Genomic DNA, 93,848 nt, shown 5'->3' on the forward strand with positions numbered 1-93,848 from the left:
AAGTGTCACACCGTCCGGACCTAATTTGGCGATAAGCGGGCCGCCGGTCAAGTGATCGGGGGTTTCAAAAAGTACTTGGTCCATAATTCTGATTTGAGCCCGCTGCATGGCTGCAGCCAAAACGAAAGCTTCAGGGTTGTGACCGGCGCCGGCGTGAACGAACCCGGAACAGGTTCCCAGTACAACAACACTGCCGCCGGCTACCACTTCGGCCCCCGGGTGAACGTCGCCCAAAATGGTGATATGGCCGCGGTAGGTCACTCTGTGCCCTGATCTTAAAGTGCGTTTAATCAGCAGCGCATGTTCGCCGGGCGAGGTATGGTTTTGGTCAGCAGACTTGGGGGGTCGGGCATTCGGGCGTTGTCCCTTGATCCAGTGAGCACCCGGGACAGGTATGAGCCCGTATCCTTTGCATATTGCTTCCAACTCGCTTTGCTCTTCCGGAACAAGCTGTTTTCCGGCATACAATGTAAATTTGGCGCCGGTAAAAAAGCCGCGGGCCGATTCCATCTTATTAATCAGACCGCTTTTAATATCCTCAAAATTTCGGTTGGGATCCAGCAAAATAACCAAACCCTGTGGCGTTCCTTTGATGTTGACTGCTTCTTTCGGCAAATGCCAACCTCCTTTTCCAGGATATGCATAAAATTTTCGATAAAAAAAATCATTTTCCTGCATTTTTATATGCCATTGTCGCGTTAAATAAAATCTTGGCGTTACTTTTGTAAACCAAAAAGTGTTACCATTTGTAACATTATAATTAAAAATTTAAGCATGCACGAGCTAGATTATTATAACTGCCTTAATGGGCATTTAACGGGTGTGTACAATCTTAAGATTTAGTTGTTAAAATATTTCCATAAGTCAAAATTTTTAGCGAGGTGGTCTGCGTGTTTTATCCGGAAAGCACAAGCTATTTGGCCGGCAAGTCAAAAAAGGAGGATTACACCGCTGAAAAAATTCTTAACACTATTTTTGAGAACAGCAACGAGGGCCTGCTGGTTATCGGGGAGAACGGCGAGGTCCGGCAGGTTAATAACGCTTTGGCTTCAGCGCTTAAAACTACTCCGGATAAAATGATTGGCAGACTGCTGACTGACGTTTGTAAGCATAACGGGCTGCGAAGATTGATTAAGGTCGTTAATAGCGGGGTGCCGGAATTCGGGAAATTGGATAGCATTGACGGGCGCAGTTTTTTGGCTGACTATATCCCGATTATCAGTAATCAGCTTATCCAAGGGGCTTTGGCCAAGATCATTTTTTTGACTCCCGAACGTGAACCGGGGTACGGACTCGGAGAAGGGGTCAGGAAGAAAAAGCAAGCATCCCGTAATGGTTTGACAGTGTTTTACACCGTGGACCACATTATCGGCAACAGCCCGCAAATGATCGACCTGAAAGAAACATTGCTCAAGGTTGCACCGCGTAATTCCACTGTTTTAATCACGGGTGAGAGCGGTACGGGAAAGGAGCTTTTCGCCCAGGCCATTCATGCCGCGAGTTTGCGCCGTTCGGGGCCCTTTGTTAAAATAAATTGCGCTGCCATTCCAGATACCCTGTTGGAGTCTGAATTTTTTGGATATGAAGAAGGGGCGTTTACGGGCAGTAAAAGGGGAGGTCAAATTGGAAAATTGGAAAAGGCCAACGGTGGAACAGTATTTTTGGATGAGATAGGTGATTTGTCCTTTTCACTTCAAGCCAAGCTGCTGAGATTTATCCAGGATAAAGAAATCCAAAAGCTTGGCGCGAGTGAAACCAAAATGTCTGATGTCCGCGTTGTGGCGGCAACCAATGTTAACTTGGATCAAATGGTTAAATATAAAAAGTTTCGCGAAGACCTGTATTACCGGTTGAATGTGGTTAACCTCTCCATTCCGCCCCTCAGGGAAAGAAAAGAGGATATTCGCGCGCTGGTTGATTGCTTTATTGAAAAATACAACCGGTTATTCGGTATACAAGTAACAGGGTTGACCCAGGAAGTAGAGACAATTTTTCAAAGGTATTCATGGCCCGGAAATGTAAGGGAATTGGAAAATGTCATCGAACGCGCTTTCAATGTGATTGAAGGGAACGTGATTTGTAAAAAACATTTACCCGCCCAACTTGCTAATATACTTGGCAGTGAAGGGTCGAACCGGGAATCGGAGGATTTTCAGCAAGAGAACGGTTTTTCCCTGACGCTTTCGGAAGGGCAAACTCTGGCGGAAATTATGGACCAGGCTGAAAAAATCATCATTTTGCAGGCGCTGATGAAGAGCAAGGGAAACAAGGCCAAGGCGGCACAGCTTCTGGGCATATCCAGACCCGGATTGTATAAAAAACTGGTTAAATACAACCTGGCTTAATTTAATTGTTTGTTGCAGAGTTGGCAAGGGGCGCGCCGGGCCGTTTAGACAGGGTTTCGTTCGTTTGTGGTACTACGTTGATGGTGCGGGTTTAAGTTAATAAAAATTATCACCGGATAGCTTACACAATGGTGTAGGCTTTTCTTTTTATTAACAGGGATGGTTTGCTACTTGTAAAAACGGGTTAACATTAATGTTTCGGGGTGCAACCGTTTAATGCCCCTTGCTGCCGCTGGGGAGTCGAAAATAGCAATTCGGGTCTCAATTTCGGCGTTTGGGGGTGGTCAAACATGTGGTTGCTTAATAATTGCTGGTTAAGTATTTAAACAAGTTGAAAGATTCAAAATGACGTGAAGGAGGGCGGGAAAGTGGATTTTAATTTAACCCGGGACCAAAAAATGATCAGGGATGTGGTGAGGGATTTTGCCGAGCAGGAAATTGCTCCTAGAGCAACTGAGATTGATCGGACTGGTACGTTTCCCCTGGACATTATCAATAAGATGTCCGAAATGGATTTGATGGGACTTCCTTTTCCCGAAGAGTACGGGGGAGCGGGAGCCGATTATGTCAGTTACTGCCTGGCAGTGGAGGAAATATCGCGCGCCTGCGGATCTACTGGGCTTACTTATGAGGCGCACATCTCGCTGGGATGTATGCCTATTTATCTCTTTGGAACGCAAGAACAAAAGAAAAAATACTTGACCATGTTGTGCCGCGGAGAATGTGTGGGAGCATTCGGTCTTACTGAGCCGGAAGCCGGTTCCGACGCCGGTGGAACGAAAACCACCGCCGAACTGGACGGGGATGAGTGGGTAATCAACGGCAGCAAGTGTTTTATTACCAACGCCAGTTACGCCAAGTTTGTCACCATCACGGCTGTTACTGATAAAACCAGGGGTAGAAAGGGTATTTCCGCCATTATTGTACCCACCGATGCGCCCGGGTTTACCATCAGGTCAAGCTATGAAAAAATGGGGCTACACGGTTCCAATACCACCGAGCTGTTTTTTGACAACGTTCGTGTACCCAGGGAAAACCTGGTTGGTAATTTAAACGAAGGGTTCAAGCAATTTCTCAAGGTTTTGGATGGGGGGCGCGTTGCCATTGCGGCGATGGCGGTGGGGATAGCCCAGGCCTGCCTGGATGCATCGCTTAAATATGCTCATCAAAGGGTGCAGTTCGGGCGAAGCATTTCCAAGTTTCAGGCTATCCAATTCAAGCTTGCCGATATGGCGGTTAATATTGAACTGGCCAGGCTGATGTATTTGAAAGCAGCCTGGTTAAAAGATAACGGCCAGCCCTATAGCAAAGAAGCCGCGATCGCCAAACTTTTCGCTTCGGAGATGGCTACCCGGGCGGCCCTTGATGCCATCCAAATTCACGGCGGCTATGGTTATATGAAAGAATTTCCGGTGGAGAGATACTTGCGCGACGCAAAACTGCTGGAAATCGGCGAAGGTACTTCCGAAGTGCAAAGGCTTGTTATTGCCCGCCAAATCGGTTGTTAGGATTTTAATCCGGGGATTCTTCATGGGAGGAAGTCGTAAATATAGAGAGTATTACATCCCCCTAAACGGGGCGGCTGAATCGCAGTCAAAAAATATTCGCTGAAGTAGCCATATTATGGCGTTTATCAAAGAAAAGGCATACGGTGGTTGAGATTATCGGGCACTTCGGCATATAGACGGTCATTGTCCTGGAACTGGTGCGGGATATGGAAAAGTGCGGCAAGATCTGCAGGAAAAAGGACCGCATGCCTGCCATTCTTTAAATATTAAAGTTATATCCAAATAATTTTTGATAATAGTCTTTTTTTTAATCAGTAGAAAGGATTTTAGGAAAACAATTTAGAATATTATAAACAGTTAGAATATTAACTAATTATTAGGAAAAAAAATAAATTTCCTGCATTCCGGGAAAATCTCACTGAAACATCGGGCAACTAATTAAAAATTTTTGAAGGAGGTCAATACTTTAATGAAAGCACCACAGTTTGAAGTCGGCAAAATTACAATGGGAGAGCTTGTTGATTTAATGGCGGATAAACTGGGTGATAATCTGGCGTTAATGTACCCCAAAAGACAGATCAAGCTCAGCTACCGTGAATTTCGGGATATTTGTAACCAGGTGGCCAAGGGGTTTATGGCTCTGGGGATTGAAAAAGGGGAACACATTTCCATTTGGGCCAATAATGTGCCGGAATGGATCTATACCCAGTTCGGCAGCGCAAAGATGGGGGCCGTGCTGGTGACGGTAAATACCAATTACCGTTCCTTTGAATTGGAATACTTGTTAAAACAATCTGATTCTACCACCATCATTCTGGTAAACGGTGTCAAGCAACCTGATGAGTACGTAAACATTATGTACGAGCTTTGCCCCGAGCTAAAAAATTGTGAACCGGGGAAATTAAACAGCGCCAGGCTGCCCAGGTTAAAAAACGTAATCTACATTGGCCGAGAAAAGATGCCGGGTATGTACAACTGGGACGATCTGATGGAAATGGGTAAAAGGATTTCCGACGAAGAACTGATATCGCGGCAGTCTTCTTTGCACCCGGACGAGGTAATCAACATGCAGTATACTTCCGGTACCACCGGGTTCCCCAAAGGTGTTATGTTAACCCACACAAACATTATCGGCAACGCTTTAAGCCAGGCGGAGTGCATGAATTTTACCCCCGATGATTGCCTGTGTATCCCCGTGCCGTTTTTCCACTGCTTCGGCTGCGTAATGGGAACCCTGCTTTGCGTGGTTTCCGGCGCAACCATGGCGCCGGTGGAATCGTTCAACGCGGTGAGTGTCCTGGAAACCATTGAAACCTGCAAGTGTACCGCTGTGCATGGCGTTCCGACAATGTTCATCGCTGAACTGGAGGAAATGGAAAAGAACAAGTATGACACCTCGTCGCTGCGTACCGGGATTATGGCTGGTTCCCCTTGTCCCATCGAAGTGATGAAGGCTGTGGTAAGTAAGATGGGCGCCAATGAAATTTGCATCACTTACGGGCAGACCGAATCATCTCCGGGAATAACCATGACCAGGACCACCGACCCCATTGAATTGCGGGTCAGCACGGTGGGAAGGGCGCTGCCCAACGTAGAGGTGAAAATTGTCAACCCGGAGACCGGCGAAGAATTGCCGCCCGGAGTGCAGGGCGAATTGTGCACCCGTGGTTATCACGTGATGAAGGGTTATTATAATATGCCAGAAGCCACGGACCAGGCCATTGACAGTGATGGGTGGCTGCATACGGGTGACCTGGCTGTAATGGATGAAAATGGTTACTGCAAAATAACGGGAAGATTAAAGGATATGATTATTCGCGGCGGCGAAAATATCTACCCCCGTGAGATTGAGGAATTTTTATATACCCATCCCAAAATCAAGGACGTTCAGGTGGTGGGGGTGCCCAGCCGGAAGTACGGCGAGGAAGTTGTTGCCTTTGTGCAGAAAAAACCGGGTGAGATATGTACTGAAGATGAAATCAAGGAGTTTTGCAAAGACAAAATTGCCCGGCACAAGATCCCCGCTTTTGTGATTTTCGTTGATGAGTATCCGACTACCGCCAGTGGCAAGATTCAAAAATACAAGTTGCGTGATACGGCCGTTAAAATCCTGGGGCGCGAAGAGGATGCAAAAATTGAAACGGCCTGATGATATGATTGAACGGAAAATTTTCGTGTTCAGCCTTGGTAACGTGTAGCAACGGGTTTTGATAATTGTGTTTATTCAGAACATATAAACGCTTGTTTACACTATTAAATTATTTTTATCAAAAAAGGCCTATAAAGCAAATTAGTGTAGTTATTCGTGGACGATAAATATTTTGGGCTTTAAATTTATTTGGTCCGTTTATTTTGATAAAAGGCAATTAAACGATCTAACCAACCAGTCAACTAACAATTCTGAAAAGTGGCTAAGTTTTTGCAATAATGAAAAGAGAAAAAACGGAGCAGTGATTTTTCCCGGCTGCAAGTAACATTATTTGAAAAAAGGAGGATTTAAATGAGCCAGACACACAATATGGGTGATTACGACAAGACCTATGCAGAATTTAAGTGGGAAGTGCCGGAATTCTTTAATTTTGCCAGGGACGTACTGGATAAATGGGCTGAAGACCCGAATAAGTTGGCCATTTGGTGGGTTGATGACGATGGTAATGAGGTAAAGAAAACTTTTGCCGAACTTTGTAAGAGGTCCCGTCAATTATGCAACGTATTGACTGAACAAGGGGTTAAGAAAGGCGATGTTGTTGTCGTTGTCATGCCGAGATTGATCGAGTGGTGGGAGACCAACATCGCCTGCTTGCGGATGGGTGCCGTAATCAGCCCGGGCACCACGCAACTGACGCCCAAGGATTTGAAGTACCGGTTTGATTCCGCTGAGGCTGTTTGCGTCATTACAGATCCGGAGAACGCCCCTAAAGTGGATGAAGTGCGCAACGAATGTCCTTCCGTAAAGAGCTTTATTTTGGTCGGCGGCAACCGAGATGGTTGGATCAACTACGAAGATGTCGTCAGCAGCGCATCCGATGATTTTGAGACCGCCAATACCCGCAGTGATGACAATGCCATCTTATATTTTACTTCCGGGACCACCGGTTATCCGAAAATGACTTTGCATACCCAGGCCAGTTACGGCATCGGCCATATTATCACCGGTAAATACTGGCTTGATTTAAGGCCGGATGATCTCCACTGGAACCTTTCCGACACCGGCTGGGCCAAAGCGGCCTGGAGTAGTTTCTTTGGTCCGTGGAACTGTGGCGCGGCGTTGTTCGTGCACCATACACCACGCTTTGACGTCAAGAAAACACTGAGTAACTTGGAGAAATATCCCATCACCACCATGTGCGGGCCGCCAACGGCTTACCGGATGTTCGTTCTGGAAGACCTTTCCCAGTATAAGTTTAAGACGTTGCGACATGTGGTAGCAGCGGGTGAACCGCTTAACCCCGAAATTATCGATACCTGGGAAAAGCATACCGGTTTAAAAATCAGGGATGGGTACGGGCAAACCGAAAGCGTGTGTATGGTCGGCTCATTCCCCTGCCTGGAAGTGCGCCCCGGTTCCATGGGCAAACCATCCCCGGGCTTTGTGGTGGAAGTAATTGACGATGAAGGTAATATTCTGCCCAGGGGCAAAGAAGGTGACATTGCCGTTCGGGTCAAGCCTGAAAGGCCGGTCGGTTTGTTCAAGGAATACTGGAAGAACCCCGAAAAAACCGCTTCCTCCTACCGGGGCGACTGGTATATTACCGGCGACCGGGCCATCAAGGACGAAGACGGTTACCTGTGGTTCGTAGGCCGGGCCGACGACGTTATCCTTGCCTCGGGCTACCGGATCGGGCCTTTTGAGGTGGAAAGCGCGCTGATTGAACACCCGGCGGTGGCGGAATCAGCCGTTGTATCCAGCCCGGACGAGGTCCGCGGCGAAGTGGTAAAAGCATTTGTTATTCTGGCGCCGGGTTACCAGCCTTCGGATGAACTGGTTAAAGAACTGCAAGAGCATGTGAAGAAGGTGACGGCTCCATACAAGTACCCGCGGAAGATTGAATTTGTCGATAGCCTGCCCAAGACCATCAGCGGCAAGATCCGCAGGGTCGAATTGCGTGAAAGGGAGTGGGCCGGTAAGAGATAACATAAGGTTTTATAAGTATAGGGTTTAATGCAAGTGGACGGGTTGAATCTAGGGTTGCCCGTCCTTTTTTATTTGATACCGCTATTTTTTAAATTTTAATCTTATAGCGTTTAAGTTTTTTATATAGCCCGGCCCGGGAAAGACCAAGCAGGGAAGCGGCCCTGTTTTTGTTGCCATGACAAGCTTTCAATGCGTTATTAATCGCCTCCCGTTCAATTTCCTCAATTAACTGGTGCAAACCACCGCGGCTGCCGGTCCCCTTGTACTTTTGCGAGCTTTGCAGGTACAATGGAAGATGCTCTTTGCGGATTTTGTCTCCTTCAAGAATATTAAACGCGCGTTCGATCACGTTCTCCAGTTCCCGGATATTGCCCGGCCAGCGGTGATTTCGGAGAACAGCCATCGCTTCCTGGTCTATTCCGCTAACCCGCAAGCCGAACTGCTTGTTAAATATTGCAATGAAATGTTGGAGCAATAAATCCAGATCATCAATCCTTTCGCGTAAGGGTGGAATGTTTAAAGACACCACATTGATTCGGTAGTACAGGTCTTCGCGAAACTCACCTTCGGCCACCATCTCTTCAAGGTTGCGGTTGGTGGCTGCAATAACTCTCACATCAATCCGGCGAGGCTTGGTGTCGCCAAGTCGTTCGATTTCCTTTTCTTGAAGTACGCGAAGCAGTTTTGCCTGCATTAAAAGAGGCATATCTCCGATCTCATCCAGGAAAATAATACCTTTGTCCGCAAGCTCAAATTTGCCCACATGGCCACCCTTTTTTGCACCGGTAAAGGCTCCTTCCTTGTAACCAAATAATTCCGACTCCAGCAAGTTTTCCGGTACTGCGGCGCAGTTAACCTTGATAAAGGGGCCGTGATTGCGCCCGCTTTCCGTGTATATGGCCTTGGCAAAAAGTTCTTTGCCCGTGCCGCTTTCGCCACGAATTAGTACTGTGGATTGGTTTTTTGCCACCCGTTTGGCTGTTTCCTTTAAAGTAACAAAGGCCGGGTTTTGCCCGATAATTTGGTCAAAGGTAAACCTGGACCGGTGTACTCGTTTTAGTTCACCTTTATAAAAAGCAAGCTGGCTGCGTAAATTGCTAATTTTCTCAGACAGGGCATACAAATCGGAAATATTTTTAAAAACGACGGTTCCCAGAGCGCCGACAATCTCTCCGTTTTTCCTTATGGGCACGCGGTTGGCAATGATTTCCTGACCGTTTAAGGTTGTTATATATCCATACTCGGGCTTGCCGGTTTCCATAGCTTTAGGGAAAATTGGGTTGTAAATTTCCTTGACATGCTTGCCGATGATTTCGTCTGCTTTTTTATTGAAAAAACTGGCAAAAGCCTGGTTGGCCATGGTAATTATATAATCTTTATTAACTGCCACTATTCCGTCGCTGGACAGTTCAAGGATGCTGGTCAAAGTTTCTTGCAACTCCCTGATTTCCTCGTTTTTAGTGGTCAGCTCGTTAATAATATTATGTATCTCGGTAACATCTTGAAAAACCGCTACCGCCCCTACGATATTGCCATTGATAATAATGGGAGTTCGGTTGGACAGGTAAGTACTGTTTTTCAAAGAAAGCCTGCAGCCTAATTGGGGCTGCCCGGCTTCCATTACTTCCATTAACCCGGTGGTTGGAAAAAAATCCCTGACGTGCCGGCCTAGAATTTCCCCGGCAGGTAGCTCAAGGAACTTTTCCACCTGGCGGTTACAAAAAATAATCTCACCTGAACGGTTTACAGCAACCACCGCGTTATTGGTTGAGTCAAGGATATCCCTTAAACTGATCTGCACATTTGTTTCAAACATGTTTGTTTACCCCGGGCCTTTCTGAATTTGTTTTGGTCCACGTTTCTATTTTTCTGCAAGTTCAAGCAAAACCCTGCAGTTAAAAAAATGGCTCATGTATTGGTTACTAAACATATCAGGCCCAAAAACCCGGGTTTGGCGTTCCTGTATTTTAAATTAACCTTAATTTGCGGGCCGCTTCCCGCAGCTCGGCCCGAAAATCGGGGTGCGCTATGGATATTAGTGCCAGCGCCCTTTCCCTGGCTGTTTTGCCGCGCAGTTTTGCTACGCCGAATTCGGTAACTATATGATCCACATCATTTTTAGAACAGCTTACCACTGCACCTTCCTTTAAAACCGGTACTATTTTTGATATGGTACCGTTTTTTGTGGTGGAGTGTAGTGCGATAAATCCTTTGCCGCCGGGGGAGCGAAGGCATCCCCGGGCGAAATCGGTCTGCCCGCCCGTGGCGCTGTATTGCCTTGGGCCAATGGTTTCTGAGGCGCATTGACCCAACAGGTCCACTTCAAGGGTAGTATTAATTGAGACCATTTTGTAATTTTTGCCGATTACGTAGGGATCGTTTACATAAGATACAGGGTGCATTTGTACCAAGGGATTGTCGTTAAGAAAGTCGTAAAGTCTCCTGGTGCCGGCCGCGAAACTTCCCACAATTTTACCAGGATGCAATGTTTTTTTCTTGCCGGTAACTGCTCCGCTTTCAATTAGATCCACCATTCCATCGGTTACCATTTCAGTGTGAATACCCAGATCTTTTTTACTTTTCAGGGCATGGGCCACGGCATTGGGCAAACCCCCGATGCCCAGTTGAATGGTGGAGCCGTCCTCGATCATCTCTGCAATATAGCACCCGATGATTTTATCTTCTTCGGTCATGGAAGGTATGGGAATTTCCGGTATGGGGGCGTTGCTTTCAACTATATAATCCACCTCGGAAATATGAATCAGGCTTTCTCCCAGGGTCCGGGGCATGTTCGGGTTAACTTCCAGCAATACAATCCTGGCTTCGGCTGCCGCGGTGGTGGTGTAGTCCACGGAGAGGCCAAAACTGAAATAACCCCTCTCATCCATCGGGGAAACCGTACCCATGAAAACATCCACCTGGACGTATTCCTGGAAAAACCGGGGATACTCGTGAAAATGGCCGGGCATGAAATCGGCCCAGCCCTCATTGACACCTTTCCGGTTTGTCCCGCTGGTGAACCAGGATACGTGCCGAAAACTTCCCGTCATGGCCGGGTCCAAGTATGGGGCTTTGTTTAGCGGTAGCATCTGGTGGATCTTAACCCCCTCAAGTTCATCCCTGCGTGCGGTCATGGCATTAACAAGGGCTACCGGTTCCCCGCACCCCAGGGGCAACACAACATTGTCCCCGGACTTGATAACTTTGACCGCTTCCCCGGCCGGGACTAGTTTTTGCTTGTATATCTCTTTTACTTTATTGCGTTGCACGGGGTAAAAAACCAACTTGTGTGCGCTGGATGAACGGGCCGGCTCAATGGATAGGTCGACTGACATTTGGAAGTTTCCTCCTTATCGATAAATTTTGAATAATTTGATCGATATCCATCGCAAAAGTTGTACCAAAAACTAAACATGCGGTTGCAACTCCTGTAGACATATGGCGAGCTTCTATAAATATCATATCAACCCGTGGTTGCCGGTTTGGGTTTAATGTAAACTTGGTGGACGCCCAACAGATAAAGATCCGCAGTAGCCAGTAAAATTGAAAATAACGCCGCTTCGTCTACGTTGTAGATATTGTCAACCAGGTATACATTTCATTTAAATTGCTTTTATAATGAGTTATTGATCAACAATTAATGTTGATGAAATATTTTTAAAATTACTTAATATTTATAAAACTATTGACGATGATTAATTTTTGAAATAATTTAATAATATAAACTGACTGAACGTTCAATCAGTATTTAATTGCGGGATATATCCACTTCGAGCCGGGAAGGGGGTGATTTGTTCAAAAAGCCTTGTCCATTTTAGTAGACATTGATAGATGCAACTGGGTTGAGTTTGATCCAGAAGCGCCCGGGTTTTGTGCAAGATTTTTTGCATAACTGTCTATAGCCGAAGATTTTTTATTTGTTGCCCCGGCGAGCTCTGCGCTGCTATTCCGCACTAATTCCGCATTGTAACGGAGATTTGGGCTGCACCTGAGTTGGTATAATTTTTGCTTAATTTCTAAAGTAATCAGGGGACTAATTTATTTATCTGGCTGGTATATGTTGCTTTTTTATAGTACTATTTTACTAGGAGCATGTCCCCATACCAACTAAAAGGAGGAATATGCTTTGATATTCAAGTTAACAGAAGAGCAAGAGATGATTCGTAAAACAGTGCGGGATTTTGCGGAAAATGAAGTGGCTCCCAAAGCGGGCCCGATGGATGAGGCGGAAGAGTACGACTATACATTGTGGGACAAAATGGCGGAAATGGGCCTCACGGGCATCCCTTTTCCCGAGGAATACGGCGGCGCCGGCATGGATAATCTTTGTTACGCCATTGCGGTTGAAGAGCTTTCCAGGGTGTGCGCGTCCACCGGAGTTTTAATTTCGGCTCACACTTCCCTTTGCTCATGGCCGATTTACGCCTTTGGCACGGAGGAACAAAAGCAGAAATACCTGGTTCCGCTGGCCAGTGGTGAAAAAATCGGAGCGCTGGGTTTAACGGAGCCGTCCGCGGGTTCCGACGCCGGTTCCGTAAAGACAACCGCCGTGCTCGATGGAGATGAATATGTGCTTAATGGCAGTAAAATTTTTATCACTAACGGTGAAAAGGCGGATATTTATGTGGTGATCGCCAGCACCGACAAAACCAAGGGTCACAGGGGAACCGCCGCCTTCATCGTGGAAAAGGGTATGCCGGGATTTACCTTTGGCAAGAAGGAACATAAAATGGGGATTAGAGCGTCGTCCACCTATGAGCTTGTGTTCGAAAACTGCCGGGTGCCCGGGGAAAACATGCTCGGCGAGGACGGCAAAGGATTCAAGATCGCTCTGATGACCCTTGATGGTGGTAGAATAGGAATTGCCGCCCAGGCATTGGGCATTGCCCAGGGCGCATTTGATGAAGCTGTTAAGTACAGCAAGATCAGGGAACAGTTCGGTAAACCTATTAGCTCATTCCAGGGTATTCAATGGATGCTGGCCGATATGGCCACCCGCATTGACGCGGCCAGGCTCCTGGTTTACCGGGCTGCATACCTGAAGGATAACGGGGAACCTTACAGCAAAGAATCGGCAATGGCCAAGTTGTACGCATCCGAATGTGCCATGTGGGTAACCACCAAGGCGGTACAAATATTCGGCGGTTATGGATATACCAGGGAATACCCGGTGGAACGCATGATGCGAGATGCCAAAATTACCGAAATTTACGAGGGCACAAGTGAAGTGCAACGAATTGTAATTGCATCCAATATTTTAAAGTAAAAGTTTCATAATTAAAGATCCGTTTCTCTGCACTTTTCTGTGCCCGTAAGATATAATCGAACATATCCAGGACGGCGCTATTTTACAGCTGGGCATCGGTTCCATACCCAACGCCATCACCAATTATATAAATGGAAAAAGGAATTTGGTCATCCACACAGAAATGATTACTGATGGAATGGTGGATTTGGTTGTCCAGGGAGTAGTTACAAATGAAAGGAAAACCATACACCGGGGTAAAATCGTTGGTTGTTTTGCGCTGGGAACCAGAAGGTTATATGACTTTCTTCACGAAAATCCCATGGTGGAGATGTATCCCGTTTCTTATACCAACGATCCGCAGGTAATACCCCGCAATGATAACCTGGTTTCCATTAACGCCACCACGGCAGTGAACCTGTGGGGCCAATGCGCCTCGGAAAGCATCGGAGCCGTGCATTACAGCGGTACGGGAGGGCAGGTGGATTTTGCCCGGGGGGACCTGGCTTCCCGGGGTGAAAAAGGGTTTTGAGTAACTTATTCCACAACCTCCTGGGGAGAATACAAGATAGTCCCGCGCTTGCCCGAGGGAACCATAGTAACGACGGGTAAAAACGATGTTGATCATGTTGTGACCGAATACGGTGTGGCCAAGCTCAGGGGCAAAACGGTCAAACAAAAGGCCGAAGCCATGATTACCATCGCCCATCCGGATTTTCGGGCCGAATTGAAAAAACAGGCCCGCAGGTTAAACATAATTTAATTTAATCAGTAAAGGAGGAAATGTATGAAAATCCTAGTTTGTTTGAAGCAAACCTTTGACACAGAAGCCAAAATAACACTGGACAGCAACGGTAAAATTGAACGCAAAGGGGTTAGTTTGATTATGAACCCCTATGACGAGTTTGCTGTGGAAGAGGCCCTGCGCATCAAGGAAAAAGGCGAGGGTGAGGTTACCGTAATCAGTGTCGGAGGGCAGCAAACCCAGGATGCTTTAAGGCAAGCGCTGGCCATGGGCGCCGACAAGGCCGTGCTGGTTGACCCCGGCGACGTGGAGTTGGATGAATACTCAACTGCCACCATTTTGGCCAAGGTAATCTCCGGTATGGAATACGACATCATCCTCGGTGGCTTCAGGGCCATTGACGACGGTTCTGCACAAGTTGCCGGCAGGGTGGCCGAAATTTTAAACATTCCCGTGGTCAACGTGGTGACCAAACTTGAAATAGAGAACGGCAAGGCCGTTGCCACTCGCGAGATTGAAGGCGGTAGTGAGGTTGTTGAAGTGTCATTACCCGCTGTGATAACTGCCCAGAAAGGTTTGAACGAGCCCCGCTATCCATCAATGAAAGGGATTATGAAAGCCAAGAAGAAGCCCATGGACAAAAAGTCGCTGGCTGACCTCGGCCTGGATGAAAGCCAAATTGCCGCCAAGGTGAAAGCGATTTCCTTCTCGCTGCCGGAAGCGCGTAAGGCCGGCAAGGTAATTCCGGGCGAAGCCGCGGAAGCCGCCCGTGAACTTGCCAGGCTGTTACGTGAAGAGGCAAAAGTTATCTAGCAAATACCACGTATTTCACTATCAAGGAGGGAATAGATCATGGCTAAAGGAATTTGGGTTTTTGCCGAACAGCGTGAAGGACAGATCAAGAAAGTTACTTTTGAACTTTTAAGCGAAGGGCGTAAAATTGCCGACCAGCTCGGAGAAGAACTGTGCGCGGTGTTGGTTGGCAAAGACGTGGCCGGGTTGGCCGATTCTCTTGGCAAATACGGTGCCGATAAAGTGTTTGTAGTGGAAAATGACGCGTTGGAGAACTATACTACGGACGGTTATACCAACGTGGTGGCCGATCTGATCAAACAATATGAACCCAGCGCTTTTCTGCTGGGCTGCACCGTAACGGGACGTGATCTGGCCGCCCAGGTGGCCCAGCGGCTGCAAACCGGCCTGATGACAGATTGTACCGGCATGGAGATTGTCGAAGGCCAGCTGGTGTTTACCCGGCCGATTTATGCCGGCAAGGCCATTGTCAAGGCTTCCTGCCCCGAAGCACGCCCGGTAATGGCTACCATTCGCCCCAACACTTTTACTGCCGAAGAAAACACCAAAGCGGCTGAAGTGGTAAAAGTCGACGCCAACGCGGGCGATATCCGCCAGATCATTAAAGACATCGTGCGCCAGGTTTCCGAACGCCCCGAACTGACCGAGGCCGATATCATCGTCAGCGGCGGCCGGGGTATGAAAGGCCCGGAAAACTTTAAGATTCTGGAAGAGTTGGCCGACGTGCTCGGTGCCGCCGTGGGCGCTTCCCGGGCAGCAGTGGATGCGGGCTGGGTACCTCATAGCTTCCAGGTGGGCCAGACCGGTAAAACCGTTTCCCCCACCCTCTACATTGCCTGCGGTATTTCCGGAGCCATTCAACACTTGGCCGGCATGAGCTCCGCCAAATGTATCGTGGCCATTAACAAGGATGAAGAAGCCAACATCTTCAAGGTGGCTGACTACGGCATTGTTGGCGACCTGTTTGAAGTGGTGCCCATTTTAACCGAAGAGTTAAAGAAAATATTGGCCTAAGAAAATAGATATTGGGCGGAGTGCGGTTTTACCGCCTCCGCTAAATTCAACGAGATGTTTTGCAGTTGATTGGGGAAAAAGAGGTATGTTGACCCCCACACAAGGGCGGCAGCCCGGGAATGCCGAATCAATATTCGGCGAGGTGCAAGGTCAACATGATTACGGTTAAAGTTATAGTTTTTACGTTATTGGTGCTTTTCGGCTTGTATTCCTTTGGGATGGGGATTAAGGAACGCTACGATGTATTGATGATGGCCAAGCCGGAAAACAGGTTTGACGAACCGGGGCAAAGGCTGTGGGGAGCGCTGTCCATTATATTCGGGCAGAAAAGGTTGCTCAGGGAACCCGGAGCCGGCTTGATGCACTTGCTTATCTTTTGGGGACTAATTGTTTTTTCTTTTGGGTTAGTTCAATTTATTCTTGAAGGGCTGTTTCCCGGCGCAGCCATTCCAGTAATAGGCGTCAATCCCTACTTTTACTTACTGGTTGATATTTTTGGCGTGGCGGCCGCAGTGGGGATGCTTGTATCCGCTTACCGCAGGTATATTGCCAGAGTACCGCGCCTGGGGGTTGGAAACTGGCCGGAAGAAAAAGTTATTGTTGCTTTAATTTCGGCAATCGTGTTGATGATAACCAGTTATTTTATTTCCACCGGGGCACATGCGGTTTCCGTCGGCAGTGATCGTTATGCCCTGGCGCCCGTGTCGGGCTGGTTGGCCATATTATTTAACGACATGGACCAGGTTGCCCGCCAGGGTTTGTACAACGTGTTCTGGTGGATCAACGTTGCGATGGCACTTGGCCTGCTTGTATTTTTCCGGTACTCCCATCTGGTGCACCCGATGGCCGCGCCTTTAAACATATATTTCCGTAATTTACAGCCCAGGGGCGGCTCTATTAGGGATCTGGACCTGGAAAACGAGGAAGAAGAAAATTTCGGGGTTAGCAAAATAACGGATTATACCTGGAAACAATTACTTGATTGTTATGCATGCGCCGAATGCGGGCGGTGCCAGGACAACTGCCCGGCGTATCTTAGTGGAAAACCCCTTTCCCCGAAGCAATTAATCGCCACGTTGAAGGAGAATTTACCTCACAAAGCAAAATACCTTGGCGGTTTAAAAGATGCTTATGCAGCGACTGAAAACGGCGACGGCGGACAAAATGATTTACCGGTACTGGCGGGCAATGTGATCAGCGAAGATACTATCTGGTCTTGCACTACCTGTTACGCTTGCCAGGAGCATTGCCCGCAGCTTAATGAACATATCAATAAGATTATTGATTTAAGACGCAATCTAGTGCTCGATCAAAGTGAGTTCCCCGGCGAGGCTCAGCTGGCGTTTACCAACCTGGAACGCAATTTCAATCCCTGGGGTGTGGGTTGGTCCAGCAGGGGTGATTGGGCTACGGAAATGGATGTTCAGACAATGGACGAAGCCGAAGGGGCGGAATATTTACTTTTTGTGGGATGTGCCGGGTCGTTTGACGACCGGATTAAGAACGTAACTACCGCCCTGGTTAAAATTCTACGATCAGCGGGCATAAGTTTTGCAACATTAGGTGCCGAAGAAAAGTGTTGCGGTGATTCGGCCCGCAGGTTGGGCAATGAATATTTGTTCCAAACTTTGGTCCAAGAAAATATTGAAACATTTAATGAGTATGGGGTCAAAAAGATTATTACCGCCTGCCCGCATTGTTTTAACACGTTGAAAAACGAATACCCCCGTTTTGGTGGTAATTACGAGGTAATTCACCATACCCAATTCATTAACCGGTTAATCGAAGAGAAAAAGATTACACTGTCCGGTTTAAGCCGTCCGCTTACATTGACTTACCATGATTCCTGCTACCTGGGGCGTTATAACAACGAATACGAGGCGCCACGCCGCATTATCAATGGTTTGCCCGGCATTTCCCTGGTGGAAATGGACAGAAACAAGAGTAAATCGTTTTGCTGTGGCGCCGGCGGCGGTAGAATGTGGCTGGAGGAAAACATTGGAAAACGAATTAACGTTATGAGAACGGAACAGGCCCTGGCCACCCGGCCGGATATCATAGCCGTTAATTGCCCGTTCTGCCTCACCATGATCGAAGACGGCCTCAAGGAATTCGACCAGGCTGAAAACATTAAGGTAAAGGATATAGCGGAGCTAGTGGTTGGGTATTTACAGTGACGATTTTAAGCCGGCAGTCCTCTTGCCGGCTTAAAATAGATTGTGCGGCTTTAAGGCCGCTGGCCGAAACAGGCGGCGCTTGGAGGGAAAGCTTTGCCTGTTTTGCCTTGTTTATATTTTTAGAGGGAGGAGAATAATTTATGCGGGAAGCTGTTATCGTCAGTTCTGTTCGCACGGCGGTAGGGAAATACGGCGGTTCATTGACCACGGTGCCCGCTGCGGACATGGGAGCGCAGGTTATTGCCGAAGCCCTGCGCAGGGCCGGCGTTGAGCCCGGCCAGGTGGACGAGGTAATCATGGGTAATGTTTTACAGGCTGGTTTGGGACAAAACCCCGCCCGTCAAGCGGCAATTAAGGCGGGCATTCCCCACGATGTTCCGTCCTGGACCTTGAATAAGGTATGCGGCTCAGGGTTAAAAACGGTGGGCCTGGCCGCTCAACTGGTTGCTGCCGGAGAAGCCGACATTATTGTGGCCGGTGGCATGGAAAACATGTCGGCTGCTCCGTATCTTGTGGAAAAAGGCCGCTGGGGTTATCGCATGGGCGATGCCAAACTTGTGGATACTATGATCAGAGACGGCTTGTGGTGTGCATTTAACGATGTACATATGGGGATAACCGCGGAGAATATTGCGGCCAGGTACGGTATCACCCGTGAGGACCAGGATGTTTTCTCGGTCGGCAGCCAGCAAAAGGCCATTGCGGCAATTGATGAGGGTCGTTTTAAGGAGGAAATATTGCCGGTTCAACTGCCGTCTAAAAAAAGCGACCCTGTGATATTTGATACTGATGAGTTCCCACGGCGCGGAACCACTTTGGAAGTATTATCCAAACTCAAGCCCGCTTTTAAAAAGGATGGTACTGTTACTGCGGGTAATGCTTCCGGAATTAACGACGGTGCCGCGGCGGTGGTGGTAATGTCAGCCGAAAAGGCCAAGGAGCTGGGTGTAAAACCGTTGTTCGCCATCAGGTCAACAGCTTCCGCCGGCGTGGATCCGGCCTATATGGGTCTGGGGCCAATTCCCGCCAGTAAAAAAGCGCTGGCCAAAGCCGGCTTGACCGTAGCCGATCTTGATTTAATCGAGGCCAACGAGGCGTTTGCAGCCCAGGCTATAGCTGTAATCCGGGAGTTGGAGCTTCCTGTGGAAAAAACCAATGTCAACGGCGGGGCCGTGGCCATCGGGCATCCCATCGGTTGCAGCGGAACCAGGATACTGGTCACTTTGTTGCATGAGATGAAACGCCGGGGCAGCAAGTATGGCCTGGCTACGTTGTGTATCGGTGGCGGGCAGGGCTGCGCTTTGGTAGTGGAAAATATTAATTAATAATTATGACAGATGAATATGAATTTCGGGGAGGGGTTTATAATGGAAATTAAAAAGATTATGGTGATCGGAGCCGGGCAAATGGGTTCGGGTATTGCCCAGGTGGCAGCTGTGGCCGGGTTTGAAGTGGTACTTAATGATATTAAGGATGAGTTTGTGAACAGGGGCCTGGGGGTAATCGGGAAAAACTTAAGCCGTGATGTAAGTAAAGGCAGGCTGGAGGAAGCTCAGAAAGAAGCCATTTTAAAACGGATCAAGCCCTCAACCAGCTTACAGGACGCTATTGACGTGGATATCGTTATCGAGGCTGCTGTAGAAAACATGGAAATTAAAAGCAATATCTTCCGTGAACTGGACGGTATCGCCCCGGCCCACGCCATTTTGGCCACCAATACATCCTCCCTGCCGATTACTGAAGTGGCGGCGGTTACAAAACGCCCGGAAAAGGTAATTGGTATGCATTTTATGAATCCGGTGCCGGTCATGAAGCTGGTGGAAATAATTCGCGGTCTGGCCACAAGCGATGAAACATTCAACTTGGTTAAAGAGCTCAGCGAGCGGATGAACAAGGTGCCCGTCGAGGTGAATGACGCCCCCGGCTTTGTGAGTAACCGGGTGCTCATACCCATGATCAACGAGGCCATTTACTGTGTTTACGAAGGCATAGCCACGCCGGAGGCGGTGGATCAGGTAATGAAACTGGGCATGAATCACCCCATGGGGCCGCTGGCCCTGGCGGACCTTATCGGCCTTGACACCTGCCTGTATATCATGGAAGTGCTGCATAAGGGCTTCGGTGACAGCAAGTATCGCCCCTGCCCGCTCCTACGCAAGTATGTTGCCGCCGGCTGGCTGGGCAGAAAAACCGGACGCGGATTTTATGTTTATGAATAAATCATAAATAATCTGTGAGGAGGCATCCCAATGGGCTGGAACAATATCCTGCTGGAAAAGGAAGATAATCTTGCCGTAATGACGATAAACAGGCCAAAAGTGCTGAATGCCCTTAACGGTGAAACATTGAGGGAACTGGACGAGGCGGTGGAGCAAATAGCGGCGGACGACGAGGTCCGGGTGGTTATTATTACCGGTGCGGGGGAAAAAGCGTTTGTTGCCGGTGCCGACATTGCCTTTATGCAAACCCTCACGCCGCTTGAGGCCAGGCAGTTTTCCCGTTTGGGCCAAAAGGTGTTCAGTAAAATTGAGAATTTACCCCAACCGGTTATCGCTGCCATCAACGGATTCGCCCTCGGCGGCGGCTGTGAGCTGGCTATGGCGTGCGACATCAGGATAGCTTCCGAAAACGCCAAATTGGGCCAGCCCGAGGTTAACCTGGGTATTATCGCCGGATTTGGCGGTACGCAAAGGCTGCCCAGGCTGGTTAACCCCGGTTTGGCTAAAGAAATTTTATTTACAGCCGACATGTACGACGCCGAAGCTGCCCATCGTATTGGGCTGGTCAACCATGTGGTACCAGCAGCGGAATTGATGAACTTCTGTAAAAACATGGCCAGGCGCATTGCCGCCCGCGGCCCAATAGCCGTACGGCTCAGTAAGGAGGCCGTAAACGAAGGGTTGGAAATGGATTTGGAAAAAGCGATTGCGCATGAAGCCGATTTATTTGCCGTGGCTTTTGCCACGGAGGATAGAAACGAAGGTATTTCCGCCTTTCTTGCCAAGAAGAAGCCCGAGTTCAAAAATAAATAATACTTTAATTTCTATTGGATAGGGTGGCCGCACACGGTTGCCCTATCAACTTTTTATCAATTATTAACTCCCTTTATATGTATGAGTACTTTCGGAAAGTCCGAAATCACACCTATCGAGCCCTTTAAAGAGGGCTTTTTTATTTTCACCCCAGTCAATGCAGGGGTAAAAATAGCTAATATACCGACATTATTAAAGGTATTAATTGATATTTAAGCCTAATCATCGTAAACAAGCTAATATGGAACTTCAGGGTGTTCAGGGGTGACGCAAAGCTGTGCTGTTCCTTCAAGTCAGCTTCCGTAAGGTCGACATATCGTCTGGTCATTGTCAAAGTGGCGTGCCCCATTGTCCGCTGAAGGCGTGGCCGCCGTTGCGAGGGTATAGCAGGGCGAAGGAGTGCCTTAAATCATAGGGCCTAATTTTGGTGCCCAGTTTTTTGCTGTAATACTCCAACCTGTCGCTCAGGTTTGGGCGGTTAAGGGTGTGCCATCGGCGGTGCAGAATACGGGGACGCTGTCTTTCCATGCGGGGTGCCTGGCCGCAATTAAATCCCTTATCACCTGTGCGGTGGCCGGCATTACCGGCATCGTCCTGCTTACCCTTGTTTTGGCGTTTTCAGCCCGGATAACTACGTTCAAGTTTCTTAAATTAATATCCGATACCAGCAGGGAAAACGCTTCCTTTGGTCGAATACCTGTATCAAGGATTAGTAATATTAAGGCATAGTCTCTAAGTCCAGCAAATGTTTTTTTATTGGGCAAGGCGAGTAACTGTTGGAGAGTGTCGGCGTCCAGGTTGCATATTCGCCCTCGTCTTTTCGGCGTCTAAACCCGGACAACGGGTTTTCGGTAAAGATACCTTCCTGTATGCACCAGTTGAAAAATACCTTTAAATAGGTCAGCCTAAGGTTGAAGGTGGACGGTTTAACCGGCTGTGCCATGTTTTCAAGTAGATTTTTCTTCAAGGTTTTAGGGTCATATACTTTGGGATGGCGTTTAAAGAATTGGCTTATGTGTAACCTGTAGTCTTGAATTGTTCTTTCGGAAACGCCCTGTGCTTGTTTCCAGTAAAGAAAGTCCTGCATAGCATCCTGCCATGTATCAGGTAAATGCTTCTCCAAACGAATAACTTTTGCTATAAAAATAAAACCCCCCTATGGATTTGCAAAGGGGGATAATCCATTGTGTTTGACGGGCTTGTTTTAGACACATCGGATTGCACTAAAAAGGTATATTTAGATAGGTGTCTAATAATGCGAAAACTGCAGGTGACTTAACAATGCAAGCGATAGTTGGCGGCAAGATTATCACTATGGATGGTGCATACATTCCGGCAGGTACGGTCCTGATTGAACAGGGGAAAATAGCCGCCGTTGGGGATAAAATTCAAATTCCATCCGGGGCTGAAGTATTTGATGCAACGGGCATGGTCGTCATGCCCGGTTTTATTGATAGCCACACCCACCTGGGAATAGCGGAGGAAATTTTCCGCGTTGAAGGAGACGACGTTAATGAAATCACCGATCCGGTTACACCGCATTTACGGGCCTTAGACGCCATCAATCCCTTGGACCTTGGTTTTCAGGACGCCCTGGCGGCAGGCATCACCACCGTCGTGACTGGACCGGGAAGCGCCAATGTGCTGGGGGGGGAAATGGTTGCTTTAAAAACCCGTGGAACAGTTGTCGATGATATGGTCATCAAGCAGCCTGTAGGTCTAAAAGCCGCCCTGGGAGAGAACCCTAAACGCAATTACGGGCAAAACCGGAAAACCCCGGCCACCAGGATGGCCTCGGCGGCCCTATTGCGCGAAACCCTGGTGCGTGGTGTCGAATATATCAAAAAGCAGGACCGGGCAATTCGTAATAAAGAAACCCATGTTGAGCGCGATCTCAAACTTGAAGCGGTGGCCAGGGTGCTGCGCCATGAAATACCGCTGCGGGTACATGCCCACCGGGCGGACGACATCATGACTGCGCTGCGGATCGCCAGGGAATTTGACATCCGTCTCATTATCGAACATTGCACCGAGGGACACCTGGTGGCGGACAAGCTGGCGCAGGCAGGTGTTCCGGCGGTGGTCGGGCCGGTGATAACAAACAGGGCCAAAGTGGAATTACAGGGGCGCAGTTTGGAAACCGCCGCAGCTCTTGTAAACAAAGGCGTGGCCTTCGCGATTATGACGGACCATCCGGTGGTTCCGATCCAGTATTTAGCGATATCAGCCGGGCTGACCGTCCGCGGTGGGCTTTCCGAAGAGCAGGCGTTAAGCGCAATTACCATCGGTGCAGCGCGCATACTGGGGCTGGATAATAGAATCGGCAGTATTACACCGGGTAAGGACGGGGATCTAGTTATACTGAGCGGCCATCCCTTTGACCTGCGCACCGTGGTGAAAAGGGTTTATCTTAATGGCCAGGCTTTCGATTTTTAGATGTATTGTATTACAAACACAAATTTTTTTATTCCAGCTTGAAGGAATTTGTTGTATGAGGTAGAATAATAACAGGTAATGGTAACAAAATACTAAAATTCAAAAACATGTTATGTTTTACAGAAAAGGGGTGCTCTTCCTTGTCCGGTCCAAAAAAAATGAACATATTGGTGGTGGATGACCAGCCGGGGGTTCGTTATTTGCTGGATATTGTAATAAAAGAGGCCGGACACAGCGTAAATACCGCCCAAAACGGTTTGGAGGCGGTGGAAAAAGTACGCGCCTGCAAGCCGGATCTTGTATTCATGGACGTGCGCATGCCCCTGATGGACGGCCTGGAGGCTCTGGCCAAAATTAAATTAATCTCACCGAATACGGACGTGGTAATTATGACGGCTTACGGGTCCGATGATACCATTGACAATGCCCAAAAGCAGGGCGCGCTTTGCTGTATGGCCAAGCCTTTTGATGTAGAAGACATAAAAAATTTCCTGGACGATTACACCAGAAAAAAATTAAATGACCGGTGCATAATTAATACAAAAGCCATTTAGGTTTAGAGGATACACTCGGCATTATCCTCTTTTTTATTGCCATCGTGGGCCGCCGGTTAAAATGAAAAATTAAATTTCAGCAGGTATATCTGTATCCTGGCCGGCGGGTTATAATAACTAATATATAATACTAATATATAATTTCGTATATTCCTGGAGGATTTGTTCATTGTTGACCTTGTACACGCAATCTGCCGGAGAAACGGAACGGCTTGGGGAAGTAATCGGGGGATTGTTGCAGCCGGGAGATGTGGTAGCGCTGAACGGTGACCTGGGAGCGGGTAAAACTTGCCTGGCCAGGGGAGTGGCCCGCGGTTTGGGAGTGCGGGACCGGGTTACCAGCCCCACTTTTACTTTGATTAATGAATATAATGGGATGATACCGCTGTACCACATGGATATGTACAGGCTGGGCAGCCCGGAGGAACTAGAAGACCTGGGCTACGAAGAATACTTTTTCGGGCCGGGGGCAACCTTACTGGAATGGGCGGGACAAGTCGAACAATACTTGCCGCGCCGCCGACTGGACATATTCATTACCAAATTACCGGATGACGAAGAAAAAAGAAAGTTTGAGCTGGTCCCGCACGGCGAGCGGTTCGAGCAGATGGTGAAGGAGCTGACGCGACGTGTACGTGCTGGGAATTGAAGCGGCTACACCGGTGGCATCAGTTGCGGTGGTTACGGAGGGCAAAATCATTTCCGAACGCATGGTCAACAACCGCCGGACCCACTCGGTGAATCTATTGCCCATGGTGCGGGATACGCTGCTGGATGCCGGAATTGATAAACGGGAATTGTCCGGAATAGCCGTATCCATTGGCCCGGGATCATTTACCGGATTACGTATCGGCATGAGTACCGCCCGAACACTGGCCCAGGTGTTGAAACTGCCCGTCGCCGGGGTCCCGACCCTGGACGCGCTGGCCTATCCCCTGGAAGGATACGCCGGTATCGTTTGTCCCTTGCTCAACGCCCGGAAATCAGAAGTATATACCGCCGTATATAAAAATGACAAAACGGGCCAATCATGCCTGCGGCCCGCCTTTGCCACGGGAGTGGAGCAGCTTTCGGAACTGCTATTGTCTTATAACGAACAAGTAACGTTTCTGGGAGACGGGGTGGGTGAATATCGCGATTTACTTCAAAACCTGATGGGTAGTAAAGCCCGGTTTGCTCCCGAATGCGTTTCATTTCCCCGCGGCGCCGCAGTGGCGGAATTGGGTTTGATCATGTTAAAATCCGGCGCCGGGCAAGACCCCATGACTCTATTACCGCACTATGTACGGCAGTCGGAGGCCGAAATAAAATGGCAGGAAAGGTGTAAATCCCGTGAGTGATCAAAACACTGTTACTGAAATTAAGATCGAATCAATGCAGCTGGAACACCTGGACCAAGTAATAGCCATTGAAAATACTTCTTTTCCCACACCATGGACCAAGAACGCCTTTGATTATGAACTGCAATACAATGATTTTGCCCATTATATCGTCGCCCTGTTGGATGAGCGTAAAGTGGTGGGGTACGCGGGAATGTGGGTTATTTTGGATGAGGCTCATATTACCAATGTAGCCACCCACAAAGAATACCGGTGCCGGGGAATAGGTATGGCCTTGATGCGCGAAATGATCGCCAGGGCGGTATTACTTGGCGCGGAACGAATGACCCTGGAAGTGCGGCCGTCCAATAAACCCGCGCGGGCGTTATACGCCCGTCTGGGTTTCGTGGAAAAAGGCGTTAGAAAAAAATATTATTCCGACACTCAAGAAGATGCCATCATTATGTGGAAATACAATCTTGTCAACTGACCACGGTTAATGGAGAAAGGAATGAATAGCAATGTCTCGAACTTTGAGAGTGCTATTGCGCATTGGCGGTTTGGCGGTTATCGCTGTGGCGCTGCTGGCCAATCTGCCGGGCGCGTGGGCCATGATCGCCGGCCTGGCCGGCGTTGTTATGTTCCTGGCTGCGGGACCCACCTGAGGTGATTGTTAGGCCGTGGAACGGCTTATAAGCGCGCAAACAAATAGGGCTTTACAGCAGATGGGACCATTCGGCAGCATGGCGAAACCCGGTATTTGGATGGTGATTTACTCCATTCTATACATGATACATATTTACCGGCCTGGCCATGTACCAGTTTTGAAACGCGACATCTAAGCCGTGACGAAATCGCATCAAAATCACCAGAATTTACGACTTGCATTAATAGATATTTGTGATAAAATATATTACGCAGCAATTTTGAGCGTGCGCCTGTAGCTCAGGGGATAGAGCGCCGGCCTCCGGAGCCGGGTGCACAGGTTCGATTCCTGTCAGGCGCACCAAACCAGCATTAACGCGAAAACCCTCAAGCCCTTGATATACAAAGGTTTGAGGGTTTTCTGATTATAGTATCAACCCACATATGTCAAGATGCAAACTGGAAACTTATCTTCCGATTAATGGAGCCTTAAGCAATACATGGTAATTGTTTTTGTACCCATTCAAGAAGATGCTTAAACTCGGGTATATTCTCAAAACCTGTATCTTCAAAAGGGATGCCCAAATAGCGACAGGTGGGCGTTTGGTAGCCAATATCCTTATACAACCTGTGGTAATTGTAGTGCTAAACATAGCTGTCTATTGCTTCCTGAGCTTTGCTAATTACCTTGGTATTTTGGATTGGCGTGACCACCACGCCGGCAACCGGGAATTATTCCCCTGGGCGTTTTCTTCTTGCCGACGGCTTTGATTTATTTAGTGATTGAATTGGTTTTCAAGGCCGCATGACGAAAACAAACGACCGGCAGGATTCCAGCTTTCAAGGGAGAAAATATATCCAGTTTCGTTTAGGAGGTGTGCAGCAAACAAAAAATGCGCAGATCGTTTTTAATTGTATCCCTGTTTGTAATACTAGCCGCCCTGTTGTTCCTGCCGGGCCTTGCAGGTGCGGGCACGCTGTACAGGGGGATTACAGTACAGGACCGCATCCTGGTGCCCCTCCGGAGTGTGTTGGAAGCATTTGGCGCATCGGTCGGGTGGGACGGTTCCGAAATCACGGTTCAAAAAGGAGATAGGGTTGTTTCCCTGAAGGCAGGTTCGAGCCGTGCCAGGGTAGAGGGAAAAGAAACCCTTCTGGACGTGCCGCCCCGTGTGGTCGACAGTATTACTTACATACCCCTGCGCTTCGTTTCCGAGGCTTTCGGAGCAACAGTGGGCTGGTACGAAAAGACCGGTACGGCCACCGTCAGCCTGGACGGTAAGTTCGTTCAAGTTAAGTTGTCCAACGGCGGGAGTGCTGGCATCAAACAGTATTCTCGCCAGGTAGGGCATATCAGGGCAACGGTAGTGGAAATCCCGCCCGGTGCCCCCGTCAGGGCTGTGGTTGCACTGGCCCGCGACAGGGTAGGCGCGACGGAAGACCTGGCCTCGATTGCAAATCGCTACGGCGCGGCGGCCGCCATCAACGGTACCTTTTTTGAAGCGTATGGCGGCATACCAGAACCATGGGGTACCATCATTAGGGACGGTAAGGTCGTGCACGTGGGCAACGTCGGTTCCGTGGTGGGGATAACTTCCGATGGCCGGGTTAAGATGGACACGGTGCGCATAAAAGTGGAGGGCGGCACCGGAGGTTCTTACGAATGGCCCGACAACTGGTACGCCTACGGTTTTAACAGAACGCCCCGATCGGACGGCAGCGCGGCGTACATTTACACTCGCGAACGCGGCAGTTCCCTTGGATTTGCTTACGGCACTTCGGTGGTTGTATCCGGTGGGAAAGTAGTCAGGGTGGTGGAAGGCCAGGACGTTACAATCCCCGGCGATGGTTTCGTGATCAACCTCACCGGTTCGGAACGGTACATGCGGGACCGTTTTGAACCGGGGAAGAGTGCCAGCTACCGGATAGTTTTTGAAGACATGAACGGTAACAGGCTGGACTGGTCGGACGTAGTGACTGCCGTGGGTGCCGGACCCAGATTGCTGACCGGGGGCCGAATCACCGTCGATCCGGCCGGTGAAGGATTCACCAGCGCAAAGATCTTAACGGGCGGAGGGGCCAGAAGCGCCATTGGCGTGAAATCGGACGGCAGCATTTTACTGGTGACAGTGCCCGGCGCAACCATCAACCAGCTTGCGTCGGTTATGAAAGAACTGGGCGCCGTGGATGCCATGAACCTCGACGGTGGAGCGTCATCTGGGCTTTACTATAAAGACCGCTATCTGACTACTCCAGGCCGCAGGATAAGCAACGCCCTGTTATTCATTCCTGCTCACTAGGTCTTTTAAGAGTCGGGAACAACCCGGCTCTTTGTTTTTTTCAAGATCGAACCTGGACGGATACAGGTTCAGGCCCTAACAATATTATAGAAAAAGCGGGCCAGGCAAATTGTCCGGCCCGCTTTTTAGTTGAGGGGGAGGTGGGATTTCTGGAACACCTGAAAAAAGCCGCCGGAAAAGCGGTCAAAAAAGCGATTAAGGCCGGGGAGAAAAAAATATTGCTCATGCTCCTACCATACCTGGCGCCGATCATCCTCTTTCTAATAATTTTTTCCCTAATTGGTGTATTAATCGCTGCAACGTATTCTGCCATGGCATCGGGCGGGTATATGACAGGTGTTAACCCCTCCCCGGAGGACGTAAAAATCAAACAATTTGAAATTCTATGTAAATAGGTGAATAAGGGATTTGGCTCTAAAATCAGGGGTTAAACGGTCTCTATAAAGTTTATTTGCAGGGGGGAACTGATTATGTTGATTATTTACCTTAGCAAGTTATAGAGAAAGCTAAACCTTGTTGAGTGTTCCAACTCATCTCCCATGGCCAGGAAAAACGTATCTCTCACCAGTTGATCCGTGTTGGAAAGAATGATGTCCTTGTAAAAATCAGCCGCTTCCAGTTCATCCCTAAGAGCGATCAGTAAACCCTCTTTATAGGTCCGGTATTGAACTGGTCTAATGGAGTACTGGGGAGTCTGTCCGGTAAAATATCTGTACAACCTTGTAAAAGCCTCCAAATGTTCCAATTCATCTTGATAAGCATGATTAATGAATTCCCTGTGAAGCTGGTCCGGAGCTTCTCTTAATAATCGAGAATAAAAATCAGCCGCAGTTGCTTCATCAACGATGGATTCATAAACATTTTGCAGGAGTTTTCCAAAATTATTGGGCCCCAGTATTGGCATTTGAGGTATTTGTAATTGGTACTGTTTATGTTCCGATGGCATTCCAGGGACAGGTTGGTAATGATTCATTACATACCCTCCAATTAAATAATCAAAATACCTTTTTCTGACGGCAATACTCCTCTACATCCATCAACGTTTCGCCAAAACGCTGGAAGTGCACAATTTCTCGTTCACGCAAAAAGCGCAATACATCTTTCACCAAAGGATCATCGGTTAGGTGAATCAGATTCTCATAAACCGCCCTGGCTTTTTGTTCCGCCGCCATGTTTTCATGCAGGTCGGCAATAGGGTCACCGGTTGCCGATACATATGCGGCCACCCAGGGTACTCCGGCAGCGTTGACCCAATACAATGAACGGTCGTGGTCTGCGTAATGGGTGCCCAGGTCGGCGGCTTTGATCGCTTCAATCGGAGCACCGTCAATCAGTTTATAAACCAGAGTGGCCACAACTTCCATATGAGCCAACTCCTCGGTACCGATGTCCGTTAAAACCCCCTTGGCTTTCCCGGTGGGCATTGTATAACGCATATTCAGGTAGCGAAGGGCGGCGGATAATTCACCTTCCGGCCCGCCATACTGACTAATCACATATTTAGCCATCCGGGGGTCGGGTGCGGAAACTCTGACCGGGATTTGCAGCTTCTTTTCATAAACCCACATACTCACAAGTCCTTTCGTTGTTTTTTTAGTAATTAATTTCCCATGGCCACGGGCTATCCACCCATTTCCAGTAATTCTGCGCAGCCGGTGAATAGCCGTAACCAAGCAGCGGGCCGTACAACTGCTCGTAATTACGCACATGCCGCATCAGTTCCTGGTGTGTTTGATTAAACATGGCCAGCGCCCGCTGGTCCTGGGGATGAGTGTCGAGATAAAGATTCAGTTCGGTGGCCATAAAAGACAACTGTTGTATCTGTAGTAGCAATTGGGCCTGTTTACCATTATCCACAAGTATCACCTCCGGCTAATACGGATATGGCCTGTAAAGCTCGGGGAACATGGTGCCTGCCTCCAGCGCCCTGTCGGGGGGATAAACTGTCCCGAGTCTCTGAATCACTACATAACACCGGGCCAATTCCATGCCCGGGTAAGGCATGCCGGAGTAATAACCCAAGCCTTCAGCGGATTGATTTGACGCTGCCTGGGCTTTGGCCTGGTCCTTAAGATTTTTATTTTCATCCCTAATCAAATTGCATACCTCCAACCGAAATTATTCCAATTCATGTTCTTATTAGCAAATTATGATTTCGCTGCAAGATATGTTACAAATAAATCAGTAAATATTTAGCTTTTTTGATTATTTAAACAGGAAGGATTACCCAGGCAAAAAGGATAATAACATGAAACAGTGAGGAAAACACAAAGGAGGCTTCCGTTATGATTAAATCACGCAGAATGCAGGTGATGATCAGTTTAATCCTTTCCGTACTGGTGCCGGCCCTTAATGGCTTAATTTTAATTGCAAAGCGTAAAGCAAGTGATAAGTTGGCCAATAAATGGGAATTTCCGGGAGGAAAAATTGAGGCTGGAGAGAGTCCGGAAGAGTGTTTGCGGCGAGAAATGAAAGAGGAATTTCAAATTGTGCAACATCAAAAAAGCCTCATGGCATTTGCCTTGAGGCTTGCTGATAATTAATCCGACCATTTTGGTTTCCTTTTTTCCAAAAAGGCGCTGATGCCCTCGCGGGCATCCCTGGTGGTACTGTTCAGCGTTATCACTTCACTGGCATAGTTAAGCGCCTGGAAGTCCTCCATGTTGATTTGTTGATAGAATGCCCTTTTACCTACGGCAATGGCCGAGGCGCTATAACCCGCTATTGTTTTGGCCAGTTCAAGCGTTGCTTGTTCCAGCTCCCCCGGGGGAACCACTTTGTTGACCAGGCCGTGGAGCAATGCATCCCGTGCGCTCATAAATTCACCGGTCAATAACATCTCCATGGCTTTTTTCCGTCCAACGTTTCTGCTTAAAAAAACAGCGGGGGTGCTGCAAAATAGACCAATTTTTACACCTGGTGTACCAAATAAGGCATCATCGGAAGCCACGGCCAAATCACATGCCGCGACCAGCTGGCAGCCGGCGGCGGTGGCAATGCCATGCACCTGAGCTATCACCGGCTGGGGCATTTCCCGGATGGCGCGCATGGTTATATAGCAGGTCTGGAATAGTTTGAGCAGCTCCTGGGGATCGCTTTCGTAGACTTCTTTCAGGTCGTGCCCGGCGGAAAATATTTTTCCGACCCCTTTGATAATTACCACGTTGACGTTTCTTTCCGTCGCAATCCTGTTTAATAGATTGGTCAGTTCTTGTAGTAATTCCCGGGAAAGGGCGTTGCGTTTATCCGGGCGATTCATGCTTATCAAACCTACTTTTTCCTTTTCTTCATAGCGCAGATATTGATATGTCATTTGGTTTACCGGTTTATTGTTCTAAAAATATTAAATAGTTTGAAACTTAACAATAAACCATCTAACACCTCCCTTGACTTCATTTTAATATAATCCCGGGTGTTTTCGCAAATGCCCTTGTTTAGCAATCAAAAGATTTGTAAACATGTTATTACTTTCACTTGTTTATTAAAATTTTTTTATTTTTTTTTCAGGCGTTTTTCAGCTATACCTGTCATTATTAAATAAAAAAGTGGCAGGAGGTTGGAAAATGTTTGCGGACAAGTATAAAAAAACGCTTGTTATTGGCGTAGCGGCGGCACTACTGCTGGAAGTTTTCTTATTAATTGCGGCCTTTGATTTCCTTCCCGGGAAAACTTATAAACCGGCCATAGCGTTGAACAACGGAGCCCCGTCGCCCGCCGTCGCCGAGGCGTCACCCGTGGGCACAAACATTATTGCCGATATCGTGGAAAAAACCAGTCCGGCGGTGGTTAAAATTGAAACACTGTCTAAAACTGGCGGCCAGGTAATTGATCCTTTTTTCAATGACCCTTTTTTCCGCCAATTTTTCGGCACACCGGGGCCGTTTCGAGTTGAGCCCGACGTGCGCAAGGGTATGGGTTCCGGATTTATCATCAGCAAGGACGGGTATATCTTAACTAACGAGCATGTAATTGATCAAGCCAGTGAAATCAAAGTTTATCTTGCTGGAAGAGACAAGCCGCTGGCGGCCCGGGTGGTGGGGAAGGATTTCGAGCTCGACCTGGCGGTGCTCAAGGTGGATGCGGGTAATAACCTGCCCTACATTGAACTGGGTGATTCCGACGCTGCCCGGGTAGGCGAGTGGGTCATTGCCATCGGCAATCCTTACGGGCTGGACCACACCGTAACAACAGGCGTAATCAGCGCCAAGGGCCGGCCAATCACTGTTGATGACCGGCAGTATAAAAACCTGTTGCAAACCGACGCTTCCATTAACCCTGGTAACAGCGGCGGGCCGCTGTTAAACTTGTCGGGCAAGGTGGTCGGCATCAATACCGCCGTAAACGCACAGGCTCAGGGAATTGGTTTTGCCATTCCGGCCAACACAGTAAAATCGGTACTGGATACACTAATCAGCAAAGGTAAAATATCCCGCCCCCAGATGGGCGTATATATCCAAACTCTCACCGCAGAGCTCGCGGAGCAGCTCGGTTTAAAAAGCAAACAAGGGGCGATTATATCGGGCATAATCCCCGGATCGCCCGCGGAGAAGGCCGGACTCCGGCAGGGGGACGTGATCCTGCAAATCGACCGGCAAAATGTTCAAGATGCGGGTGATGTTACCGATATCATCCAAAAACACAAGGTTGGCGACAAAATAGCGCTGTTGGTGGAAACAAGCGGCACCCAGAAGTATGTCACCATGACCCTGGAGGAAAAATAACTACATTCCACCATGTCCCGTCCGCCTGTCCCAGGCGGACTTTTTATACTCGTTAATCTTATCTATACTGTCAATAGGAACTACTGGCCGGTGCGGAGAAATATCTAAATATCGTAATTCGAACGCCTTTTGATGGCGATCGGACGAGCATGACAGCTTAACAACGGAAAAATTATTAACGCCAAAGCCGGGAGTTTGATCTGCTTGCGCATTTTGTTTATTGATGATGACGAAAAAATAACCGCTTTAATGCACAGGGTGCTGACATTTGAAGGGCACGAGGTTTACCTTGCGGCAAACGGGAAAGACGGGTTGCGGGAAGCACAGCGGGTTAATCCGGATTTAATTATTCTGGATATCATGATGCCGGGCATGGACGGGTGGGAAGTCTGCCGGAGACTCAGATTACAAAGTGATGTTCCCATTCTTATGCTTACGGCCCGGGACGAAGTAGCCGACCGGGTCAGGGGTCTGGACGCCGGGGCGGACGATTACCTGGTTAAACCGTTTGCCCTGGAAGAACTGCTGGCACGGATCAGGGCGCTGTTGCGCAGGGCGCGCGCAGCCAGGGCACAGAATAGTCTCGTGCTAACCTTTGCCGACCTGGTCCTGGACGTGGAAAAAAGGGAAGTCCGCCGGGGCGACCAGGTAATCCCGCTGACGGCGCGGGAATTTGAACTGCTCCGGATGTTCATGGAACATCCCCGCCAGGTGTTGACGCGGGACCAGATCATGGAACGGGTCTGGGGCCACGACTTTTCCGGCGAATCAAACGTGCTTGAGGTATATGTGGGCAACTTGCGACAGAAGATGGAAAGCGCCGGCAAAAAGAGACTGATTCACACCGTACGGGGAGTTGGATATACCTTGAGGGAGTGATATGGGCATGTCCCTGCGGATGCGGCTAACCCTGTTATATACCGGGGTTCTAAGCATGATTTTGTTAATTTTATCATCAGTATTGCTACTGGCCACTTCCCACATATTACACCGGGAAATCGACGAGAATATCGCTTCCAGGGCAGCATCGGTAATCAAGTCGATTAGAATTGAAGACTCTTTGTTTTTGCGCGAAGTGGTGCTGCCGGACGTTGATGTTTTCGCAGCCCCGGATACCTATCTGCAGATGGTGAACGCCCGCGGCAGGGTGGTGTCCCGCTCGAACAATTTGGGACGGCAATACCTGCCCTTAAGCGAGTATACCCTGCGCTCCGCCCTGCAGGGGCAAAAGTTTTACGAAACAGTGCGCGCCGGCGAACAGGAAATACGTGTTTACAACGTCCCCCTGGTGGTTGACGGGCAGTTGGTGGGGATACTCCAGGTGGGTCGTGCCCTTTCAACAGTTAACACTTTACTGGCCAGGCTGCGCTTTTTTGTAATCACCGGGGGAGCGATGGCGGTAACCCTGGCCGGCATTCTAGGGTGGTTCTTGGCCAAAACCGCGCTCAACCCGGTGGAACGGATCATTCAAACCGCTTCATCCATCGAAAGCGGCGGTGATTTGAGTAAACGCATTGAAACCGACAGGGCGCCGGATGAGTTGAGCCGTTTGGCCAAAACGCTAAACGCCATGTTTGAACGCCTGGAAAACATGTATCACCGCCTGCAGGAAAGTTACGAACTGCAGCGCAGGTTCGTTTCCGACGCTTCCCACGAATTGCGCACGCCGCTGACCACTATCAGGGGCAACGCCGAACTGCTGCTGAAGATACAAAATCCAGATTCCACCCTTGCCAGGGAAGCCCTGGAAGATATCGCCGGCGAGGCGCGCCGCCTCACCCGTTTGGTGGAGGACCTGCTGGCGCTGGCCCGTGCCGACGCCGGGTACGAACTGGAAAAAGAAGTTGTGCCGCTGGAGAGCTTGTTGCAGGATATTTCAAAAAAAGCGCGCTTCATGGCCGGCGATAGGGAACTTGCTTTGAACAATCTGTGTCCGCCCGCAACAATGATTAAAGTAAACAGCGTTTATTTCGAGCAATTAATTCTCATTTTACTGGACAATGCTTTTAAGTATGCGCCACCGGGCACGGCGGTGAGCCTGACCGTGCAAATTCAACGGGAAGGACGACTGGAACTGGCGGTTGCGGACCGGGGCCCCGGCCTGGCTCCAGGCGAGGAAAACCGTATTTTTGATCGTTTCTACCGCGGCGAAGGCACCCGGGGCAAGGAGGGTTCCGGGTTGGGGCTGGCCATCGCCCGCTGGATCGTCAACCAGCACGGTGGTTATATCAATGCCGCCAACAGGCCCGGGGGCGGGAGCGTCTTTACGGTAAGCCTCCCGGTTATTCAGTAACTTGATTTTGCTATTGGCTTTTTGTTTTAAATAATTAACCTTTACAAAAGTTTAAACATAATATATTATAACATTCAAATGAATGTTATAATATAGAGAGGTGTGACGATGGCAACTGAGTTAAACGATCACGTATGCGAGTGTTTTTCATATGATGAAGAAAAAGTTAGCCGGTTAAAGCGGGAAGTAGCCGTTACCAGCGGAATGGGCCAATTGTTCAAGGCACTGGGCGATGAAACCAGGATAAAAATCATCTACGCCCTCGCCCGGGAGGAGCTTTGTGTCTGTGACGTGGCTCAAATTATAGACGCCAGCGTAGCGACGGCTTCCCACCATTTACGTTTATTGAAAAATATGGGACTGGCCCGGAGCAGGAAACAGGGTAAAATGGTGTTTTATTCACTGGCTGATCGATGCGTAGAAACGATTGTCGAGGCTGCTTTGCAACACTATACACAAAAGGGATATTGGGCAAAATAATTATCGTCATCATTTGGAGGTACTATCATGACAAAATGTAGAATTGATATATTTCGACTGGAAGGCCTCGACTGCGCCGACTGTGCGGCCAAACTTGAGAAAAGGCTGGCTGCGGCTGCCGGGGTGGAAAGCGTAAAAATTAATTTCGGCGCTTCCAAAATGACGGTGGCGCACAGCACCCGGGTGGAAAGTATCATCCGCCTGGTCAATCAAGCAGGCTACAAGGCCGAACTTGAAAATCCGGGCGCCCAACCGGGCCGTCAAAACAAGTGGTGGAAAAATAAAAAGATACTTTTAACTTTTATTTCGGGTGTTTTTTTAAACGCGGGATTTTTATCATCATTGCTGATCGCCCGCGAAGAATGGACGATTATCCTTTACCTGGCGGCCATAATTTCCGGCGGGTATTATACCGGTAAAAACGCCTTGTGCTCCGTAAAGTCAAAAAGTATAGATATGAATGTCCTTATGAGTATCGCCGCCATCGGCGCCGTAGCCATCGGAGAGTGGGGGGAAGGCGCCACAGCGATGTTCCTGTTTTCCCTGGGCAATGCTCTGCAAGCCCTGAGCATGGAAAAAACTAGAAGTTCGATCAGGGCGCTGATGGAATATTCACCAAACAAAGCATTAACCAGAAGGAACGGCAGGGAATTTGAACTTCCCGTTGAGGATATCGTAGTAGGCGACATCATTATCGTTAAACCGGGCGAAAGGATAGCAATGGACGGCGAGGTGGTCAAGGGGTTTTCCATGGTCAACCAGGCCCCGATAACCGGTGAATCCATCCCGGTGCCAAAATCGCCCGGAGCCGAAGTTTACGCCGGCACCTTCAACGAGGAGGGGTCGCTGGAAATCAGAGTAACCAGGCTGGTCCGGAACAACACTCTGTCCAAAATCATCAGCATGGTGGAAGAAGCCCAGGCACGGCGGGCCCCCTCCCAACAATTCGTGGACATGTTTGCCAGGTTTTATACACCGGTGGTTATTACCCTGGCTCTTGCCGTTGCCATCGTCCCTCCACTGGCCATGGGACTGCCGTATCCAACCTGGCTGGAGAAAGGATTAATTTTACTGGTTATCGCCTGCCCCTGCGCACTGGTCATATCCACACCGGTGTCCATAGTTTCGGCCATCGGCAGCGCCGCCAGGCGGGGTATATTGATCAAAGGCGGGGCCTACCTGGAAAAAGCCGGCTCCGTAAATGTTGTGGCATTTGATAAAACAGGTACGTTAACCAGCGGCAATCTTGAGGTAATGGACGTTATCCCTTTAAACGGCCACGCGGAAAAAGACGTGCTGAGCATCGCCGCGGCAATAGAATATCGTTCACAACATCATTTGGCCCGCGCCATTATTCGCCGGGCCGAGCTGGCGGGTGCGTCTCCACTGCAAAGCTGTAATTTTAAAGCGATTACCGGTCTGGGAGCCAGTGCCGTAATAAATGGAAGCACTCATTACATTGGCGCTTTAAAGTTATTCGAGGATCTGCATGTTAACACCGGCGATGCGGCCAAAATGATCAAAAGGTTGCATCAATCGGGAAAATCCTCAGTGCTTGTGGGCACGAAAGAAAAAATCATGGGCATTATCGCCGTGGCGGACCAGCCGCGTTTAAACAGCCCGGTAGTAATAAGTAACTTGCGCGCCGCGGGCATCCGGAAAATGATCATGCTCACCGGAGACAATCCCGAAACCGCCGGGGCTATCGCTGAACAGCTGGGAATCGACGATTTTAAGGCCGAGTTGCTCCCCGGGGATAAGTTGAGAATCATTGAAGAACTGCAGGCCGAGTACGGTATGGTGGCCATGGTGGGTGACGGTGTCAACGACGCGCCGGCACTGGCCAGGGCGGATATCGGCATCGCCATGGGAGGTACCGGCACCGATACCGCTCTGGAAACGGCGGACATCGTGCTCATGTCCGATGACCTGGCCAAGTTACCTTACGCTATGCAATTAAGCAGGCGAACATTAAGCATCATCAAACAAAATATCACATTTTCCCTACTGGTCAAGGCCATATTCATCCTGGGCACTTTCATGGGTATTACCAACCTGTGGATGGCGGTGTTTGCCGATACCGGGGCTTCCTTGCTGGTGATCGCAAACGGCATGCGCTTAATGCTGGTCAAAGAAGAAGGGATATCTCTTCTTAAGGCCGGGAATAAAAAACAAAAATTTTGCTTCAATGAGATCTAACCGGCTTAACCCCCTCAGGGCGAGGGGGTTTTTTTGGCAAATATTAATCATCATCAAACTGATATAAAATACAGTGCCCGGTCAAAAATAACAAGTAAAGGAGGCGAAACGATATGCAATTATCTCCCGGCGAACGATCGCTCCTGGCTTACTTTCCTTCGATTAATGCAGCCCGCGCGGCGGCGGACGAGTTAAAGAGCGCGGGATTTGAGCATGTCCAGGTGGACCGCGTCAGCAGGTTTGGCCTAAATAATGACGCCGAAATAAACAATCCCATCATGGGCCGCGCCGAAACCATAACCGGTCTTACTCTTTATTCGGCAGGCACGGACAGCCTTATTGACAGTGACACCAGAGTATTAAAGGCAGCCGACCCCTCTGTGAGCGGTTACGGGGACCATAATTATGGAATTGCCGGGGGCAAGGCATTTTTGGTCACCGTGGTTACCAAGAATGAATTTGCCGGCCGGGCCGAGGAAATAATTAAGAAAAACGGGGGCACCCTGTAACCGGAGGGACGATAACATGGAACGATGGCAACGAAGCCTTGCGGCAAACAAGCGGCAAGCACAAGACGAGATGACCATACTTTCACCGGAGGAGTTAAATGTTCTGAAGTCTGGATATGTCGACGCTTTCGATGATGCACTGGAGGTTCTCGAAAGCGCCCGGCATGTCAAACCGCCCGATATTAATACCTGAGGCGACCGTCCACTCGCTAAACGGCCGCCTTTTTTTCTTTCTTTAAAAGTTAAACTTGCCGTTCCGCCGGTGCCGCGTTGCGCCGGTTGCGGTTACAAAACCTGTTAAGCAGGTTTGCTTGTATTTTTAGTTTAATTTGGTTACAATGGTAAAGGGTAATTCGGGATTGCCATTTTGATTGGAGGGCTTTATTTGAAACGCGTGGTCAGTGTGAGCCTGGGTTCCTCCAAGAGGGATCACCGGGTACAGGTGGAACTGCTGGGTGAGCAGTTTGAAATCAGCCGACTTGGTATGGATGGAGATTTTGACAAGGCCCTGGCCAAGTTAAAGGAACTTGATGGCCGGGTTGACGCCATCGGTCTGGGCGGAATAGATGTGTATGTATACGCAGGTAAAAAAAAATACGCCTTTCGAGACGGTCTCAAGCTTATGGAAGCTGTCAAAAAAACTCCGGTGGTGGACGGAAGCGGCCTGAAAAATACCCTGGAGCGGGAAACGGTAAAATATTTATTGAAAGAAACCGGTTTAATTAAGAAAGGTACCAGGGTCCTGATGGTCAGCGCGGTGGACAGGTTCGGCATGGCGGAGGCCTTTGTGGAGGCGGAATGCGATGTAACTTTCGGCGACTTGATTTTTGCCGCCGGAATTCCGTACCCGATTAAGACCCTGGAAGAATTGGAGGAAATAGCGGACAAGTTGTTGCCCGAAATGACCAAGCTACCTTTTCATATGCTTTACCCGACGGGCAAAAAGCAAGAGTCCCGGGACGAGGAAAAGGCCAAGAAATACGCTCAATATTACCGTGACGCGGAAATCATAGCCGGCGATTTTCATTTTATTAAGCGATATATGCCGGATACCCTTAACGGTCAAATAATTATTACAAACACCACTACCACCTCCGACGTGGAATTGTTAAAGGAAAAGGGAGCCACCAAACTGGTCACAACCACCCCGGTCTATGACGGGCGATCTTTCGGCACCAACGTAATCGAAGGGGTAATGGTGGCAATCCTGGGCAAACCATGGGAGCAAATTAACCCGGAGGATTATCTGGGCTTGATTAAAAAATTAAGCTTTCAGCCGCGCATTATAGAAATGGCGAGTTAGTTGACCTCATATCATTACATGGAGGACATTTATGGCCACACATAAAGAGATCACCAATAGCTTGCTTGCTTTTCAGGAAGGATACAACAAAAATAAAAAGCTAAAAATAATGAACCGGGACTGGAACCGGGTAATTTTAATCAAAGCAACGGATGTGGAGTCCGAGCACACTTTGAAACTTGAGGACGGGGAATTATCCGTAAAAGAAGGTGCGCCGGAGGACCCTGACCTGGTAGTAACCTCGGACAGCGAAACATTGGCCGATCTCTTCTACGGCGACATTACCCCCACGGAACCTTATATGAACGGTACCCTTGTTTTGAAGGGTTCCGAGGATGATATTGTACGACTGGACTTTATTTCCCTGATGATCTGGGGCGAGTAAGTTGGCACTGAAAAAAGTTCTTACCCTTAGAACAGTAGTTGCTACCAGCGCAGGTCTCACGCTGTCCAGCTCCACATTCATAGCGGCGGTGCAGGTGGCTGGATTTCTTGCCGGCGACGCCGCATGGCTGGCCATTTTGACCGGCGGGTTGCTGTGTATCACAGCCGCCCTTTGTTTTAGTGAATTAAATGGACTTATCCCTTCGGCGGCGGGTATCCGCCTGTACTACAGCCGGGCATTCAACGACCACCTGGCCCTTGTTGTTTCGTTGCTCTACATGGCGGTAATCCTGGGCGTAATCGGAGCCGAAAGTTACGTGCTGTCCGAAATACTACACGAAGCTATTCCTCTGATCCCACCGATGGCCTGGATCCTGGTCATGTTTTCCGTTGTAACGGGGATGAATATCATTGGAATTAAAATCGCCGGTTGGTTCCAGGATGCCATTACCTACGGTATGATGCTGTCATTAACCGTGTTGGCCTTAATGGCCCTGGCCAAAGTGGATTTTCACTTAACAGCCCCTCTGGTCACGGGCGGCACGGCAAACTTCGTCAACGCGGTGGCTGTGGGCGTGTTTTTATTTGTCGGATTTGAATGGGTCACGCCCCTGGCGGAGGAAGTAACCCACAGCAAGCTAATTTCCCGGGGCATGCTGCTGGCCATAGGGATTTTAAGCGTAACTTACGCTTTTTTTACCACGGCCATGACGGCGCTGGTGCCACGGGAAGTACTGGCTAACTCGCCCACCCCTCATTTAATTTTCGCGCGCACTTTGCTGGGCGACGCCGGGGTACCAATTATGCTGGCACTGACGCTGGCCGCCTCCATCACCACATTTAACGCGGGCCTGATCAGCATATCCCGTTTTGTCTACGCTTCGGCCCGTGAACACGTGTTGCCCGCGGTGTTCAGCAAGGTAAGCATGCGCTTTTTCACCCCGTGGGTGGCGGTGATCAGCATTTTCATCTTGGGTGTGGTAATTTCCACCATAGTATTGATCACCCATCGTTACCTGACCCTGGTGAACATGGCGGCGGCCATGGAAAGTATCATTTACGTGCTGGCCGGCATCTCCGTAATTCTATTGCGCAAAAAAATGCCCGACGCCAAGCGACCTTACCGCGTCAGGGGAGGATACGTCATTCCGGGAATCAGCGCGGTGGTCTTTTCCGTCCTGGCGATCGCCATCTTTATTACCTTTCCACGGGTATTCATTTGCCTGGCCCTGGGCATTTTACTCAGCAGCTTGTATGTAAATCACGTAGTGCCGGTATTAAAGCGACGCCACCAGCAAAAAAAGGCTGCCGCCAGGCGCAGGCGCCCGGTCGCCAGCGCGGAAAAGGCGGGAGATTAATCACTGACATCGCCCGGCATCCCGTAGCAATAAGCGGCTATGCCGGTTTTTTATATACCCGTCCGGCTACGGGCGATTCCAGCAGCATTAATGATTACAGGCCCAGCAAGCGGTATACATCAGCGTTTACCGAATTATCCCCGGACAATCCCCGGCTTTTACGAAATGCTATTACGGCCCGCTCCATGCCGCCACCCCAGATGCCGTCTATCGGCCCGTCATAAAAACCAAGCCTTTTCAGCCGAATTTGTACCTCCATCACGTCTCCGCCCCGCTCATCCCGTCGCATGGTGCGAAACTCGTCGGATTGGTATTTGAACGGGTTGCCGGTGATGATCACTTTTGTACCGGGTTTGGCCCAGGGGTAAATTTCTTCAACGTGCCTGTTGTTCATGCGAATACAGCCATGACTGGCATAACTGCCGATGGAATAAGGCTTATTGGTGCCGTGGATGCCATATATTCCCCAGGGTACGGTTAACCCGATCCAGCGGGTCCCAAAACCGGTGCCCCAGTTCATGGCCCGGTGCAGCACCTTGAAGTTGCCGATGGGGGTGGGCGTTTCATGTTTACCCACAGCCACGGGATATTGTTTATATGGTTCGCCGTCCGACATCACCGTTAAAACCCGCCTGCTGGTATCAATGAGAATACTGACCTCCCCCGGCGGCGGGGGAGTTTTGTTCTCCGATACCACATCCCGCCCCTGTATGGCAGGTTCTTGCGGGGCCAACACCCGTTGTTGTTCTTCCATCAGCCGGCAATATGGACACCCCGAAACTGCAGCGGCGAGTCCGGCGTGCAACAATGTAACCATGAAAATACCAGTAGTTAATAAAATATATTTGGCCGTCTTAACTCCTAGCATTTTTTCCCTCCCGGCATAAATTCCTGTATATTTTTCCCCTAAAGCGAAATTGTATTTTGGTATTTTTTTGTCATAAACGTATAACCCCGGTCATAAACATGAATAGGACAAACCGTAGGGGGTGAGCTGTTGAAAGCGGTAGTTAAATTTTTTATTTACCTGGGATTGATTGCGGTGGCCCTGTATACATCGGGATGCCTTTATGATCATAAACCCGCCCCCGGCGGTAATGGTGAAAATCAACACAAAGGGGTAACAGCTCCAGAACAACCGGCGGTTCTTGAACAGAAAAATACAGATCGGGAATATGTTAAACTAAATAATAGCACCAACAATAATGTTCAACCTGAGATAAAAGAAAAAACCAGCGTCGTGCTATATTTTGATAACGGAAAAGGCAGCCTGTCTGCCGAGCGCAGGGAAATCCCCAAGGTTCCCGGTATTGCCAGGCAAACTGTTTATGAACTTTGCCGGGGTCCGCTCAATCATGCGCTGTTTCCCACTCTGCCGAAAAATACGAAACTGCTCGACATCAATATCAAGGACGGTTTATGCACGGTAAACTTCAGCCGGGAATTGATCACCGCGCACAGTGGCGGTTCGGGTGCCGAAAACTTAACGGTTTATTCCATTGTTAATACTCTGACCCAGTTCAATAGTGTGGAACGGGTCCAGATCCTGGTCGAGGGCAAGAAAGTGGAAACGATAGCCGGCCATCTCGATGTCAGTTCTCCACTGGAGAGAGATAATGAACTTATCAGCTCTATATAACAAAATAACCCCATATTTATTTAATATGGGGCTCGTATAAGTGGCGACGTGTCTATCGCTACTTTATTTTTTTCCGGCGCTAGTCTTTATTTACTGCCAGTTCACCGGCCGGAATTCAAAATGGGGCTGTTGATAGGTCGAGGTATATGCCGGAATGTAATCATCCGTAACATCAACTACAACGATGTTGTTCTCACGAATAGAGCGCAGGATGTCCAGGATGGTCTTAACGTCCCCGTATTCCATTTCCGGGGTTACCGAAATCATCTCCTTACCGGTCATGGCGTTGTACAAATTCAGTAACTCATTGTAATAGCCCCGCTGCGGGCGGTAGGGAATCTGCTCCGAACCGCCATCGTTATAGGCTACGTTAATAGTGCCGCAATCCCTTTCCTCCAGGTAAATCATGCCTCTGGTGCAGAATATACGCAGCCCGATCTGAGGCCGCTGCGGTTCCTTGCCTGCGCAATAAAAGGAAAATTGACCGGTAACGCCGCTCTTAAATGATAAATTGACGTTAACCACTGCATAAGGTGAAAAATCATCCTTCTGGGGCACTCCAAATGCCTGCAACCGGTCGATGGCTCCGAAAATATGTCTCAGCGCCGCTATATCATGCACCCCCATGTCCATGATGGCGCCGCCCTGAAAAACGGGGTGCTGGCGCCATTCCGTCCGGGCGAAGTTGTTTTTCAACATATCCTCCGGGAAACACGTCACCCTGTTCTGAATGAAATAAACCACGTCACCCACTTTTTTTTGCCTCACCATGTCCCGGATCATATTAATTTCCTCGTTATAACGATAATTTTCCGCGATCATGATCGGCACCCCATAACGGCGGGGCAATTCGGCATGTGCCCTGGCCTGTTCATAAGTAGCCGCCAGCGGTTTTTCACAAATAATGGCCCTGTTCGGCTGGTTGGCAATGGTTCTGGCTACATCTTCAGTGACCCGGTAATTATGCTCAATGGGCACCATGATATCGAACACATTAATGTCGCCGCGCCACAACATCGGGCGGTAATCGGTATAAACAGAGTCGCCGCTCAGCCCCAAACGTTCCGCCCAAGGCCTCGTTTTCTCCGGGTCGGGATCACATAGAGCCACGATTTCATATTTATCGGATAATTCCTGATAAGCTGGGTAGTGCAGACGTTCAAAGGCCATGCCGGTACCGATAATCCCGACTTTCAACTTTTCCATGTCAGATCCCTCCAGCTACGAAGTTATTTTATTTTGTGACCAATCACGATAAACTATCCGCAAAATTTATGTTTCGGGGAACTTTTTGTTAATAAAACGCGTCATTGTATTAAAAATGCAGGAAAATGTTTTAGTTGGCAAATATGGTATTTTAATGGAAAAAAGGTTTTTATTATAACTTGTCGAATAATTAACCATATCAGATTAAAAAGGGGAAATAAGGAGACGCGGACCATGCACAGGCGAGAAAAATGGAAACAAAAATTATTAAGAGGAATGACTGTTTTTTTACTTACCACCGCCGGTTTTCTGATACTGCCCTCCACTGCGCCCGCTGCCACCCGGGTTGTGGTAACCGGGGATACGGTAAACGTACGAAGTGGCCCGGCCACAACCAATAATATCGTGGCCAAAGTAAAGAAAAACGACCAGTTTACTGTGCTTGATGCGCGCGGTGACTGGTACAAGATCAGCGTCAACGGCGTTAATGGATGGATCGCGGGTTGGCTGGTACGGGCCGAAAAACTACCGGACAAGCAGGCCACCATCACGGCAACCACGGTCAACGTCCGCTCCGGGCCCGGCACATCTTACGGTATCGTCTCCAAAGTGTACAAGGGTGGCAAGTATAACGTCACGCAAACAAGCGGCCAGTGGCTCAAAATCAGCCTGCCCAACGGCCAATCGGGTTGGATTGCAGGCTGGCTGGCCTCCGTCAGTGAAGTGGAGGCAAAGGCGGAGCCCGCCAACTCCGCGCCGCCGGCGCAAAATCAAACCCCAACCAACACGTCCAAAGTTAAGGAGGCCACTATCACGGCATCTACGGTCAACGTCCGTTCCGGACCCGGCACATCTTACGGTATCGTCTCCAAAGTGTACAAGGGTGGCAAGTATAACGTCACGCAAACAAGCGGCCAGTGGCTCAAAATCAGCCTGCCCAACAGCCAATCGGGTTGGATTGCAGGCTGGCTGGCCTCCGTCAGCGAAGTGGAGGCAAAGGCGGAGCCCGCCAACTCCGCGCCGCCGGCGCAAAACCCGCCGTCGGGAAACCTGATGGCCGTTGTCAACGGAGATAATGTGAATGTAAGAGGTGGGCCGGGAACCAGCCACGGCGTGTTGAGTCAGGTCAGTAGAGGCCAGAGACTGGGCGTTCTGGATCGCACCGGTGACTGGTACAAGGTCAGGTTGGACGGAGGCGTGATCGGCTGGGTTGCCGGCTGGTTGATTAACGTGGAACAGGCGGAAGCGTCTCCGGCACCCGGCGACCCGCCCGTGGAAACAGGGGATACCGACCGGAGTGATCGACAACAACCGGGAGAGCCGGTGAAGCTGGAGAAAATTGAAGTAAACAATAAAAACGGCCATACCCTGGTTACTCTTAAAGCCAGCGGTGAGCTGAACTATGACATGTTTCTCATCACCAATCCCGAGCGGCTGGTGGTGGACCTGAAAAACATAGAACCCGGCGACCTGCCGGAGACAATACCGGTGGGCACGGAAGTGGTTAACCAGATCAGAACAGGCTGGTTCAGCAAGGAACCACCAGTATTACGGGTCGTGTTTGATCTCAAGGGGGCAGTTGTCAGCCTGGACAAGCTTTCCGAAGACCGGAGGCAATTGGACCTGGATATATATATACCCGCGATCGGCAGCTTCCTGCAAGGGCGCGTGATCGCAATCGACCCGGGCCACGGCGGTAAAGACCCCGGCGCCATTGGCCCCACCGGGCTGCAGGAAAAAGACGTTACGCTGGACATCGCGCTGAAGCTGGCTCAAATGCTTACCGAAAGTGGCGCCAGAGTCGTGCTTACCAGAACGGACGACAGGTTTATCGATCTTTATGAACGTACTGCCATAGCCGAAGCAAACGGGGCCGAAGTGTTTTTAAGCATCCATATCAACGCCAATTCCAACCCAAATGCTAACGGGATCAGTACTTATTACCGGCGTGATTACGGAGATTTGGCCCCGGGCGTGAATCAAGCCGACAACCGACGTCTGGCCGGTGCCATCCAAACGGAAATCCTCCGGGCGCTGGGCAGGCGTAGCCTGGGAGTGTTGCAGGCCAACTTTGTAGTGTTACGCACATCCCCGGTCCCGGCGGCCCTGGCCGAAATAGCATTCATTTCCAACCCGGAAGAGGAACAAATGCTGCGCCAGGAAAACGTACGCATCAAGGTCGCCGAAGCGCTGGCCCGGGGGCTCAACAATTACTTCTCACCTGCAAATTAATTGATCAACAGGAACCGGTACCGGTTCCTTTCTTGTGTCCGGCTGCAAACTGGTGGTACAATATGCCATGGGTAAAAAACTTGATCTAAATAACATCTTTATTACACATAATAACCCCGATCCCCAAAAAACCGTAGCCCCGGGGTGCTGCTGCCCCGGGCCGGTCGAACTGAAACGGAAAATAACAGGAGCTGATGTGATGCGCTTGACAATACTAGGTTGCTGGGCTCCTTACCCCCGCCCCGGAGGCGCTTGTTCCGGCTACCTCATGCGGTGCGGGAAAACTTCACTGATGCTGGACGCGGGCAACGGTAGTTTTGCCGAGCTGACACGGCATATTGATTTTAGCTTCCTGTCAGGCCTAGTAATAACCCATTTTCATCCCGACCATTACGTGGACGTGTTTTGCCTGAGACACGCCGTGGAAGGCGCCAGGCGCGAGGGGAAAATGAATGAACCGGTCAAGCTTTTTATTCCGCCCGCGCCGGAAGAAATATATCGTAAACTGGCCGGGTATACCGGGGCTTTTGACGTGGTAAATATAGATGAACTGCCCGTGACCGGTGAAATACCCGGCTTGCAAGCCAGGAAGGTCCGGCTGGGGGACACTACATTATATTTTGCACCTACCACCCATTCGTTGCCCGGGTACTCGGTAGTGGCAAGACACGGCAACAAAACAGTATGTTATTCCGGCGATACGGCCGCAGGTGAGGAGATCAAAAAAGCGGCAAACGGTGCTGATTTGTTTATCTGTGAAGCCAGCGGCATGAACAAGGATGCAGCATTTCTCGCGGGGGTACATATGACGGCGGGGCAGGCAGGTTCGCTGGCCCGCGAGGCCGGCGCAGGCAGGCTTGTCATCACGCATTTCTGGCCCGAGTACGATATCAATATCTTACTGGCCGAATCGGGCGAAGGTTTCGAGGGTGCAGTCGAACCCGCCGTCCAAGGCAAAACATTTACAGTTTAATTAAAATCAGGAGGATAATTATGAATAGAATCGATGGCAGAAAAAATAACGAAATGCGTCCGGTTAAAATTACCAGAGGGGTAAATAAATATGCAGAGGGTTCCGTGTTAATTGAAGTGGGAGACACCAGGGTTATCTGCACCGCCACGGTGGAAGATCGCCTGCCCAACTGGCGTAAGCTGGAAGGCAAGGGGGGTTGGGTCACCGCCGAATACGGCATGCTGCCCAGGAGCACCGGCACCCGCATGATGCGTGATGCCACTCGCGGCAAAGTAAACGGTCGCAGCCTGGAAATCCAGCGATTGATCGGGCGTGCCCTTCGCTCCGTCACGGACCTGGAGGTGCTGGGCGAGCGGACCATTACCCTGGATTGCGATGTGCTCCAGGCGGATGGCGGCACCCGCACGGCATCAATTACCGGCGCTTATGTCGCTCTCGCCGATGCATTAAAATTATTGCTTGAAAACGGATTGATCGAGAAATTTCCCCTGCGTGATTTCGTGGCCGCAACCAGCGTAGGTCGCGTGAACGGAGAAATTATCCTCGACCTTTGTTACGAGGAGGATTCTGCCGCCGAAGTAGATATGAACGTAGTCATGACCGGAAACGGCAAATTCGTGGAAATTCAGGGAACCGGTGAAGAAGCATCCTTCAGCAGGGAAGAGGCGGACCGCTTGCTGAACCTGGCCCGTGACGGTATAATGGCGCTGGTGGAATATCAGAAGCAGGTCTTGGGTCCATTGCCGTTTATAACGGGAGGCTGCCAATGATGAGGCTGGTGCTGGCCACCCACAACGAGGGTAAGGTTAGGGAACTTCAGGAATTACTGGCATCAACCGGGTTTGAGGTGGTTTCGCTGGCGCGCTACCCCCATGTGCCCGAAGTGGTGGAAGATGGTGAAACCTTCCGTGATAATGCCATAAAAAAAGCGCGCGAAGTTTCGGCCGCGGTGGGAGAAATTACCCTGGCCGACGATTCCGGCCTGGAAGTAGACTACCTGAACGGCGCGCCGGGGGTACACTCGGCCCGTTTTGCCGGGGAAGGCCACGATGATGCTGCCAACAACAAAAAGCTCCTGCGGCTGCTGGAGGGGGTGTCCTGGGAAAAAAGAACGGCCAGGTTTCGCTGCGTAGTAGCGGTAGCAACCCCCGATGGTCGAGTGGCAACGGCCGAAGGAACGTGTGAGGGAATCATTTCCACTGAACCGCGGGGAGAAAATGGTTTTGGATATGATCCACTCTTTTTTGTTCCGGAATATGGCAAAACTTTTGCAGAATTGAACAGCGAAGAAAAAAACGCCATTAGTCACCGGGGTCGTGCATTGAACAATGCCAGGAAGATCCTGGACAACCTGATTGCCGGCTAACCTGTCCCGGTTATATAATCAGATTACTACCCCGGTATCGGGGAGGTTCAACCATGCGCATAGTTGTTTTCAGCGATACCCACGGCTCGATCAACCGCGCGTTAACTGCCGTTAATAAAATAGGTAAATTCGATGCCCTGATCCACGCGGGAGACCACTACAGCGACGCCGGACGTCTCGCATCCCTTTTGAAAATACCCGCTTATGCCGTGGCGGGCAACTGCGATACGCTGCGTAGCGGGCCCGAAGAATTGATTATCACCCCCAAAGGCTGTAAAATATATATTACCCACGGCCACCTGTTTCGGGCCAAGGACACTTTACAGCCACTGTTTTACCGGGCACGGGAAATAAACGCCAACGTGGTGGTTTTCGGGCACACTCACGTGCCGCTCAGCATTAGGGAGGAAAGTATCCTGCTGTTTAATCCCGGCAGCACGACGCGACCGGTTGGCGGATTTAAAGCCGGTTTTGGTATCCTCACAATTAGTGATGATAACGTGGAAGCGGAATTAATCTCAATTTAGAAAATCATATTTAATCAATTTACATTCTTTTGACCTAAAATTACATTTTGACTACCGGCAAACTTTTTAGTATAATGTTTATGTTCGCTTAAATAGAATAGTCTCCCAATACAACGGGCGGGTGTAGCTCAATGGTAGAGCCCTGGCCTTCCAAGCCAGTCGCGTGGGTTCGATTCCCATCACCCGCTCCATATTTATCTCCCGGTAGCTCAGCTGGACAGAGCAACGGACTTCTAATCCGTGGGTCGGGGGTTCGAATCCCTCCCGGGAGGCCATCAGCAAGCAGCCAAACTTTTTGGGGTTTGGCCTTTAATTTGGGACAATGCGGGCGTGGCGGAACGGCAGACGCGCTGGACTTAGGATCCAGTGGGGCACACCCGTGGGGGTTCAAATCCCTTCGCCCGCACCAAGAAAAAGTTTGACGGCATTTAGACATTTGCCTAAATATACCCTTTTTAAGTGCAATCCGGTGTGTCTAAAACAAGCCCGTCAAACACAACGGATTATCCCCCTTCGCAAAATCCATGAAGGGGGTTTTTATTTTATGGCAAAGTTGTTCGTTTGGAGAAACATTTACCCGACGCATGGCAAGACGCCATGCAAGACTTTCTTTACTGGAAGCAAGCACAAGGTGAAACCGCTTCCACATAAGATTTTTGGAACAGCTATTTGCCGGGTAAGGGTTATCATATCATCCGGCTTTTTCAACGCCGTTTTAAGACGGGTTAAATTCTTCCGCTGATTTTATCTATCACGGGATTAACCCCCCTTAAAAAGCCTTTAAATGGCTCTAAGGCAATACCTAAAACTACGGCCAAAAGCAGGGAAAATAAACCACTGTTTCCAGTAAACCCCCTTCGTCAAAACCATTATTATGACTTTTTAATTTCCATGTAATTTTTTTCTTTTCTTTTATTACTTAATAATATATAATAATTACGCTACCAATAAATATACTTATTTAAATTTTAGCGAAACTAGTATTAAGTGTGAGCGAACAGTGGAATTTAAAATTTCTGTTTTCAAAGTATTTAATCTTTTTATATGACAACATTTTTATTTTGGTATCATCTTTACAAATAGCGTAAAGTGTTTTATGTTTTAACCATTAGTATTTTAAGATATATAATAAAGTTTAAGCTTTATTATTTTCAGAAATATAGCTCAAATTGAGCTTTATATACCTTAAAAGTTAATATTTGTTTTTGAAATATAGTTTACTTATAAATCAAGGGGGAGGCTGGAGTATGGGGTTTATTAATGCCGAAAAAAGGAACTTCTTTAATGAGGTCAGAGAAAGAAGCGGGCAACCGATAGAATTGTGTTACCAATGCCAGAAATGTGCTTCCGGTTGTATAGCTACCCAGTATGCTGATTATTATCCGAATGAAATTATCCGCATGCTGCAATTTGGTCAGATAGACCGGGTTTTAAATTGTTCAAGCATCTGGATATGCTCCAGCTGTGAAACCTGCGGAGCAAGGTGCCCCAATGGGATCAATGTCGCCGAAGTAATGGATGCCTTAAAGGAAATGGCCATTGCCAGGGGTATAATCAAGGAAAAGAAAATCAATTTATTCCACAACGTTTTTTTGAATTCCGTCCGTTCGCACGGGCGTGTGCACGAAGGCTCAATGATGGCCATTTACAAATTAAAGAGCGGCGATTTAATGTCCGACCTGGACATAGGCTGGCAAATGTTTAAAAAAGGCAAAATGCCTTTATTACCACACCGCATCAAGGCCAGGGGCAAACTGAAAAATATATTTAATAAGACAAGTTCGAACTCATATCATTCCACCGTGAAACCGGGGGTTGATCCGGGCGGCAAAGCCGGCGATAAAGGATTAATTGCCTACAGGCCCCAGGATGAGTGTAAAAGTTAAGTAAAAAATTGATCAGTAATTCAAATCAAATATGGAGTAATATAATAATGATTTAACTGCAAAAACACCACAGCGGCAGGCGATCCGGCGGATTTCTGGAGTGAGTGGAACACTGGATGCGGTCCTTAGCCCGTCATATCCCAAGAGTCATGACCCCTTAGGGCGTGAAGAAGTAGTTAGGCAGTGAGTTGCAAGCGTTAACTACAAGCTTCATCGTCCTTAAGAGTAAAATTGTGAAACGAACGAATGAAACCGCCGGAGCGCCAGATACAAGTAACGGTTTTTGCAGCGAAATCAATAATTATTTAGCTGAGTGGAGGAAAGGGGTAGCATAAATTGAAACTTTCCTATTTTCCGGGATGTTCTCTGGGATCAACCGCTAAAGAATACGATTTATCGGCGCGCGCCGTTTGCCGGGCCCTGGGGCTTGAGCTTGTCGAACTGAAGGATTGGGTTTGCTGCGGGGCCACCTCCGCCCATAGTACAAATCACCTGCTGTCCATTGCTCTGCCTTCGCGTAACCTTGCGCTGGCGCAAGAAGCGGGAATGGATTTGGCGATTCCGTGTTCGGCATGTTACAGCCGGGTAAAAAAAGCCGATTATACAATGCGCAATAATGAAGCAATGCGCAAGGAAATAGAGGATATAGTCGAATTCAATTATAACGGTAAAGTAAATGTGTATTCACTGATTGAGGCACTGGTTAACAATATAGGGGTTGATGCCATCGGCAAGAGCGTTAAGAAACCTCTCACGGGGCTTAAAGTTGTTTGTTTCTACGGGTGTCTGCTGGTCAGGCCGCCGGAAGTTACCCGGTTTGACAACAGCGAAAATCCCGTCAGCCTGGATAAAGTGGTTAAAGCCCTTGGCGCCGAGGCCATACCCTGGTCGTACAAAACCGATTGCTGCGGCGCCAACCTCGGTTTGACATCCAGTGAAGTGGTACAAGGAATGGTGGGCCGGTTACTGGAAGCCGCGCAGGAAGCGGGAGCCATGGCTATTGTCACCGCCTGCCCGCTCTGTCAATCTAATCTTGAAATGCGCCGCAAGCAACGCGGCACCGATCTTCCCGCCTTTTATTTTACGGAGCTTATCGGCATGGCCCTGGATTTGCCCGAATGGAAAAAGTGGTTAAACCTGCATTTAATTGATCCCTGGCCGCTGTTGCGTTCATTATCCCTGGCGGGCTAATTCTGGCAAATGGAGGTCTGGATTGACATTGAAAAATACTAATTCCAAGCAAAACGGCAAAAAAATTGTGGGTTCCGTAATGATTATTGGAGCCGGAATCAGTGGAATGCAATCCGCCTTGGATCTGGCCGAAGTGGGCTATAAGGTTTACATTGTTGAAAAATCTCCGGCCATTGGTGGACGCATGCCCATGCTGGACAAAACATTCCCCACCAACGACTGTTCCATGTGTATTCTTTCCCCCAAACTGGTGGAATGCGGGCGCCACCGCAACATCGACATCCTGACCTGCTCGGATGTGGTCGGCCTGGCCGGGGAACCGGGTAATTTCACTGTAACCGTAAAAAAACGGCCCCGTTACGTGGACCCGGAAAAATGCTTGGGCTGCGGCTCTTGTGCCGAAGAATGCCCGGTCAACGTACCCAATGAATTCAACCAGATGTTGAGTAAGCGCAAGGCCATTTACAAGTTATATCCCCAGGCTTATCCCAACGCCTATATCATCGACGGAAACAAGTGCTTAAAACTGAAAAACCCCAAAGCATGCGGTAAATGTATCAAAGTCTGCCCGGTGGACGCCATTAACCACAGCATGGGTGAAGAAACCGTCCGGTTGAACGTTGGAGCCATTATTCTTTGCCCGGGTTATGAATTATTTGACGCCGAATTGCGCGGGGAATACGGTTATGGCGTATACGACAACGTCATCACCAGCCTGCAGTTTGAACGCATGCTGAGCGCCTCGGGTCCTTACGAGGGGCACATTCAAAAGGCGGACGGCACCGAGCCCAAGAAAATCGCCTTTATCCAGTGCGTGGGCTCGCGTGATGTTTCCCTGTGCCGCGGGTACTGCTCCTCGGTTTGCTGTATGTATGCGACCAAGGAAGCCGTCATCGCCAAAGAACACGTCCCCGGCCTGGAAACAACTATTTTCAACATGGATATCAGGGCATTCGGCAAAGATTATGAGAAATATTACAACCGCGCCAAAAATGAGTATGGTGTGAGATATGTCAAGTGCATGATCTCCTCAGTCAAGGAATTGCAGCAAACAAAGGAACTGCGCCTTAGATACCGCACCGAAGACGGAACCATGGTGGAAGAAGATTTCGACATGGTGGTGCTTTCGGTAGGGTTGAAACCGACGGCCGAATCGCTGGAACTGGCCGAAATACTGGGTATTGAACTAAACCAGTATAATTTCTGCCAGCTCAAAGAGCTGACGGGCGTTCAAACTTCCCGGGAAGGTATCTATGTCGCCGGCGTTTTCAGCGGCCCCAAGGACATCCCGGAAACCGTCATGCAGGCCAGTGCTGCGGCGGGAGACAGTGCAGCTTTTCTGGCGCCGGCGCGCAACACCGAAGTTGTAGAAAGGGTATTCCCCGAGGAGAAAGACGTCAGCGGGGAGGAACCCCGGATCGGCGTGTTTGTCTGCCACTGCGGCATTAACATAGCAAGCGTGGTTTATATCCCCTCGGTCATCCAGCACGTTGAAAAGCTTCCTTACGTCGTTTACGCCACAAACAACTTATACGCGTGCTCCCAGGACAGCCAGGCCGCCATGAAGGAATTAATTAAAGAACATAAACTTAACCGGATTGTTGTGGCATCGTGCAGCCCGAGGACCCACAAGCCGCTTTTTCAGGAAACCCTGCGTGAAGCGGGTTTGAATCCCAGCTTGTTCGAGATGGCCAATATCAGGGACCAGTGTTCCTGGGTACACATGCATGAGCCCGAAAAGGCCACCGAAAAAGCCAAGGACCTGATCAGCGCGGCGGTGGCAAAGGCTGCAACGCTCAAGCCTGTGAAAAAAGTCACGGTGGAAGTAACCCGGGAAGCGCTGGTAATTGGCGGAGGCGTAGCTGGTATGACCGCCGCCGTAAGCCTGGCCGGGCAGGGCCACAAGGTGCATTTACTGGAGAAAAGCGACCGGCTGGGCGGCATGGCTTTGCGCATTAATGAAGGTTTCAACGGTGAAAAAGTGCAGGGCTATATTCAGAAACTGATCAACGACGTTAAAAACAACCCGTTGATTAACGTGTATACCGGCAGCGACATCGTTGAGGTATCCGGTTACCTGGGCAATTTTAAAACCAAGCTTGATTCCGGACAGGAGATCAAGCATGGCGTCACCATTATCGCCACAGGAGCGGAAGAAGCAAAACCGGTTGAATACCTTTACGGTGAAGACGCAAGGGTAATGACACAACTGGAATTGGACGAAGCCATTGCCCGCAATGATGAGAAAGTAAAAAAAGCCCGGAACATCGTAATGATCCAGTGCGTCGGTTCCCGGGAGGAAAGCCGCCCTTATTGCAGCCGCATTTGCTGCACCAAGACGATGAAGCTGGCTTTGAAGCTGAAAAAAATAAATCCCGACGCTTCAATCATTGTGCTGTACCGGGATATCAGAACCTATAGTTTCAATGAGGACTACTACCGGGAAGCAAGAGCCAACGGCGTAATTTTCGTTCGCTACGAGGTGGACAACAAGCCGTCGGTGAAGCTTGTATCCAACAACGGAACAAGTGCTTTACAGGTCACCGCAACCGATCACATCCTGCGTGACTCATTTACAATTGACGCGGACCTGGTTGTGCTGGCCGCACCCATTGTTCCACCCGAGTCCAACCAGCGCCTGTCCCAGCTTTTCAAGGTCCCCTTGAACCCGGACAAGTTCTTCCAGGAAGCGCATATGAAGCTACGCCCGGTTGATTTTTCATCCGATGGAGTGTTCATGTGCGGGCTGGCCCACGGTCCCAAAACAATTGAAGAGAGCATTGCCCAGGGCAAAGCGGCCGCGGGGCGGGCCACCAGCATCCTCAGCCACGAGACTCTGGAATCCAAGGGCGTAGTGGCCGTTGTTGATCCCGACAAGTGCGCGGCATGCCTGACCTGTGTGCGGCTGTGCCCCTTCAAGGCGCCGCGGATCAACGAAAAACACGTGGCGGAAATCGAAGCCGTGATTTGCCAGGGCTGCGGGACCTGTGCCGGGGAATGCCCCAACAAGGCCATTACCCTGCAAAGTTACAGCGACAAGCAGCTGATTGCTTCCGTGGACGGAATTTTCGCCAATGCCGCACCAGCGTCCAATTAATTGCCTGCTCCATAAAAATAGCCCCTTGCCTATAACGCAAGGGGTTTTTTATTCTGGATTCCATTGATTACTGGGCTAACTTTTCCCAGGCAGCCTGGTAAACTTGCAAATCCCTGTCGCTGAACAGTACAAACCTGATTTCCGAGGGGATGTCATGGCTTGCAGCAAATTCCCGCACCGCTCCCACCGCTATGCCGGCGGCCTGGTCAATTGGAAACCGGTAGGCGCCGGTGCTGATCGAGGGGAAAGCGATACTCTTGATGCCCTTCTCAGCGGCAAGTTTCAAACTGTTCAGGTAGGCGTTGCGCAGCAGTTCCGGTTCCCCCCGGTCGCCGCCGCGCCAGACCGGGCCCACGGTATGGATAACGTACCTGGCCGGCAGGTTGCCCCCGGTGGTAATAACGGCTTCCCCGGTGGGACAGCCGCCCTGCCTGGCCCTGATTTGCTTGCATTCCTCCAGTATTTGCGGGCCACCCGCCCGGTGAATGGCCCCGTCCACACCCCCGCCGCCGAGCAGGCTGGAATTGGCGGCGTTGACGATGGCTTCGGTATCCTGCCGGGTGATATCCCCGCGCAAAAACATGATTTTAGTCCCATTTACGATATAGTCCAATTTATTCACCCCCGGTAATACTTGTAATAATGAACCATCAGCGACGGTCCGGAAATATTCTTTTCAACGCTACGCTGCAGATTATCGCCATGATTACCCCCGCCGCCATGCTCAAGTTTTCCGACAAGTTTGTGCGGGTGGCCAGCAAGTAGTAGGTCATTACCGATGCGAATACTGTAATCATCATGGGTATCAAGGTTCTGCTTCTCATCAAGTTACACCTCTGTCCTGAAGCAGCCGGCGCCGGGGAGGGGAGAATAGAAGAGCTTGCATTGCACGCTCAAAACCCCGGCGCTGAGGGATGAAGAGACCTATTTAACGCCGCGCCGGTCCAAAAATGAAACCACGGCCCGCTTCATATCTTCCTTCTCCACCACATCACCATGCCGCACGGGACGCTTGTCCAGGTCCCGCAGACCTGGAGGTACCGGCAAGTTGCTGAAATCGGACAGCAGCTGCAACAGTTCAAATTCGCTTTTACCAGCCGTTTTATCCTCACCCAGCAGCGCCAGGGCTACGCTGGCGTTAAATTTAAACGGGCTGGCGGTGGAAAGCACCACCGTGTAGCTATCGTCTCCCGAGCTTTTCCTGTACTTTCCATATACATTCATTCCAACCGCCGTATGCGTGTCTACAATGTATCCGTACCGGGCATAGGTGTCCTTGATGGATTGGATCGTCTCCGCGTCGCTGGCGTAGTCCGACCAGAATAAATCCCGCACCTTGGCCCGGGTGGAATCATCCACCTCATACCTCCAGTTTTCCCTTAATTCCAACATCCACCGGCGTACCCTGGCAGCGTCGTGCCCCGTTAGTTCAAAAAGCAAGCGCTCCAGGTTGCTGGAGATCAAAATATCCATGGAAGGGGACAATGTCTTTTTGAACTCCCGTTTCCGGTCATAAATGCCGGTGCGGATAAAATCATTCAGCACATTATTTTCGTTGGAAGCGCAAATTAGTTTATTAACCGGCAACCCCATCCTACCGGCATAAAAACCGGCCAGGATATTGCCGAAGTTGCCGGTGGGTACAACAAAATTGACCTTTTCCCCGGGCTCGATGCGCCGCCCGGCCAGCAGGTCGGCATAGGCAGAAAAATAATAAACAATTTGCGGTACCAGGCGTCCCCAGTTGATGGAATTGGCGGAGGAAAACTTGTAACCACGCCTGAGGATTTCACCGGCCGCGGAGGCGTCGCCGAAAATTTCCTTGACCCCGGTCTGGGCGTCGTCGAAATTCCCGCGCACGGCAAACACCCCCACGTTGCCGCCTTCCTGGGTAATCATCTGTAACTTTTGAACCTCGCTGACCCCTTCGTCCGGGAAAAACACCGCTATGGCCGTGCGGGGCACGTCCTTGAACCCTTCCAGGGCGGCTTTGCCCGTGTCGCCCGAAGTGGCCACCAGGATTAATATGCCGGCTGTTTCTCCGGTTTTTTCCACTGACTTGACCAGCAGGTGAGGTAATATTTGAAGCGCCATGTCCTTAAACGCGCAGGTGGGCCCATGCCACAGCTCCAGCACGCCGAGCCTGTCCGCCAAATGTACAACGGGGGCAACAGCCGGGTGATCAAAACTGTTTCCGTTATATGCGTCGTTAACGCACTGGGATATTTCTTCAACGGTAAAACCGGACAAAAAAGGCTGCAGTATTCTAATCGCCCGGTCCTGGTAAGGGACCCCGGCAAGGGCGACTATCTCTTCCGCGGGAATGGATACCCGTTCCTCCGGCACAAACAGCCCTCCGTCGGGTGATATGCCCAGCTTGATGGCTTCCGCCGCCGATAACTGTTGGTAATCGCCCCTGGTGCTTTCATATAACATGATAAAATCCTCCCGTATAATCTTGCTTATTACATTAAACACCACCGCCGGCTTTCAGTCAATTGGGCAAAAAAAAGAGAACTTAATCCGAAATGTTCTCCCACTTGCCGAATACCTTCCCGCAGCGGCAACCGTATGTTACAAAATGGCGCCGGGGTTGTTCATCGATATTTAAAATTCGCACGTCACCCCTGAAGTGATAAATATAATTACCACACCCCGGACAGTTGTTGCCGGAAATTGCATTTTTAGCCCTGATTATCGCCCAGGGGTAATCACCGGTCGAGTATACATTGTAGTCGGCAAAGCTGAACCTGGTAATTCTGTAGCCATCCAAAACCGCACGGATGGTTTTCAACATTACTTCCCTGGTTTTACCGGTCTGGCACAGTAGAAATGTTTCCACCGCTGTCTGAATCACAAGCTGGTCTTCCGGTGAAGGAAAGGCCAGTACATTATCGGCTTGCATATTTATATCCTCCATACATGGATTGTCGTTATTTTACAATAATCATTGACAATTTGGATAGTTTTGATACCCGGCCAAACTATTCTATTTTTGTTTGTATTTTTCTGAAATATGTGTTTACAGGTGTTATAATTAAAAAAAGCATATTTTAGGGAGGTCTTATGAAAACTCATCTACTGCGTCCCCTGGACAGGCAAAATTTGCATGAATTAATTTTAACGGCCAAGGGTGAAATCAATTGTGATCTCTATATTAAAGGGGGCACAATCATCAATGTTTATACGGGCGAATTATTACCTGCTAATGTAGCCATAAAAGGAAAACACATCGCCTACGTGGGCGATCGGGAAACCATGGTGGGCGAGCGGACCCGGTTGATTGACGCCACCGGTATGTACCTCTGCCCCGGGTATATTGAACCTCACGCCCACCCGTTTCAAACATATAACCCGGTAACCCTGGTTAACAAGGTCATGACCCTGGGAACTACAACCCTGGTTTGCGATAATCTGTTTTTTTTTATGTCCATGGATGAGAAAAAACTGCTCGGCCTCTGGCATGAACTGGCCCAGTTACCGGTCAAGGTATTATGGAGCGTGCGCCTTGACCCGCAAACCTTTTCCCGGCAGCGAATGGAACGGTTTAACCCGCGGCGTATTGAAACATTGCTTGATTCCGTGCTGGCCAGGCAGGTGGGCGAACTCACCGATTGGCCCTCTTTGGTAACTGGCGATAAACAAATGCTCGATAATATTCTTACGGCCCGGCGATTGGGTAAAAAGGTGGAGGGCCATGCGCCCGGGGCATCCGTGCAAACCCTGAACGCGCTGGCGGCGGGAGGGGTTTCCGACTGCCACGAAAGCATTACGGGGGAGGAGGTGCTGAATCGCCTGCGCCTCGGCATGTACGTGACGCTGCGGCATAGTTCGTTGCGCCCGGACCTGCCCGGCTTATTAAAAGAGCTGTTGAACTCCGGAGTTGATTTACGGCGGGCCATGATGACCACGGACGGCGTTACGCCCCCCAGCATGAAGCACGGTTTTACAGACTACCTGGTGCGCCTGGCGATTGATGCCGGCGTGCCTGCGGTGGAGGCCTACCGCATGGTAACCATCAACCCGGCCACTTATTATGGTATGGACGACGAACTGGGGGGAATTGCCCCCGGCAGGCTCGCCGATATTCTATTCCTGGAAGATCCCCAAAATCCTACGCCGGTAAAGGTGATTGCCGAAGGCGTGGAGGTATTTGAGCGGGGCCGGGAACCGCTGGACTTGCCCGGAATCGAATGGCAAAAATATGGTATTATAAAGATATCCGGTTTTTCCGGAGAAATAAAACCCGGGGACATGGTTCCTCCCGCCAGGGAAGGTGCTTTTCCCGTAATGCGGCTCGTAAACCCGGTAATTACCAGAAGAAAAGACCAAAAACTACCCGTTAAAAATAATTTTATCGACATCGCCGGAGAACCGGGCCTGGTTTACGCCACGATGCTGAACCGGGAGGGGGGATGGGTTTGCAACGGGGTATTGGAGGGCTTTGCCGATAAACTTGACGGGCTGGCTTGCTCCAACACGATTACGGGCGACATCCTGGCGCTGGGTCGCAATCCGCAGGAAATGCAGCGGGCCGTCAAGCGGATGTTCGATCTCGGAGGAGGGTTGGTCATCACCGAAAACGGCGGGATACTTTATGAACTGCCCCTTCCGCTAAGTGGGATCATGAGCCCCGCGTCGATCGACGAATTGACCGCTGAATGTTCCGAACTTTATAGACTGCTGGCCCAGAGGGGACATGTTCATTATGACCTGCTATATACCATCCTGTTTCTGTCCGCCACGCACCTGCCGGAAATACGGTTGTCTCCCGGTGGGATTCTGTCAGTAAAGGATAAAAAGATTTTAGTCCCTTCAAGAAAAATATAATGATACCACGGGTGAAATTTTGAAAATGCGGAAAAATACTGGTATACTACCTATGAGGCGTGCTTGCCGCCGGGTGATTGATCCACTTTTCAACAGGAGGGTAAAATAGTGATACCGGGCAATCCGGAAGCCATTTGGGCCGGTCTGGATCAGGTAAAAGTCGCTAAAGTGACCATAGGCGAGCCCTTAACCGTACAGGGAATAACGCTGGTGCCCGTTGTGTCCGTAAGCGCGGCTTATGGCGGAACAATCAGCCGCGAAGGCACCGGAGGGGGCGGAATCAAGCTGGATCCGGTGGCTATCGTGGCCGTGCGGGACAATAATATCGACGTCTACTCCATTCAAAAAAGAAACTCCATTGATAAACTGGCCGAGCTATTGCCTGAAATACTGCCCGTAAAGGAAAACATCGGCATTATTCGGAAGAACTGATACCCAAACAGTGGGAAATAGAAAGAGATATAAAAATTTATGAATTATAAGGGAGAGATTGGATGAGCGACCGGATTCTGAGCGCATTTGAAAAGGCAATGGAAAGATTTGAATCCAGGGTTAAGAACCTGCCGGCCGGCCATTCCGTAAAGTTGCAGTATCTTCCTGTAGGACGGAATCTGGCGGCGCGTTATTTACATGAAAGGGATTTCAACCTGTATGAAGCATTAAGCAACTACACGGATCCCACCGCTAGAAAATATGTCCTGGAGGGCGTGGAAAAATCGTTACTGGACAACCTCACCCTGCCTGAAGACGAGGAGGGGGAACAAAGAAACACGCGCGTTATTTACGCCCTTTACCAGGTTAAAGAGGATAAACCGGCCCTGGACCAGGTGGTGAAAGAGCTGCATCACCTGCTCAACCACTACCGGCATACCAGAGATAATGCGGTTGAAAGCCTGAAAAACAGCCTGATTCAACGTTACCGGCAAATCAATCGCGGAAAACTTAACCAGTTGCCCTATGCAGAGCAACAGAGAATCCACCAGGAAATAAACCTTCATTTCAGAAAGGAAAAAGCGAATTTGCTGCAAAGGCTCGCCACCCAAATTAATCCTGAACTGGAACGGTTAAAGGAAGTAATTAAAGATATCAGGTGATTTTATATGAACATCGGGATCGATATTGACGGGGTAATCACGAGAAAATAAAATACCCGGACCGGGAGGAAAGTGAAATATGTCCAATATAGTGAATCTGGAAAACGCTCGCCTGGAAAAAATTTTACGCGAGTTGTACACAGCGCAAAAATGCACATTTTTCCTCGAAAACGCCATGGGCCGGGTTATTGACAAACTGGGACTGTCGGAAGAAGAAGCGATTGAGATTGCGCGGGCACTGATGGAGAAAAATTATATCGCTACAAAGTCCTTTCTACCCGCAACATTTCTCAGGCCGAACTTTATTCGCAATTTTCCCGTGGTTTTAAGCGCCAAAGCCATCGCTTTTCTAAAATCAAAGGATGAAAACAATAACAGGTGAGCAATATCATGCTCACCCGGCAACTAAAAAATTCCCATAAAATATACACAAAATATAGTCGAGAATAACTACTTTTTCTTCTCACCGGCACAAATGTCAGGATTTGGTTCTACATATACTTCCGCTGGTTTGATCCCATAGGGTTTGAAAAAATCCTTTTGTTCGCAATTCTTAGCAGGCTCTTTTTCCGCCACCCGGGACACTCCTCCTTTTTATGGTGTTTTTTTACTCAGTGCGGGTCAGGTGAAAATGATTATGCTGTATTTTTATGAAGTGAACCGATCCACAATCCGGGCACTTTTTGGATTCCCCATCCGCAAACCTGATTTCACCGATGTGTTTTCCGCAACAAGTTATTTCAACGCTGAGAAGCTTACCATTCTCGCGAACATTGACCCTGTAATCCATTTTTTTATCAGCCATGCGCACATCACCTCAATTTACCGTATTTTACCTCAAAATTAAAATTTTAAACTTAAGCTTTCGTGTTAAGTTTTTCCACCCCCTTATACATAACAATTTTGATTGATTCCATCGCGTCATGTACAACATCAATCAAGTGCACGCAGCCGTTACCTTGGCCGAGAAGATTTACTATGTGTTTTTTATTCAGGTCATTTACCGCCTGTCCTGGAAGCCTGTGTAAATATTTTGTTGCTTCGCGGCACACGTCATCCGGCGCCCGCAGCAATTTACCTTGGGCTTCAATGACCTCGAGATGTTGATTGAGTGTCAAATCTACGCTTACCTCGTGGAAAGAGTCGCTTAACTGACCGCTGATTCTATAACCGTTATCGGGGCACTGGTAAACGAGTTGAGACTTAAACCTGTTAAATAGATTGGAGGAACGGGTAAAATGAACATACTCGCCCCAGGTTTTGCCAACTCTGTCCAAGTTACTATAATAACGGCAGGAGTTGGCATACATTTTTTCCCAGTACGAGCTGTAATCGGCAAGGGAAGCAAAACCCCTTTCCTCCCATATAAATGTTTCCGCCTGGATCACCCCGCGCACCGTTTCAGCAAACAGCAACCGGGGAAAATCCCCCAAATCTTTAAGCGCTTCCTTTAAAGCAGGCCCACTGTTGAGATAAGCTTCCACCCCGATTAATTCGTTTATATCAATTTTAGTCACAGGAGGAGAATAGTGTTCCCAGCAAGCGTCAGTAATTTCCAGAGTTTCGGGAACTACTTTGAGGATGGCGCCCATTTCGCCGTCGGTGCCGCAGTAGACCGTTTTGGCTTTCAGCAACCCGCCGGGAGTTTCCCGGTAAACTGTTGTAAACCAATGGCGTTGCAATACATTTAACATAATCTCACTCCTTTGCCCTATTATACTTGAAAAATTGGTTGAATTGCCGGTTAATTTATACTGGAATGATAATTTTTCAAAAACAGCACAGGGGATTGTTTCCCAAATAGCTGAATAATAAAATAATAGCGGGGGGTGATTGAATGTCCTTTATTCAAAAAATAGCCGACGGGGCAAAGCACCTGGGAAGCCGGGCCAGGGATCTTGGCGGCATTGCGGGGGGCAAGGCAAGGGATATAACCAAAAAATCTTCTGAGTTGCTGGAATATACCAGGTTGAGGCACGAGTTGCGAAAAATGGAAAGAGAAATGGAAAATAACCTGGCGGGGATCGGGGCATTGTATTACCAGCAACAATCGGGGCAAGACGGCGTGGACGAGGAATTAAAGAGACTGATCGAGTCAACCAGGGAACTGGAACTGGAAATGAAGGAACTGGAAGAACAAATTGCAAGTTTACAACCGGCGCCGCCCAGTTGTTCGGATTGTGGCAAAGACCTGCCCGACGGCGGCAAGTATTGCAGTTACTGCGGCAAAAAGATAGTAGAGTAAAGGAGCGGCCCACTGCAGTGGGCTGTATTTTTTCAAAGAGGTGGTTGTAAAATGGAACAGGACAGAGAATTTGCACTGGAGTTTTCGGAAGATACTTTGGCCATAATTGAAGAGTTTGGACGTAAAACCGGCCGTAACGATGAACAAGTGGTGGAGTACATCATTCGAGAATACTTGATGCACCAGTTGCCTGTCCTTGAAAAACAAGCTTCCGAGACGGGTAAGGACCTCAACGAGTTAATAAACCTGCAGTTCGTCCGGCTACTGGAATTCCTGCTCAGTAAGGCAAATGAATAAAAAAACAGGCCGGGGGAATTGATTTTCCCCGTCCTGCCACTTGATGCAAGGTAATTTAATATTGCAGCTCCGGTAAATGTTTAAATAATTCCAGCGCTTCGGGATTTGCCAGCGCGTCGCGGTTTTCCACGGGTTCGTTGTGAATAATATTCCGCACGGCCAGTTCCACCTTTTTACCGCTGATGGTGTATGGAATGTCATTAACCGGAATAATTTTGGCCGGGACATGCCTTGGTGTGGTATTTTCCCTGATAGTCGCTTTGATTTTGCGCACCAGGTCGTCGTTGAATTCAACTCCTTCCGCGAGTTTGACAAATAACACCACCCTGACATCATTATCCCAGTTTTGGCCCACGACAAGGCTGTCTTTGATTTCCTCCAGCGATTCAACTTGCCGGTAAATCTCAGCAGTACCGATGCGCACTCCGCCGGGATTTAGCGTGGCGTCGGAGCGGCCGTAAATAATGACCCCGCCTGTATCGGTGATTTCAATGTAGTCACCGTGATGCCAGACATTGGGAAACACGCTGAAGTAAGCCTTTTTAAATTTGGCGTTGCCCTCGTCGTTCCAGAAGTAAACGGGCTTGGACGGGAACGTGGAGACACAAACAAGTTCGCCCTTTTGGTTTAAAACGCTGTTGCCATTTTGATCAAAGGCATGAACGTTCATACCCAGACCTCGGCACTGCAGTTCGCCCGGATATACCGGGCCGATAGGGTTGCCCAGGGCGAAGCAGGAAATAATATCCGTGCCGCCGGAGATGGAGGACAGGCAAACATCCCTTTTAATATCCCGGTAAACGTACTTAAAGCTTTCCACCGACAGGGGCGACCCGGTGGAAAGAATTGCCTTCAATGGAGTCAAGTCAAATTTCTCCCGCGGTTTGACCCCTTCCTTTTCAATGGCCGCCAGGTATTTGGCGCTGGTTCCAAAAACAGTGATTTTTTCATCCTGGGCCATTTTAAACAGTGTTTCGGGGTTGGGGTAGAAAGGGGAGCCGTCATAAAGCAACACGGTTGCCCCCACGGCCAGAGAACTGACCAGCCAGTTCCACATCATCCAGCCGCAGGTGGTAAAATAGAAAATCGTGTCTTCCCGTTTGAGATCGGTATGGAGAATGAGTTCCTTCAAGTGCTGGATCAGCGTTCCGCCCGCGCCGTGCACAATACACTTGGGCACGCCGGTGGTACCGGAGGAATACATGATATACACGGGATGGTTGAAGGGCAACTGTTCAAACTCAATCTCCAGGCTGCTTTCACAGGACAGGAAATCGGCAAACATCACGGCACCGGGCAGACGACTCAAGTCGGGATCGGGTTTGGTGTAAGGAACAACCACAACCTTTTCCACCGACGGTATTTCCTTGATAATGCTGGCTACCCGCCCCAGGGAATCGATAGTCTTACCGTTATAAAAATAACCATCGGCCGTGAACAGTACCCGGGGCTGGATCTGGCCAAACCGGTCCAACACGCCTTTGATGCCAAAATCGGGCGAACAGGAGGACCAGATTGCGCCTATACTGGTGACGGCCAGCATGGCAACCACTGTTTCGATCATATTGGGCATGAACCCGGCCACCCGGTCTCCAACGGTAATTCCCAGTTCCCGTAAAGATTTGGCCAGGTGCGCCACCCGGTCGTAAAGCTCGCGATAGGTGATCCGCACCGGCTCTTGTCCCTCTCCCTTGAACACCAGGGCGGTCCGGTCATCCCGGTAACGCAACAGATTTTCGGCGAAATTCAGCCTGGCGCCTGGAAACCATTGCGACTCGATCATGTCACTTTGGTTGTCAACAACCCTGTCATAAAGACGGGAATACTTGATTTCGCCGAATTCCCACATGGCTACCCAGAAATCGGGTGAATGATTAATCGACCACTCGTACAGTTCGGGATAATCGGTGAAGTTTTTACCGTATTTTTTGTTCACATAGGCGATAAATTTGGACATGTTGGCGTTTTGCCTGCGTTCCCCGGATGGCTTCCAAAGCGGTTCTTTCATATGATTTATTCCTCCTGACCTGGGTTTTTTATTTTCTTAACTAAGCCTACGCCTATAATTAATTAAATATTTTGAATTATTTTAAAGCAAAAATCATACCTGAACCGGTGCTGCTCCGCCGCACCGGTAAGTTATTGGAAAACCAATAGGCATTTATTTGTAACTGGCATAAATTAACTAAACTGTTGATTAAAATTACACCATTTGTAAAATTTTTTTACACTCCATGCTTACTCAACAAACGCCAAGGATTTCCGGTTGCGGCGGTTTTAACGTTGACATGAACAAACGTTTCCGTGATAATGTAATCAATCTTAATCATCCAACGGAGGTTGTCCTGTGCAATACAATGAAAAAATTCAAAAAATCGCACAACTGATCAGGGAATCAAAAAAAACGCTGGCCTTAACCGGGGCGGGTATCAGTACGGAAAGCGGGATCCCCGATTACCGGAGCCCCGGAACCGGACTTTGGGAAAAACATGACCCCGTAAAAACAGCCAGCCTGTCTGCGTTGCGTAGAGATCCCGCGCAATTTTACGCCCTTAACCTGGAACGGTGGACCGCGTACGGCAACGCCAGGCCCAACGTGGCCCATTACGCACTGGCACGTCTGGAAAAAATGGGCCTGCTGCTGGGAGTAATCACCCAGAATATCGACAGCCTGCACGTGCGGGCCGGATCGACCAGGGTCTGGGAGGTGCACGGCCACCTCAGGACCTGTCACTGCATGGATTGCCGTAAGACTTATCCATTTGATTTCCTGGTTGCTCGTTTCCGGCAAGGTGAAAATCCGCCGGCTTGCACCGCCTGTTCCGGTATTCTACGCCCGGACGTTGTACTGTTTGAAGACCGGATGAATGAGGATTTCTTTCAGGCCACCCAGGTAATTTCCGGTTGCCAGCTGTTAATCGTGGTAGGCAGCAGCCTTACCGTCTACCCCGTCGCAGGCCTGCCGGGCGTAGCAAGGCAGCTGGTGATTATTAACCGTACCCCCACGCCATGGGACGAAGAGGCGACAGTTGTCGTCAACAGCAGCGCCGGGCAAGTTTTAAGGGATGTCATGGCGGAATTGGGCGAGGTTATCCCGGCTGACTACGGTACTTGAATAAAACAAAATTAACTTTCCACGAACAACCAAGTTACCTCTAATTCAACGATCACCTGCAAGTTCCAGCAAGCCCAGCAATGGTAAGTGGTCTGAAGCCAGACTTTCGTACAGCTTGGATTCCCTTAATCGCCAGTGTGAGGAGAAAAAAATATAATCAATCTTATGCCTGGGTAATGTTGAAGGAAAAGTTGGCCATGCCCCCGCCGGGTCCACCGACAGAAGCGTGGCTTGGATTTTTTTTATCTCCGGGGCTTCCGGCGAAGCGTTAAAATCACCGGTCAGGATCAGGGGTTCGGACTCGCTGTTGATGATATTCATTATTTCCCGCACCTGCAGCATGCGCTCACTTTGGTTAAGGCCCAGGTGGGTGGTAAAAAACGATATAGCGCGGTGCCCAAGACTAATCCGCACTCGTAGCAGGCCCCTTTTTTCCCCTGTGCTGGGTAGAGGAAAATTTTGTGACGATTCCACGGGATAACGGGAAAGCACTGTGTTACCGAATCGTATGAACAAAAACCGTGTGACGTTGGGGCCAAAAACAGCGTGCATACCCAGCATTTTGCCGATTTTACGCGGCTGGTCCGTAAATCCGCTGCGGGGATTGAAAAAATCAACTTCCTGTAACCCGGCAATATCCGCCCCCGTCGCAGCGATAGTAAAAGCCACTGCCTCCGGGGATATTATGCCGCTGATGCCGTGGCAACTCCTGATGTTATAGGTAAGCACACGCAATTTCATTTTCGTCACCAGAGTTGATATAATGTATTAATAATATATGCCTGATCTATGCCATGCCGGTTCAGCCATCCTCCAGAATTTAATCCGCCCGCATGTTACATTGGTTTAAGTGTCAATATCAATAAAAAGGAGCTTTCAACGTTGAGTATCGTAATTTTGGGAATTGAAACATCCTGCGATGAAACATCCGCTGCCGTTGTGGTGGACGGCGTTACGATTAAATCCAATGTCATCTCCTCCCAAGTTGATATACACCGTAAATTTGGCGGAGTGGTGCCTGAAATCGCCTCACGCAAGCATCTTGAGATGATCAACGCCGTCATCCGGGAAGCGCTGGACCGGGCGGAAATAGATTTTAAGGATTTGGACGCCGTGGCTGTGACATACGGTCCCGGACTGGTGGGGGCCTTACTGGTGGGGGTAGCCGCAGCCAAGGCCATCGCCTACGGCCTGGATCTACCCTTACTGGGCGTCAATCATATCGAGGGGCACATTTTCGCAAATATGCTGGTTGAGTCCGAACCCGGGTTACCCGTGCTTTGTTTAATCGTTTCCGGCGGCCATACCGACCTGGTGCTGATCCGGGAGTTCGGCCGGTATGAATTGCTGGGCTCAACCCGGGACGACGCTGCCGGTGAAGCGTTTGATAAAGTGGCGCGCGTGCTGGGGCTCGGCTACCCGGGCGGTCCCTTAATTGATAAATTGGCCGCTTGCGGCAACAAAGATGCCATTCCCCTACCGCGCGCATACCTGGAAGAAGGCAGTTTTGATTTCAGTTTCAGCGGCCTGAAAACAGCGGTAATCAATTACATTCACCGCGCCGTGCAGAAAGGAGGGGAGCATATCAACAAAGCCGACGTAGCGGCAAGTTTTCGCCAGGCCATTGTGGATGTACTGGCGGATAAAACCATGCTGGCCGCCCGGCGGTACGCTACAAAAAACATCATGCTGGCGGGCGGGGTGGCGGCCAATACACTGTTGCGGGAACAATTGTCCCGCAGGGCATCGGAGGAGGGTTTGCGGTTAATTTACCCCCCGCCGGTGCTTTGCACCGACAATGCGGCTATGATCGCTTGCGCCGCCTATTACAAGTACTTGCGTCAAGATTTTGCACCCCTGACTCTAAACGCCGTGCCAAATTTGCGGTTGGGGCGGGATTGTTACTAACACGCCGCAGTCAAAAAGATATCCACAAAAAATTCACAATGCTGCTTGATCATGTGTATGGCTTGTTGCCGGCCAATAGTTGAGCAGTGCGGTTATTCACAATATTTTTTTATACAAATATATTTATTTTGCTGGTTTTAGTATATTTATTTTGCCTAAAAATATTTTTTCTGTGGATAATGTGGATAAGTCTGTTAATAACTTGTTAATTAAGAGTTTAACCTGTGGGTGGAATTTTATCTTGCGAATGCAAAATTTTGTCGAATCGCTAATTTACTGGAGTGCGGGGCACGGCAACATTCTGCCGTTGACATCCCGTTGTAATGTCAGCTGTATTTTTTGTAGCAACCGGCTGAACCCTGAAGGCGTGGAAGTGTTCAATATCAAGCCGCGCACACCCGACCAGGTGCGTCAAACTGTGGAGTTCCTGGACCCGCTGCGCCCGGTGGTGATCGGAGAGTCGGTAACCAGGATCAACGAGGGGGAACCTTTTTCACACCCGCAAATAGAGGAAATTTTGATTAGCATCCGGAAGGCTTTACCCCGGACGCCCATCCGGATTACCACCAACGGTTCCCTTCTTGATCACCGGCGCGTATCCTTATTACAATCACTGGCGCCGGTAACAGTCTATCTTTCCCTGAACAGTGCCAATGCCGCGGTTAGAAGGCAAATAATGAGCGATTCCCGGGCCTCCTATGCGGTGTCGGCAGCTTCATTGCTTGGCCGGCACGGCTTTGATTGGCACGGAAGCGTTGTCGCCATGCCCCACCTGACCGGGTGGGACGATTTAAGAGATACCATCCTTTACTTGGCCCGGTGCAACGCTAAAACAATCCGGGTGTTTTGGCCGGGATACACCTGCTTGGCGCCGCCGGAGCTGCGGTTTCCTTCGTCGATGCCGGAGAGCTTGCGCGATTTTATTGGCGAAATTAAAGTGTCAACCCCGGTACCGGTGACCATGGAACCGCCATTAATCAACGACCTGCGCTCCGAAGTGGCAGGAGTGATTAAAGGTTCCCCGGCCCACCGGGCCGGTGTGCGGCAGGGGGACATAATCCGCGCGGTTAACGGAGCCGCCCCTTTTTCCCGGGTCCACGCCTATCAACTGACCAGAAATACGGCTGACCCGCAGTTGACCATCACCAGTTCCGGCGCTGTGACCAAAACCGTGCTTTTGAGGAAAAAGGCGAGGGAAAGTTCGGGGCTGGTCATGGAATACGACATCGACCCGTCGACGGTGCGGCAAATCGAGCGGGCCGTTACCGTAAGTGGAGCAAACCGAGTGCTCCTGCTAACTTCCGTACTGGCCCGGAATATAATCAATAACGCATTGCTGCGCTTGAAATCAAGGCATTTCGTAACGGTCATCCCCGTGTCCAATAAACTCTTCGGTGGCTCGATAAACACAGCCGGTTTGCTTGTGGTAGACGATATGGTGGCTGCTATGCAGGATTTTTTCGCCCAGTTTCACCGCCCGGACCTGGTATTATTACCCCGCGCGCCGTTTGATCACCGCGGGCGCGATCTCACCGGAAAATCCTGGCGGGAGATTGAGCAGCATTTGGGTCTGCCGGTTCAGGTAATATGATAGCTCGTAAAGTATTGCTTTGGCAGGGTTTTGTTAGCGTTAACAAGCAGTAACTTTAACCACTACGAAGATAATTGCGAAGAGAGCGATTGATACCACCGGAGCCCAGATACAAGTACCGGTTTTTGCAGTGAAATCAAATATTATAAATTAAAGTAAAACTCTTTTTTTAAACCTGAAGTTATGCTATTCTTTTTTAAACTAAATCGCGAAAGGAGTAAGCAGGTGTACTGGCAGAAGGAATACGAAACCATGCCGCGCGAGAGACTTGCGGACTTACAACTGGAAAGGCTTCAGCAAACAATTAAAAGAGTATACGATAACGTCCCATTTTACCGCAACAAATTAAGCGAAGCCGGCATCGAGCCCGGTGATATCAAATCGCTGGATGATTTAAGCCGCTTGCCTTTTACCACCAAGCAGGACCTGCGGGACAATTACCCCTTCGGCTTGTTCGCCGTTCCCATGGAAGAAGTGGTCAGATTGCACGCTTCGTCCGGAACTACCGGCAAACCGACAGTAGTAGGTTATACCCGGAACGACATTGTCACCTGGTCGGATTTGATGGCCCGGGCGCTGGTGATGGCGGGAGGGTCCAAGAAGGACATAGTGCAAAACGCTTACGGCTACGGTTTATTCACCGGAGGTATGGGCATCCATTACGGTGCCGAGCGTTTGGGAGCCACAGTGGTACCCATATCGGGGGGAAATACTTCGCGCCAGTTGATGTTAATGCAGGATTTCGGCACCACCATCCTAACCTGTACACCCTCTTACGCCCTTTACCTGGGTGAGGAAATGGTCAATACCGGCATCGACCCGGCTAAATTAAAGCTGCGGATAGGCATTTTCGGAGCCGAGCCCTGGAGCGAGCGCATGCGCAACCAGCTGGAAGCTAAGCTTAACCTCACGGCGCTGGACATTTACGGCTTGAGCGAAGTAATCGGGCCGGGCGTGGCCATGGAGTGCCCCGAGAAAAAGGGCATGCATATATTTGAAGACAACTTCATTGCGGAAATCATCGACCCGGAAACAGGTCAACCGCTTCCCTACGGGCAGCCGGGGGAACTGGTGATCACCTCGCTGACCAAGGAAGCGCTGCCCATTATCCGTTACCGGACAAGGGACATTACCGTGCTAAAAGACGATGAGTGCGGGTGCGGCCGAACATTTGTCAGGATGGAGCGTGTAACCGGCAGAACCGATGATATGCTGATCATCAGGGGAGTTAACGTATTCCCCTCCCAGATTGAAAGCGTGCTGCTGGAATTCGGCGATACCGAACCGCATTATCTGCTGGTGGTGGACCGTAAAGGAACGCTGGATGACCTGGAAATCTGGGTGGAACTGAGCGACAAGTTTTTCTCGGATAAGGTCAGGGCGCTGGAGGACCTGGAAAAAAGGCTCCGGGCCCGAATTCTGAGCGTGTTGGGCATTTCCGCCAGGATTAAGCTGGTTGAGCCGCGCACCATCCCGCGCAGCGAAGGCAAAGCCAAACGGGTGCTGGATAAGCGGGAAATCTAATCAAATAATGTAAAACTATTGTTCCGGGGCAAATTAAAATTAATTAAGGGGGGCGAGCAGGTGAAAGTAAAACAAATATCAGTGTTCCTGGAGAACAAGTCGGGCCGCCTGGCGCAGGTAACCCGGGTGCTGGGTGAGAACAACATCAATATCAGGGCTTTATCCATTGCCGATACCACGGATTTTGGCATTTTGCGCCTGATAGTAAACAACCCCGACCCCGCTTACCGGGCGCTTAAGGACGCCGGGTTCACCGTCAGCACCACCGAAGTGATCGCAGTGGAAGTGAAAGATGAACCCGGCGGTTTGGCCAGGGTGCTGGAAATACTGCAAAACGTCAACATTAATATCGAATACCTCTACGCGTTTCTTCAGAAGGCAACTAACGCCGCCTTGGTGGTTTTCCGCGTGGAACAGCTTGATGAGGCAATCAAAGTATTACAGGAAAACAATATCAGTATTTTGGAAGGCAGTCGCGTATATGCATTGTAATCATGGTTTTGAAATACTGCTCTAAACCCTTCCCTTAACGGGAAGGATTTATTTTTTTACCGGCGAAATATATTGTATACTGTTTCCAGGTATTTGCGGGTTGTGTCTTTGACATTAAAAATTTTTGCTAATAAGAATCTTTGGAGGAATTAATGTGTCCAAAAACGAATTAAGAAAGAATGTAATCGCGGGGCGCAATGCCCTTTCCGGCCGGGACGTGGCGGAAAAAAGTAAAATAATCGCCGGGCGGATAATGGAATTAAAAGAGTACCAAAACGCGCTCACGGTGATGGCTTATATTGATTTCCGCAACGAGGTGCAAACGGAGGCAATTATTCAAGACGCGTTACGCAAGGGTAAGCGGGTAGCCATTCCCATAACGGATATCCGGAACAAAAAATTAATTCCTTCGTTGCTGGAAAATTACCCCGGCGACCTGGCCCCGGGAACATGGGGCATCCTGGAACCCAAACCCGGGTGTATCCGCCCGGTGGAGCCGGGTGAAATCGACTTGGTCATAGTGCCCGGTGTGGCCTTTGATACAGCGGGCAACCGGCTCGGTTACGGCGGTGGCTTTTACGACCGCTTTCTCCCCCGCACCAGGCGGGACACTGTATTCCTTTCCCCGGCCTTTGAGTTGCAGGTGAGGCCCAACGTATACCCCGGCAAACATGACATCCCCATCCATTTACTGGTTACCGAGGACAGGGTGCTTGATTTTCGTCACATCAGGCAATAACAATTATTCACCAAACCTGGCAATCTACCCGGGCGACCCAAACGCTTGGGCTGATGTAATGTTTTGTAATAACGAGAGGAGGGAGAAGTTTTGGCAGCGTGCAAGTGTGAACAAAACCTGGAATCAAAGTATCAAGAATTACAGAAAGTCTTTGACAAGTACAGAAATGTAAAGGGAGCTTTGATTCCGCTGCTGCAGGAGGCCCAGGAAATTTTCGGCTACCTGCCCGGGGATGTCATGAAAAAGATATCCCGGGAAATCGGCGTACCCTTCAGTAAAACCTTCGGAGTGGCGACTTTTTATTCGCAGTTTCATTTAAAGCCCAGGGGCCGCAACATTATCAGGCTGTGCCAGGGTACGGCCTGCCACGTGCGGGGTGCCGCCAAGGTGTTTGAAGCCGTATCCCAGGACCTCGGGGTAAGCAGGAATGAAACCACCACTGACCAGCGTTACACCCTGGAAACCGTGGCCTGCCTGGGCGCCTGTGGACTGGCGCCCGTTATGATGGTGAACGACGATACCCACGGCCGCTTGACCCCCGACAAGGCCGTTTCAGTAATCAAAAACTACGAATAGAAAGGAGGCCTGGCAATTTGAAAAGCTTGTTGGATAAATGTTGTGACAAATGCACCCATAAACCCCAAACTCCATGCCGGGACTTCATCAAGTGCCGCAAGGCGGGTCCGATTTGCCATGACGACGAATTATGCCGTCAAAAGAGACAAAATATATTATCCGACATCCATCTTCCGGAAGGTTCGGAAAAGAAAAATATTCTTATCTGCGCCGGTACCGGCTGTACTTCATCCGGATCAAGAAAACTGGTTGACGTATTAAAAGAGGAGCTTCAAAAGCACGGCCTCTCCGATAAGGTCAAGGTAACCATTACCGGCTGCCACGGCTTTTGCGAGCAGGGTCCGCTGATGATCGTGGAACCCGACAAAACTTTCTATGTCCGGGTGCAGGAACAGGATGTGGCAGAAATTGTGGAACAAAACTTGATCGGTGGCCAAGTAGTTGAAAGATTACTTTATAAAGATCCCACTACAGGCGAACTGGCCAGGACTTACGAAACCGTACCCTTTTACGCCAAGCAACAGCGCCTGGTGTTGCACAACTGCGGGCATATCAACCCTGAAGACGTGGCCGAGTACATTGCCAACGACGGTTACGCCGGCTTCGTCAAGGCTTTGTTTGAAATGACCCCCGAACAAGTGATTGAAGAAGTTAAAAAATCGGGCCTGCGCGGGCGCGGGGGCGCGGGATTCCCCACCGGTATGAAGTGGGGCTTTGTGCGCCAGGCACCGGGCAACAAAAAATACGTTGTGTGCAACGCTGACGAAGGCGACCCGGGCGCCTTCATGGACCGTAGCGTACTGGAAGGCGACCCCCATGCAGTGCTGGAAGGCATGATGATCTGCGGTTACGCCGTGGGCGCCGACGAGGGTTACATTTACGTGCGGGCCGAGTACCCCCTGGCCATTGAACGGCTCAAGATCGCCATCGCCCAGGCCGAACAATACGGTATTCTGGGAGACAACATTTTCAATTCAGGATTTAATTTCCACATCAAGATCAAGGCCGGCGCCGGCGCCTTCGTATGCGGCGAAGAAACCGCGCTGCTCACTTCCATCGAGGGCAACCGCGGCATGCCCAGGGTCAGGCCGCCATTCCCGGCCCAATCAGGCCTGTGGGGCAAGCCCACCAACCTGAACAATGTGGAAACCTATGCCAACGTGCCCTATATTATCCGCAACGGCGGCGATGAATATGCCAAGTTGGGCACCGAGAAAAGCAAGGGCACCAAAATTTTCGCCCTGACCGGCAAAGTAAACAACACCGGCTTGGTGGAAGTGCCCATGGGCATGACTATGCGGGACATTATTTTCACCATCGGTGGCGGCATCCAGGGCGGCAAAAAATTCAAGGCCGTGCAAATCGGCGGCCCGTCGGGCGGCTGCATTCCGGAGGAAAACCTGGACCTACCGGTGGATTATGATTCGCTGACCGCCGCGGGCGCGATGATGGGCTCGGGCGGCCTGGTGGTCATGGACGAAACCACCTGCATGGTAGACGTGGCCCGGTTCTTCCTCACTTTTACCCAGGCCGAGTCCTGCGGCAAGTGCACCCCCTGCCGGGAAGGCACTAAGCGCATGCTGGAAATCCTCACCCGTATCTGTGACGGCAAGGGTGAAATGGAAGACCTGGAAACCCTGGAACGCCTGGGCCGGGTGGTCAAGAACACCGCCCTGTGCGGTCTGGGCCAGACATGTCCCAACCCGATCCTGTCCACCCTGCGTTACTTTAAAGACGAGTATGTTGCCCATATCCGGGACAAGCACTGCCCCGCCGGAGTATGTCCCAGCCTGCTGGTATATAAAATCGACCCGGAGAAGTGCAAGGGCTGCGGCAAGTGCGCCAAGAACTGTCCAGCCGGCGCCATTACGGGTGAAAAGAAAGAGCCGCATGTCATTGACCCGGATAAATGCATCAAGTGCGGCGCTTGCATGCAGGGTTGCAAGTTCAACGCCATTTACAAGGCCTAGCCTGATCCGTTACAGCAAGCGACTCTCTGAAAAGGAGGGAAAATAATTGTCCTATGTATCCCTGACCATCAACGGGATTAAGATAAGCGTTCCCAAAGGAACCACCGTGCTAGACGCGGCCCGGGAGGCGGGAGTGTTTATCCCCACTTTCTGCCACGACCCGGATATCCCGCGCTTCGGCGCCTGCCGCATCTGCGTGGTGGAGATCCCCGGGATGCGCAACCTGCCCGCCTCCTGCGTTACCGAGGCCACCGAGGGCATGGAGGTATATACTGAATCCCCGGCAGTGGTGGAAGCGCGCAAGACCATCCTGGAACTGCTCCTGGCCAATCACCCCCAGGACTGCCTGACCTGCGAAAAGAACGGGGACTGCCGGCTGCAGGATTACGCTTTCCGTTACGGCGTCAAGGAATCCGGTTTTAAGGGGGAACGTAAAAACTACCCGCTGGACGACTCCAACCCGTACATCATCCGGGACGCCAATAAATGCATCCTCTGCGGGCGGTGCGTGCGCACCTGCAACGCCATCCCCGAGCGCAGTGTGATCGATTTCGGCTACCGCGGCTTTAACACCAAAATCGTCACCGCCATGGACACCCCGCTGGGCGAGTCGGATTGCGTCTACTGCGGCCGCTGCGTAACGGTTTGTCCCGTGGGGGCGCTCACCTGGAAACCGCTGACAGGCAAGGGGCGCGTGTGGGAACTGACCCGGCAGGAGGTAACCTGCACCTTCTGTGACAGCGGCTGCACCTTTGAGGTGCTCAGCAAAGACGGTAAAAATATCGGAGTGGTGCCCAAAACGCCCGGAAACGGCCGCCCGCTCTGCCTGAAGGGGCGGCTGGGGCTCGAACTAAAGTACCTGGACGACCCGCCGGCCCCGCAATTGAAGAAAGGCGATGAATTTGTACAGGTGTCCTGGGGCGAAGCGCTGGGACTGGAAGATATTCTGTCCAAGTTGAGTAAAGACAAGTAAAAGAAGGGAGGGATAACTTCCGGTGGCAGAAGTTACATTGACCATCAACGGTATTTCCGTAACCGTACCAAAGGGAACCACCGTATTGGACGCCGCCAGGCAGGCCGGTATATTCATCCCCACGTTTTGTCACGACCCGGAACTGACCAGATTCGGCGCCTGCCGCATGTGCGTGGTGGAAATCCCGGGAATGCGTAACCTGCCCGCTTCCTGCGTCACCGAGGCCACCGACGGCATGGTGGTGCATACCGATTCGCCGGCGGTAATTGAGGCCAGGAAAACCATCCTGGAATTGATGCTGGCCAATCACCCCATGGACTGCCTGACCTGCGGCAAAAACGGCGACTGCCGGTTGCAGGATTACGCCTACTTGTACGGGGTTAAAACCGAACCCTTTGGAGGAGAAAAACACAACTACCCCGTTGAAAACGACAATCCCTTTATCGTCAGGGATATGAATAAATGCATCCTTTGCGGCAAGTGCGTGCGCGCCTGCGCTGAAATCCAGGGCAAAAGTATTGTTGACTTTGCCTACCGCGGCTTCGACGCCAAGATTACGCCGGCCATGGACGTGCCACTTTCCGAGTCGGAATGCGTATTTTGCGGCAACTGTGTCGCCGTTTGCCCGGTGGGGGCGCTGCAGGAGAAGGGACTGCGCTCGGCCGCCAGGACCTGGGAAGTGAAAAAGGTTAAAACCACTTGCCCTTATTGTGGCACGGGTTGCAGCTTTGAATTGAACGTGAAGGACAACAGGGTGGTAGGCGTCACCTCCTGCGACGGCGATGTCAACGGCCGGGCCCTGTGCGCCAAGGGACGTTTCGGCTACGGCTTTATTCATCACCCCGACCGCCTAACCACTCCGCTGGTTAAAAAGAACGGAAAATTTGTGAAAGCCACCTGGGAAGAGGCGATTAGCCTGGTGGCTCAAAAACTGGGAGCCGTCAAAGATAAATACGGTTCCGACGCGCTGGCGGTGCTCAGTTCCGCCCGCTGTACCAACGAAGAAAATTACCTGATGCAGAAATTTACCCGCGCGGTGCTCGGTACCAATAATATCGACCACTGCGCCCGTCTCTGACACGCTCCCACCGTCGCCGGTCTGGCGACTGCATTCGGAAGCGGCGCAATGACCAACAGCATCAGGGAAATCGCCGGTGCCAACTTTATTCTGGCCATCGGCACCAACACCACGGAGTCCCACCCCATCATCAGCCTGCAGGCCAAGAAGGCCAAGCGCAACGGGGCAACCCTGGTGGTGGCCGACCCAAGGCGGACCGAGATGGCTGAACTGGCCGATATTCACATGCAATTAAATTCCGGTTCCGACATTGCCCTGCTCAATGCCATGGCCAATGTCATCATCAGTGAAGAACTTTGGAATAAAGACTTCGTGGCCAACAGAACCGAAGATTTCGAGGCACTGAAACAAACCGTGGCCAAGTATACACCGGAATACGCCGCGGAAATCACCGGTGTTCCGGCGGAAACCATCAGGGAAGTGGCCCGTGGATACGCCAGGGCAAAAAATGCCACCATTTTATACACCATGGGCGTGACTCAACATATCTGCGGCACCCATAACGTATTTGCCGTGGCCAACCTGGCCATGCTTTGCGGTCATATCGGCAAGGAGAGCAGCGGCGTCAACCCGCTGCGGGGGCAGAACAACGTTCAGGGCGCCTGCGACATGGGCGCGCTGCCCAACGTTTACACCGGTTACCAGCCGGTAACCTTGGAAGAAAACCGGGCCAAATTCGCAAAGGTTTGGAACGTCGGCGAACTGCCGGCCAAGCCGGGCCTGACCGTGGGCGAAATGATGGAAGGCGCGGCTGATGGCAGGGTTAAAGCCATGTACATCATGGGTGAAAACCCGGTGCTGTCCGATCCGGACTCGGACCACGTGGTCCACGCCTTGGAGAAACTGGAGTTTTTAGTGGTACAGGATATATTCCTCACCGAAACTGCGGCCCTGGCCGACGTGGTGCTGCCGGCGGCCAGTTTCGCCGAAAAGGACGGCACTTTCAGCAATACCGAACGCCGGGTGCAGCGCGTACGCAAAGCCATCGACCCGGTGGGCGATGCGAAGGCGGACTGGCAAATCATTTGCGACGTGGCCACGGCCATGGGATATCCCATGCAATATGCCTCGGCGTCGGATATCTTTGATGAAATCGCCAGATTAACACCTTCTTACGCCGGCATATCATACGCCCGCTTGGAGCAAGGCGGCATCCAGTGGCCCTGCCCCAGTGCGGATCACCCCGGAACCCCGTACCTGCATAAGGATAAGTTTGTCCGGGGTCTGGGCAAGTTCAACCCGGTGGAATACATTCCTCCGGCGGAACAACCCGATCAGGATTACCCGTTCGTGCTAAGCACCGGTCGCCGCCATTTCCATTACCATACAGGCACCATGACCCAGCGTACCGGCGCACTGGAAGTGCACTACGGCGCCGAGCACCTTGAAATCAACCCGCTGGATGCGGCCGACCTGGGTGTGGTTGACGGCGACACGGTCCGGGTCAAATCCCGCCGCGGGCAAGTGGAAGTAAAAGCACGCCTTACCGACGTGGTACCGCGAGGCCTTGTATTCACTTCCTTTCACTTCCCGGAAGTGGCCATCAACAAGCTGACCAACCCGGCCAGGGACCCGGTGGCCAAGATACCGGAGTTGAAAGTTTGTGCCGTAAAAGTGGAAAAGGCAAGTTAAACTCCATATACGCGTAAAGCCGGAAAGCAATTTCCGGCTTACTTTTTATCCGGTGTGACCGTAAAGTAATAATGATTTGTAAAAAAATAATAATTTAATTTTTTTAAAATTTAAAATCAAAAAAGAGGGAAAGCAAAAAATTTGTTGAATATTAAAATTATTAAACCACCTGAATGAATACTCATTTATTTATGGAGGTGTCCGCATTGCCAGACCAAAACAGACCCTGGTTGAATCATTACTCCAAGGCCGTACCCGCCCATATCGATTACCCGGACCTGACCATGCCGCAACACCTGGAGAAAGTAGCGAAGGAATTTCCCGACCGAGACGCCGCTGTATTTGCCGGTGTAAGGCTCAATTTTCAAACCCTGCAGGCTATGGTCAACAAGTGTGCGAATGCGCTTGTCGATTTAGGGGTCAAAAAGGGCGACCGGGTAGCCATCATGGCCCCCAACTGCCCCCAGTACGTGCTCAGTTTTATGGCCACATTAAAACTCGGGGCGGTAGTGGTGCAGGTCAACCCGATGTATGTGGAAAGAGAACTGGAACATATTTTAAATGACTCCGGAGCTGAGATTATTATTGCTTACGACGCTTTTTACCCCTTAATAAGCAAAGTGCGCAGCGTGACACCGCTGAAAAAAGTAATTTTATTCATGCTTGGACAACCTTCCGGAACCGCCGATGAAAACGCGTTAAAAGCCGAGGAGTTGTTGATGCAATATCCGGCGGAATTCGACCAGGTTCCGGTAAACATGGATGATGACGTTGCGGTGTTTCAGTACACGGGGGGTACTACCGGCGTTTCCAAGGGGGCAATGTTGACCCACCGCAATATTACCGCCAACGCCCTCCAGGTCAGCAGCTGGTTTGAGAACCTGGAGTACGGCAAGGAAAAAGTGCTTTGCGCGTTGCCCTTTTTCCATTCCTATGCCATGACCACGTGCATGAATTTCAGCATTATCAACGCCGCCACCATGATTATCATGCCGCGTTTTGAAATTAAACAATGCCTGGAATTGATCAAGGAACACCAGCCCACATTTTTCCCGGGCGCACCCACCATGTACATCGCCATCAATAACTATCCCAACGTGCAGGAATATGGCATCAATTCAATCAAGGGGTGTATTAGTGGATCAGCACCCCTACCCCTGGAAGTAGCGGAAAAGTTTGAACAACTAACCGGCGGCAACCTGGTGGAAGGTTATGGTTTATCCGAAACATCCCCTGTAACACACTGCAATCCCATCATGGGCTTACGCAAAGCAGGGTCTATCGGCATCCCCTTGCCGGATACCGAATGCAAGATCGTCGACCTGGAAACCGGTGAGCGGGAGCTTCCACCTGGTGAAGTCGGCGAACTGTGTATTAAAGGTCCCCAGGTGATGAAGGGTTACTGGAACATGCCGGAAGAAACTGCGAAAACACTACGCAACGGCTGGGTTAACACCGGTGACATTGCCAAAATGGACGAAGACGGGTATTTCTATATCGTCGACCGGAAAAAAGACATGATTATTGCCGGGGGTTTCAATATTTACCCGCGGGAAATCGAGGAAGTGCTGTTTGAACACCCCAAAGTCTTGGAGGCCGTGGTTGCCGGCGTTCCCGACCCCTATCGCGGTGAAACAGTGAAGGCATTTGTCGTATTAAAGCAAGGGGAACAGGCAACTGAAGAGGAAATCATCCAATATTGCAGGGATAATCTGGCCAAGTACAAAGTGCCCAGGCTGGTGGAATTCCGTACCGAACTGCCGAAAACAATTGTCGGCAAGGTTTTAAGACGCACGCTGCGGGAGGAAGAAATCAAAAAACAACAAGCCAAAGGTGAATAAGTGTTGTTTATAGATTTACTACCGGTTATTTAGTCAACTAAACGGCAACCCCATCCATGGAGGATGGGGTTGTTTCACATTACATATTTATTGGCATTTATGATCGTTCGCCCGATTTTCATGCCGGGTTTGAGTTTAGATATCGAAATCTTACGCATTAATTAGGGCCATCCTTTATCTAAAATAACCTTTATCCAGAAATATTTGTTTATTTTTCGATGGATTTGCCAATTTTCCTCTTAAAAATCAACAAATTTTAATAATTACCAATAGAAGTTTGTATTTTTAAACATTGAAAAAATTTGTGAAACAGTTTACAATTAGTTTAACATTTAGTTAACAATAATTTAACATTAGTTTAATTTATAATTTTATAAGGGAGGTGATAATGCGTGGATTTATGGGAGTCCGTAACTCTGGGACTGATGGGAGGAATGGGTCTTTTACTATACGGTATGTACATAATGAGCGAAGGACTGCAGAAAATCGCGGGGCACAGGCTGCGCAACATTTTAAGCACACTGACCCATAACCGGTTTACCGCGCTCGTGGTGGGTGCTCTGGTCACCATACTGTTTCAGAGTAGTACCGCCACCACGGTGATACTGGTCGGCTTAACCAGCGCATCCATTTTAACGCTTAAACAAACGCTGGGGGTAATCCTTGGCGCCGATATCGGAACCACGATTACCGCCCAATTGATTGCCTTGAAGGCTACAGAAATTTCCCTGCCCATTGTCGGTATTGGTGCCACAATCATATTTTTCAGCAAACGGGACAAGTACAAGCGGGTGGGGCAGGTGCTTCTCGGTTTCGGTCTATTGTTTCTCGGCTTGAAAATCATGTCCGATACCATGCACCCGCTGCGTGACGCGCCCTTTTTCCGGGAAATGTTGATGAGCGCAAGCAGCTACCCGCTACTGGCCATTGCCGCCGCGGCCATATTTACCTTTCTGGTACACAGCAGCGCCGCTTCAGTTGGCATTATCATGGTACTGGCTATGCAGGGTATGATTTCATTGCATTCGGCAATCTACCTGTTATTCGGAGCCAATATCGGTACGTCGTTTACAGCGGTGATTTCCAGTCTCGGCTCTTCCAGGGAAGCCCAGCGCGTGGCAACCGCCCACCTGCTTTTTAAACTGGCCGGGGTGCTGATCCTGTTTCCCTTTGTCACGCCATTCGCGCACTTGCTGACGAAGCTGACCGCAACCCCCGGTTACCAGGTGGCCAACGCCCATACCCTGTTTAATGTGGGCATCGCCATATTATTCTTACCATTTACCAAATATTTTGCCAGGTTCCTGGAAATAATCGTCCCGGAACGGCGCGAGGAGAAACAGGAAGAATTGAAGCCCAAGTACCTGGATAACAAGCTGATTACCACACCTTCCATAGCGCTCGGCCTCGTGTCCAAGGAAGTGAATCACGCGTCGGACCAGGTTTATGAAATGACCTGTTCCGTTATTACCATTTTTGAAAAAAGCAGCATTGAACTGCTGGACCAGTTGAATAAAAAGGAAGACTATCTTGACGTGCTTTACAAGTCCATAACCCAGTACCTCACCGACGTCATGCGCCAGCCCCTGTCACGCCAGGAATTTTACCGGTGCATGAGCTACATGCACATAGTAAACGACCTGGAACACATCGGTGATATTATAGAAAAAGATATCACTTATATCGCCAGCTGCAAAATCGCCCGCGGGTGCAAATTTTCCGACGCCGGTTGGGAGGAAATCAACGAAATGCACCAGCGGTTATGCGATATGATGCGCATGGCCAACCTGGCCCTGTTTTCCAACGACAGGGAACTGGCGGAAAAGACGGCCAAACTGTACCCGGAACTGGCCAGAATGGAGCGGCAGCTCAGGGCTCAGCATTTCAACCGTTTGAAAGACGGCACCACCTTATCCATTTCAACCAGTTCATTACATCTCGATTTAATCAACTCGTTCCTGCGCATCAGCGAACATATTAAAAACATTTGCTATGAAATTGTCGTCATGGGTGAAAACAACGAAGCTTATTCCAGCCACCACTCGGACGATTTTGTCCACAGCTGCGACGATCTTACCATGACGCTAAACTAATCACCTGCCGGGCCGTGTTTTGGAAAACACGGCTTTTTTTATGCCCACCCCAAAGCTTAAAAATTTCGACCCCAAACGTATCATAATGGGTTTAATGGTCGGACGAGTTTATAAACCATTCAGCTTTAAAATAATGCTGCTTAGCTGAATTTTCTTAAAATTTTTACAAATAGGCTTTATTATATATTACAGACGGTATTTATTTAACCAAATGTTTGAGCGGCGAGGCCGTGATTATTAATCAAGGGAGGTGTTAACACTGCCCGGGTGACAAGTTTGTTAACATAAATATATATAATCTTTTAATTTATAATTTATTGTTTGTTATAACGTCTCCGCCACAAAAAAATAATCCGTAACAGGGCCCATTGGTTTGACGGGTTGGGAAAGGATTTATATATTTATTTATCTCTGACAGCTAAATAAGAATTGTAAGTAATTTTAATCCAAAGGAGGTTTATATTATGTCCGAACAGGAGAAAAGCGGAACCCATTACGCGGTCCACTGGCAAGAGGAGGATTATTACTACCCGCCTGCTGAATTTGTAGGCCAGGCCAATATGACCGATCCTAAAGTCTTTGAACGGTTCAGCCTGGATAATTTCCCGGAGTGCTTCAAAGAAATGGCCGATTTACTTGACTGGGACCAGTACTGGCACACCACACTGGATACAAGTGACGCCCCCTGCTGGAAGTGGTTTGTCGGCGGCAAACTCAACGCCAGCTATAACTGCGTCGACAGGCACCTGGCCAAGTTTAAAAATAAGACCGCCATACACTTTGTTCCGGAACCTGAAAACGAGCCTATTATGCACATGACTTACCAGGAGTTGTACAGAAGGGTAAATGAAACAGCCGCCGTGTTAAGGGACTTTTGCGGGTTGAAAGCGGGCGACCGGGTCACTCTGCACCTGCCGATGACCCCGGAACTGCCCATTACCATGCTGGCCTGCGCCCGCCTCGGGGTAATTCACTCCCAGGTGTTTGCCGGCTTCAGCGGCCAGGCTTGCGGCGAGAGGATCTGGGACTCCGAGAGCCGCGTGCTCATCACCATGGACGGCTATTACCGGAACGGGAAGCTGCTTGATCACAAGTCCATCGGGGATACGGCCGTGGACGTGGCCGCCAAATTGGGCCAGCAAGTTGACAAGGTGCTGGTTTGGCAGCGCTACCCCGGCAAGTACTCATCCTCGGCGTCCATGATCGAAGGCCGGGATTATTTCATGAATGATCTGCTTAAAACATATGCCAGAACATATGTCAAACCCGTATCCATGCCGGCCGAGGGAATCCTGTTCCTCATGTATACCAGCGGCTCGACGGGGAGGCCCAAGGGAGTGCAGCACAGCATTGGCGGTTACCTGTCCTATGTGGCTTACATGTCGAAGGTAATCCAGGACATCCATCCCGAAGACGTTTACTGGTGCATGGCCGACATCGGGTGGATTACCGGGCATTCCTTTATTGTATACGGTCCTCTGGCCATTGCCGCCAGCACGGTAATTTATGAAGGAGTGCCCACCTACCCTGATGCCGGGCGCGTCTGGAGGATTGCAGAAGAACTGGATGTTAATATTTTTCATACATCACCCACGGCAATTCGCCAGCTGAGAAAAGCCGGTCCGGATGAACCCGCCAAGTACAACTACAAGTTCAAGCACATGACCACCGTGGGCGAGCCCATCGAGCCCGAGGTGTGGAAATGGTATTACAATGTAGTCGGCAAAGGCAAGGCCGCCATTGTGGATACGTGGTGGCAAACCGAAACCGGCGGGTTCCTTTGCAGTACCGTACCGGCCCTGGCACCCATGAAACCCGGCAGCGCCGGCCCGGGCGTGCCCGGTATCCACCCGGTGATCTTCGATGATGAGGGGAACGAAATACCGGCAGGCTCCGGTAAAGCGGGCAACATCTGCATCAGGAACCCGTGGCCCGGTTTGATGCAGACCATTTGGAAAGACCGGGACCGCTATGTATCAACTTATTTCGGCAAGTACAATAAGAATCCGGAAAGCAAAGACTGGCGGGATTGGCCCTATATGGCCGGCGACGCGGCCGTGATGGCGGCTGACGGTTACGTTCGGATTCTGGGCCGGGTGGACGACGTAATTAACGTGGCCGGCCACCGCCTGGGCACCAAGGAGATTGAATCGGCCGCCCTGACCGTGGAGGAAGTGGCAGAGGCAGCCGTCATCGCCGCAAAGGATGAAATCAAGGGCACCGTCCCCGACCTGTACGTTTCCCTAAAGCCCGGCTACGAACCGAGCCAGGAGTTAGTGGCGAAAATATCGGGAGCTGTTGCCACAGTCGTAGGTAAAATCGCCAGGCCGAACAAGGTTTACATCGTCCCCGACATGCCCAAGACCCGTTCCGGTAAGATTATGCGCCGCATCCTGGCTTCAATCTCCAATAGAACCGACGTAGGCGATGTAACATCGCTCTCCAACCCCGAGGTTGTCGAGCATATTCGCAAGCAGGTCCAAGGATAAGTCTAGAAAGGGCTGATCCGCAAGATTACCATAACACGGGGCAAGCATTGAACAATGCTTGCCCCTTATACTTTCCAGGATTATCCGGTAAAATAATTATGTTACTGCAGGAATAGCTACTATACTGTCGAATAGTAATATGGTAAACTAATTTTTGGAATATTTAATTATTTTTAAATGGGAGAGGACTTATGTCCAGAAATAATGCCCTGGTACGCCAGTGCTTGGTAATGTGGATCGCGCTTAACACGGCAAGCCTGGGATTGATCTACTTGTGGCAGCCCCCGCTCTGGGAAGGGGTGGCCATAATGACGGCCGCCGGTCTTGTTTCCACGTTAATTTCCATTTTAATTTTAACAGGCCGCAATAAATTAAATGCCGGCATCGCGGAAGAGCCGCTGGACCCGACCTTGCAGATCGCCAACCAAACGCTGCCCTTTTTACGCCGTGGCCTCAACGAAGAAACGGCGGTTGTTACGGCCGAAATAATCCGTAAAATCGCCGACATAGCAGCGGTGGCCATTACGGACCGGGAGCGGGTTCTGGCTTATATAGGCGCCGGCTCCGACCACCACAAAGCGGGAGGGCCGATCATGACTATCGCCACCAAAGAAGTGGTGCGAACGGGGGAATTGAAAATTGTGCGCGACGGTTACGGCCTGGATTGCCCGGTTCCGAACTGCCCGCTTCAATCCGCCGTCATCGTGCCGCTTAAGTGCAAAGGCGAAGTTATGGGAACCCTTAAACTTTATCAAACGAAGCAGGGGGGAATAACCAATTCTATAGTAAAACTGGCGGTGGGCGTAGCACAACTGCTGGGCATGCAGATGGAACTGGCCGAAGTGGACCGCCAGGCCCAGCTGGTGACCAAGGCGGAATTGGATGCCCTCCATGCACAGATCAACCCTCATTTTTTATTCAATACGCTGAACACAATCATTATGTTCAGCCGTACCAACCCCGAAACCGCCAGGCGCCTGTTAATCAGGCTGGCGTCATTTTTCCGCCACGCTTTGAAACGGCACGGTCATTTCAATACCTTAAAAGAGGAAATTGAGTATTTAAATACTTATTTAATCCTGGAGCGAGCAAGGTTCAGGGAAAAACTCCGTGTGGTAAGGGAAATAGATCAAGAACTGCTGGAATACAAGGTTCCCGTATTAACCATCCAACCCCTGGTGGAAAATGCCATCAAACATGGAATACTACCCAAACCCGGCCAGGGAACGGTGCATATTTCGGTCAGCAAGCACGAGAATGAAATGTTGATTGTAATCAGAGATGACGGCGTGGGAATCGACCCCCAAATTCAGGACAAGGTTTTGACCCCCGGGTTCGGTTCCGGAAACGGTGTCGGTTTGAGCAACGTGCATGAAAGACTTAAGGGCCTGTTCGGTGAGGAATACGGCTTGCGGATCGTAAGTGTGCCTGATGAAGGTACGTCCGTATACGTCAGGATACCCTTGGCCTGTCATACCTTAGGAAAGGAGGGGGTTTTAAGTGAAGCTTAAAGCGCTAATTGTTGACGATGAATATCCTGCCCGCCAGGAATTACGTTATTTACTGAATAACTTCGATAATATTGAAATTGTCGGCGAAGCTGCCAACGCCCAAGAAGCGCTGGCCTTAATCAAGGCACTCGATTACCAGATTCTTTTCCTGGACGTTTCCATGCCGGGTATGACGGGATTGGAACTGGGAGCGGCAATTCAGGAACTGCCCAAACAGCCCCACGTCATTTTCGTTACCGCTTACGAGGATTACGCGGTTCAAGCATTTGAAGTCAATGCTGTGGATTACCTGCTCAAACCGGTTGAACCCAGCCGCTTGAAAAAAGCCATTGACAAGGTCATTAAAGCATACCAGGAAACCGCGGGCGGTCCGGACAGGGAAATACAGGATACGTCCCAAGGAAAGCCGGAAACACCGCAGATTAAAATCGACCGGGTCCCGGCTGAAAAACAGGGGAAAACCGTTCTTGTTGCAGAATCCGACATTTTTTACGCCTTCACCGAGCAGGACTATATCTATATCAAGACGTACAACGACAAATTGTTTACCAGGTTCACTTTAAAAGAGCTTGAGGCCAGGCTAAACCCGCAAATCTTTTTCCGCACCCATCGCTGCTACCTGGTCAACTTGCATAAAGTCAGGGAAATTGTTCCTTTCTTTAACGGAACATATAACCTGGTAGTGGAAGACAAGGAAAACAGCGAAGTGCCTGTGAGCCGTGCCCAGGCTAAAAAGCTCAGAAAAATTCTTGGATTTTAAACACCTTCCCAGCTGGAAGGTGATTTTTTTTTGTAACGTATAGATCGAGGATTTTTAGTTAATAATCTTATGTAAAAATAATTTATCATTTGGTGATGAAATGCAAGTTGTATGGGAAATGTTGAGCGACAAAAAAATTTGGTCCATGCTGGGCAACGTAGAGAGAGAAATTGACCAAGATGTCACCAGGCTGATGTTGATTGAACTTTTCAGCCGTGTCAAAGTGTTGGAAGAAGAAAATTTATCTTTGAGATTGTTATTAATGGAAGAAGGTATTGTAGATCAGGACCTGTTCAACAACCTGCGCGTGGCAGTAAGGGATTTTTTGCGACAAAAAGACGAGCAGAATGCCCAGGAAAGTGAATTCTTTGCAAAGTCGGGAATTTCATTTCCGGAATGGGTGAATTTCAAGCTGTCCGGGAAGTTTAACAGTACATTTGAAAGTGGGTAATCTGGTTAATTCATTATCTTCATACCTGAAAGGCAGGTTTTTTCTTTTAGATGTGGAATTAAGATGCACAATGGAAATTTGGCTTGGATGAGTGTGACTACACATGGCCCGCTTGATCGGTTTGGGAACGGATATAATCGAAATTGAACGAGTCAGGAAGGCGGCCGAAAACAGTGGGGGTCGCTTCACCAGGCGCATCTTCACGCCCGGTGAAATTGGCCTATGTACCGGGCGGCGCAATCCCTGGCCATGTTTCGCCGCCAGATTCGCTGCCAAGGAGGCGGTATTTAAGGCCTTGGGCACTGGAGTAACGGCCTGGCATGAGGTGGAAATACTCGGTGGGGGAAATCAACCGGTTCAAGCGACTCTGACCGGGACGGCAAAGCGCATAGCGCGGGAAAAGGGCATTGACGAGGTATTGCTTTCCATCTCGCATGACCGCGGAAGAGCGGTAGCCTTTGCCACGGCAATAGGTAAGGAGGTGAATTGATTGCGGCTGGTAACTGCCCGGGAAATGGGTGAAATGGACCAAAAAACAATTAACGAATACGGCATCCCGGGCCTGGTTTTAATGGAAAACGCGGGTATAAGGGTAGTCGATGTGATTACCGGTATCCTCGGTGATCCCTGCGGCAAAACCGTGGCTGTTTTTGCCGGCAAGGGCAACAACGGCGGCGATGGTTTTGTAGTAGCCCGTCATTTATTTAATTCGGGTGCGGAAGTACATGTTTTTCTAGCCGCCGATCATGAGCAAATTAAGGGAGACGCCCTCGTTAATTTAAATATTTGGAGAAAAATGGGGCAAAAGGTATATTCTTTAACCAGGGACAACGATATCAATCTGGTTCGACTGGTGCTGATGAACGCGGACCTGGTGGTTGACGCGCTTTATGGAACGGGTTTCAAGGGCGCGGTACAAGAGCGCATGGCGCCGGTTATAGAGGCCATTAACGCTTGCGGTAAACCGGTAGTGGCGGTGGATATACCTTCGGGCCTGGAAGCCGATACCGGGCGCGTGAACGGTCCGTGTATACGCGCGGATCACACGGTGACGTTTGCTCTGGCCAAACTGGGGCTGGTATTGCCGTCCGCCTCCGAATATGTGGGTCAATTGCATATTGTAGATATTTCTATACCCGCCGCCGTTACCTCCGAGGGTGAATCAAGGCGTTTTTATATTACTAAGCAGTTAGTGCGTGACTGGTTGCCCCGGCGTACCGGCCCCGAGCACAAAGGTGATTTCGGTCGTGTGCTGGTTATCGGCGGATCCCGCGGCATGTCCGGGGCGGCCGTGCTTGCCGCCCAGGCGGCGGCCCGTACCGGAGCGGGGCTGGTAACCCTGGGAGTACCCGAGAGTATTCATGATATCGCGGAGACCAAGCTCACAGAGGTAATGACCTTCCCGCTGCCGGAAACCGAAAAAGGCACATTAAGCCGGTCATCCCTGGATAAAATACTGGACCACGCGCGCAGGGCGGACGTGCTGGCCCTGGGGCCGGGACTGGGCACTAATAATGAAACAGCTGCCGTGGTAAAGGAAATTTTATTGCGAATAGAGATACCCTGTGTGCTTGATGCCGATGGATTGAATGCCATGGTAGGGAAAACGGAGCTGTTTCGCGTTGTCAAGTCCGACCTGGTGGTTACGCCCCACCCTGGCGAAATGGCTCGATTAACCGGATGCAGCACGGGTCAAATACAAAACAACCGGTTGAACATTGCCACCCAAAAGGCCGTGGACTGGCACAGCGTGGTAGTGTTGAAAGGAGAAGGCACAACAGTGGCCGGGCCCGACGGTACATTGTTCATCAATGGCACCGGCAATCCGGGCATGGCCAGCGGGGGCACGGGAGACGTGCTCACCGGCGTTATCGCCGGGCTTATCGCCCAGGGCATGCAGGCTTTGTACGCGGCTGCGGCGGGAGTATTCCTGCACGGCGAGGCGGGAGACATTGCAGCCAGGGAAAAGGGCATGGCTGGCTTGCTGGCCTCCGACCTATTGGAAAATCTTCCTGCTGTAATTAAGCATATTGAGGAAACCTAGACATCAAGCGCTGTACGGAGGGGTACCAATGAAATATCCAGCTCCGGTATGGTCGGAAATCAACTTGAACGCAATCGCCCATAATACCAGGGAGCTAAAAAAGATTACCAACCCGAACGCCGAGGTCATGGCGATCGTCAAGGCAAACGCGTACGGTCATGGAGCCGAACAGGTGGCCCGGGTGGCCCTGCAAAACGGGGCCACCCGCCTCGGGGTGGCGCGGGTGAACGAGGGGAAGGCCCTGCGAGAGGCGGGGATTGACGCCCCGGTACTTGTTTTGGGCTATACCGTACCGGAGGAATTTGAAGTACTACTGGAAAACAACCTAATTCAAACGATCTATAGTTACGAGGCCGCCGAACAGCTTTCCGCAACCGCCGCCCGGGCCGGGAAAAAGGCCGTTGTGCACATCAAGGTAGATACGGGCATGGGCCGCCTTGGTTTTATTCCCGGCCGCGCGGCGGTGGAAGAGGTTGTCCGCATTTGTAGATTGCCCAGTCTTGATATTGAAGGCATTTATACACATTTCGCGGCGGCAGATTGTCAAAACAAGGATTATACCTGGCAGCAATGGCACAAGTTTACCCAATTCATATCAGCTCTCGGCAAAGAAGGGGTTGAATTTCCATGCCGGCACGCGGCCAACAGCGCCGGTATCATCGATTTGCCCGAAACCCACCTAAACATGGTCAGGGCGGGCATTGCCCTGTACGGAATTTACCCGTCCGGTGAAGTGCGCAAAGACCGCGCCACCCTGGTTCCCGCCATGGCGGTGAAGGCCAGGGTGGCGCATGTTAAGAGGGTTCCCGTCGGTACCGGCATCAGTTACGGGGTTACTTATGTCACAACCAAAGACACCGTAGTAGCCACAATTCCAGCGGGTTACGCCGATGGTTACAGCCGTTTGCTTTCCTCACGGGGCGAGGTGCTGATCCGCGGCACCAGGGCCCCCGTAATTGGCCGGGTATGCATGGATCAGTTCATGGTGGACGTTGGGCATATCCCTGGCATTGCAACCGGCGAAGAAGTCGTTTTGCTGGGCGACCAGGGTTCCGACCGGATCAGTGCGGATGAAATCGCCCGAAAAATTGGTACTATCGCATACGAAGTGCTCTGCATGATCAGCGCCCGGGTACCCCGTTATTACCTGGAAGGTAAAAATTAATCACTGGTCGTGTATCGGATATTATCACGGACGGAATAGCGATTTACGCTGCTTCCCGGCATACCTTATTATCACCATGAATTTTATCAAATGATAAGGCCTTTTGGGGACAACTATTGACGCAAGAAGAGCATCTCAAACAATCACTGTAACTGGACGTGCCATCAATTGCAAACTCATTGGGCTTCAGCTGCATGGGGCACGCTCTGGCGCAAATGCCGCACGAAACACAACTGCTGCTTGTATATAGCGGTTGTTTCCCGCGCGCGATCCAATGCGCCACTGTTCCCATGGGGCAAATGCGGCACCAGGTGCGCGGGTGAATCCACCAGCCCAGTAGTATGCCAATCACCGTTGTCACCGTCAGCACCCTGACCAGAGCAAGACCCATAGCCCGGAGGTTCCCCCATGCCAGGTAAAATTGAATCCCGATTACGGTAAAGATTATTACGACCATAAACACCCGTACGACTTCGTTCTTGAAAAAAGCCGGAATGGTTATTTTACGGCTGGTGCGACCCAGCGCCAGGTCCAAAAACGCGCCCCTGGGGCACATCCAGTCGCACCAGTTGCGCCCGCGGAAAAACGACATGCCCACGGCGCCCAGCATACATCCAAACAGTAAAAATCCAAGCAGCGGGTAAAACCACCCGCCAATAGCCACCAGCGGCAGGCCTACCCAGGTAAACGCTTGTAGATTTGTTCTAAGGCTGGAAGTCTGGCTTGCTTTCATGGTATAACCTCCTTATAGGATATTTATATATTAAATTATACAGATATTTGGATATCGGTCAATATGGGGGAATAATTTTTTCTTTGAAAAAGATTTATCTGCACCCAATTGATAAAGGAATAAATTAAAAAATGAAGAATAATTATTTCAAGCACAGATTTAACAACGAGTGTGGAGAGGAGGGGTATTTTGGCAAGTCCACGTATAAAAAATAATTATCAAGAAGCGGCTTTAATATTTGTCAGGATACTTGCTTTTGCATCCGTAGTGCTTATTGTTGGTCTTTCGGCCTGGGTCACCGCGGTTGTGGCCGGCCTTTCCTGGGGTTTGGCCGGAGCTATCGGTGGTGCGATCGCCGGCGTAGCGGGTTTCTTTATGCTGGTTTGCGGGTCACTGTACGAGGTAAAAATTTTTACCTGTCCAGCCTGCAATCACACCGACCGGACATTAAAGCATATCGGCTACTATAATTGCTTTAACTGTGGCGCAAAGTACTATATTTACGAAAACGAGGTCAAAAACCTCGGCACAGGCATTGCGCCTAGTAACTTTTGATTAAAATAACCGCGGTAGGTGTTCAAAAAGCCGCGGTATTTTTGTACCTATAACCCGGCATAATCATAATAATAACAAATAGCCGCTAACAAAAATTTCATTGACAGTATTTTTTTTAAAATGATATAATTTTTTTATGCTATACATATAACTTGGCCATATTGGAGCGGAGCGGAGAATTGAATCTTTAAAGATTTTAGGTCGAGGAGAGCTGAGATGAGCCGGATCGCCATTGATACGGTGCTCATTTGAGCGCCGTTTTCTTTTTTCTCCTCGCTTGCGAAGGAGGTATGTAGCAGGTGCGCGCAAGAATATAGTATCTGTTTACTTCTAAATATAGTTTGGAGTACGAAAAGGAGGTATGTAGCAGCTGCTAACAAGCAAACAAATATTGACAAAACATAACAAAATAACTACCATAAATTCATGGAACTTTTAACCATCAGTAAAGCGGCAAAAAAGTTGGGCGTCCACCCCAATAGCCTGCGCAACTGGGAAAAGCGCGGCTTA

The 93,848-nt window shown here is 50.0% G+C and carries 88 protein-coding genes, 4 tRNA genes and 1 pseudogene (1 of these 93 only partly in view); 71 read left to right on the plus strand and 22 right to left on the minus strand.

The window, feature by feature from the left end; translation table 11 throughout:
• Positions 1–615, minus strand: the 5' portion of a protein-coding gene (gene minC, locus IT084_RS08835; RefSeq protein ID WP_195712497.1) for a septum site-determining protein MinC. It extends 33 nt beyond the left edge of the window; only the first 615 of its 648 coding nucleotides appear in the window; it begins with the start codon at positions 613–615; the stop codon falls past the left edge of the window.
• A gap of 275 nt (positions 616–890) precedes the next feature.
• On the opposite strand from minC, the gene IT084_RS08840 reads away from it, so the two are divergent.
• The 4 genes from IT084_RS08840 to IT084_RS08855 all read left to right on the plus strand — a co-directional run bounded on the left by IT084_RS08840 (position 891) and on the right by IT084_RS08855 (position 7,988).
• Positions 891–2,345, plus strand: coding sequence for a sigma-54-dependent Fis family transcriptional regulator (locus IT084_RS08840; protein WP_195712498.1), 1,455 nt, complete (start codon positions 891–893; stop codon positions 2,343–2,345).
• A gap of 368 nt (positions 2,346–2,713) precedes the next feature.
• Positions 2,714–3,853, plus strand: coding sequence for an acyl-CoA dehydrogenase (locus IT084_RS08845; protein WP_195712499.1), 1,140 nt, complete (start codon positions 2,714–2,716; stop codon positions 3,851–3,853).
• A 469-nt stretch (positions 3,854–4,322) separates the two neighbouring features.
• Positions 4,323–6,002 (plus strand): AMP-binding protein, encoded by a 1,680-nt coding sequence (locus IT084_RS08850; RefSeq protein WP_195712500.1) that lies wholly within the window; start codon positions 4,323–4,325, stop codon positions 6,000–6,002.
• Positions 6,003–6,353: 351 nt separating this feature from the next.
• Positions 6,354–7,988 (plus strand): AMP-binding protein, encoded by a 1,635-nt coding sequence (locus IT084_RS08855; RefSeq protein ID WP_195712501.1) that lies wholly within the window; start codon positions 6,354–6,356, stop codon positions 7,986–7,988.
• Between the two features lie 88 nt (positions 7,989–8,076).
• Here IT084_RS08855 and IT084_RS08860 read toward each other — a convergent pair whose 3' ends face one another.
• Together IT084_RS08860 and IT084_RS08865 are read right to left on the minus strand one after the other, a co-directional pair.
• Positions 8,077–9,804, minus strand: coding sequence for a sigma-54-dependent Fis family transcriptional regulator (locus IT084_RS08860; protein WP_195712502.1), 1,728 nt, complete (start codon positions 9,802–9,804; stop codon positions 8,077–8,079).
• A 151-nt stretch (positions 9,805–9,955) separates the two neighbouring features.
• Positions 9,956–11,323: an acetyl-CoA hydrolase/transferase family protein gene (locus tag IT084_RS08865; protein ID WP_195712503.1), complete on the minus strand. Its 1,368-nt coding sequence runs from the start codon at positions 11,321–11,323 to the stop codon at positions 9,956–9,958.
• Positions 11,324–12,114: 791 nt separating this feature from the next.
• On the opposite strand from IT084_RS08865, the gene IT084_RS08870 reads away from it, so the two are divergent.
• The 8 genes and pseudogenes from IT084_RS08870 to IT084_RS08905 all read left to right on the plus strand — a co-directional run bounded on the left by IT084_RS08870 (position 12,115) and on the right by IT084_RS08905 (position 21,014).
• Positions 12,115–13,254, plus strand: coding sequence for an acyl-CoA dehydrogenase (locus IT084_RS08870; RefSeq protein ID WP_195712504.1), 1,140 nt, complete (start codon positions 12,115–12,117; stop codon positions 13,252–13,254).
• Between the two features lie 178 nt (positions 13,255–13,432).
• Positions 13,433–13,996, plus strand: a pseudogene (locus tag IT084_RS08875) (acetyl-CoA hydrolase/transferase family protein).
• Positions 13,997–14,020: 24 nt separating this feature from the next.
• Complete coding sequence (locus tag IT084_RS08880) at positions 14,021–14,791, plus strand: electron transfer flavoprotein subunit beta/FixA family protein (protein ID WP_195712505.1); 771 nt, start codon at positions 14,021–14,023, stop codon at positions 14,789–14,791.
• 39 nt (positions 14,792–14,830) lie between these two features.
• Entirely contained in the window at positions 14,831–15,805 is a 975-nt protein-coding gene (locus IT084_RS08885; RefSeq protein WP_195712506.1) for an electron transfer flavoprotein subunit alpha/FixB family protein, read from the plus strand.
• Positions 15,806–15,924: 119 nt separating this feature from the next.
• Positions 15,925–17,982: a heterodisulfide reductase-related iron-sulfur binding cluster gene (locus IT084_RS08890; protein ID WP_243276866.1), complete on the plus strand. Its 2,058-nt coding sequence runs from the start codon at positions 15,925–15,927 to the stop codon at positions 17,980–17,982.
• Between the two features lie 140 nt (positions 17,983–18,122).
• Complete coding sequence (locus IT084_RS08895) at positions 18,123–19,307, plus strand: acetyl-CoA C-acetyltransferase (RefSeq protein ID WP_195712507.1); 1,185 nt, start codon at positions 18,123–18,125, stop codon at positions 19,305–19,307.
• Positions 19,308–19,349: 42 nt separating this feature from the next.
• Positions 19,350–20,201 carry a 3-hydroxybutyryl-CoA dehydrogenase gene (locus tag IT084_RS08900; protein ID WP_195712508.1) on the plus strand — a complete coding sequence of 284 codons (852 nt, stop codon included), beginning with the start codon at positions 19,350–19,352 and terminating at the stop codon, positions 20,199–20,201.
• 30 nt (positions 20,202–20,231) lie between these two features.
• Positions 20,232–21,014, plus strand: a complete 783-nt coding sequence (locus IT084_RS08905; RefSeq protein ID WP_195712509.1) for an enoyl-CoA hydratase-related protein — start codon at positions 20,232–20,234, stop codon at positions 21,012–21,014.
• Positions 21,015–21,478: 464 nt separating this feature from the next.
• Here IT084_RS08905 and IT084_RS19010 read toward each other — a convergent pair whose 3' ends face one another.
• Positions 21,479–21,778 (minus strand): tyrosine-type recombinase/integrase, encoded by a 300-nt coding sequence (locus tag IT084_RS19010; RefSeq protein ID WP_207744497.1) that lies wholly within the window; start codon positions 21,776–21,778, stop codon positions 21,479–21,481.
• Positions 21,733–22,101, minus strand: coding sequence for a phage integrase N-terminal SAM-like domain-containing protein (locus tag IT084_RS17995; protein WP_207744510.1), 369 nt, complete (start codon positions 22,099–22,101; stop codon positions 21,733–21,735). The genes IT084_RS19010 and IT084_RS17995 overlap by 46 nt, the downstream gene beginning before the upstream one ends.
• Positions 22,102–22,295: 194 nt before the next feature.
• On the opposite strand from IT084_RS17995, the gene IT084_RS08915 reads away from it, so the two are divergent.
• From IT084_RS08915 to IT084_RS08955, 9 genes are all read left to right on the plus strand, one after another.
• Positions 22,296–23,450 (plus strand): amidohydrolase, encoded by a 1,155-nt coding sequence (locus IT084_RS08915; RefSeq protein WP_195712510.1) that lies wholly within the window; start codon positions 22,296–22,298, stop codon positions 23,448–23,450.
• Between the two features lie 158 nt (positions 23,451–23,608).
• Entirely contained in the window at positions 23,609–24,004 is a 396-nt protein-coding gene (locus IT084_RS08920; RefSeq protein WP_195712579.1) for a response regulator, read from the plus strand.
• Positions 24,005–24,173: 169 nt separating this feature from the next.
• Complete coding sequence (tsaE, locus tag IT084_RS08925; protein WP_195712511.1) at positions 24,174–24,653, plus strand: tRNA (adenosine(37)-N6)-threonylcarbamoyltransferase complex ATPase subunit type 1 TsaE; 480 nt, start codon at positions 24,174–24,176, stop codon at positions 24,651–24,653.
• The gene (gene tsaB, locus IT084_RS08930) at positions 24,634–25,344 is read left to right on the plus strand and encodes a tRNA (adenosine(37)-N6)-threonylcarbamoyltransferase complex dimerization subunit type 1 TsaB (RefSeq protein ID WP_195712512.1); all 711 of its coding nucleotides are present in this window, start codon (positions 24,634–24,636) and stop codon (positions 25,342–25,344) included. Before tsaE ends, tsaB begins: the two co-directional genes overlap by 20 nt.
• 34 nt (positions 25,345–25,378) lie before the next feature.
• The gene (gene rimI / locus IT084_RS08935) at positions 25,379–25,813 is read left to right on the plus strand and encodes a ribosomal protein S18-alanine N-acetyltransferase (RefSeq protein ID WP_195712580.1); all 435 of its coding nucleotides are present in this window, start codon (positions 25,379–25,381) and stop codon (positions 25,811–25,813) included.
• Positions 25,814–25,844: 31 nt separating this feature from the next.
• A complete protein-coding gene (locus IT084_RS08940) occupies positions 25,845–25,988 on the plus strand; it encodes a hypothetical protein (protein WP_195712513.1) in 144 nt (47 codons plus the stop codon).
• 269 nt (positions 25,989–26,257) lie between these two features.
• A tRNA-Arg gene (locus IT084_RS08945) sits at positions 26,258–26,332 on the plus strand.
• A 529-nt stretch (positions 26,333–26,861) separates the two neighbouring features.
• The gene (locus IT084_RS08950; protein WP_195712514.1) at positions 26,862–28,268 is read left to right on the plus strand and encodes a phosphodiester glycosidase family protein; all 1,407 of its coding nucleotides are present in this window, start codon (positions 26,862–26,864) and stop codon (positions 28,266–28,268) included.
• Between the two features lie 140 nt (positions 28,269–28,408).
• Positions 28,409–28,663: a hypothetical protein gene (locus IT084_RS08955; protein WP_195712515.1), complete on the plus strand. Its 255-nt coding sequence runs from the start codon at positions 28,409–28,411 to the stop codon at positions 28,661–28,663.
• 86 nt (positions 28,664–28,749) lie between these two features.
• Here IT084_RS08955 and IT084_RS08960 read toward each other — a convergent pair whose 3' ends face one another.
• The 4 genes from IT084_RS08960 to IT084_RS18195 are packed head-to-tail and all read right to left on the minus strand — an operon-like array spanning position 28,750 to position 30,365.
• Positions 28,750–29,241: a ferritin-like domain-containing protein gene (locus tag IT084_RS08960; protein WP_195712516.1), complete on the minus strand. Its 492-nt coding sequence runs from the start codon at positions 29,239–29,241 to the stop codon at positions 28,750–28,752.
• 22 nt (positions 29,242–29,263) lie between these two features.
• Entirely contained in the window at positions 29,264–29,836 is a 573-nt protein-coding gene (locus IT084_RS08965) for a manganese catalase family protein (RefSeq protein ID WP_195712517.1), read from the minus strand.
• A 25-nt stretch (positions 29,837–29,861) separates the two neighbouring features.
• Positions 29,862–30,125: a spore coat protein CotJB gene (locus IT084_RS08970; protein ID WP_195712518.1), complete on the minus strand. Its 264-nt coding sequence runs from the start codon at positions 30,123–30,125 to the stop codon at positions 29,862–29,864.
• Positions 30,126–30,140: 15 nt separating this feature from the next.
• Positions 30,141–30,365, minus strand: coding sequence for a spore coat associated protein CotJA (locus tag IT084_RS18195; RefSeq protein ID WP_195712519.1), 225 nt, complete (start codon positions 30,363–30,365; stop codon positions 30,141–30,143).
• A gap of 215 nt (positions 30,366–30,580) precedes the next feature.
• Here IT084_RS18195 and IT084_RS08980 point away from each other — a divergent pair, with 215 nt between their 5' ends.
• Complete coding sequence (locus IT084_RS08980; protein WP_195712581.1) at positions 30,581–30,811, plus strand: NUDIX domain-containing protein; 231 nt, start codon at positions 30,581–30,583, stop codon at positions 30,809–30,811.
• Here IT084_RS08980 and IT084_RS08985 read toward each other — a convergent pair.
• On the minus strand, positions 30,808–31,581 hold the full coding sequence (locus IT084_RS08985) for an enoyl-CoA hydratase (RefSeq protein ID WP_195712520.1): 774 nt from the start codon (positions 31,579–31,581) through the stop codon (positions 30,808–30,810). The genes IT084_RS08980 and IT084_RS08985 overlap by 4 nt on opposite strands.
• A gap of 250 nt (positions 31,582–31,831) precedes the next feature.
• On the opposite strand from IT084_RS08985, the gene IT084_RS08990 reads away from it, so the two are divergent.
• The 10 genes from IT084_RS08990 to IT084_RS09035 all read left to right on the plus strand — a co-directional run bounded on the left by IT084_RS08990 (position 31,832) and on the right by IT084_RS09035 (position 41,515).
• On the plus strand, positions 31,832–32,989 hold the full coding sequence (locus IT084_RS08990; protein WP_195712521.1) for a trypsin-like peptidase domain-containing protein: 1,158 nt from the start codon (positions 31,832–31,834) through the stop codon (positions 32,987–32,989).
• Between the two features lie 198 nt (positions 32,990–33,187).
• Complete coding sequence (locus IT084_RS08995; protein WP_195712582.1) at positions 33,188–33,868, plus strand: response regulator transcription factor; 681 nt, start codon at positions 33,188–33,190, stop codon at positions 33,866–33,868.
• A 7-nt stretch (positions 33,869–33,875) separates the two neighbouring features.
• On the plus strand, positions 33,876–35,282 hold the full coding sequence (locus IT084_RS09000) for a HAMP domain-containing sensor histidine kinase (RefSeq protein ID WP_195712522.1): 1,407 nt from the start codon (positions 33,876–33,878) through the stop codon (positions 35,280–35,282).
• Between the two features lie 108 nt (positions 35,283–35,390).
• The gene (locus IT084_RS09005) at positions 35,391–35,762 is read left to right on the plus strand and encodes a metalloregulator ArsR/SmtB family transcription factor (protein ID WP_195712523.1); all 372 of its coding nucleotides are present in this window, start codon (positions 35,391–35,393) and stop codon (positions 35,760–35,762) included.
• 27 nt (positions 35,763–35,789) lie between these two features.
• Positions 35,790–37,961, plus strand: coding sequence for a cation-translocating P-type ATPase (locus IT084_RS09010; RefSeq protein WP_195712524.1), 2,172 nt, complete (start codon positions 35,790–35,792; stop codon positions 37,959–37,961).
• Positions 37,962–38,074: 113 nt separating this feature from the next.
• A complete protein-coding gene (locus IT084_RS09015) occupies positions 38,075–38,470 on the plus strand; it encodes a hypothetical protein (RefSeq protein ID WP_195712525.1) in 396 nt (131 codons plus the stop codon).
• A 16-nt stretch (positions 38,471–38,486) separates the two neighbouring features.
• Positions 38,487–38,663: a hypothetical protein gene (locus IT084_RS09020; protein ID WP_195712526.1), complete on the plus strand. Its 177-nt coding sequence runs from the start codon at positions 38,487–38,489 to the stop codon at positions 38,661–38,663.
• A gap of 192 nt (positions 38,664–38,855) precedes the next feature.
• Positions 38,856–39,773 (plus strand): quinate 5-dehydrogenase, encoded by a 918-nt coding sequence (locus IT084_RS09025; protein ID WP_195712527.1) that lies wholly within the window; start codon positions 38,856–38,858, stop codon positions 39,771–39,773.
• Positions 39,774–39,804: 31 nt separating this feature from the next.
• A complete protein-coding gene (locus IT084_RS09030) occupies positions 39,805–40,158 on the plus strand; it encodes an SCP2 sterol-binding domain-containing protein (protein WP_195712528.1) in 354 nt (117 codons plus the stop codon).
• Position 40,159: 1 nt separating this feature from the next.
• Positions 40,160–41,515: an APC family permease gene (locus IT084_RS09035; protein WP_195712529.1), complete on the plus strand. Its 1,356-nt coding sequence runs from the start codon at positions 40,160–40,162 to the stop codon at positions 41,513–41,515.
• 94 nt (positions 41,516–41,609) lie between these two features.
• Here IT084_RS09035 and IT084_RS09040 read toward each other — a convergent pair whose 3' ends face one another.
• Complete coding sequence (locus IT084_RS09040) at positions 41,610–42,383, minus strand: L,D-transpeptidase family protein (protein ID WP_243276869.1); 774 nt, start codon at positions 42,381–42,383, stop codon at positions 41,610–41,612.
• 129 nt (positions 42,384–42,512) lie between these two features.
• On the opposite strand from IT084_RS09040, the gene IT084_RS09045 reads away from it, so the two are divergent.
• Positions 42,513–43,154 (plus strand): GerMN domain-containing protein, encoded by a 642-nt coding sequence (locus IT084_RS09045; protein ID WP_195712530.1) that lies wholly within the window; start codon positions 42,513–42,515, stop codon positions 43,152–43,154.
• Between the two features lie 90 nt (positions 43,155–43,244).
• On the opposite strand, the gene IT084_RS09050 is transcribed toward IT084_RS09045, so the two are convergent.
• Positions 43,245–44,360 (minus strand): Gfo/Idh/MocA family protein, encoded by a 1,116-nt coding sequence (locus tag IT084_RS09050; protein WP_195712531.1) that lies wholly within the window; start codon positions 44,358–44,360, stop codon positions 43,245–43,247.
• A gap of 234 nt (positions 44,361–44,594) precedes the next feature.
• On the opposite strand from IT084_RS09050, the gene IT084_RS09055 reads away from it, so the two are divergent.
• From IT084_RS09055 to IT084_RS09105, 11 genes are all read left to right on the plus strand, one after another.
• Positions 44,595–46,592: an N-acetylmuramoyl-L-alanine amidase gene (locus IT084_RS09055; RefSeq protein ID WP_195712532.1), complete on the plus strand. Its 1,998-nt coding sequence runs from the start codon at positions 44,595–44,597 to the stop codon at positions 46,590–46,592.
• A 67-nt stretch (positions 46,593–46,659) separates the two neighbouring features.
• Positions 46,660–47,565, plus strand: coding sequence for an MBL fold metallo-hydrolase (locus tag IT084_RS09060; RefSeq protein WP_243276870.1), 906 nt, complete (start codon positions 46,660–46,662; stop codon positions 47,563–47,565).
• A gap of 20 nt (positions 47,566–47,585) precedes the next feature.
• Positions 47,586–48,335, plus strand: a complete 750-nt coding sequence (gene rph / locus IT084_RS09065; protein WP_195712533.1) for a ribonuclease PH — start codon at positions 47,586–47,588, stop codon at positions 48,333–48,335.
• Positions 48,335–48,931, plus strand: a complete 597-nt coding sequence (locus IT084_RS09070; RefSeq protein WP_195712585.1) for an XTP/dITP diphosphatase — start codon at positions 48,335–48,337, stop codon at positions 48,929–48,931. The genes rph and IT084_RS09070 overlap by 1 nt, the downstream gene beginning before the upstream one ends.
• Positions 48,932–48,984: 53 nt before the next feature.
• Positions 48,985–49,458, plus strand: a complete 474-nt coding sequence (locus IT084_RS09075) for a metallophosphoesterase (protein ID WP_195712534.1) — start codon at positions 48,985–48,987, stop codon at positions 49,456–49,458.
• A gap of 117 nt (positions 49,459–49,575) precedes the next feature.
• Positions 49,576–49,649 (plus strand) — tRNA-Gly (locus IT084_RS09080).
• 7 nt (positions 49,650–49,656) lie between these two features.
• A tRNA-Arg gene (locus IT084_RS09085) sits at positions 49,657–49,733 on the plus strand.
• Positions 49,734–49,782: 49 nt separating this feature from the next.
• A tRNA-Leu gene (locus IT084_RS09090) sits at positions 49,783–49,867 on the plus strand.
• Between the two features lie 838 nt (positions 49,868–50,705).
• Entirely contained in the window at positions 50,706–51,344 is a 639-nt protein-coding gene (locus IT084_RS09095) for a 4Fe-4S dicluster domain-containing protein (protein WP_195712535.1), read from the plus strand.
• Positions 51,345–51,680: 336 nt separating this feature from the next.
• Positions 51,681–52,535, plus strand: a complete 855-nt coding sequence (locus tag IT084_RS09100; protein ID WP_195712536.1) for a CoB--CoM heterodisulfide reductase iron-sulfur subunit B family protein — start codon at positions 51,681–51,683, stop codon at positions 52,533–52,535.
• Between the two features lie 79 nt (positions 52,536–52,614).
• Positions 52,615–55,632 (plus strand): FAD-dependent oxidoreductase, encoded by a 3,018-nt coding sequence (locus IT084_RS09105; protein ID WP_195712586.1) that lies wholly within the window; start codon positions 52,615–52,617, stop codon positions 55,630–55,632.
• 67 nt (positions 55,633–55,699) lie between these two features.
• Here IT084_RS09105 and IT084_RS09110 read toward each other — a convergent pair whose 3' ends face one another.
• The 4 genes from IT084_RS09110 to IT084_RS09125 form a co-directional block, all read right to left on the minus strand.
• On the minus strand, positions 55,700–56,215 hold the full coding sequence (locus tag IT084_RS09110) for an O-acetyl-ADP-ribose deacetylase (RefSeq protein WP_195712587.1): 516 nt from the start codon (positions 56,213–56,215) through the stop codon (positions 55,700–55,702).
• 67 nt (positions 56,216–56,282) lie between these two features.
• Complete coding sequence (locus IT084_RS09115; protein ID WP_195712537.1) at positions 56,283–56,456, minus strand: hypothetical protein; 174 nt, start codon at positions 56,454–56,456, stop codon at positions 56,283–56,285.
• Between the two features lie 100 nt (positions 56,457–56,556).
• Positions 56,557–58,068 (minus strand): threonine synthase, encoded by a 1,512-nt coding sequence (gene thrC, locus IT084_RS09120; RefSeq protein WP_195712538.1) that lies wholly within the window; start codon positions 58,066–58,068, stop codon positions 56,557–56,559.
• An 82-nt stretch (positions 58,069–58,150) separates the two neighbouring features.
• Complete coding sequence (locus tag IT084_RS09125) at positions 58,151–58,537, minus strand: hypothetical protein (protein WP_195712539.1); 387 nt, start codon at positions 58,535–58,537, stop codon at positions 58,151–58,153.
• A gap of 161 nt (positions 58,538–58,698) precedes the next feature.
• Between IT084_RS09125 and IT084_RS09130 the strand changes: the two genes are divergently transcribed.
• From IT084_RS09130 to IT084_RS09145, 4 genes are all read left to right on the plus strand, one after another.
• Entirely contained in the window at positions 58,699–60,462 is a 1,764-nt protein-coding gene (locus IT084_RS09130) for an adenine deaminase C-terminal domain-containing protein (RefSeq protein ID WP_195712540.1), read from the plus strand.
• A gap of 108 nt (positions 60,463–60,570) precedes the next feature.
• Positions 60,571–60,894, plus strand: coding sequence for a GerW family sporulation protein (locus IT084_RS09135; RefSeq protein WP_195712541.1), 324 nt, complete (start codon positions 60,571–60,573; stop codon positions 60,892–60,894).
• 62 nt (positions 60,895–60,956) lie between these two features.
• On the plus strand, positions 60,957–61,556 hold the full coding sequence (locus tag IT084_RS09140; protein WP_195712542.1) for a hypothetical protein: 600 nt from the start codon (positions 60,957–60,959) through the stop codon (positions 61,554–61,556).
• Positions 61,557–61,635: 79 nt separating this feature from the next.
• Positions 61,636–61,938, plus strand: a complete 303-nt coding sequence (locus IT084_RS09145) for a hypothetical protein (RefSeq protein ID WP_195712543.1) — start codon at positions 61,636–61,638, stop codon at positions 61,936–61,938.
• Between the two features lie 68 nt (positions 61,939–62,006).
• Here IT084_RS09145 and IT084_RS18615 read toward each other — a convergent pair whose 3' ends face one another.
• The 3 genes from IT084_RS18615 to IT084_RS09155 are packed head-to-tail and all read right to left on the minus strand — an operon-like array spanning position 62,007 to position 63,250.
• Positions 62,007–62,132 (minus strand): hypothetical protein, encoded by a 126-nt coding sequence (locus IT084_RS18615; protein WP_279327852.1) that lies wholly within the window; start codon positions 62,130–62,132, stop codon positions 62,007–62,009.
• 31 nt (positions 62,133–62,163) lie between these two features.
• Positions 62,164–62,361: a hypothetical protein gene (locus IT084_RS09150; protein ID WP_195712544.1), complete on the minus strand. Its 198-nt coding sequence runs from the start codon at positions 62,359–62,361 to the stop codon at positions 62,164–62,166.
• A gap of 52 nt (positions 62,362–62,413) precedes the next feature.
• Positions 62,414–63,250, minus strand: coding sequence for a DUF2889 domain-containing protein (locus IT084_RS09155; RefSeq protein ID WP_195712545.1), 837 nt, complete (start codon positions 63,248–63,250; stop codon positions 62,414–62,416).
• Positions 63,251–63,393: 143 nt separating this feature from the next.
• Between IT084_RS09155 and IT084_RS09160 the strand changes: the two genes are divergently transcribed.
• On the plus strand, positions 63,394–63,801 hold the full coding sequence (locus IT084_RS09160; RefSeq protein ID WP_195712546.1) for a zinc ribbon domain-containing protein: 408 nt from the start codon (positions 63,394–63,396) through the stop codon (positions 63,799–63,801).
• Positions 63,802–63,852: 51 nt separating this feature from the next.
• A complete protein-coding gene (locus IT084_RS09165) occupies positions 63,853–64,098 on the plus strand; it encodes a hypothetical protein (protein ID WP_195712547.1) in 246 nt (81 codons plus the stop codon).
• A gap of 55 nt (positions 64,099–64,153) precedes the next feature.
• Here the strand turns inward: IT084_RS09165 and IT084_RS09170 are convergent, their stop codons facing one another.
• On the minus strand, positions 64,154–66,106 hold the full coding sequence (locus IT084_RS09170) for an acetoacetate--CoA ligase (RefSeq protein ID WP_195712548.1): 1,953 nt from the start codon (positions 66,104–66,106) through the stop codon (positions 64,154–64,156).
• Positions 66,107–66,445: 339 nt separating this feature from the next.
• Between IT084_RS09170 and IT084_RS09175 the strand changes: the two genes are divergently transcribed.
• The gene (locus IT084_RS09175; RefSeq protein ID WP_195712549.1) at positions 66,446–67,213 is read left to right on the plus strand and encodes an NAD-dependent deacylase; all 768 of its coding nucleotides are present in this window, start codon (positions 66,446–66,448) and stop codon (positions 67,211–67,213) included.
• 45 nt (positions 67,214–67,258) lie between these two features.
• Here IT084_RS09175 and IT084_RS09180 read toward each other — a convergent pair whose 3' ends face one another.
• A complete protein-coding gene (locus IT084_RS09180; protein ID WP_195712550.1) occupies positions 67,259–67,954 on the minus strand; it encodes an endonuclease/exonuclease/phosphatase family protein in 696 nt (231 codons plus the stop codon).
• 141 nt (positions 67,955–68,095) lie between these two features.
• Here IT084_RS09180 and tsaD point away from each other — a divergent pair, with 141 nt between their 5' ends.
• From tsaD to alr, 18 genes are all read left to right on the plus strand, one after another.
• Complete coding sequence (tsaD, locus tag IT084_RS09185) at positions 68,096–69,121, plus strand: tRNA (adenosine(37)-N6)-threonylcarbamoyltransferase complex transferase subunit TsaD (protein ID WP_195712551.1); 1,026 nt, start codon at positions 68,096–68,098, stop codon at positions 69,119–69,121.
• Between the two features lie 247 nt (positions 69,122–69,368).
• On the plus strand, positions 69,369–70,712 hold the full coding sequence (locus IT084_RS09190; RefSeq protein ID WP_243276879.1) for a DUF512 domain-containing protein: 1,344 nt from the start codon (positions 69,369–69,371) through the stop codon (positions 70,710–70,712).
• A 183-nt stretch (positions 70,713–70,895) separates the two neighbouring features.
• A complete protein-coding gene (locus IT084_RS09195; protein WP_195712553.1) occupies positions 70,896–72,236 on the plus strand; it encodes a phenylacetate--CoA ligase family protein in 1,341 nt (446 codons plus the stop codon).
• Positions 72,237–72,296: 60 nt separating this feature from the next.
• On the plus strand, positions 72,297–72,728 hold the full coding sequence (locus tag IT084_RS09200) for an ACT domain-containing protein (protein ID WP_195712554.1): 432 nt from the start codon (positions 72,297–72,299) through the stop codon (positions 72,726–72,728).
• Positions 72,729–72,882: 154 nt separating this feature from the next.
• Positions 72,883–73,467, plus strand: coding sequence for a 5-formyltetrahydrofolate cyclo-ligase (locus IT084_RS09205; RefSeq protein ID WP_195712555.1), 585 nt, complete (start codon positions 72,883–72,885; stop codon positions 73,465–73,467).
• A 90-nt stretch (positions 73,468–73,557) separates the two neighbouring features.
• Positions 73,558–74,043 carry an NADH-quinone oxidoreductase subunit NuoE gene (nuoE, locus tag IT084_RS09210; RefSeq protein ID WP_195712556.1) on the plus strand — a complete coding sequence of 162 codons (486 nt, stop codon included), beginning with the start codon at positions 73,558–73,560 and terminating at the stop codon, positions 74,041–74,043.
• Positions 74,044–74,060: 17 nt separating this feature from the next.
• Positions 74,061–76,013 (plus strand): NADH-quinone oxidoreductase subunit NuoF, encoded by a 1,953-nt coding sequence (gene nuoF, locus IT084_RS09215; protein WP_195712557.1) that lies wholly within the window; start codon positions 74,061–74,063, stop codon positions 76,011–76,013.
• 46 nt (positions 76,014–76,059) lie between these two features.
• Entirely contained in the window at positions 76,060–76,986 is a 927-nt protein-coding gene (locus IT084_RS09220; RefSeq protein WP_195712558.1) for a 2Fe-2S iron-sulfur cluster-binding protein, read from the plus strand.
• A gap of 22 nt (positions 76,987–77,008) precedes the next feature.
• A complete protein-coding gene (gene fdhF, locus IT084_RS09225) occupies positions 77,009–79,696 on the plus strand; it encodes a formate dehydrogenase subunit alpha (protein ID WP_195712559.1) in 2,688 nt (895 codons plus the stop codon).
• Between the two features lie 206 nt (positions 79,697–79,902).
• Positions 79,903–81,537 carry a long-chain fatty acid--CoA ligase gene (locus IT084_RS09230; protein WP_243276871.1) on the plus strand — a complete coding sequence of 545 codons (1,635 nt, stop codon included), beginning with the start codon at positions 79,903–79,905 and terminating at the stop codon, positions 81,535–81,537.
• Positions 81,538–81,929: 392 nt separating this feature from the next.
• Positions 81,930–83,630 (plus strand): Na/Pi cotransporter family protein, encoded by a 1,701-nt coding sequence (locus tag IT084_RS09235; RefSeq protein ID WP_195712561.1) that lies wholly within the window; start codon positions 81,930–81,932, stop codon positions 83,628–83,630.
• 464 nt (positions 83,631–84,094) lie between these two features.
• Positions 84,095–86,119 (plus strand): acetate--CoA ligase, encoded by a 2,025-nt coding sequence (gene acs, locus IT084_RS09240; protein ID WP_195712562.1) that lies wholly within the window; start codon positions 84,095–84,097, stop codon positions 86,117–86,119.
• A gap of 191 nt (positions 86,120–86,310) precedes the next feature.
• Entirely contained in the window at positions 86,311–87,630 is a 1,320-nt protein-coding gene (locus IT084_RS09245) for a histidine kinase (RefSeq protein ID WP_195712563.1), read from the plus strand.
• Positions 87,620–88,390, plus strand: a complete 771-nt coding sequence (locus tag IT084_RS09250; RefSeq protein ID WP_195712564.1) for a LytTR family DNA-binding domain-containing protein — start codon at positions 87,620–87,622, stop codon at positions 88,388–88,390. Before IT084_RS09245 ends, IT084_RS09250 begins: the two co-directional genes overlap by 11 nt.
• 100 nt (positions 88,391–88,490) lie before the next feature.
• Positions 88,491–88,841: a hypothetical protein gene (locus IT084_RS09255; protein WP_195712565.1), complete on the plus strand. Its 351-nt coding sequence runs from the start codon at positions 88,491–88,493 to the stop codon at positions 88,839–88,841.
• A 103-nt stretch (positions 88,842–88,944) separates the two neighbouring features.
• The gene (acpS, locus tag IT084_RS09260) at positions 88,945–89,331 is read left to right on the plus strand and encodes a holo-ACP synthase (protein ID WP_195712566.1); all 387 of its coding nucleotides are present in this window, start codon (positions 88,945–88,947) and stop codon (positions 89,329–89,331) included.
• Entirely contained in the window at positions 89,332–90,885 is a 1,554-nt protein-coding gene (locus IT084_RS09265; protein ID WP_195712567.1) for an NAD(P)H-hydrate dehydratase, read from the plus strand.
• A 28-nt stretch (positions 90,886–90,913) separates the two neighbouring features.
• The gene (gene alr / locus IT084_RS09270) at positions 90,914–92,050 is read left to right on the plus strand and encodes an alanine racemase (protein WP_195712568.1); all 1,137 of its coding nucleotides are present in this window, start codon (positions 90,914–90,916) and stop codon (positions 92,048–92,050) included.
• A 43-nt stretch (positions 92,051–92,093) separates the two neighbouring features.
• On the opposite strand, the gene IT084_RS09275 is transcribed toward alr, so the two are convergent.
• The gene (locus IT084_RS09275; RefSeq protein WP_195712569.1) at positions 92,094–92,783 is read right to left on the minus strand and encodes a 4Fe-4S binding protein; all 690 of its coding nucleotides are present in this window, start codon (positions 92,781–92,783) and stop codon (positions 92,094–92,096) included.
• Positions 92,784–92,972: 189 nt separating this feature from the next.
• On the opposite strand from IT084_RS09275, the gene IT084_RS09280 reads away from it, so the two are divergent.
• Positions 92,973–93,338 (plus strand): hypothetical protein, encoded by a 366-nt coding sequence (locus IT084_RS09280; protein ID WP_195712570.1) that lies wholly within the window; start codon positions 92,973–92,975, stop codon positions 93,336–93,338.
• A gap of 426 nt (positions 93,339–93,764) precedes the next feature.
• Positions 93,765–93,848: MerR family DNA-binding transcriptional regulator (locus IT084_RS09285; protein ID WP_195712588.1), on the plus strand; the 84-nt coding region annotated here is incomplete at its 3' end.

It is taken from the genome of Desulfallas sp. Bu1-1 (assembly GCF_015594625.1).
GTDB lineage: Bacteria > Bacillota > Desulfotomaculia > Desulfotomaculales > Desulfallaceae > JADNRQ01.

What these genes read in the sequence shown, in the direction of transcription:
- IT084_RS09245 (WP_195712563.1), top strand. Translation starts at nt 86,311, where the DNA reads ATGTCCAGAAATAATGCCCTGGTACGCCAGTGCTTGGTAATGTGGATC.
- IT084_RS09275 (WP_195712569.1), bottom strand. Translation starts at nt 92,783, where the DNA reads ATGAAAGCAAGCCAGACTTCCAGCCTTAGAACAAATCTACAAGCGTTT.
- IT084_RS09050 (WP_195712531.1), bottom strand. Translation starts at nt 44,360, where the DNA reads ATGGAAAAGTTGAAAGTCGGGATTATCGGTACCGGCATGGCCTTTGAA.
- IT084_RS08950 (WP_195712514.1), top strand. Translation starts at nt 26,862, where the DNA reads ATGCGCAGATCGTTTTTAATTGTATCCCTGTTTGTAATACTAGCCGCC.
- IT084_RS09005 (WP_195712523.1), top strand. Translation starts at nt 35,391, where the DNA reads ATGGCAACTGAGTTAAACGATCACGTATGCGAGTGTTTTTCATATGAT.
- IT084_RS17995 (WP_207744510.1), bottom strand. Translation starts at nt 22,101, where the DNA reads ATGCAGGACTTTCTTTACTGGAAACAAGCACAGGGCGTTTCCGAAAGA.
- IT084_RS09150 (WP_195712544.1), bottom strand. Translation starts at nt 62,361, where the DNA reads ATGGCTGATAAAAAAATGGATTACAGGGTCAATGTTCGCGAGAATGGT.
- IT084_RS08905 (WP_195712509.1), top strand. Translation starts at nt 20,232, where the DNA reads ATGGGCTGGAACAATATCCTGCTGGAAAAGGAAGATAATCTTGCCGTA.
- IT084_RS08895 (WP_195712507.1), top strand. Translation starts at nt 18,123, where the DNA reads ATGCGGGAAGCTGTTATCGTCAGTTCTGTTCGCACGGCGGTAGGGAAA.
- IT084_RS09180 (WP_195712550.1), bottom strand. Translation starts at nt 67,954, where the DNA reads ATGAAATTGCGTGTGCTTACCTATAACATCAGGAGTTGCCACGGCATC.
- alr (WP_195712568.1), top strand. Translation starts at nt 90,914, where the DNA reads ATGAAATATCCAGCTCCGGTATGGTCGGAAATCAACTTGAACGCAATC.
- IT084_RS09105 (WP_195712586.1), top strand. Translation starts at nt 52,615, where the DNA reads ATGATTATTGGAGCCGGAATCAGTGGAATGCAATCCGCCTTGGATCTG.
- IT084_RS09060 (WP_243276870.1), top strand. Translation starts at nt 46,660, where the DNA reads ATGGGTAAAAAACTTGATCTAAATAACATCTTTATTACACATAATAAC.
- IT084_RS08860 (WP_195712502.1), bottom strand. Translation starts at nt 9,804, where the DNA reads ATGTTTGAAACAAATGTGCAGATCAGTTTAAGGGATATCCTTGACTCA.
- acs (WP_195712562.1), top strand. Translation starts at nt 84,095, where the DNA reads ATGTCCGAACAGGAGAAAAGCGGAACCCATTACGCGGTCCACTGGCAA.
- IT084_RS09130 (WP_195712540.1), top strand. Translation starts at nt 58,699, where the DNA reads ATGAAAACTCATCTACTGCGTCCCCTGGACAGGCAAAATTTGCATGAA.
- IT084_RS08850 (WP_195712500.1), top strand. Translation starts at nt 4,323, where the DNA reads ATGAAAGCACCACAGTTTGAAGTCGGCAAAATTACAATGGGAGAGCTT.
- IT084_RS09140 (WP_195712542.1), top strand. Translation starts at nt 60,957, where the DNA reads ATGAGCGACCGGATTCTGAGCGCATTTGAAAAGGCAATGGAAAGATTT.
- IT084_RS08990 (WP_195712521.1), top strand. Translation starts at nt 31,832, where the DNA reads ATGTTTGCGGACAAGTATAAAAAAACGCTTGTTATTGGCGTAGCGGCG.
- IT084_RS09160 (WP_195712546.1), top strand. Translation starts at nt 63,394, where the DNA reads ATGTCCTTTATTCAAAAAATAGCCGACGGGGCAAAGCACCTGGGAAGC.
- IT084_RS09115 (WP_195712537.1), bottom strand. Translation starts at nt 56,456, where the DNA reads ATGAGAAGCAGAACCTTGATACCCATGATGATTACAGTATTCGCATCG.
- IT084_RS09030 (WP_195712528.1), top strand. Translation starts at nt 39,805, where the DNA reads ATGGCCACACATAAAGAGATCACCAATAGCTTGCTTGCTTTTCAGGAA.
- IT084_RS08865 (WP_195712503.1), bottom strand. Translation starts at nt 11,323, where the DNA reads ATGTCAGTCGACCTATCCATTGAGCCGGCCCGTTCATCCAGCGCACAC.
- IT084_RS09015 (WP_195712525.1), top strand. Translation starts at nt 38,075, where the DNA reads ATGCAATTATCTCCCGGCGAACGATCGCTCCTGGCTTACTTTCCTTCG.
- IT084_RS08980 (WP_195712581.1), top strand. Translation starts at nt 30,581, where the DNA reads ATGATCAGTTTAATCCTTTCCGTACTGGTGCCGGCCCTTAATGGCTTA.
- IT084_RS09170 (WP_195712548.1), bottom strand. Translation starts at nt 66,106, where the DNA reads ATGAAAGAACCGCTTTGGAAGCCATCCGGGGAACGCAGGCAAAACGCC.
- IT084_RS08940 (WP_195712513.1), top strand. Translation starts at nt 25,845, where the DNA reads ATGTCTCGAACTTTGAGAGTGCTATTGCGCATTGGCGGTTTGGCGGTT.
- IT084_RS09010 (WP_195712524.1), top strand. Translation starts at nt 35,790, where the DNA reads ATGACAAAATGTAGAATTGATATATTTCGACTGGAAGGCCTCGACTGC.
- IT084_RS08960 (WP_195712516.1), bottom strand. Translation starts at nt 29,241, where the DNA reads ATGAATCATTACCAACCTGTCCCTGGAATGCCATCGGAACATAAACAG.
- IT084_RS09155 (WP_195712545.1), bottom strand. Translation starts at nt 63,250, where the DNA reads ATGTTAAATGTATTGCAACGCCATTGGTTTACAACAGTTTACCGGGAA.
- acpS (WP_195712566.1), top strand. Translation starts at nt 88,945, where the DNA reads ATGGCCCGCTTGATCGGTTTGGGAACGGATATAATCGAAATTGAACGA.
- rimI (WP_195712580.1), top strand. Translation starts at nt 25,379, where the DNA reads ATGCAGCTGGAACACCTGGACCAAGTAATAGCCATTGAAAATACTTCT.
- IT084_RS08965 (WP_195712517.1), bottom strand. Translation starts at nt 29,836, where the DNA reads ATGTGGGTTTATGAAAAGAAGCTGCAAATCCCGGTCAGAGTTTCCGCA.
- IT084_RS08885 (WP_195712506.1), top strand. Translation starts at nt 14,831, where the DNA reads ATGGCTAAAGGAATTTGGGTTTTTGCCGAACAGCGTGAAGGACAGATC.
- IT084_RS08900 (WP_195712508.1), top strand. Translation starts at nt 19,350, where the DNA reads ATGGAAATTAAAAAGATTATGGTGATCGGAGCCGGGCAAATGGGTTCG.
- IT084_RS09055 (WP_195712532.1), top strand. Translation starts at nt 44,595, where the DNA reads ATGCACAGGCGAGAAAAATGGAAACAAAAATTATTAAGAGGAATGACT.
- IT084_RS09070 (WP_195712585.1), top strand. Translation starts at nt 48,335, where the DNA reads ATGAGGCTGGTGCTGGCCACCCACAACGAGGGTAAGGTTAGGGAACTT.
- IT084_RS09000 (WP_195712522.1), top strand. Translation starts at nt 33,876, where the DNA reads ATGTCCCTGCGGATGCGGCTAACCCTGTTATATACCGGGGTTCTAAGC.
- IT084_RS09165 (WP_195712547.1), top strand. Translation starts at nt 63,853, where the DNA reads ATGGAACAGGACAGAGAATTTGCACTGGAGTTTTCGGAAGATACTTTG.
- IT084_RS09020 (WP_195712526.1), top strand. Translation starts at nt 38,487, where the DNA reads ATGGAACGATGGCAACGAAGCCTTGCGGCAAACAAGCGGCAAGCACAA.
- rph (WP_195712533.1), top strand. Translation starts at nt 47,586, where the DNA reads ATGAATAGAATCGATGGCAGAAAAAATAACGAAATGCGTCCGGTTAAA.
- IT084_RS09095 (WP_195712535.1), top strand. Translation starts at nt 50,706, where the DNA reads ATGGGGTTTATTAATGCCGAAAAAAGGAACTTCTTTAATGAGGTCAGA.
- IT084_RS09125 (WP_195712539.1), bottom strand. Translation starts at nt 58,537, where the DNA reads ATGCAAGCCGATAATGTACTGGCCTTTCCTTCACCGGAAGACCAGCTT.
- IT084_RS08855 (WP_195712501.1), top strand. Translation starts at nt 6,354, where the DNA reads ATGAGCCAGACACACAATATGGGTGATTACGACAAGACCTATGCAGAA.
- IT084_RS08890 (WP_243276866.1), top strand. Translation starts at nt 15,925, where the DNA reads ATGCCGAATCAATATTCGGCGAGGTGCAAGGTCAACATGATTACGGTT.
- IT084_RS09145 (WP_195712543.1), top strand. Translation starts at nt 61,636, where the DNA reads ATGTCCAATATAGTGAATCTGGAAAACGCTCGCCTGGAAAAAATTTTA.
- IT084_RS09040 (WP_243276869.1), bottom strand. Translation starts at nt 42,383, where the DNA reads ATGCTAGGAGTTAAGACGGCCAAATATATTTTATTAACTACTGGTATT.
- IT084_RS08880 (WP_195712505.1), top strand. Translation starts at nt 14,021, where the DNA reads ATGAAAATCCTAGTTTGTTTGAAGCAAACCTTTGACACAGAAGCCAAA.
- IT084_RS09075 (WP_195712534.1), top strand. Translation starts at nt 48,985, where the DNA reads ATGCGCATAGTTGTTTTCAGCGATACCCACGGCTCGATCAACCGCGCG.
- thrC (WP_195712538.1), bottom strand. Translation starts at nt 58,068, where the DNA reads ATGTTATATGAAAGCACCAGGGGCGATTACCAACAGTTATCGGCGGCG.
- IT084_RS09195 (WP_195712553.1), top strand. Translation starts at nt 70,896, where the DNA reads ATGCTATTCTTTTTTAAACTAAATCGCGAAAGGAGTAAGCAGGTGTAC.
- IT084_RS08920 (WP_195712579.1), top strand. Translation starts at nt 23,609, where the DNA reads ATGAACATATTGGTGGTGGATGACCAGCCGGGGGTTCGTTATTTGCTG.
- IT084_RS09255 (WP_195712565.1), top strand. Translation starts at nt 88,491, where the DNA reads ATGCAAGTTGTATGGGAAATGTTGAGCGACAAAAAAATTTGGTCCATG.
- IT084_RS08915 (WP_195712510.1), top strand. Translation starts at nt 22,296, where the DNA reads ATGCAAGCGATAGTTGGCGGCAAGATTATCACTATGGATGGTGCATAC.
- IT084_RS08985 (WP_195712520.1), bottom strand. Translation starts at nt 31,581, where the DNA reads ATGACATATCAATATCTGCGCTATGAAGAAAAGGAAAAAGTAGGTTTG.
- IT084_RS09190 (WP_243276879.1), top strand. Translation starts at nt 69,369, where the DNA reads ATGCAAAATTTTGTCGAATCGCTAATTTACTGGAGTGCGGGGCACGGC.
- IT084_RS09110 (WP_195712587.1), bottom strand. Translation starts at nt 56,215, where the DNA reads ATGTTTTTGCGCGGGGATATCACCCGGCAGGATACCGAAGCCATCGTC.